The organism is Pseudomonas sp. MT3 (genome assembly GCF_054720805.1).
The window spans coordinates 57,672-173,014 of sequence record NZ_JBTVPY010000005.1 but is presented as its reverse complement, the minus strand read 5'-3'; the positions used below and the strand labels follow the sequence as shown (position 1 = coordinate 173,014).

Below are 115,343 nucleotides of genomic sequence, written 5' to 3'. Positions count from 1 at the left end.
CCGAATCCCGCGCCTTCCTGCAGCGCGCACCGAAGATGCTGATCGGTGCCGACTGGACCTCCGCCAGCGACAGCGCCCTGATGGACCTGCGCAACCCGGCCACCGGCGAGGTGCTGTGCCAGGTCCCGGCCGCCACCGTCGCCGACGTCGATCGCGCCGTGCGCGCCGCGCGCCAGGCCTTCGACGATTCGCCCTGGAGCCGCATGCGTCCGCGCGAGCGGCAGAATCTGCTGTGGAAGCTCGCCGAGCTGATGGAGCGCGACGCCGACCTGCTGGCCGAGCTGGAGTGCCTGAACAACGGCAAGAGCGCCGCCGTCGCCCGCGTGATGGATGTGCAGTTGGCCATCGACTTCCTGCGCTACATGGCCGGTTACGCCACCAAGATCGAAGGCACCACCGTCGATGTGTCGATGCCGCTGATGCCCGACGGCGACTTCCACGGCTACATCCGCCGCGAAGCCGTCGGCGTGGTGGGTGCCATCGTCGCCTGGAACTTCCCGCTGCTGCTGGCCTGCTGGAAACTCGGCCCGGCGCTGGCCACCGGTTGCAGCGTGGTGCTCAAGCCCGCCGACGAAACCCCGCTGTCCGCGCTGAAACTCGCCGAGCTTGTCCTGGAGGCGGGCTACCCGGCAGGCGTGTTCAACGTCGTCACCGGCACCGGCATCACCGCCGGCGCCGCCCTCTCCCACCACCCGCTGGTGGACAAGCTGACCTTCACCGGCTCGACCCCGGTGGGCAAGGAAATCGGCAAGGCGGCGATGGACAACATGACTCGCGTGACCCTGGAGCTGGGCGGCAAGTCGCCGACCATCGTCATGGCCGACGCCGACCTCGCCACCGCCGCCGCTGGCGCGGCGCAAGCGATCTTCTTCAACCAGGGCCAGGTCTGCTGCGCTGGCTCGCGCCTGTACGTGCAGCGCAAGCACTTCGACAACGTGATCGCCGACATCGCCGGCATCGCCAACGGCATGAAGCTGGGCAACGGCCTGGACCCGAGCATCGACATGGGTCCGCTGATCTCCGCCAAGCAGCAGAAGCGCGTGTTCGACTACATCGAACTGGGCCGCGACAAGGGCGCCACCATCGCCTGCGGCGGCGAACAGTTCGGCCCCGGCTACTTCGTCAAACCCACGGTGATCGTCGACGTCGACCAGAAGAACCCGCTGGTGCAGGAGGAAATCTTCGGCCCGGTGCTGGTCGCCATGCCCTTCGACGACATCGACGACGCCCTGCGCCTGGCCAACGACAGCCCCTACGGCCTGGGCGCGAGCATCTGGTCCAACGACCTGTCGGCGGTGCACCGCATGGTGCCGCGCATCAAGTCGGGCTCGGTATGGGTCAACTGCCACAGCGCGCTGGACCCGGCGCTGCCCTTCGGCGGCTACAAGATGTCGGGCCTGGGCCGCGAAATGGGCGCCGCCGCCATCGAGCACTACACCGAGCTGAAGTCGGTGCTGATTCGTCTGTAACCCCCTGCGGGTCTACCTCGACCGGGCATCCCCTGCCCGGTCCTTGCATCCCTCGGTCGCGGCAGCGGCCGGGGGATTTTTTTGACTCGATCCCACGTCTGCGCATGCGGCCGAGCCCCATTGCAGAGTGGCTCATGGCTACCGTCGTGCGGCGCGCCATGTCGCTTTTGGCCATGCCCGTGGCGATCCTGAACAACTGGCGGGGCGCCCGCATGGCATAGCTTGGGGCCCGCGTGATGCTGGCTGTCCGGCGTGGCATTTCCGAGCCCCCATCGACCCGAAAGGAGCGGGATCGCGGCTTGGTGGAAACCCGCCCCGGCCCGTGGCTGCGCGCCCTCCATGACAACTTCAATAAGAACAATTGCAACAGGAAGGCCGACAGATGAGTGCACCTAGTGCGAAAGGCGCCAATGGCGATCTGGTGCAGGGCTTCAAGCCCCGCCACGTAACCATGCTTTCCATCGCGGGAATCATCGGCGCGGGGTTGTTCGTCGGCTCCGGCCACGCCATCGCCGCCGCCGGCCCCGCCGCCATCGTGGCCTACGCCCTCTCCGGGCTGCTGGTGGTGCTGGTGATGCGCATGCTCGGCGAGATGGCCGTGGCCAGCCCTGACACCGGCTCCTTCTCCGCGTACGCCGACCAGGCCATCGGCCGGTGGGCCGGCTTCACCATCGGCTGGCTGTACTGGTGGTTCTGGGTGCTGGTCATCCCCATCGAAGCCATCGCCGCCGGGGTCATCCTCAACAACTGGTTCCCGCAGGTCGAAACCTGGGTATTCGCCCTGTCGATGACCCTACTGCTGACCGTGACCAACCTGTTCAGCGTCGCCAAGTACGGCGAGTTCGAGTTCTGGTTCGCCATGCTCAAGGTGGCCGCCATCGTACTGTTCATCGGCCTCGGCGCGGCGGCGCTGCTGGGCCTGCTGCCCGGCCGCGAGGTCAGCGGCCTGACCCGGCTGATGGGCGAGCACGGCGGCTTCATGCCCAACGGCTGGACGGCGATCTTCAGTGCGCTGATCACCACCCTGTTCAGCTTCATCGGTACCGAGGCGGTGACCATCGCCGCCGCCGAATCCAGCGACCCCAGCCGCAACATCGCCAAGGCTACCCGTTCGGTGATCTGGCGCATCAGCGTGTTCTACCTGCTATCGATCCTGGTGATCATCTCGGTGGTGCCGTGGAACGACCCGCGCCTGGTGGAAATTGGCTCCTACCAGCGCACCCTGGAGCTGCTGAACATCCCCAACGCGCAACTGCTGATGGACCTGGTGGTGCTGGTCGCCGTCGCCAGCTGCCTGAACTCCTCGGTGTACATCGCCTCGCGGATGATCTATTCGCTGAGCCGCCGCAACGACGCGCCGGCCTTCATCCAGCGCACCTCGGCAGCCGGCGTGCCGCGCGCGGCGGTGATCGCCAGCACGCTGATCGGCATGGCCACCACCCTGCTGAACTTCTTCGCCCCGGCGCGCCTGTTCGACTTCCTGCTCGCCAGCTCCGGCTCCATCGCTCTGCTCGTCTACCTCGCCATCGCCATCTCGCAATTGCGCATGCGCGCGATCCTGCGCCGGCGCAACCACGAGCTGGTGTTCCGCATGTGGCTGTTCCCCTGGCTGACCTGGCTGGTGATCGGCATCATCGGCTTCATCCTGACCGTCATGTTCATCATGCCCACACACCGGGTGGAGGTAAGCTCGACGCTGGCGCTGACAGTGATCATCATCCTGCTCAGCCAGACCGGCCGGCGCACGCTAGAACACAGGCCGGATACGGTGCTGCGCCGCCGTGGCGCCAGCGGCGCGGGCGAGTGATCCGGGCGATACTCGCCGCCTCGGCGGCATCTGCAACATGAGGTGGTGATTGGTCGAACGACGGCAATTCAGTGGCGCCATGCAGGGGCGCAACCTGCGCTTCATCGCCGAGCAGCAGAGGGAGCCCACTCGCCAGGCGCGGGTGGGCTTCCTGCTGCTCGAGCATTTCTCCCTGCCCGCCTTCACCCAGGCGCTGGACACCCTGGTCACCGCCAACCTGATCCGTGCCCAGACCTTCACCACCCAGACCTTCAGCCTCGACGGCGAATCGGTCACCAGCGACCTCGGCCTGGTGATCTGCCCCGGCGCGGCGCTGACCGCCTCGCAATTGGCCGAGCTGGATCTGCTGGTGGTCTGCGGCGGCCTGCGTACCCAACTGCGGGCCACACCCGAGCTGACCCGCCTGCTGCAGGCTGCCGCCGACAAGGGCATTACCCTGGCCGGCCTGTGGAACGGCGCCTGGTTCCTCGGCCAGGCCGGCTTGCTGGACGGCTACCGCTGCGCCATCCACCCCGAACACCGCGCGGCCCTGGCGGAAATCGCCCGGCACAGCGAAGTCACCAGCGAAAGCTACCAACTCGACCGCGACCGTCTGACCGCCGCCAGCCCCACCGGCGCCTTCAACCTGGTGCTGGAGTGGATCAACGCGCGCCACGGCCGCGAGCTGGTGGATGCCATCGTCGACATCCTCGCCTTCGAGGAGTCGCGCTTCCGCCGCACCCGCCCGGCGCTGCACGAGAAACTCAGCGAGCCGCTGCGCGAAGCGATCAACCTGATGAGCGCGAACATCGAGGAGCCGCTGAGCCAGGACCAGCTGTCGCTCTACGTGGGGCGCTCCAAGCGGCAGATCGAGCGGCTGTTCCAGGAACAACTGGGGACCACGCCGGTGCGCTACTACCTGGAGCTGCGCATCACCGAAAGCCGGCGCCTGCTGCAGCATTCCAGCCTGCCGATGTACGAGGTGGCGCTGGCCTGCGGCTTCGTCTCGCCCAGTCATTTCAGCAAGTGCTACACCTCGTTCTACGGTTACTCGCCGTCCAAGGAAGTGCGCTACGGCAACGTGAAGTCGGCCAAGTGAGCGCAGATCCTCGCTGGAGCGAACTGCTTGTCATGCGCGTCGCAGGGAAACGCGTTCGCGAGCAAGCTCGCTCCTACAAAGAACACCCCGGCGTTTCCCTGTAGGAGTGAGCTTGCTCGCGAACTGCTCTGCACGATGCCAATCGCGGACGGCTCCCTCTCCCCCTGGAGGAGGGTTGATCCGAGCCTGGAGCTGTCCGGTAGGAAGCGGACTGCGTCCGCGATCCGCCAGCCAGGCCGGCGTCATAGACCAAAAAACCGCGCCCCATTGGGAGCGCGGTTTTTCTCTTGCTTGCAGCGACGAACCGATCAGCCCAGCGGCGGCGTGCTCGGCGGCACCAGGCGCTTGGAGCCGGTGGCCTCGAAGGCCGCTGCGAAGCGCAGCAGCGCGGAGTCGTCATAGGCGCGGCCGGCGAAGGTCAGCCCCACCGGCATGCCGATATCGGCCATCACGCCCATCGGCACGGTGACGGTCGGCACGCCCAGGTGACGGATCGCCAGGTTGCCGTTGGCGACCCAGATGCCGTTGCTCCAGGCGATGTCGGCCGATTCCGGGTTGACGTCGGCATCCGCCGGACCGACGTCGGCCACGGTGGGGAACAGCACGGCGTCGAGCTTCAGCTCGTCCATCCAGTCTTCCAGGTCGAGCTTGCGGGTCTTCTCCAGGCCGCGCAGGCCGTCGGGCAGGGTCTCGATCTGGTCCCAGGTTTTCAGGCCGCGCTTGGCCATGTTCACGTACTCGTCCATGCCGGCGCAGAGGTCGCCCTCGCGGTTCGGCAAGGTGCCCGGATCGTGGGGGAAGATCTGCGGGCCGTCGACGTCGGCCAGCCTGTTCAGCTTCGGATCGCCGTTGGCGCGCAGGAAGTCGTCGAAGCCCCAGCCGGACAACTCCCACAGCTCGTCATGCAGGAACTGCTCGGAAACGATGCCGCGGTTGAACACGGTCGGCGCCCCCGGACGGTCGCCCTCGCAGTTGGAGACCAGCGGGAAGTCCACTTCGATGACTTCGGCGCCGGCCGCTTCCAGGGCCTTGCGGGCCTGTTCCCAGAGATCGATGACCGAAGCGCGGGTGTTGATGCGCTGGCCGGTCGGGCCGCCGATGCCCGGCTTCTCGCTGGTACCGGCCAGTTCGTCCTTGTTGATGAACATGCGCGGCACGCCCAGGCGCTTGCCCTTGAAGGCTTCAGGTCCGGAGGCGAGGTCCAGGTAGGACGCCGGACGCACCTCGGCGACGGCGGGGATCGGCACCCACGGTTGCAGGCGCCACAGGTCGCCACGCGTGTCGGTGTCTTCGGCCACCACCACGTCGAGCACTTCCAGCAGGTCGGCCATCGTGCGCGCGTAGGGCACCACCACGTCCATCGTCGGAGTCAGCGGCCAGTTGCCGCGCACCGAGATCACGCCACGGGACGGGGTGTAGGCGCACAGGCCGTTGTTCGAGGCCGGGCCACGACCGCTGGACCAGGTCTCTTCCGCCAGGCCGAAGGCCGAGAAGCTCGCGGCGGTCGCGGTGCCGGCGCCATTGGACGACCCCGAGGCGAAGGGCGCGGTGAGGAACTTGCGGTTGTACGGGCTTTCCGCGCGGCCGTAGACGCCGCGCTGCATGCCACCGTTGGCCATCGGCGGCATGTTGGTCTTGCCCAGGCAGATGGCGCCGCCGGCGCGCAGGCGCTCGACGGTGAAGGCATCGCGGTAGGCGACCAGGTCCTTGAAGGCCGGGCTGCCGGAGGCAGCAGTCAGGCCCTTGACCAGGTAGCTGTCCTTGGCGGTGTAGGGAATGCCATCCAGCGGGCCGAGGGTCTCGCCGCGGGCGCGGCGCTCGTCGGAGGCTTGGGCTTCCTTCAGGGCCTCGGTGTTGCGCACGACCACGGCATTGAGCCGGGTCGGGCCATCGTAGGCATCGATGCGCGCGAGGTAGGCCTTGACCAGTTCGACCGCGGTGGTGCGGCCCGACTCCAGGGCTTCACGCAGCTGCGCAATGGAAACTTCGGTTACCTCGATCATGCTTTCACCGTCGGCTGAAGGTTGGTGGGAAGGTGGAGGTCTGCGTCGCGGCGGACGAAGACGGCGCAAGTCAGAAAGTGCGTGTTCATCTCGATTCTCTTGTACTTCTGTTACGCGACGGGAGTGAGTGTACCGTCGGCCGGCGGCGTCCATCAGCGCCCGGAGAACGGACCGGGAACTGAAGTATGGCAACTGTGGCGAATAGGGCCGCCAGGGCGCACACACTGGCACGTACGATCAGAATACACAACACGCGTAAATTAAAAAAAACGCCCACCGAGGTGACCCCTGGCGGGCGGAAGTGGGCGCGAGGGAATGTGCGCCCAGTGGCAGAGACCCAGCGCAATGCCGATGGCAGACGCTGGCGACGGTGTTTCGCGGCCTGCGGGTCAGGCCACCGGGAACGCGGGATCGGCAGCGGCCAGGGCGCTCCAGACACCGCCAAAACCCGCGCCGACGATCAGAATGTGCTGTTTCATTGCAGTCTCTCCCTGGATTGAGGGCGAACGAAGCCCCCGAAGCGCGGCGTGCAACGCGCTTCGCGATGGAATGAAAGGAATGGCGGCTGACTGCGCGAGGCGCTCGCTCAGCTCAGGGAACACAGGTAGGCGGCGTCGAGCAGCTCACCCTTGTCCTGCCAGGCCGTACTCTGATAGGCGTTGAAGTGGCTGCCGCCGTCGATGGCGGTGACGTCCACGATGCCGCTGGCCTGGCGTGGATCGTCGCTGCCGACGAGGAGCCGGCCCGTGCCGTCGCCGGTGCTGATGAAGGTCTGGGCGCCAGGGGCGACCTTGCTTCCGACGCAGTCGAGATAGGCGACGTTGTCCCGGCGGGTGGTTCCGCCAAAGTTGTCCCAGCTGAGCTGGAGCTCGGAGGTCTGCGCGCAGCCCGCGAGGCTGCCGAGTGCGAGTAGGGAAATGCCGAAGGCGCTGCCAAGGGCGTGGCGTTTCATCCCGGAGATTGAAGTGTTCATGCGATCGCTCCCGTGCTGTTGTTGGTCTTGCGGGTCACACGGGCTGATCTTCAGGCGCGATCCACGGCCGGACCACTCGATTCCATCGATAGTCACTCTGCCGGAAATCGATGGTTCGCACGCAGGCCGATGCAAGGGGAAGGAAGCGGCTTCTCCGCTCCCTTCCCGGCGGATCAGAACCGCCAGTAGGCCGACAGGGTGGTCTGGTCGAGATCGATGTCGCCGACCTTCAGGGTTTCCTGCTCCAGGCGCATCCCCAGGCCGCCCAGCACATCCATCTCCGCACCGTAGCCGTAGAGGGCATCCACATCCTCGGACTTGCCCGCCACATCGTCGTCGGCGTGCCAGGCGTGCACGCCCGCCGTGCCGAACAGGCGGATGCGCTGGCCGATCGGGAAGCCCAGACGCAGGCTGGCCTGCGCCGACTGGCCGTCGAAATGCTTGTCGCGATCGCTCATGTCACCGAAATCGACGACCGCTCCTTCGAACGCCAGGTAGTTGTTCAGGCGATACCCCGCGTAGAGCTTGTAGCTGTCGTCCTTGTCGTCGAACCGGGACTCGTCGATTTCGGCACGAGTGACACCACCACCGACATAAAGACCGCTGTCATCCGCGAACGCCAGCACCGGGGTCGACAACAGGAACAGGGCGGAAATCACTTTTGCAGCACGCATGAAAACTCCTTACCAGCGGCAACCACTGCCACTGGCACAAACTTGAAATGAATTGGATTCGGACAGGCGCCCATTGCCCCGGACGGGAATGGCGCACTTATCGCCGGATGGCGGAACGAATGAATAAGCGGAAGAACGTCGAGCCCGTTTGAGTCACCCTCTTTATCCAGAACAAGGCCGGATAATTAGACCCAACGGGATATTCGGCTGGCCATCGTAGGTTCTCGATAGTCGGGAAAGCGCCGGCTGGACGCGTCATCCGGCGCCGCCAACGTTCGGACGTGCCGGCCAGCTCCGGCGCCTTCGCATGCGAAGGCGCCGGAGCCCGCTGCCGCCGTTTCATCCCGCGGCGCTGCCCGAGCGAACCCACGGCAGCGGTTCAATACAGCCGCGCCTTGATCAGCGGACGCAGCAGATAGTTGAGCACGCTGCGCTTGCCGCTGAGGATGTCCACTTCCGCCACCATGCCGGGGATGATCGGCAGCACCTCGCTCCCCCGCTTCAACTGGCTGCCGTCGGTCCTGATCAGCACCTGGTAGTAGGACTCCTTGCCGTGCACGGTGTCCTCCTCGATGGTGTCGGCGCTGATCTGCTCCAGGGTACCCTTGAGGTCGCCGTAGAGGGTGTAGTCGTAGGCGGTGATCTTCACCTTGGCGGGCATGCCGGGCACCAGGAAGGCCACGTCGCGCGGCTTGATCTTCGCCTCCACCAGCAACTGCTCCTCCACCGGGATCACCTCCATGATCGCCTCTCCCGGCAGGATCACCCCGCCACGCGTGTTGATCAGTACGGTGTTCACCCGCCCGCGTACCGGCGACAGGATCTCCGTGCGGCGCAACTGGTCCTGGCGCTGCTGCACGATGGGCTCCAGCTGGGTGAGCTGGGCCTTCTTCTCCGCGCGCTCGGTGTAGGCATCCTGGAAGTAGGTGTTCTTCAGTTCGGTGAGCTTGCCGTTGAGCGTGGCGATGTCCTGGCTGAGCTTCAGCGCCTCCATCTGGCTGACGGCGCGCTTCTCCACCAGCGGCCGGACCAGGTCGAGCTGGCTCTGCGCCAGGCGGACCTGCTTCTGCACGGCCTGGCTGCCTTCCACCAGCTTGGCCCGCCGGGAGTTGAAGAGCTCGCGCTCGGAGCGGGCCAACGGGCCAGCGGCGTCGATTCCCTCGGGGAACTCGATGCGTTCCTTGCCCAGCACCTCGGCATCCAGCCGCGCGATGGCCGCGCGCAGGACGGCGGCCTGGTTGGCCGACTCCTGGTAATTGGTGAGGAAATGGGTGTCGTCCAGCCGTACCAGGGGCTGCCCCACCTCGACGCGGTCGCCCTCCTTCACCAGCAGGCGGTCGAGGATGCCGCCCTCCAGGCTCTGGATCTTCTGGATGCGGCTGTAGGGCACCACGCGCCCGTCACCGCGCGTCACCTCGTCCAGCTCCGCCCAGGCCGCCCAGAGGATGGACAGCAGGACCACCCCGAGCAGGGTCCAGAGCAGCGGTCGGTAGACCGGGTGGGTCGCCGCCAGCAGCGGGTCGCCCAGTTGCCGGCGCAATTGATCGGAACCCGGCTCAGCCACGGACACCTCCTTCGGTGTGCAGCGGCGCCTGCACCTGGTTGCCCTGCACCACCTGGTGCAGCGGTCCGTCCATGATCACCTGGCCGTTGCGCAGGACCACCGCGCGGTCCACCAGGGCCAGCATGCTTTTCTTGTGCGTGGTCAACACCAGGGTGCGGCTGCCCAGCCACTGCTGCAGGTATTCGATGACGCGGTTTTCGCTGGTCTGGTCGAAGGCCGCGGTCGGTTCGTCGAGCAGCAGGATCGGCGGGTCCTGCAGCAGCACGCGCGTCAGACCCACCGCCTGGCGCTGGCCGCCGGACAGGCTGGCGTTGCCCTGGATCGGCATGTCCAGGCCCAGCGGATGGGCGCGCACGAAACCGCCCAGGCCGACGCCATCGAGCGCCTCCAGCAGTTCCTCGTCGCTCAGCGCCGCATTCTCCAGATTGAGGTTGTCGCGCAGGGTGCCGTGGAACAGCGCCACGTCCTGCGGCAGGTAGCCGATGCCGCGCTGGCGGTCGGCGGGGTCGATCTGGCCGAGGCTGACGTCGTCCAGCAGCAGCCGGCCCTCCTGCGGGTCCAGCAGACCGCTGAGCAGGCGCAACAGGGTCGACTTGCCGGCGCCATTGCCACCCAGCAGCGCAACGCGTTCGCCGGCCTGGAGGTTCAGCGCCTGCACGTCCACCACCGGCGCCCCCTCGCCGTGGGCCAGGCGCACGCCTTCGAGCCGGTAGCTGCCGCGCAGGCGCTCCCGGTGCACGAAACGCTTGCCCTCGGGGCGCTCCTGCTGCGCTCCCATCAACTGGTCCAGCCCTTCCATCGCCACCCGCGTGTGCTGCCAGCGGCCGAGGATACCGGCCGCCTGGGACAAGGGCGCGATGGCGCGCGAGGACAGAATCGAGCAGGCCACCAGCGCACCGACGGTCATGGCGCCGTCGCTGATCCGGTAGACCCCGGCGACCACCACGCCGACATAGCACAACTGCTGGATGATGCCCGAACCGTAGCTGAGCGTGGAAACCAGCGCCTGGGTCCTCAACGCCGTGCTGGAAAGCTGGCCGGTGAGCGTTTCCCACTGGTGCAGGCAGCGACCTTCGGCGCGGGTGGCCTTTACCGTCTCCAGGTGTTCGAAGGCTTCGAGCAGGACACTGTTCTTCATCGCCCCTTCGCGCAGGTTCTGCCGCGACAGGCGACCCAGCAGGCGCTGGGTCAGCAACCCCGGCAGCACCATCAGCACGCAGGCGGCCAGCACCACCCAGGCCAGCGGACCGCCGATCAGCGCGATGATCAGCAGGAAGATCGCCACGAACGGCAGGTCGCTGATCAGCGCGGCACTGGACGAGGTGAAGAACTCGCGCACCGACTCGAACTCGCGCACCTGGGTGCTGAACGCGCCCATCGACGCCGGCCTGGCTGCCAGGCGGGTGCCCAGCACGCGGGAGAACAGCAGCGTCGAGAGTTGCAGGTCGAGCCGCTTGCCCAGCACCGTGAGCAGGTGCCCGCGCAGGATCCTCAGCACACCGTCGAGGCAGATCGCCAGGACCACGCCGCTGGCGAGGATCCACAGGGTGTCGAAGGCGCCGTTGGGTACGACACGGTCATACACCTGCATGGCGAACAGCGACGAGGCGACCGCCAGCAGGTTCGCCACCAGGGCCGCCAGGGCGACCTCCGCGTAGGAGCGCCGCAGCCGCCGCAGCGGACCGAAGAACCAGTGCTCCGGCTCCGCGCTGGCGTAGTCGCCGACACGCCCATCGGGACGGTAGCGGCATTTGGCGAACACCGCCGTGCCGGCGTAGAGCGCTTCCAGCTCGGCCAGCGCCAGGCGTTCGCTGCCGCCGTCGCTCTGCGGCACCAGCACGTCGGCCATGCCGCCGTCGAGTCCAGCCAGCACCAGCGTGCCGCCATCCTTGAGCAACAACAGTGCCGGCAGCAGGTAGGCGTCCATCCGCTGCAGAGGATATTCCGCCACCTGGGCGGTGATCTCCGCGCGGCGCAAGGCACGAGCCACCCGGTGCAGCGGCAGCCTCCCCTGCTCCAGGGCGATGCCGTCGGCCAGCTCGCCCGGACTGACCGGCCGGCCCAGTTGCCGGCACAGCAGCGACAATCCCTCGCGCAGCGGATCGACCGGCGCCTGGGACAGGTTCATTTCAGCTTCCATGATTCAACCGGTTCTCCAGCAGCGACCCCAACAACCCGACCTGGGCCGCCGCCCGATATTCGATGCGCTTGCGTTCGATGTGCAGGTTGACCAGTTGGCGCTCCGCCTCGAAGCGTTCACGCTGGACGTTGAGCAGGTCGATCACGTCGCGCCGCCCGACCTCGAACTGTTCGCGGTACAACTCGCCCACCTGCTCCGACTCGCTGACCTGCTGGCTCAGCGACTGCTCGCGCCAACGCAGGGTCTCGCCGTTGTCGAACAGCGTCTGCAGTTGCCGGCGGATGTCGCGCTGCATCGCATCGGCGCTCCAGCGCGCCGACTCCAGGCGCTGCTGCGCGGCGGTCGGCCGGCGGAAGTTGGAAAGTCCCTGGAAGGTGTCCATGCGCAGCCGCAGGGCCAGCACCGAATCGCTTTCCGGGCGCCCGCCGACCTCGCGGCGCAGCGCCGTCGCCTCCAGGTTCAGTTGCGGCAGCAGCGCGCTCTTCGCCTCGCGCACGCCCGCTTCCGCGGCGTTGGCCTCTTCCACCGCCTTGCGCTGCAAGGGTGCGTCCTGGATCACCCGACTCAGGTCGCTGCCCGCCAGGTAACGCTGCAGCGAGGCCGGCTCCGGCTCCACCAGGTCGCCGGGGGCCTGGCCGACCAGCAGGGCGTACTGGTTGCGCGCATCCTGCAGGCTGCCTTTTTCCAGCGACAGCTGTTCCCCGGCCCGCGACAGTTCGAGGTTGGCGCGATCCAGCTCGCTGCGGTCGGCATAGCCGTCGCCGCCGCGCGCCTGGGTCATCTCGCGAATGCCGTCCAGGCGCTGGATATGCCGGCGCACCGTGTCCACCCGGCGCTCGGCGGCCAGCACGTCGAGGTAGGTCTCGACGATGTCCAGCGCCGCGTCGTCCCGCGCCACCAGCGCCGCCTCGGTCAGCCGGCGGCGGTCGGCGCTGGCGCTGTCCACCTTGCTCGACACCCGTCCCCAGTCGTACAGCATCTGCGAAACGGTGGCATCGTAGACGACTTCGCCGAAGTCGAACTCCTGCGGCCCGCCGGACAGGCTGACGGCTGGGTAGTAGCCGCCCTTGGCAATATCCACCTCGGTGCCGGCGCGCTCCGCCTCCGCCAGCGCGGAGCGCAACTGCGGATGGATCGCCAGCCCCGCGCGCACCGCTTCGTCGAGGGGAATGGCCGGCGCACACAGCGGCAGGCCAAGCAACAGCAGGCCGATGATGCTCTTCCCGCGGGACAGGGCCGGCGGGAAGTACTGCTTGCCAGCCATCAGACGGTCACCTGTACCGTATTGTCCTCGACCAGCAGGGTGGTACTGCCGAAGGTGTAGACATCGTAGGTAATGCCGTCGATCAGTTGCGTGGTACCGGTATTCACCGCGCCCACCACGTTCAGGGTGTCGTTGTTCTCGCCGGTGATCTGCAAGGTGTTGTTGGCATCGGTGACGGCATCCACCTCCGCCGCGGTCAGGGTCAGCACGCTACCCGAATCGCCCTTGCCGAGGTCGATGCGCTCGAGGTTGCTGAGCGTGCCGACGCCGACGGCGTTGTAGTCGAGGTCGATGCCGTTGGCCAGGACCAGGGTATCGAACCCGGCGCCGCCATCGATGCTGACGAAATCGGTCGCGGTGATCTGGAGGGTGTCGTTGCCGTTGCCGGCCACCACATGGTCGCCGGTGCCCACGTTGAAGACCAGGTCGCTGCCGTCGCCGCCGTTGATGTGCTCCGAACTGCCGTTGGCGCCGGACAGCACGTCGTCGCCGGACGTGCCGTTGACATCGATCTGGCCGATGTTCAGCGACAGTCCGTTGGGGGTCAGGGTGATCCCGTAGGCGGCGCTATCGCTGCCGTTGGAATCGGTGGACACCAGGTTGAACGAGATCCTCGAGCCGAGATCGAGGATGTCGGAGACGTTCAACCCCAACTGGGTGAGGATGGTCGGGCTCAGCAGGTTCAGCGAGAAGTTTCCGGACGAGTCCGCCTGGATCGGCAGCAACTCGACGTTCAGCGCCGGGGTGATGACCCGGATCACCACGCTGGAGTCCGGCTCGCTGGTACCGCTGAAACCGAATCGCGGGTTCAGCGGGTTGAGGCTGACGTCGAGGCCGAAATTGCCGATGGTCACCGGCTGCTCGATGCTGGTGCCGACGCCGATGCTCGCCACGTTGCTCGGGTTGCCGGCCGGGTCGCGGCCGACCACCGAGACCTGGGCGTCGAGCAACTGGTCCCAGCTGAAGTCGATGTCCAGGTCGGTAAGCAGGTTCAGCGACGCCAGCCCGCTGTTGTCGGCGGTCACCGTGGCGGTGGCGGTCACCCCGCCGACGCTGGCGGTGACCGTCAGCTCGGTGCCCGGCTCCGCCGAGATGGTCAGGATGTTGCCGACCAGGGACAGCACCGGGGTCGCCGGTGGAATGGTGTCGATGGTGAACGGCACCGGGGTCGACGCGGTGCCGCCGTTGATGTCGGCGGTAATGGTCGAGGCGCCCTCCGGGAACGGTCCGCTGGAAGGCGTCAGGGTCAGGGTCACGTTGCCGGCGGCGATGTCGCCGGCGTTGAGGGTATGGCTGACCTCCGCCTCGTAGCCACCCTGCCCGGCGAACTTGAGCATGACCACCTGGCCGACCTGCATGGTCGGGCGGACCGTCACCTCGACCTGGATGCCGTCGCCGATCTCCGCGGCGTTGACCCAGGTATCGGCGGCTTCCGCCACACTGATGGTCGGCGGCGCCAGGTCAGGGCCGTTGATGGTGCCCGGTCCGCTGACGTTGCCGGCGGCGTCCACGACGACCCCGGCGATCAGCTCGCCGGTGATCAGCGGCGGCGCGAACGGCAGGCTGAAGTTGCCGCTACCGTCGACGTTGACCGTGATCGGGTTGGCGCTGTCGCCATTGACCACGATGCGCACCTGGCTATTCGGCTCGGCGATGCCGGTCAGCAGCGCGCCGTCGGCGCTGATGCTCAGCAGCGGAGCGGATGGCACCACCGAGTCCACCGTGGTGCTGGCCGGACCGCTGGCGTTGTCGGCGGCGTCCTCGGCGACGGCGTTGATCAGCGTACCGTTGGCCAGCGGCGTGCCGGGGGTGAAGGTCCAGTTGCCGCTGCCGTCGGCGGTGGTCTCGCCGATCGGGTTGCCGTTGCCGTCGGTGAGGATCACCTTGGCGCCGACCTCGGCGGTCCCGGTGATCACGCTGCCGTTGCTGGCATTGATCACCGGCGTGGCCGGAGCCACCGTGTCCACCGTGGCGCTGGCCGGGCCGCTGGTATTGCCGGCCGGGTCCTGGGCCACGACGTTGACCACGGTGCCGTTGGCCAGCGGCGTGCTCGGAGTGAAGCTCCAGTTGCCGCTGCCGTCGACGAGGGTCTGGCCGATCGGGTTGCCATTGCCATCGGTGAGGATCAGCCGGACGCCGGGTTCGGCGGTGCCGCTGAGTTCGACACCGTTGCTCGGGTCGATCACCGGGGTGGCCGGGGCCACCGCGTCCACCATGCTGCTGACCGGACCGCTGGTGTTGCCGGCGGCGTCCTGGGCCACGGCGTTGACCAGCGTGCCATTGGCCAGCGGCGTGGCCGGGATGAAGCTCCAGTTGCCGCTGCCATCGGCGCTGGCCTGGCCGATCGGGTTGCCGCCGCTGTCGGTGAGTATCACCGTCGCGCCGGCTTCGGCGGTACCGCTGATCACTGTACCGTTGCTCGGATCGAGCACCGGGGTGGCCGGGGCTACCGCGTCCACCGTGGCGCTGGCCGGTCCGCTGGTGTTGCCGGCCGGGTCCTGGGCCACCGCATTGACCACGGTGCCGTTGGCCAGCGGGGTAGCCGGGGTGAACGTCCAGTTGCCGCTGCCGTCGGCGGTGGTTTCACCGATCGGGTTGCCGCTGCCGTCGATGAGGATCACCTTGGCCCCGGCTTCCACGGTACCGCTGATGACCACGCCATTGCTCGGGTCGAGCACCGGCGCCGGCGGGGCGACGGCGTCGACGGTGACGCTGCTCGGCCCACTGGTATTGCCGGCCGGGTCCTGGGCCACCGCATTGATCACCGTGCCGTTGGCCAGCGGCGTGCCCGGCGTGAAGCTCCAGTTACCGCTGCCGTCGGCGGTGGTCTGGCCGATCGGGTTGCCGCCGCCATCGGTGAGGATCACCGTCGCGCCGGCCTCGGCGGTGCCACTGATGTCGCTGCCGTTGCTCGGATCGATCGGCGGCGCCGGCGGGGCCACGCCATCCACCGTGATCATCGCCGGCGAGCTGTCGGCGTTGCCGGGACTGCGCGCCACCACGTTGACCACGGTGCCATCCGGCAGCGGGATGCCCGGGGTGAACGACCAGTTGCCGCTGCCGTCGGCGGTGACCTGGCCGATCGGGTTGCCGTTGCCGTCGGTGATGATGACAGTGTTACCGGCGTCGGCGGTGCCGCTGATCACCGAGCCGTTGCTCGGGTCGACCTGCGGAGTCGACGGCAGCGAGGAATCTACCGTCGTGGTGCCGGGCGGGCTGGTGTTGCCGGAGGCGTCGGTCGCGGTCACGTTGACCACAGTGCCGTTGGGCAGTTGCGAGCCGGGCGTGAAGGTCCAGTTGCCGCTGCCGTCGGCGGTGGTCTGGCCGATCGGGTTGCCGTTGCCGTCGGTCAGGGTGACGGTGCTGCCCGGCTCGGCAGTACCGTTGAGCAGGTTGCCGTTGCTCGGATCGACCACTGGCGTGTTCGGCGCCACCGCGTCCACGGCAGTGCTGCCCTGCGGGCCGGTATTGCCCGCTGGGTCCTGGGCCAAGGCGTTGACCACCGTGCCGTTGGCCAACGGGGTGCTCGGCGTGAAGGTCCAGTTGCCGCTGCCGTCGGCGGTGGTTTCGCCGATCGGGTTGCCGCTGCCATCGGTGAGGATCACCTTGGCCCCGGCCTCCGCGGTACCGCTGATGGTCGTGCCGTTGCTCGGGTTGACCACCGGCGCGGCCGGCGCCACCGAGTCCACCGTGGTGGCGGCCTGCGGGCCGGTATTGCCGGTCGGATCGGTGGCCGTGGCGACGATCACCGTGCCATTGGCCAGCGGTGTGCCCGGCGTGAAGCTCCAGTTGCCGCTGCCGTCGGCGGTGACCTGCCCTATGGGGTTGCCGCCGGCATCGGTGAGGGTCACGGTGGCACCGGCCTCGGCGGTGCCGCTGATGACGACGCCGTTGCTCGGGTTGATCACCGGTGCCGGCGGCGCGCTGGAATCGACGGTCACCGTCGCCGGCGGACTGCTGTTACCGGCGGCGTCCTGGGCCACCACGTTGACCACGGTGCCGTTGGCGATCGGCGTGGACGGGGTGTAGGTCCAGTTGCCACTGCCGTCGGCAGTGACTTCGGCGATCGGGTTGCCGTTGCCGTCGGTCAGGGTCACGCTGCTGCCCGGTTCGGCGGCACCGCTGAGCGTGGTGCCGTTGCTCAGGTTCACGGTCGGCGTGGCCGGCGCGATGGCGTCCACGGTAGTGCTGCCCTGGCCGCCGGTGTTGCCCGCCGGGTCGGTAGCCGTGGCGTTGACCACGGTTCCATCCGCCAGCGGCGTGGACGGGGTGAAGCTCCAGTTGCCGCTGCCATCGGCGGTGACCTGCCCGATGGGGTTGCCGTTGCCGTCGATCAGGGTCACGGTGGCGCCCGGTTCGGCGGTGCCGCTGATCTCCGCGCCGTTGCTCGGATTGACCACCGGCGCGGCCGGCGCCACCGAGTCCACGGTGGTGCTGGCCGGAGCGCTGGTATTGCCGGTCGGGTCGCTGGCCGTGGCGTTGACCACCGTGCCGTTGGCCAGCGGCGTGCCCGGCGTGAAGCTCCAGTTGCCGCTGCCATCGGCGCTGACCTGGCCGATCGGGTTGCCGTTGCCGTCGGTGAGGATCACGCTGCTGCCCGGTTCGGCGGCACCGCTGAGCATGGTGCCGTTGCTCGGGTTGACCACCGGAGCCGCCGGGGCCTGCGAGTCCACGGTGACGCTGGCGCCCGGGCTGCTGTTGCCGGCGGCGTCCTGGGCCACCACGTTGACCACGGTGCCGTTGGCGATCGGCGTGGACGGGGTATAGGTCCAGTTGCCGCCGCCATCAGCGCTGACTTCGGCGATCGGGTTGCCATTGCCGTCGGTGAGGATCACGGTGCTGCCCGGCTCGGCGGCGCCGGTGAGGCTGCTGCCGTTGCTCAGGTTGACGGTCGGCGTGGCCGGCGCCACGCCATCGACGGTGGTGCTGCCCTGCCCGCTGGTGTTGCCCGCCGGATCGGTGGCCGTGGCGTTGACCACGGTTCCATCCGCCAGCGGCGTGGACGGGGTGAAGCTCCAGTTGCCGCTGCCGTCGGCGGTAACCTGTCCGATCGGGTTGCCGCTGCCATCGGTCAGGGTCACGGTAGCGCCCGGCTCGGCGGTGCCACTGAGGCTGCTGCCATTGCTCGGGTCGAGCACCGGCGCGCCCGGCGCCGTCGAATCGATCGTTACCCAGGCCGGCGCGCTGGCGTTGCCAACGGTATCCGTGGCCACCGCCTCGATCACCGTGCCATCGGGCAGCGGGCTGTCCGGGGTGTAGCTCCAGCGGCCATTTCCATCGGCGGTGACCTGGCCAACGGGGTTGCCGTTGCCGTCGGTCAGCGTGACGGTCGCACCGGCTTCGGCGGTACCGCTGACATGCGTACCATTGCTCAGTCCGATGACGGACAGGGTCGGCGCCACGGCATCGACGGTGAGGCTGCTCGCCGGGCTGTCATTGCCAAAGGCATCCCTGGCCACCGCGTAGACCTGCATGCCATCGGGGAGCGGCTGGGACAGCGTGAGCGACCACTTGCCATCGGCATCGGCCGTGGCCTGGCCAAGCGGATGCCCGTTGCCGTCGGTCAGCACCACCGTCATGCCCGCGGCCGCGGTGCCGGCAATGACACGGCCGTTGCTGGCCTCGACCTGCGGCGCATCCGGGAAGTCCGGCGCCTGCACGCTGGCCACCGGACTGCGGTTACCCGCCGGGTCGGTCACCACCACGCTGATCGCCTGGCCATCGGTCAATGGCGGATTCAGGTCCACCTCGAAGCGACCGTTGGCGTCCGCCACCACGCTCAGCTCCGCCACGCCGTCGCCATTGGTGTCCACGCCAACGCTGGCCCCGGCTTCCGCGTGCCCGGACAGGCGCGTGCCATCGGTGGAAATCTGCAGGTCGGTCGCCGCTTGCGGGGCGCTGGTGTCCGGCGCGGGCGCCGAGCTGCCCCCGCCGCCACCACCGCCGCCACCGCTGGCCAGCGCTACGCCGCCGCCCACCACCGCCAAGGCGGCCAGCGCCGTGTTGGTCGCGCTCATGCCTGCAAGGCCGGACGAGTCGCTGGTCAGCGAGTCGAACCCGGCTGCCACCGGCTCGGGAGCATAGGTCGCCGCCATCGTCCCTTCTCCGGCTACGGGCAACTGCACAGCCACCAGTTGCCCCTCTTCGACGAGGAACAGTTCGCTGGGAGGCTGCCCGGCCGCATAGAAATTGGCGATACGCAGGGACTCGCCATTCTTGAGATGAACGACGAGGTCTGAACCTTCACGGGAGTATTCGGCAACCGCGTCCCTGGGAACCTGCAGCGCAACCTTGCTGCGCTGGTCGAGGACCAGCCGGCCATCGAGCTGGACGGTGGGAGACGTACTGACGGATTGAGCAGACGGAACGACTTTCGCTGGAATCGACATCCACGGTTCTCTCTTGTACGCGATGGACGCAGCCAGTCACGCAGGAGGAACCCCGGAAGCTCATGCACGGATGGGCGTTACAATCCCTGAGCTCGTATGCGGAAATTCCCTGACGTGTCGTTCTGCCTGCCCCTGCCGAAGCCCCTAACAGCCTGCAGTCCAACCACGTCCCGCGTTGAAGCGACTAGTGCTATCGCTTTTGTTGTAAAGCACTCATTACACAGGATCACCGCCGACGCTGTCCATAGCTCTCTTGGACGGACGTGCCACGGCGCCGGGGGCGGGCCGTGGCTTCGGGCCCTCCACTGAAGACCGCCGCGCAGGCGGTCCCAACCGCAACATGCTTTAGCTGCCCTGAATCCGAGCCTTTAAAAAACGTGCATTGAAGTGCGCTCGCCCGGACGGTGAGATGGGCCCGGCAGAACACGCTCTGCCAACAACCGATCCGGAACAACAAAAAAGAGGTTCACGCCCCATGCGAACATTCTTCAAGGTGCTTGCCCTGGCCTCCACCGCGCTGCTGAGCGCGCCACTCCCGGCCCTGGCGGGCGACGGCGCCAAGGCGAATGCGGAAGCCTTCGTGGTACACAAGCTCAGCGACTTTCTCTATGCGATCGGCGAGCCGAACTACTACCAGAAGAACTACTCGTACCTGCTGGTGGGGACGGACCAGGCGCTGATGTTCGACTCGGGCGCCAACCAGAAGGAAGACATCACCCAGGTGGCCCGGCACATCACCGACAAGCCGCTGTCGGTGCTGCCCTCGCACCTGCACTTCGACCACCTGGGCGGGCTGCACAACTTCCAGAGCATCTACCTGCCGGATACGCCCTTCACCGCGAAATTCCGCCGCGCCGACGGTCTCTACCAGATACCGGAGCCGGTCTACCTGGGCAACATCGACCACATGACCCTGGCGCCCTTCAAGGTGTCGCGGCTGGTGAAGCCCGGTGAGGTGATCGACCTGGGCGGTCTCAAGGTGCGCCTGCTGAGCATGCCCGGCCACACGCCGGACGAAGTCGTGCTGTATGACGAGGCGCACAACATCCTGCTCTCCGGCGACCACCTCTATCCGTCCTGGCTGCTGGCGGGGAACCTGAAGGATTACGTCGCCTCGCTGGACGCCACGCTGAAGGTGATCAACCCACAGACCACCCTCTACGGCGCCCACGCCGACGAGGACCCGAGCAAGGTGCCGGCCATGACCTACGCCGACGTCGTGGCGATTCGCGACAAGATGCAGCAGATCCAGGCTGGCCGCGCCAAGGGCGAAGCCTTCAGCGACCCGGAGCTGATCAAGAGCTCGGAGCTGTACAAGGTGGAGAAGGACATCAGCATCCTCACCGACATCCAGTTCACCGATGGCCGCGGCTACGGCTACTGAACGCGGCTCTTTGTAGGGCCGAGGGGACGCCCAGACAGCCTTTTTACAGGTTCGCCCAACCCGCAGTAGAAAACCGGACTCCCCGGTCGAGCCCTACTCGCCTATCGACAGCAACCAGTCGATGAACGCCCGGACCTCCGGGCGTTGGCGTTTTGCCTCGGAGCAGACGACGTAGTAGTTGTGCACCGCCGCCACCGAGATCGGCAGCGGGCGTACCAGCCGGCCTTCGTCGAGGTCGCGCTGCGAAACCGTCTCATCGCTGAGCGCCACGCCGAAACCATCCCTCGCGGCCTGCAGCACCATGCCGAAGTCCTCGAAATGGATGTCCTCGGCGCCGCCACAGCTGAACCCGGCCTCGGCCAGCCAGTGCTGCCACTGGCTGCCGTCGTCTTCGTGCAGCAACCGGTGCCGCGCCAGGTCCGCCGCCTCGCGGATGGCCTGCGGCCCGCGCAGGAACTGCGGACTGCACACCGGCGTCAGGCGGATGCCATGCAGCAGCCGCCACCAGAAGCCCGGCCAGGGCGGCGTGCCATAGACCACCGCGACATCGGCGCGGCGCCAGTCCACCTGGTGAAATCCGGTGGCGGCGATCACCCTCAGGCTGATCGCCCGCGAATCCTCCATGAAACGAAACAGCGACGTGGCCAGCCAGGTAACGCCGTCCGCCGGAGGAATGGAGAGCGTGATCCCGACCCGCTCCGGCTCCCGCTGGCCACCGGCGCGCAATGCCTGGACGGCCTCGGTGATCTCCCCCATCGCACTGGCGACGCGCTTCTGCAATTCCCGCCCGCTGGCGGTCAGCACCAGTTGCCGGCCGCGCTTCTCGAACAGTTCGACGCCCAGGCTGCCCTGCAGCGACTTGATCTGCTGGCTGACCGCGCCGGTGGTGACGTGCAGCTCCACGGCGGCCGCCGCCAGGTTGCCCAGCCGGGCAACGCTCTCGAACACCCTGAAGCTGTGAAGTGGAGGAAGCGCCATCGTTGCTCCGTTGTTGCGACCCGCTCGACCGTGGCGAAGGGTTATATCAGGAGCGGTCGCCGTGAGGGAACGGGCCAGGCAACGATCAGGGCCATGAGCACGACGGATGCGGGTCTGGATAGCTGTATTGGCAGGTGCCCATATCTTTTTGTACCCACATCTAATCCTTTTTGAGCGCAATGTATAGACCATATCGTGTACATCAATATCGACATCGTTAGCTCTACAAGATTCCCATCCCAGAGGCATTCGCGATCCGCCAGTGTGTAACCGATCGGTCAGATTTCGGACCATCGGACAAAAACATGTATACAAATCAGTAGATATTTCATACGGATTTTGTCTACAGTGCCCACACAACAAAAACAAGCGAGTCCTCAGTCATGAATGATCGTTCAGCTGTAGCGTCCGTCGGAACACGTCCGGAAGACGAGAACCTCGGTATCGGCGCCAATCTGGCGTACGGCCTGCAACACGTTCTGACCATGTATGGCGGCATCGTCGCCGTGCCCCTGATCCTCGGCCAGGCGGCCGGGCTCTCACCCAGCGAGATCGGCATGCTGATCGCCGCCTCGCTCTTCGCCGGTGGCCTGGCCACCCTGCTGCAAACCCTGGGCATCCCCTTCTTCGGTTGTCAGTTGCCGCTGGTGCAAGGCGTGTCCTTCGCCGGTGTGGCCACCATGATCGCCATCCTCGGCGGTGGCTATGAAGGCGGCGGCCTGCCGGCCGTGCTCGGCGCGGTGATAGCGGCATCGTTCATCGGCTTCCTGATCACACCGGTGTTCTCACGCATCACCAAGTTCTTCCCGCCGCTGGTCACCGGCATCGTGATCACCACCATCGGCCTGACGCTGATGCCGGTCGCCGCGCGCTGGGCGATGGGCGGCAACTCCAAGGCCCCGGAATTTGGCAGCATGGCCAATATCGGCCTGGCCGCCATGACCCTGGTGATCGTCCTGCTGCTGAGCAAGCTGGGCAGCGCCACCATCTCGCGCCTGTCGATCCTGCTGGCGATGGTGATCGGCACCCTGATCGCCGCCGCCCTGGGCATGACCGACTTCTCCCGCGTGGCCGAAGGCCCGATGGTGGCGATGCCGTCGCTGTTCCATTTCGGCATGCCGACCTTCCACATCGCGGCCATCATCTCGATGCTGATCGTGATCATGGTGACCCTGGTGGAAACCTCGGCGGACATCCTCGCCGTCGGTGAAATCATCGGCACCAAGGTCGACTCCAAGCGCCTGGGCAACGGCCTGCGCGCCGACATGGCCTCCAGCATCATCGCGCCGATCTTCGGTTCCTTCACCCAGAGCGCCTTCGCCCAGAACGTCGGCCTGGTCGCCGTGACCGGCGTGAAGAGCCGCTACGTGGTGGCCACCGGCGGCCTGATCCTGGTCACCCTCGGCCTGCTGCCGGTGATGGGCCGCGTGATCGCCGCCGTGCCCACCTCCGTCCTCGGCGGCGCCGGCATCGTGCTGTTCGGCACCGTGGCGGCCAGTGGTATCCGCACCCTGGCGACCGTGGACTACCGCAACAACATGAACCTGATCATCGTCGCCACCTCCATCGGCTTCGGCATGATCCCGATCGCCGCGCCCAGCTTCTACGAGCACTTCCCGAGCTGGTTCGCCACCATTTTCCACTCGGGCATCAGTTCCGCGGCCATCATGGCCATCGGTCTGAACCTGCTGTTCAACCACTTCAAGACCGGCAACTCGGATCAGCAGTCGGTGTTCGTCGCCGCCGAGGAGCGCACCCTGCGCTACCGCGACATCGCCGCGCTGAACGAAGGCGACTACTTCCAGAACGGCAAGCTGTACGACTGCGATGGCAAGGAAGTCCCGCTGGTTCACGATGATCATGACGATCATGACGACCACCACGCCTCCGCTCACAAACGCCCCTTGCGCGAGGCGGAAAACAGCCACGTCTGACCCGGCACCGCGCACAAGAAGCCCCGCACCCGCGGGGCTTTTTCCGTTCTGTAGGAGCGAGCTCGCTCGCGAACGGAGTCCTGCCGGACACCGGTGCCAGGCGGGTCGCGAGCAGGTTCGCTCCTACAGCCCCCGGCATGCCCTACCGGTGATCGTATATCGCCATTTCCTCCTCGATGGGCGCCCTCAGCGCCGCCACGGGAGCGACATCGACCGCCGCCGCCACCGGCCCGCCGACAGCCAACATCAGCGGCGCCGACGATCCGCCGCCGGGCGGCGGATTGACCACCGCCACCACCAGGACGCCAGCCTGCGCCACATCCTCGGGCAGCAACTGGAAGGCCAGCCGGGTGCTGTCGGCCAGCGTCGTCTCGCGCCCTTCCCCGTTCACCTGCACCCGCGCGCCGCGGGCGAACCCCGTACCGCGCAGATTGATGTAGGTCGCCTGCGGGCCGGCAATCGGTGGTTGCGCATCAATGATGCAGGCGACGGGGTTCTCCAGGACATCCTTGCGCTTGGCGTCGCTCGCCGCCCTGCGGGTGCGGAACAGGCTGTCGAAGAGCTCGCTGAGCTTGTCGGTGGCCTGCTTGGCGAACATGCCGGCCAGGCAGGCCATGCCGATCAGCCCGTGGAGGTTGACGTTGCTCGCCTCGCCGGACGCGCTGACGGTGAGGAAGCCGCCACGGACAATCAGGTAGAGGATCACCGCGAGAATCATGCCGATGAAGGGCTTGAGCACGTACCACCAGATCCAGCTGGCCATGAAGCGCTCATTGCCGACGAAGTCGCCGAAGGACTTGGCCACATGCACGAAGCTGCCCAACCCGCCGGCGACCATGACCATCGCCAGCAGCCGCGCGTCCGGTCCCGGACACCAGCCGGCCAGGCATTGCACGCCGGAGTCGCCGACCGCGCCCGGCGGCGGAAACCTGGGATACAGCTGCGGCCACAGGGCCACCAGCAGGCCGGCGAGCACCAGCGCAAGGCAGACCAGCCCTGTGCCCATGACACCGATCTGGAATGAGTTGGCGCGGCGGCTCTTGCTGCGTGTGTCCATCATGCGCTCCGGGCGAAGGGCCAACGGGAAGAAAGCGCCCTGCCGCGAAGAGCATTTGCCGCCTTCGCACGACGGACAGAGAAGCACACGTTAGCGCAGCATGATGGCTCTGCAAGGGGTAATTGCGAGTATTTCGCGACTGTCTCCGCCGCGATACGTAGCACCGTTGAAACAGTGCCCGGAAGGCCCCGTCCCAGGCCGCTGTCGGCCCCGGCGGGCGACTCGTCCGGTAGTCCGATAACGGACAGAAGACACCGCGCCCTAGCAGAGTTTTCTGAATGCAGTCTGAAGCGCCACTCCGGGAAGGTTCAGCTTTATTTAAGCGCCCGCGCCCAGAGTAGAGCCTCCCCCCGCAGGAGACTCCATCATGAAGACTGCCGTAGCCACCCTGGCCGTCGCTGGCGCTCTCGCCGGCCCGGCGCTGGCTGAAGCCCGCGAGCTCACGCTGAGCACCACCCTCGACGAATACCGTGGCGACAAGGCCTACCTGGCCATCTACCTGACCGATGCCGACGGCCAGTACCAGCGCACGCTGTGGGTCGCCGGGCGCAAGGCCAAGTACTACAAGCACCTGGCCGACTGGGCCCGCGGCAGCGGCCTGCGCACCGCCGAGTTCGACGGCCTGAGCGGCGCCAGCGTCGGCAGCGGCGACACCCTGGAAGTCTCGGTGGAGGTGGCCGACAGCCTGATCGACGCCGGCTACCAGATCCGCATCGACAGCGCCGTGGAAGACAAGCGCTCCAACCGCGCCGAGGTGCAGGTGCCGCTGACCCGCGACGGCGCCGGCAAGGACAACGCCGGCAGCGGCTATGTCTCGGCCTTCCGCTACCAGCTTTGAGGACGGAGGCCGCCATGCTTCGTCGACTGCACGCCTGGCCCGGCATCCTGCTGGCCGCCCTGCTGCTCCTGCTGGCCGGCAGCGGCGCCCTGCTCGCCACCCAGCCCCTGGCCGAGCGCCTGGTGGCCGGCGGGGAGCCGTCCCGCAGCGTGGCGCAGATCGCCGCGCAAGTGAGCCAGCAGGTGCCCGGCATCGAGCGCCTGGAGCGCCATGCCTCCGGCCTGCTGATCGCCTACGACGAGCAGGGTGCGCTGCGCATCTCCGCGCGTGACGGCTCGGTGCTGGACGCCTATGAACCCTCGCCGCTGTACCGCGTCGCCCACGACCTGCACCGTGCGCTACTGCTGGGCGAGCCGGGGCACGCCCTGGCCGGCGCCGGCGCGCTCGGCATGCTCCTGCTGGGCGTCTCCGGCCTGATACTGCTGGCCCGTCGCCAGGGCGGCTGGCGCAAGCTGGCCGGCCCGGTTCGCGGCGACGCGGCTTCGCGCTGGCACAACCAGATCGGCCGAGCCCTGCTGCCCGTGGCCCTGCTGTTCGGCCTGAGCGGCATCTACCTGTCGGCGGTGCACTTCGAGCTGATCCCCGATGGCTCGGACCAGGAACCGGCCTTCCCCACGCACCTGGCCCAGGGTACGCCGCAGGCTCCCGGCGAGCTCAAGGCGCTGCTCGATGTGCCGCTCCGGCAACTGCGCGAACTGGAATTCCCAGTCGCCGGGGCCTCCCAGTCCGCCTACACGCTGCGCACCGCCAAGGGCGACGGCTATGTCGACCCGGTCAGCGGTGAGCTGCTGGGCTACCTGCCCCACGCTCCGGCGCGTCGCCTGAACGAATTCATCTACGACCTGCACAGCGGCGAGCTGTTCGGCGCCGCCAGTCCCGTACTCGGCCTGGCGGCCCTGGGCGTGCCCCTGCTGGGCATCACCGGCCTGCTGCTGCTCCTGCGCCGTCGCCGCGCTCCCGTGCACGACGCCGGGCAGGCGAGCGCCGACAGCGCCGAATGCGTGTTGCTGGTGGGCAGCGAGACGAACGGCACCTGGGCCTTCGTCCAGGCGCTGCAGGCCGCACTGACGGCCGCCGGCCGGCGCGTGCACAGCGCCCCGCTGAAGCAGGGCGCGCGGGCATTTCCCGCCGCGCGCGAACTGCTGGTGCTGACTGCCACCTATGGCGATGGCGACGCGCCGCAGTCGGCCGTGGGCTTCCTCGACCACCTCGGCCATCTGCGCCTGCCGGCAGACGCGCGCTTCGCCGTGCTCGGTTTCGGCGACCGGCGCTTCCCGCGCTTTTGCCAGTACGCGGTGGAGGTGGACGCCGCACTCGCCGGCCGGGGCCTGCAACGCCTGCTGCCGCGCCGGGACATGGAAGCCGCGCAGCCGCAAGACTTCTCCACCTGGACCGGCGAACTCGGCAACGCACTGGGCCTGCCCCTGCGCATCGGCGAGGTCGGCATGGCGCGCCCCGAGTCCCGTTTCAGGCTGATCGAGCGGCACCTGCACGATGCACCTGGCGACACCCCCCTGGTGGTGCTGCGCTTCGCCGCGCTCGGCAACATCGCGGCCTACCAGGCGGGCGACCTGCTGGCGGTCCACGCGCCCGGTGCTGCCGCGCCGCGCCGCTACTCGCTCGCCAGCGACAGCAGCGACGGTCTGCTGGATATCTGCGTGCGCCTGCGGCCCGGCGGCCTCTGCTCCGGCTACCTGCACGGCCTGCGGCCCGGCGATGAGATCGCCGCCACGCTGCAGCCGCACCACGAATTCCGACCGCAGCCGGGCGAGACGCCGCTGATCCTGATCGGCGCGGGCAGCGGCATCGGCCCGCTGGTCGGCTTCGTCCGGCAGAACCGCTGCGAGCGCCCGCTCTACCTCTACTGGGGCGGACGGGTGCCGGAAGCCGGCGTGCCCTTCGCCCCCGACCTCGACCGCGCCCGCGCCGACGGCCGCCTGCGCGAACTGCGCATGGCGTTTTCCGCCGGCCCGCAGCGGGCCTACGTGCAGGACCACCTGCGCCGCGACGCAGCCGAGCTGCGCCAGCTGCTGGCCGCCGGAGCCCAGGTACTGGTCTGCGGCGGACGCGGGATGGCCGAGGGCGTGCGCAAGGCGATCGACGAACTGCTCGGCCCGCTGGCGCTGAGCGTGGAGCATCTCAGAGCCGGAGGCCGCTACCGTGAAGACCTTTTCTGAACCCGCAAGCACCGGGCGCTACGACTTCAACGGCGCCGTCATGGGGACGCGCTACCGCGCGCTGTTCTACAGCCCCGCCACGCTGGACCGGGAAGCGCTGGCGCAACAGCTGGAGCTCGCCGTCACCCAGGTGGACCGGCAGATGTCGAACTGGCGGCCCGACTCCGAACTGATGCGCTTCAATGCCTTGGAGGCGGGCATCTGGATGACCCTGCCGGCGGAACTGCTCTGGGTGCTGCACACCGCCATCCAGGTCGGCGCCGAGTCCGCCGGCGCCTTCGACATCGCGGTGGGCGATCTGGTCGACGCCTGGGGCTTCGGCCCGCCGGGCGGGTTCACCGACGATGCCCGGCGCGACGCGCTCCGCAGCCAGCCGAGGTCCAGCGCCGCAGCAGCGCTGGAGTTCGACTTCGAGGGCGGCCGCGTGCGCAAGCGCCATCCGGTGCAACTGGACCTTTCCGGCATCGCCAAGGGTTTCGGCGTCGACCAGTTGGCCCGCTGCCTGGAGGATCACGGCATCCACGATTATCTGGTGAGCATCGACGGCGAGTTCCGCGCGCGCGGCTCCAAGCCAGGCGGCCAGCTCTGGACAGTGGCCATCGAGCGCCCCCAGGCAGGCGTCCGCACGGCCCTCGGCGTGCTGCAGATGGGCGATGGCGCGCTGGCCACCTCGGGCGACTACCGGCATTTCCACGAGCGAGACGGAAAACGCTACGCCCATACGATGGATCCGCTGCGCGGCGCGCCGCTGGACAACGCCGTCGCCTCGGTCTCGGTGCTGGCGCCGACCTGCATGCTCGCCGACGCCTGGGCCACCGCGCTGATGGTGCTGGGTCCCGAGCGCGGCCCGCAGGTGGCGCGCGAGCATAGCCTGGGCGCGCTCTTCCTGCTGCGAGAAGGTCGCGGCCTGCGCCAGTTGTGGGTCGAGGACGAGCGCGCGACGGGCTGAGTTCAGGCGACCTCGGCGGCCGTCGATTCGGGCTCCAACAGTCCGATGAACGCGCGAAGCGCCGGAGTATCGGTGCCGCGCCGCCAGAACAGCCAGGTGGTGGCGTCGGCATGATGCGGCGCCAGGCGGTGAATGGTCACGTTGCGACCGCCGGCGAGGCTGTCGAACATCGCCCGCGGGATGATCGCCACCCCACCGCCCGCCGCGATGCAGGCGAGCATGCCGTGGTAGGACTCCATCTCGACGATCTTGCCCGGCACCACCCGGTGCTCGGCGAACCAGCCCTCCAGGCGCTTGCGGTAGGAGCAGGTGTCGCGGAAGGCGAACACCGTCTCCCCCGCCACGTCCCGCGCGTCGTGCACCGGTGGGTGCGACCTGGCGCTCATCAGCACCAGCTCCTCGCGGTACACCGGCTGGCCGTCCAGTTGCGGGTGGTTGGCCGGGCCGTCGGCGAAGGCGGCGATGAAGCGGCCGGAGAGCACGCCGTCGATCATCTCGCCGGAGGGGCCGGTGGACAGGTCCAGTTGCACCTTCGGGCACTGTTGGTGGTAGCGCGCCAGCATCTCCGGGATGCGCACCGCCGCCGTGCTTTCCATCGAGCCCAGGGAGAAACCGCCGTGAGGCTCGGCGCCCACCGCCACCTGCCGGGCTTCCTCCACCAGATCGAGGATGCGCTCGGCGTAATCGAGGAAGCTGCGCCCGGTCGGCGACAGGCGCAGACGCAGCTTCTCGCGGATGAACAGCTCGGTGCCCAGTTCCGCTTCCAGCTGCTTGATCCGCGTGGTCAGGTTCGACGGTACGCGATGTAGACGGGCCGCGGCGGCAGTGATGCTGCCTTCGGCGGCGACGGCGCGGACGATTTCCAGCTGGGCAAGGTCCATGATTCTCTCCGAGAGAAAGAGTCTTTCTTGATTATTCATTTTACATGAATGGTTGCGCATCTTAATTTCTGCGCCATCCCGGAGCCACCCGCCCGGACGAATGACCGGCCTTGCGCCTCAAACAGAACAAGCAGGACTCACCATGAACCAGATCGCCGCCATCCCCGCTGCCATCTCCCGCAGCCCCGCCACCGGCCAGGAACTGGCCCGCTACGCCTTCGAAGACGCCGCCCAGCTGGAAACCTCGCTGGCCCGCACCGATGCCGCGTTCCGCCAATGGCGCGACACCGGCATCGCCGAACGTGTCGCCGTGCTGCGCAAGATGGCCGAGGTGCTGCGTGCCAACGTCGAGCCGATGGCCCGCATGGAAGCCTGGGAAATGGGCATGCCGGTCACCCAGGCCCGTGGCGAGATCAACAAGTGCGCCAACCTGTGCGAGTGGTACGCCGACAACGGCCCGGCCATGCTCGAAGACGAGAAGACCCCGATCGAAGGCGCGTACATCTCCTACCTGCCGCTGGGCCCGGTGCTGGCCGTGATGCCGTGGAACTTCCCCACCTGGCAGGTCATGCGTGGCGCGGTGAGCATCATCCTGGGCGGCAACACCTACGTGCTCAAGCACGCGCCGAACGTCATGGGCTGCGCCTATCAGTTGCAAAAAGCCTGGCGGGATGCTGGCCTGCCCGAAGGCGTGTTCGAAGTGCTGAACGTCGAGCCGCCGCTGGTCTCCAAGGCCATCGCCGATGACCGCATCGCCTCCATCGCCGTGACCAGCAGTGTCGGCGCCGGCGCCGCCATCGCTTCCCAGGCCGGTGCCGCGCTGAAGAAGTGCGTGCTGGAGCTGGGCGGTTCGGACGCCTTCATCGTGCTCGCCGACGCCGACCTCGACGCCGCCGTGAAAGCCGCCGTCGCCAGCCGCTTCGGCAACTGCGGCCAGGTGTGCATCGCCGCCAAGCGCATGATCCTGGAAGAATCCATCGCCGAAGCCTTCACCGAGAAGCTGCTGGCAGCCGTGAAGGCCCTGAAGATCGGCGACCCGCTGGCGGACGACACCTTCGTCGGCCCGATGGCCCGCTTCGACCTGCGCGAGGAACTGGACAACCAGGTGCAACAGGCCATCGCCGACGGCGCCACCCTGCTGCTGGGCGGCCACAAGCTCGATGGCGAAGGCAACTACTACGCACCGACCGTGCTGGCCGACGTCAAGCCGGGCAATACCGCATTCAAGAAGGAAATCTTCGGCCCCGTGGCCTCGCTGATCGTCGCCCGCGACGCCGAGCATGCCCTGGAGCTGGCCAACGACAGCGAGTTCGGCCTCTCCGGCGCCATCTGGAGCGCCGACAAGGCCCGCGCCCAGCAGATGGCCCGTCGTCTGGTCAGCGGTGGCGTGTTCATCAACGGTTTCTCGGCTTCCGATCCCCGTGTACCGATTGGCGGGGTGAAGAAGAGCGGCTTCGGTCGCGAGCTGTCGCACTTCGGCCTGCGCGAGTTCCTCAACCCGCAGACCGTTTGGATCGACCGCCAGTAAGGCTTATCCTCAGCGCCTCGCCCTACGCCGTTCTCCTCGGCGCGGGCGCTGTACGCCCCGGCGCCGTGCCGGGGCGTCCCACCCAAGGAGGTTCCATGATCGAGTTGTATTACTGGCCCACCCCCAACGGCCACAAGATCACCCTGTTCCTGGAAGAAACCGGCCTCGACTACCGTATCCACCCGGTGGATATCAGCGCCGGCGACCAGTTCAAGCCTGACTTCCTCGCCTTCTCGCCGAACAACCGCATGCCGGCGATCATCGACACCGCGCCCGCCGACGGCGGCGAGCCGATCACGGTGTTCGAGTCCGGCGCCATCCTCGTCTACCTCGCGGAAAAGACCGGGCAGTTCCTGCCCAGCGACGTGCGCGGACGCAAGACGGTGCTGGAATGGCTGTTCTGGCAGGTCGGCGGCCTCGGCCCGATGGCCGGGCAGAACCACCACTTCGTGCAGTACGCGCCGGAGAAGCTGCCCTACGCCATGCAGCGCTACGTCAACGAGACCAACCGCCTGTACGGCGTGCTGGACCGGCGCCTGAAGAAGGTGCCCTTCCTCGGCGGCGAGCACTACAGCATCGCCGACATGGCCAGCTACCCGTGGGTCGTACCGTGGGAGCGCCAGCAGCAGGACCTCGACGACTTCCCGCACCTCAAGCGCTGGTTCGAAACCATCGCCACCCGCCCCGCCACCGTGCGCGCCTACGAGAAGGGCAAGCCCTTCCAGTCGCGGCCCTCGGTCACCGAGGAAGGCAAGAAGATCCTCTTCGGGCAGACGGCGGCCAGTCTGGGCAAGGACGACTGATCCGCTTCCTACGAGATCAGGAGCCCCTCACCCTAACCCTGGCTGCGCGCCCCGCTCCTCAAGCGGGAGAGGGAACCGTTCGGTGCAGGAGGAAGCCTCGGTGTCAGCCGGTACGGACTGCCCCCTCTCCCTGAGGGAGAGGGCTGGGGTGAGGGGGGAAAGTCCAGCGAGGAACTCCCTGGAAAAGACAGTTGCTCCTACAAAAGCCCCGCAATCACTGTAGGAGCGAGCTTGCTCGCGAACCTGCCCGGCACCAGCGTCGCCGAGAGCCTTGCTTCGCGAGCAAGCTCGCTCCTACGAAAAGCCAGTCCTAGGGCTTGCGCCTACGACTGCGGCCGATAGCCCTGCGCCAAGAGCCAGCCCTGGAACGCCCGACGCCGCTCCGGCGGCAAATCCGCCAGCACCTGGGCTTCGGGCTCCTCGCGAATCCGTCGCAGCCACGGCGCCAGCTCCAGCCCATCGAGGTGCCAGATGCCCAGCGGCTGGTCGACGCTGACCACCACTTCCGCCTCATCGACGAACTCGCCCTTGAGCACGGGGGCGCGCTCGATGCGCAGGCTGGCGAAGTCCGCCGGCGCGTGGCTCGGCTGCTCGTCCGGCCAGGCGCGGCGGGCCTGCCAGAACGGCTGGTCGGGCCACCGCTCTTCGCTGGCATAGAAATCCCGTCCGACGCGGGCGAAACGCAGGAACAACTGCTCGACCCGCCGCTGATGGAAGCGCTTGGCCAACTCCGCCCGCTCCGGCGCCCGCAGCAAGGTGTTGATCACCAGCGGCGCCTGCAACGCCGAAGACAGCGACTGGAAGATACCGTTGCCGGACAGCGGGTCCACCGCCATCGCCGCATCGCCCACGCGAATCCAGGTGTCGCCGCAGGCTTCCAGGCAGAGGATCGCCGTGCTGCTGCGGGCGTGCAGGTCCAGCTCGCGCTCTTCGCCAGTACCGAAAAATTCCCGCACCCGTTGCGAGGCGGCACGGCGTACGCGGCAGTAATCGAGCAGTCGATCGCGTGGTGGCAATTGGCTGCTGGCCACATCCAGGGTCATTTGCCAGTAGCAGCGACCATCCTCCAGCCGCGCCATCCAGGCCCAGCCATCGGGCAGGCTTTCCACCGCGCTGGCCAGCGGACCGGGCTCGCCCTGCCAGCGGTTGAGCAGGCTCAAGGTCTCCGGGCCGCGCCGGGCCTTCTGGCCTTTCTGGTTCAGCGGCGCCTGGCGGCCACGGGCTTCGACGAGGAAGGCGCCCTGCACTTCCCGCCCCCCTTCGAGTTTCACGCGCCAGCCGGAACCCTCCGGATCGACGGCCAGCGCCTGGCCTTCGATCAGCTCGACGCCCGCTGCTTTCAGGTCCTCGCGCAGCCCGGCGTCGAAACGCGGACGGTCGAGGATGCATTCGATGTTCTGCGCGCTTTCGCTGCCGTTCCAGTGCACGCGGCGCTGCGACGGTGGGGCGGCGCAGTTCAGGGCGTAATTCAGCCCGGCACTGTGCAGCCCCTCCAGTACGCGCAGGGAGACACCCTCGACGGCGGCGAAACGCCGCCATTCGCTGATGACGGTGACGGGATGGCCGAGGCGGCGCAGGCCCAGGGCGACCGCTGCACCGGCGGGGCCCGCGCCGAGGATCAGGATGGGGGCTACGGTCATGCTTCGGTGGCCCTCACCCTAGCCCTCTCCCAGAGGGAGAGGGGACTGTTCGGTGCGTTTGGGGATTTCCGAGCCCGCCGATGGCTACCGGAGAGTTTCAAAGCTGGACGTCGGCAGAGGACGGCCCCCTCTCCCTCCGGGAGACGACTGCAGGGATGCAGGAGGTAGGGCGACGCAGGAAGCCAAAGCCGAGGGTTGGGGTGAGGGGAAGTAATTCGACCTTTACTCATAACTCATCTTCCGCTCGATGCCGTGATAGGGAGCCCGCTCGCGCATCTGCTCGATCAGCTCCAGATTCGACAGCTCCGGTCGCTCCGTCAGCATCGACGCCAGGTGCCCGCTGAACGCCGCGCATCCCAGGCTGGCCCCCGAACGCCCGGCCACGCTGACCGCCGCGCCGAAGTCCGCCTGCGAACTGTCCAGCCAGGACCATTCCCGCTCGCGGCAACGCGCGTCACCCGTCACCCGGATCACCCCCGGATAGCTCGCCGGAAACACCGGCTCACCCCGCGCCGGGCTCGACGCGCAGATCAGCACGCCCGCCGCCACCAGATCGGCCACGGCATCGTGCAGGATCGGCCGGTCCTGCCGCACGCCAAGGCTCAGGTTGATCACCCGCACGCCCTGCTCGCCGAGCCAGTGCAGCGCGGCGGCGATCTGCAGCGGGCTGGTCACGCCACGTTCATCGAAGACCTGGGCGACACACAGGCGAGCTTCGGGAGCATGGGAAAGAATCGCTTCGCAGACGACGCTGCCGTGGCCCAGGGCATCCGCCACAGGCTCGCCGTCAGAGTGACCGTCGTTAGTCAGGAAGAACCGCCGCGCACCGCTGACGCTCGCGGATTGAGCATCGGCGAAACCACTATCGACCACCCCAACCCGCAACTCAGGCCTCATGGTGCTGCACCGGCTGCGTCTCACGCACACGCATCTGCCCATCCTGCAACTCCAGGTGCAGATCGGCGGCGGCCAGGGTCGAGGTGCGGTGGCTGATCAGCAGCCGCGTGCGCCCGGCGAACAGCCGGTCGATGGCCGCGATCACCTCGCGCTCGGTGCTTTCGTCCACCTGCGAGGTGGCTTCGTCGAGCACCAGGATCAGCGGGTCCTGCAGCAGCGCGCGAGCGATGGCGATGCGCTGTTTCTGCCCGCCGGAAAGCTGCTGGCCTCGCTCGCCCAGCGGGCTGTCGAGGCCCTCGGGCAGGCTGGCGATCAGGCTGTCCAGCTGTGCCGCGCGGGCGGCCCTGTCGATGGCCTCGCGACTCGACTCGGGCGCGCTGTAGGCCAGGTTGTCGGCGAGGCTGCCGCGGAACAGCACGATGTCCTGGCTGACCACCGCCACGCGTCGGCGCAGAGCGTGCAGGTCGAGTTCGCGCAGGTCCACGCCGTCCAGCAGGATGCGCCCCTGGTCGGGGTCGTAGAAACGTTGCAGCAGGTCGATCAGGGTGCTCTTGCCGACCCCGGACGGGCCGCTCAGCGCGACCTTGAGGCCCGCCGGAATCACCGCCTGTACAGCCTGAAGCACCGCTTGCGCGCGCCCCGGCCAGGCGTAGTGCAGATTTTCCAGGCGCAGCTCGCCTATCGACGGCATCGGCCGTGGCGCGACTGGCGAAACGATGGTCGCTTCCTCGCCGCGCAGTTCCATCACCCGACCGAGGCTGACGGTCATGCGCTGCAGCGCGACGTACAGGCCGAGCAGGCTCTGCACCGGTCCGATGGCCATGCCGAGGTAGGTGGAAAAGGCGATCAGCGAACCCAACTGCCAGGTGCCCTGCACCACCCAGTACCCACCGACCAGGAAGGCGCAGGCGCGGGACAGCGACATCAGCGTGCCGGGCACCGCCTGGGTGAAGAATTCGGTGAGTTGCAGGCGCAGCAGCTGGCCGAGGTAGCCCTGCCCCAGCCCTTCCAGGCGCCCGGATTCGCGGGATTGCTGGCCGGCAGACTGGATGAACTTCATTGCCGGCAGCGTCTCTACGAAGAACGACGAGAGGTCCGCCGAACGCTCGCGCAGACCGCGCGCCTCGCGCTCCACCTTGCGCCGCATCCAGCGCAGCCAGAGCACGTCCAGCGGGATCAGCAGCGCGACCAGCAGCGAGAGTTTCCAGGACAGGGTCAGCAGCAGCACCAGCGCACCGACCAGGCCGATCACGCTGGAGACGGCCGAGAACAGCGAGTCCACGGCGAAGCGCTGGATCTCGGCGACGTCGCCGTCCAACCGGGACATCAGGTCACCGATGCGGCGGCGGCCGAAGAAGCTCGGCGACAGGGTCTGCAGGTGGCGGTACAGCGCATCGCGCAGCGCAAACAGGATGCGTCCGGACAGGCGCGTGTGCAGGTAGCGGTTCAGGCCGGACAACACAGTCCCGACCAGGCCGACGACGATCATCGCGCTGGCGACCATCACCAGCACCGGAAAGTCCTTCGCCAGCAGGCCGTCGTCGATCAGCGTCTTGGTCAGCCAGGGTTGCGCCAGCACCAGCAGCGAGGCGCAGAACGACAACCCGAGCAGGCCGGCGATGGCCGCCTTGTGCGGGCGCACGAAGCCGTACAGCCAGCGCAGCGAGGCCTTGAGTTGCTGCGGGTCGTCGCTGTCGATCAGGCGGGTGAAGAACATCAGCCCACCTTGAGTTGCTTGAGCTTGCGGTACAGCGTGGCGCGGCTGATGCCCAGCGCGTCGGCGGCGGCGGAGACGTTGCCCTGGTGGCGCTCCAGCGCCTGGCGGATGAGCTCCAGTTCGTTCGCGCGGATGCTGCCGCTCTGCGGGCGCTCGCCGGCGGCGAGTTCGTCCAGGGTGCTGTCGGGCAAATGGTCGAGGCTCAGTTCCGTCTCGCCCTCCTCGCGCATGGCCAGCGCGGTGCGCAGGACCATCTCCAGTTGGCGGATGTTGCCCGGCCAGTGGTACTCGCGCAGCAGGCCGAGGAGCTCGGCGGAAAGCTTCACCTTCGGCGCGCCCATGCGCGCCAGCAGGCCGCTGGCGAGCTCGGCGAGGTCGTCGCGCTCGCGCAGTGCCGGCAACTTCACGCTGATGCCGTTGACGCGGTAGTAGAGGTCCTCGCGGAAGTGCTTTTCCTCCACCAGGCGCTTGAGATCGCGGTGGGTGGCGCAGATCAGCGCAACATCGATGTCCTGCTCCTCGCCGGCCCCCAGTGGCGCCACCTTGCGCTCCTGCAGCACGCGCAGCAGGCGCGCCTGCAGCGCGAGCGGCATGTCGCCGATCTCGTCGAGGAACAGCGTGCCGCCGTGGGCCTGCTGCAGCCGGCCGACCATGCCGCCGCGCCGCGAGCCGGTGAAGGCGCCGTCGCGGTAGCCGAACAGTTCGGACTCGATCAGGCCCTCGGGGATCGCCGCGCAGTTCACCGCGACGAAGGGTTTGTCGCTGCGGGCGCTGGCCTGGTGCAGGGCGCGGGCAACCACTTCCTTGCCGCTGCCGGTTTCGCCCAGCAGCAATACCGGGAGTTCGTTCACCAGCCCCTGGCGCGCCATGCGCAGGGCGCGGGCGTAGCGCGGGTGGCTGCCGGCCAGGGCTTCGAGGTCGGGGCCAGTGGCCTGGCGTGGCGCGCGGTTGCTGACCGGCACCCCGTGGCTGCGCAGCGGCGCTTGCAGCGTCTTGTAGAACAGCTCACCCTTGGGCGTCTGCAGGCTGCCGACGCCGCCCTGGTAGAGGCGGCCGAGCAGTTGGTCGCCACGCAGGCCGAGGAAGTCTTCGCTGCGCCGGCCCACCAGGCTTTCGCGATTCGCGCCGAGCAACTGGCAGGCCTGGCCGCTGACGGCCAGCACCTTGCCGTCCAGCCCCAGCGCCAGCAGGCCCTGCCAGGCGGAGTCCAGGTACTGGCGGCGGTAATGGAAGGCGATCACCACCTGCCCCGGATGGCTGACGGCGAACAGCCGCGCCTCGATCTGGAACACCGCGAGGCTGAGCAGCGAGAGGCTTTCGCGCGGGCCGGAGAGCGGGCCTTCGCGGGTCATGTCGAGTACGCCGAGGAAGGTGCCCTGCGGCCCTTCGATGGGCACCGAGGTGCAGGAGAAACGGCTGAGGCGGTCGAGGAAGTGTTCGCCGCAGTCGATCTGCGTGGCGCGCTTTTCCACCAGCGCGGTGCCGAGGGCGTTGGTGCCGCGCGAGGCTTCGCTCCAGCAGGCGCCCTGGACGATGTCGGCCAGGCCCTTGCTCTGCATGCGCTCGCGGGCGCCTTCGACGGAAAGGATGGTGGCGTCGGCGTTGGCCAGGATGATCACGCCGTCGTGGCCCTGGCGCTGCTGCAGGTAGTCGAGTTCAGGCGTGGCGGCGTCGAGCAGTTGGCGGTTGCCGGCCAGCAGCACGTCCGGCTTGACCCGAGTGTCGAGGCCCTGCTCGGTGCCGCTGGCGCAGTCCAGGCCGTGGTCGAGACTACGCCGCCAGGAAGCGTCGATCTCCTCGCGGAGCACGCCGCTGGGGACTTCGCCCTCCTGTTGCAGGCGTTCACGGGCCAGGTGGGCTTCGCGCATCAGGTCGCTGCTTATTGTTCTTGTGGTCATGCATCGCTCCGGTAGGTTCCGTGCCCCTTTTCATAGATGTCGGGGGCATGGAACTCGCAGGCTGGTCAGGGCTGTGTACACCCCCCGGCAGCGTCAGTAAAGGGGAAGCCCCTGGTAGGAAAGATTAGCTCCAGGCGAGAGGCAATTCTCGCGCCACTCCGCTACTCCACCACCCCATGCCACTCCCTTTCGCGCCGCCTTCGAGTTGTATTGACAGTGACCCAAGGCAGGTTTACGTTAACGTAAAGGTAAACGACCGAGCAAGAACATTCCCATGCCCACGACCTACACCATCTCCGAGCTGGCCCGCGAACTGGACGTCACCACCCGCGCCATCCGCTTCTACGAGGAACAGGGCATGCTCAGCCCCGAGCGCCGTGGCCAGGAGCGCGTCTACAGCCCAAAGGACCTGGTCGCCCTGAAGCTGATCCTGCGCGGCAAGCGCATCGGCTTCTCGCTGGCCGAGTGCAAGGAGCTGATCGACCTCTACGACCCCAGCAGCGGCAACACCAAGCAGTTGCAGACCTTCCTCGGCAAGATCACCGCGCGCCGCGCGCAGCTGGAACAGCAGTTGCTCGACATCGAGCAGATGAAACTGGAACTGGACACGGCCGAGGAGCGCTGCCTGGCGGCCATGGCCGAGACCGACAAACCCCGCAAGCAGCGCGTGCCGAGCTGATCGCCGCCCTGCCCGCTCCCCTTCATCTCCATTACAAGTACAACAGGTGACCCCATGAGCTACCCCTCCCTCAATTTCGGCCTCGGCGAAACCATCGACATGCTGCGCGAGCAGGTGCAGGGCTTCGTCGCCAGCGAACTCGCCCCGCGCGCCGCGCAGATCGACGCCGACAACCTGTTCCCCATGGACATGTGGAAGAAGTTCGGCGACATGGGCCTGCTCGGCATCACCGTCGCGGAGGAATACGGCGGCGCCAACATGGGCTACCTGGCCCACGTCATCGCCATCGAGGAAATCAGCCGTGGCTCGGCTTCGGTCGGCCTGTCCTACGGCGCGCACTCCAACCTGTGCGTCAACCAGATCAAGCGCAACGGCTCGGCCTCCCAGAAGGCCAAGTACCTGCCCAAGCTGATCAGCGGCGAGCACATCGGCGCCCTGGCCATGAGCGAACCCAACGCCGGCTCCGACGTGGTGTCGATGAAGCTGCGCGCCGAGAAGCGCGGCGACCGCTTCGTCCTCAACGGCAGCAAGACCTGGATCACCAACGGCCCGGACGCCAACACCTACGTGATCTACGCCAAGACCGAGCCGGAGAAAGGCGCCCACGGCATCACCGCGTTCATCGTCGAGCGCGACTGGAAAGGCTTCAGCCGCGGCAGCAAGTTCGACAAGCTGGGCATGCGCGGCTCGAACACCTGCGAGCTGTTCTTCGATGACGTGGAAGTGCCGGAAGAGAACGTGCTGGGCGCGGTCAACGGCGGCGTGAAGGTGCTGATGAGCGGCCTGGACTACGAGCGCGTCGTCCTCGCCGGTGGCCCGATCGGCATCATGCAGGCTTGCATGGACGTGATCGTCCCCTACATCCACGACCGCAAGCAGTTCGGCCAGAGCATCGGCGAGTTCCAGCTGATCCAGGGCAAGGTCGCCGACATGTACACCCAGCTCAACGCCAGCCGCGCCTATCTGTATGCGGTGGCCCAGGCCTGCGACCGTGGCGAGACCACCCGCAAGGACGCCGCCGGGGTGATCCTCTACACCGCCGAGCGCGCCACCCAGATGGCCCTCGACGCCATCCAGATCCTCGGCGGCAACGGCTACATCAACGAGTTCCCCACCGGCCGCCTGCTGCGCGACGCCAAGCTCTACGAGATCGGCGCCGGCACCAGCGAAATCCGCCGCATGCTGATCGGCCGCGAGCTGTTCAACGAGACCCGCTGAACACTGACGCCCTTGCCCTTGTAGGAGCGAGCTTGCTCGCGAACCGCATCACGCAGAGCTTCGCGAGCAAGCTCGCTCCTACAAAAAGAATCCCAGCTCGTGGAGACGCCATGACCATCCTCGGCACCCAACTCAACACTCGTTCCCCGGAATACGCCGCCAACGCCGCGACCATGCTGGAGAACGTCCAGGACCTGCGCGCCGTTCTCGGCCGCGTCCACGAAGGCGGCGGCGCCGCCGCCCAGGCCAAGCACACCGCGCGCGGCAAGCTGCTGGTGCGCGAGCGCATCAACCGCCTGCTCGACGCCGGCTCGCCCTTCCTCGAAGTCTCCGCCCTCGCCGCCCATGAGGTGTATGGCGAAGACGTCGCCGCCGCCGGCGTGGTCGCCGGCATCGGCCGCGTGGAAGGCGTGGAATGCATGATCGTCGGCAACGACGCCACGGTGAAAGGCGGCAGCTACTACCCGCTGACCGTGAAGAAACACCTGCGCGCCCAGACCATCGCCCAGCAGAACCGCCTGCCGTGCATCTACCTGGTGGACTCGGGCGGCGCCAACCTGCCGCGCCAGGACGAGGTGTTCCCCGACCGCGAGCACTTCGGCCGCATATTCTTCAACCAGGCCAACATGAGCGCCCAGGGCATCCCGCAGATCGCCGTGGTGATGGGCTCCTGCACCGCCGGCGGCGCCTACGTGCCGGCGATGAGCGACGAGACCATCATGGTGCGCAACCAGGCCACCATCTTCCTCGCCGGCCCGCCGCTGGTGAAGGCCGCCACCGGTGAAGTGGTGAGCGCCGAGGACCTGGGCGGCGCCGACGTGCACTGCAAGACCTCCGGCGTGGCCGACCATTACGCCGAGGACGACGAGCACGCGCTGGCCATCGCCCGCCGCTGCATCGCCAATCTCAACTGGACCAAGCAGGGCCAGCTCAACACCCGCGTCCCTCGCGCCCCGTTGTACGCCAGCGACGAGCTGTACGGGGTGATCCCGGTGGACAGCAAGCAGCCCTTCGACGTGCGCGAGATCATCGCGCGGCTGGTCGACGGCAGCGAATTCGATGAGTTCAAGGCGCTGTTCGGCACCACCCTGGTGTGCGGCTTCGCCCACCTGCACGGCTACCCGGTGGCGATCCTCGCCAACAACGGCATTCTCTTCGCCGAGGCCGCGCAGAAAGGCGCGCACTTCATCGAACTGGCCTGCCAGCGCGGCATCCCGCTGGTATTCCTGCAGAACATCACCGGCTTCATGGTCGGCCAGAAGTACGAGGCCGGCGGCATCGCCAAGCACGGCGCCAAGCTGGTCACCGCCGTGGCCTGCGCCCAGGTGCCGAAGTTCACCGTGATCATCGGTGGCAGCTTCGGCGCCGGTAACTACGGCATGTGCGGCCGCGCCTACGACCCGCGCTTCCTGTGGATGTGGCCCAACGCGCGGATCGGCGTGATGGGTGGCGAACAGGCCGCCGGCGTGCTGGCCCAGGTCAAGCGCGAGCAGGCCGAACGCGCAGGCTCTGCGCTGTCCGCCGAGGACGAGGCGAAGATCAAGGCGCCGATCCTCGAACAGTACGAGCGCCAGGGTCACCCCTACTACTCCAGCGCGCGCCTGTGGGACGACGGCGTCATCGACCCGGCACAGACCCGCGACGTGCTCGGCCTGGCCCTCTCCGCCTCGCTCAACGCGCCTGTCGAAGCCACGCGCTTCGGCGTCTTCCGCATGTAAGGCCGCTGCCATGACCGACTTCCAGAACATCGAGCTAGACATTGACCCTCGCGGCGTCGCCAGCCTGTGGCTGAACCGCCCGGAAAAGAACAACGCATTCAACGCCCGGACCATTGCCGAGCTGATCCAGGCGCTGGACGCCGTGGCCAGCGACGAGCGCGTGCGCCTCGTGGTGCTGCGCGGCCGTGGCCGGCACTTCTGCGGCGGCGCGGACCTGGCGTGGATGCAGGATTCCGTGCAACTGGACTACCAGGGCAACCTGGCCGACGCCCAGCAGCTCGCCGAACTGCTCTACAACCTGCACCAGTTGAAGAAACCGACCCTCGCTATCGTCCAGGGCGCGGCCTTCGGCGGCGGCGTCGGGCTGGTGGCCTGCTGCGACATGGCGCTGGCCGCCGAGGACGCGCAGTTCTGCCTGTCCGAAGTGCGCATCGGCCTGATCCCCGCCACCATCGGCCCGTTCGTCACCAAGGCCATCGGCCAGCGCGCCGCCACCCGCTACGCCATGACCGCCGAGCGCTTCAACGGCATCCGCGCCCGCGAGCTGGGCCTGGTGGACGAGCACTACCCGGCCGCCGAACTGGACGAGAAAGCCGACGCCTGGATCGCCAACCTGCTGAACAACAGCCCGGCGGCGCTGGTGGCCTGCAAGGCGCTGTTCCACGAAATCGGCGCCGGCGAGCTCAAGCCCGAACTGCGCCGCTACACCGAAGCGGCCATCGCCCGTATCCGCATCAGCCCCGAGGGGCAGGAAGGCCTGCGCGCCTTCCTGGAAAAACGCAAACCGGCCTGGCAGGAGCAAGTCTGATGAAGAAGATCGATACCCTGCTGGTGGCCAACCGCGGCGAGATCGCCTGCCGCGTGATGCGCACCGCCAAGGCCCTGGGCCTGACCACCGTGGCCGTGCACAGCGCCACCGACCGCAACGCCCGCCACGTCGAGGAAGCGGACATCGCCATCGACCTGGGCGGCGCCAAGCCGGCTGAAAGCTACCTGCGCGCGGACGCCGTGCTGGCCGCTGCGAAAGCTGCCGGCGCCCAGGCCATCCACCCCGGCTATGGTTTCCTCTCGGAGAACGCCGGCTTCGCCCGCGCCTGCGAAGAGGCCGGGCTGGTCTTCCTCGGCCCGCCCGCCAGCGCCATCGACGCCATGGGCAGCAAGTCTGCCGCCAAGGCCCTGATGGAAACCGCCGGCGTGCCACTGGTGCCCGGCTACCACGGCGAGGCGCAGGACTATGCGACCTTCCAGCGCGAGGCGCAGCGAATCGGCTACCCGGTGCTGCTCAAGGCCGCCGCCGGCGGTGGCGGCAAGGGCATGAAGGTGGTCGAGCGCGAGGCCGAACTGGCCGAGGCGCTGGAGTCCGCCCAGCGTGAAGCGCAGTCCGGTTTCGGCGACTCGCGCATGCTGGTGGAGAAATACCTGACCAAGCCGCGCCATGTGGAAATCCAGGTGTTCGCCGACCAGCACGGCAACTGCCTGTACCTAAACGAACGCGACTGCTCGATCCAGCGTCGTCACCAGAAAGTGGTCGAAGAAGCGCCGGCTCCGGGCCTCTCCCTGGAACTGCGCCAGGGCATGGGCGAGGCCGCCGTGCGCGCCGCACAGGCCATCGGCTACGTCGGCGCCGGCACCGTGGAGTTCCTCTACGACGAAGGCAGCGGCCAGTTCTTCTTCATGGAAATGAACACCCGCCTGCAGGTGGAGCACCCGGTCACCGAAGCCATCACCGGCCTCGACCTGGTCGCCTGGCAGATCCGCATCGCCCGTGGCGAGCCGCTGCCGCTGACTCAGCAGCAGGTGCCGCTGATCGGCCACGCCATCGAAGTGCGCCTCTACGCCGAAGACCCCGAAGGCGGCTTCCTCCCCGCCAGCGGCCACCTCGCGCTGTACCGCGAACCCGCCGCCGGCCCCGGCCGCCGGGTGGACAGCGGCATCCGCGAGGGCGACGACATCTCGCCGTTCTACGACCCGATGCTGGCCAAGCTGATCGCCTGGGGCGAGAACCGCGAGGAAGCGCGCCAGCGCCTGCTGTCGATGCTCGGCGAAACCGCCGTCGGCGGCTTCAAGACCAACCTGGCGTTCCTGCGCCGCGTGCTGGCCCACCCGGCCTTCGCCGAGGGCGAGCTGGATACCGGCTTCATCGGCCGCTACCAGGATGCCCTGCTGCCCGCCGCCACCGCCCTGCCGGAGCGCTTCTGGCAGCTCGCCGCCGAAGCCTGGGTGCAGAGCGAAGCCGCCCGTGTGCGTGGCGACGATGCCCATTCGCCGTGGTCCGCCCAGAGCGGCTGGCGCAGTGGCCTGCCGGGGGAAACCGACCTCCACCTGCTGGCCAAGGGCGAGTCCCACGTGGTGCGCCTGCGCCATGCCGATGGCCAGCGTATCGCCAAGCTCGACGGTCATTGGCTGGACGTGAAGGACGGCGACATCCGCCGCCGTCATCAGGTGATCCGCCGTGGCGACAGCCTCTACCTGGAATGGAACGGCGAGCTGGTCAGCGTGCAGCGCTTCGACCCCATCGCCGAGGCGGAAGCCGCGCATTCGCACCAGGGCGGCCTGGGCGCACCGATGAACGGCAGCATCGTGCGCATCCTGGTCGAACCCGGCCAGAACGTCGAAGCCGGCGCCGCACTGGTGGTGCTCGAAGCCATGAAGATGGAACACAGCATTCGCGCGCCGCACGCTGGCGTGGTGAAATCGCTGTATTGCAGCGAAGGCGAACTGGTGTCGGAAGGTACGGCGCTGGTGGAGCTGGAAGAGGCGTCGGCCTGATGCCGGCTTTCGTAGGAGCGAGCTTGCTCGCGAACCCGCTTCACTCCGGTTACTTCGGGTGTAATGCGTTCGCGAGCAAGCTCGCTCCTACACAAAGCAAACGCGCCTTCGCCCCCATTCAACGAGGACATTCCATGACCCTGCCCCCATCCGTCCGTCTGGTCGAAGTCGGCCCGCGCGACGGCCTGCAGAACGAGAAGCAACCCATCGCCGTCGCCGACAAGGTGCGTCTGGTGGATGACCTCAGCGCCGCCGGCCTGAGCTACATCGAAGTCGGCAGCTTCGTCTCGCCCAAGTGGGTGCCGCAGATGGCCGGCTCGGCCGAAGTCTTCGCCGGCATCGCACAGAAAGCCGGCGTGACCTATGCCGCCCTGGCGCCGAACCTGAAGGGCTTCGAGGCGGCATTGGAGTCGAAAGTCGAGGAAGTCGCGGTCTTCGCCGCCGCCTCCGAGGCCTTTTCGCAAAAGAACATCAACTGCTCGATCAAGGAGAGCCTGGAACGCTTCGTTCCGGTGATGGAAGCGGCCCGCCAGCACGGCGTGCGCGTGCGCGGCTACGTCTCCTGCGTGCTCGGCTGCCCCTACCAGGGCGAGGTGGACGTGGCGCAGGTCGCCGCCGTCGCCGAGGAACTGCACGCGATGGGCTGCTACGAAGTCTCCCTGGGCGACACCATCGGCGTCGGCACCGCCGGGGCCACCCGCCGGATGTTCGAAGTCGTCGGCCAACGCGTGCCGCGCGCGCAACTGGCCGGGCACTTCCACGATACCTACGGCCAGGCCCTGGCGAACATCTATGCCGGCCTGCTGGAAGGCATCGCCGTGTTCGACAGCTCGGTCGCCGGGCTTGGCGGCTGTCCCTACGCCAAGGGCGCCACCGGCAACGTCGCCACCGAGGACGTGCTCTACCTGATGAACGGCCTGGGCATCCACACCGGCATCGACCTGGACAAGCTGATCGACGCCGGCCAGCGTATCTGCGCGGTGCTCGACAAGCCCAACGGCTCGCGCGTGGCCAAGGCACGGCTGGCCAGGCGCTGAGTGCTCTTTGTAGGAGCGAGTTTGCTCGCGAACCCGCCCCGCAGCGGGGTTTGTTTGTTCGCGAGCAAACTCGCTCCTACAAGGACTCGCTCACTATCCCTACAAAAGATTTCCGCTCCTCCTACATCCCCGCGGCCGTGCCACACTGGTTAGATAAGAAAAACCGGACGGACGCCCAAGATGAACCCGCTGTGGACCCCCTCCCCCGAACGCGTCGCCGCCACCCGGATGGATGCCTTCCGCCGCAAGGTGGCACAGGAGCATGGGCTCGATCTGCCCGACTATGCCGCTCTGCACGCCTGGAGCATCGCCGAGCGCGAGGCTTTCTGGCTGGCCATCGTCGACGCCTTCGGCGTGCAGTTCCATGAAGCCCCCGGCGCCGTGCTCGAAGAAGGCCCGGAAATGCCCGATGCCCACTGGTTCCCCGGCGCCACACTGAATTTCGCCGAACATCTGCTGCGCCGCCGCGACCATCATCCGGCGCTGATCGCCGTCAGCGAGGACGAACGGCGCGAAGTGCTCAGCCATGCCGAACTGGCTGCCCAGGTCGCCGGCCTGCAACTGGCCCTGCGCGACGCCGGGGTGGGCGTCGGCGATCGCGTCGCGGCCTGCATGCCCAACACCTGGCAGACGGTGGTCGGCATGCTCGCCACCACCAGCCTGGGCGCGACCTGGTCGAGCTGTTCGCCGGACTTCGGCACCCAGGGCGTGATCGACCGCTTCGGCCAGATCGAACCCAAGGTGCTGATCGCCTGCGCCGGCTACCGCTACGCCGGCAAGACCCTGGACCTGACCGCCAAGCTCAATGAAATCCTCGCCCAGTTGCCCAGCCTGGAACAGCTGGTGATCGTCCCCTATGCCCACCCCGAGGCGCGGCCGGGCGATTACCTGACGCTGGCCAGGGTCGATCTCTGGCGGGACTTCTACCAACCCGGCGGCGACCCGGTATTCACCCCGGTACCCTTCGACCATCCGCTGTACATCCTCTATTCCTCCGGCACCACCGGCGTGCCCAAGTGCATCGTCCACGGCACCGGCGGCGTGTTGCTGCAACACCTGAAAGAGCACGGCCTGCACACCGACCTGAGCAGCGACGACACCCTGTTCTACTACACCACCTGCGGCTGGATGATGTGGAACTGGCTGGTCTCCGGCCTGGCCCTGGGCGCCAGCCTGGTGCTCTACGATGGCTCGCCCTTCCACCCCGGCCCGGAGCGGCTGATCGACCTGGTCGATGCCGAGGGCATCAGCATCTTCGGCATCAGCGCCAAGTACATCGCCGCCCTGGAGAAGGCCAACGTGCGGCCACGCCAGAGCCACGAACTGGGGCGCCTGAAGACGCTCCTCTCCACCGGCTCGCCGCTGGCCCACGAGAGCTTCGACTACGTCTACCGCGACCTCAAACCCGACCTCTGCCTGTCGTCGATCTCCGGCGGCACCGACATCGTCTCCTGCTTCGCCCTGGGCAATCCCACCGCGCCGGTGTGGCGCGGCGAGCTGCAGTGCAAGGGCCTGGGCATGGCGGTGGAAGTCTGGGACGCCGCCGGCAAGCCGGTGCGCGGCGAGAAAGGCGAGCTGGTCTGCGCACGGCACTTCCCGTCGATCCCGGTGGGCTTCTGGAACGACGAGAACAACGAGAAGTTCCTCGATGCCTACTTCGCCACCTTCCCCGGCGTCTGGGCCCACGGTGACTACGCCGAGGAAACCGAACACGGCGGCCTGGTGATCCACGGCCGCTCGGATGCCGTGCTCAACCCCGGCGGCGTACGTATCGGCACGGCGGAAATCTACCGCCAGGTGGAAAAGATCGAGCAGGTACTGGAATCCATCGCCATCGGCCAGGAATGGCAAGGCGATGTGCGGGTGGTGCTGTTCGTGCGCCTGCGCGAGGGCGTGGAGCTGGACGAAGCCCTGCAGGAACGCATCCGCCAGACCATTCGCGCCAACACCACCCGGCGCCACGTACCGGCGAAGATTCTCGCGGTGGCGGACATTCCCCGCACCTTGAGCGGCAAGATCGTCGAACTGGCGGTGCGCAACGTGGTGCACGGGAGGCCGGTGAAGAACACCGATGCGCTGGCCAACCCGCAGGCGCTGGAGTTGTTCAGGGATCGGAAGGAGTTGGAGAGCTGAGGTTCTCAGGTAACGCCGTGCCGACGCTCTCTCCCCAGCCCTCTCCCTCAGGAGAGGGGGCAGATTGTGCCGGCTGACGCCACGGTCGCTCGCTGCACCGAACGGTCCCCTCTCCCGGGTGCGAGAGAGGGTTAGGAGCTCTTGCTCTCGTACAAGCGGACTCCGGCTGCGATCGTTTCCGGGCCGCACCAACGTGCCGGCCCTGCTTCGCGAGCAAGCTCGCTCCTATGAAGAGCGCATTGGCGCAGGCCTGTAGGAGCGAGGGGAACGCCTAGTTCTTGCTCGCGAACCCTACACCGACAGATCAGACGTCGCCCAGCGACTCGGTGCCCAGCTCGTCCCATACCGCCTCGGCGAGGTGGAAGGTGGCGTTGGCGGCCGGGATACCGCAGTAGATCGCGCTCTGCAGCAGGACTTCCTTGATCTCCTCACGGGTCACGCCGTTGTTGCGCGCGGCGCGCAGGTGCAGCGTCAGTTCGCCCTCGCGGTTCATGCCGATCAGCATGGCGATGGTGATCAGGCTGCGGGTGTGGCGCGGCAGGCCGGGGCGGGTCCAGATGTCACCCCAGGCATGGCGGGTGATCATTTCCTGGAACTCTTCGTTGAAGTCCGTACGGTTCTGCAGGCTGCGGTCGACGTGGGCGTCGCCCAGCACCGCGCGGCGCACCTGCATGCCAGCTTCGTAGCGTTCTTTCTCGTCCATCTCAAACTCCAATCAGAACCTGTAGGAGCGAGCTTGCTCGCGAACCGCACAGCACCCTGAGGCTCCGGCGTGAAGCGAGGTTCGCGAGCAAGCTCGCTCCTACGAAAAGCAGTTAGGCGCGCAGGAAGTCCAGTACACGCTGGCTGAAGGCATCGCCGGCCTGCACGTTGGACAGGTGCGCGGCACGCAACTCCACCAGCTCGGCTCCGGGGATGTGTGCCTGCAGGAAGCGGCCGTCCGAGGGGGTGGTCACCGGATCGGCGGCGCCGCAGACCACCAGGGTCGGTGCGCTGATCGCACCGATCTCGCCACGGAAATCGGCGTCACGCACGGCCGCGCAGTTGGCTGCATAACCTTCCGGCGAGGTCTGCGCCAGCATGCCGACGATGGGCTCGACCTTGCCCGGCTCGGCCTCGGCAAAGTCAGCGGTGAACCAGCGCGAGATCGAAGCATCGCGCAGGTTGCGCATGGCCTCGGCGCCGCCGCTGAGCACGGTCTCGATGCGCGGATTCCAGATGTCCGGGGTACCGATCTTGGCGGCGGTGTTGCACAGCACCAGGCGCGAGAGGCGCTCCGGCGCATGGATGGCCAGCCACTGGCCGATCAGGCCGCCCATGGACAGACCGCAGAAATGCGCGCGCGGGATGTCCAGCGCGTCCAGCAGGGCCAGCACGTCGCGGCCATTCTGCTCGATGCTGTAAGGGCCGGGAGTGACCAGCGAAGCGCCGTGGCCACGGGTGTCATAACGCAGCACGCGGAAGTGTTCGGCGAAGGCGGCGACCTGCGCGTCCCACATGTGCAGGTCGGTACCCAGGGAGTTGGACAGCACCAGCACCGGCGCGCCGGCCGGGCCTTCCAATTGATAGTTCAGGTCGCCATCGGCGAGATGTACGGCAGGCATGCAGGGCTCCTATCGCGAAACTTGTAGATGTTCGGCCAGCGCGCACTCGACCCAGCGGCGCGCCTGGCCCAGGTAGTGGGCGGGATCGAGCAGGCGATCCAGTTCTTCGGCATTCAGTTGTGCGGCGACCTCGGCGTTGGCGCCGAGCACCGCGCGCAGGTGCGCGCCCTCCCTCACCGCCTGCTTGCAGCACTGCTCCACCAGGTGGTGCGCGGCATCGCGGCCGATGCGCTGGGCCAGGGCGATGCTCACGGCTTCGGCGAGCACCAGGCCACGGGTCAGGTCGAGGTTCGCCAGCATGCGCTCGGCATCGACTTCCAGGCCCGGCACCAGGCTCAGTGCCTGTTGCAGTGCACCGGAGACAAGGCAGCACAGCTCCGGCAGGCTTTCCCATTCGGCGTGCCACAGGCCGAGGCTGCGCTCGTGTTCCTGGGGCATGGCGGCGAACAGGGTCGAGACCAGGCCCGGCGCGCGGGTCGCCGCGCCAATCAGCACGGCGGCGCCCACCGGGTTGCGCTTGTGCGGCATGGTGGAGGAACCACCCTTGCCCGGCGCGGAAGGCTCGAAGACCTCGCCGGCCTCGGTCTGCATCAGCAGGCTGAGGTCGCGGCCCAGCTTGCCGAGGCTGCCGGCGATCAGGCCGAGCAGGCTGGCGAACTCCACCAGGCGGTCGCGCTGGGTGTGCCAGGGTTGTTCGGGCAGTTGCAGATTGAGTTCTTCAGCCAGCGCTCCGGCCACGGCAAAGCCCTGCTCGCCGAGGGCGGCAAGGCTACCGGAGGCGCCGCCAAATTGCAGGCACAGCAGGCGCGGCTTGAGTTCATTCAGACGCTGGCGATGGCGGGTGATCGCGCCCAGCCAGCCGGCGATCTTCATGCCGAGGGTGACCGGCGTGGCGTGCTGCAGCCAGGTGCGGCCAACCATCGGCGTACCGGCGTGGGCCTTGGCCTGGATGGCGAGGACATCGGCCAACCGGGCAAGGTCGCTTTCCAGCAACTCGATGGCGGCGCGCAGTTGCAGGACCAGCCCGGAGTCCATGACATCCTGGCTGGTGGCGCCGAGATGGACATAGCGCTCGGCATCGGCATCCTCGGCGGCGATGCGCTTGCCCAGCGCCTTCACCAGCGGGATCGCGGAATTGCCGGCGCTGCAGATGGCCTGCGCCAAAGCATCGAAGTCATAGAGCTCGGCGCGGCAGGCGGCGGCGACGGGCGCCACGGCGCTCGCCGGGATCACGCCGACACGGGCTTCGGCACGGGCCAATGCGGCCTCGAAGTCGAGCATGCTCTGCACCCGTCCGTGGTCGCTGAAGATCGCGCGCATGGCGGGCTGGGTGAAGTAGGCGTCGAACAGAAGGTTAGTGCTCACGGGGGTAGCTCCGGAGATCGGCGGGCGTAGTCGGACAGTATGACCGGAGAGGAGGACTCTGTAGGAGCGAGCTTGCTCGCGAACCCGGCCTCCGCTGCGGGGTTTGTTCGCGAGCAAGCTCGCTCCTACGAAGAGCCAGAGCTAATCACACGCGCTCGACCACCAAAGCGACGCCCTGCCCTACGCCCACGCACATGGTGCACAGGCCGAGCTTGCCGCCGGACTTCTGCAGCTGATGCACAGCGGTCAGCACCAGGCGCGCCCCGCTGGCACCCAGCGGGTGGCCGAGGGCGATGGCGCCGCCGTTGGGGTTCACCCGCGCGTCGTCATCGGCGATACCCAGATCACGGGTCACCGCCAGGCCTTGCGCGGCGAAGGCTTCGTTCAGCTCGATGACATCGAACTGGTCGACCAACAGGTTCAGGCGTTCCAGCAGCTTGCGCACCGCCGGCACCGGGCCGATGCCCATCACGCGCGGCGCGACGCCGGCGCTGGCCATGCCGAGCACCTTCGCCCGCGGCGTCAGGCCATGTTTCTTAACGGCTTCGGCGCTGGCAAGGATCAGCGCGACGGCGCCGTCATTGACGCCCGAGGCGTTGCCGGCAGTGACGGTCCTGCCTTCGCCGTTGACCGGCTTGAGCTTGGCCAGCGCTTCGGCGGTGGTGTCCGGGCGCGGGTGTTCGTCGGTGTCGACGACGGTCTCGCCCTTGCGGCCCTTGATCACCACCGGGACGATTTCCTCGGCGAAATAGCCGTTGGCCTGGGCGACGCCGGCACGCTGCTGGCTGCGCAGGGAAAAGGCGTCCTGGTCGGCGCGGTTGACGTGGTAATCGTCGGCCACGTTGTCGGCGGTCTGCGGCATGGCATCCACACCGTACTGCGCCTTCATCAGCGGGTTGATGAAGCGCCAGCCGATGGTGGTGTCCTCGATCTTCTGCCCACGGCCAAACGCGCTGTCGGCCTTGCCCATCACGTAGGGCGCGCGGGACATGGACTCCACGCCGCCGGCGATGACCAGCTCGGCCTCGCCGCTGGCGATGGCACGGAAGGCGGTACCCACCGCGTCCAGGCCCGAGGCGCAGAGGCGGTTGAGGGTCACGCCCGGCACGCTTTCCGGCAGGCCGGCCAGCAGCAGCGCCATGCGCGCGACGTTGCGGTTGTCCTCGCCGGCCTGGTTGGCGCAGCCGAGGTAGACCTCGTCCAGCACGGCCCAGTCGACTTGCGGGTTACGTTCCAGCAGCGCCTTCACCGGCACGGCGGCAAGATCGTCGGCGCGCACGCCGGCGAGCGAACCGCCGAAGCGGCCGATGGGCGTGCGTACAGCGTCGCAGATGAAAACCTCGCGGCTCATTCCTCACCTCCCAGCTGGCCGTGGGCGGCGGCGGTGCGGGCTTCGAGGGCGCGCAGGGCTTCCAGCTCGACGTCGGTCGGCGCGACGGTCTCGGTCACCTGCTCGGCGAAGCGGATCGCCCAGCCGGTGTTCTCGACCACCTGCTCGCGGGTCACGCCCGGGTGCAGGTTGGTGACGATGAATTCGTTGCTGCCGGCTTCCGGCTCCATGATGCACAGGTCGGTGATGATCGCCACCGGACCCTTGCCGGGAAGGCCGAGTTGCTGGCGATGGTCGCCGCCCTCGCCGAAACCGACCGAGGTGATGAAGGCCAGCTTGTCGATGAAGGTGCGGTGGGACTGCTTGAGGATGATCAGCACTTCCTTGGCGGAACCGGCGATCTCCGGCGCGCCACCAGCGCCGGGCAGGCGCACCTTGGGCTTGTGGTAGTCGCCGATGACGGTGGTGTTGATGTTGCCGAAGCGGTCGACCTGGGCCGCGCCGAGGAAGCCGACGTCGATGCGCCCGCCCTGCAGCCAGTAGCGGAAGATCTCGCCGGTGGGTACCACGGTGTCGGCGGTCTCGGCCAGCTCGCCGTCGCCGATGGACAGCGGCAGCACGCTGGGCTTGGCGCCGATAGGGCCGGATTCGTAGATCAGGACCACGTCGGGCGATGCAGTCAGGCGCGCCAGGTTGGCGGCCTTGGACGGCAGGCCGATGCCGACGAAGCAGACGGCGCCGTTCTTCAGGCGGCGGGCCGCGGCCACGGTCATCATTTCATTGGTGCTGTAGGCGCTCATTACTTGGCCTCCGCGAGCTTGGCTTGGAACGCGGCAAAGTCTTCGGTGCCACGGATGTAGGTATCGATCCAGGCGTTGAAGGTGTCGCGGTCGCGGGCGATCGGGTCCCAGGCCTGGTAGAAGCGGTTGTCGCGCTCGGAGTAGCCGTGGGCGTAGGACGGGTGTGAACCACCGGGCACTAGGCAGACGGCGGATAGCGCCCAGGTCGGCAGCACGCAGGAGTTCATCGGCGCGTTGAGGTCGTCGACGATCTCCTCGACGGTGACGATGCAGCGCTTGGCGGCCAGGGCCGCTTCCTTCTGCACGCCGAGGATGCCCCACAGCAACACGTTGCCCTTGCGGTCGGCCTTCTGCGCGTGGATCACGGTGACGTCCGGGCGCACCGACGGCACGGCAGCCAGTTGCTCGCCGGTGAACGGGCACTCGATGAACTTGATGTTCGGGTTGACCTTCGGCAGGTCGGAGCCGGCGTAGGCGCGCAGCACGGCGAACGGCAGGCCCGAGGCGCCGGCGACGTAGGAGTTGGCGAGGTCGGCGTGGCTGTGCTCGTCGATCTCAAGCTCGCGCGGCCAGCCCTTCTCAACCGCGTCACGCAGGCGGTGCAGCGAACCGACGCCGGGGTTGCCGCCCCAGGAGAAGGTCAGCTTGCGCACGCAGCCGGCGCCGATCAGCAGGTCGTAGACCAGGTCGGGGGTCATGCGCACCAGGTGCAGGTCTTTCTTGCCCTGGCGGATCAGCTCGTGGGAGGCAGCGGTCGGGATCAGGTGGGTGAAGCCTTCGAGCGCGACGGTGTCGCCGTCGTTGACGAAGCGCTCGACCGCTTCGCGGAGGGTGAGGAGTTCAGCCATGGTCGGTCTCGTTGTGTAGGGGGTGCCGATGGGAAAACAGTACCGTCGGGGGGATGGGCGAACAATGCGATAATCGACTATTGGTGCGAATATCGAACACTTCTCTTAGGGGGCTAACGGCTGTCTTGCGGGGGTGCAGATGGTCGTTCATGCGGGCGCGGACCCTGTCCGCGGATCGCGAGCATGGCTCGCTCCTACAAGTGAGCGTGGGATTACCCCTGTAGGAGCTGGCCATGCCTACGACAGCCCGAGCGCAGGAACGTCGCGGCTGCAGTCAGTTGCAGGCTTTTCGTAGGAGCGAGCTTGCTCGCGAACCCGCCCAGCACCGGAGCGGCCGGATAGCTTGGTTCGCGAGCAAGCTCGCTCCTACAGGGTCAGCATCGCGCGGGAATCAGGCTTCCTGCAGCGCGCGGGGACGGCTGCTGCGGTCTTCGGCGTCGGCGGAAACCGCCTGCTGAAGCTGGAAGTCGAACTCGATCTCGGCGAAGCGCCCGTCCACACCGCGCGCCTGGGCGGCGGCCGCGTCTTCGACGAAACGCACCTCGCCGATCAGCCCGTCACGGGTGGCGTAGGCGAAGTCGTCCCACAGGTACTGGTCGCCGGCCAGGTTGATCTGCGTGGTCAGGTGGCGATGGCCCGGCGCGGAGATGAAGAAGTGGATGTGCGCCGGGCGCTGGCCGTGGCGGCCGAGCTGGTCGAGCAGTTCCTGGGTCGGGCCATCCGGCGGACAGCCGTAGCCGCTGGGCACGATGCTGCGCGCCTGGTAGCGCCCTTCGGCGTCGGTGACGATGCGCCGGCGCAGGTTGAACTCGGACTGGGTGCTGTCGAAGTACGAGTAGGTGCCCTGGGTGTTGGCGTGCCAGAGGTCGACCACGGCGCCGGCCAGCGGCTTGCCCTGCGGGTCGAACACGCGGCCGGAGAGGAACATCACGGTGCCCGCATCCTTGCCGTCGTCCATCCGCGCTTCGCCTTCGGACAGCGGTGCGCCGGCCACGTACAGCGGGCCTTCGATGGTGCGCGGAGTGCCACCGCCGATACCGGCCGCTTCATCCTGGGCGTCCAGCAGCAGGTCGAGGTAGTGTTCGATGCCCAGGCCGGCAACGACCAGGCCGGCCTCCTGACGGGAGCCAAGTCGGTTGAGGTAGTCCACTGCCTTCCAGAATTCGTCGGGCGTGACATTCATGTCTTCGATCAGTTTCGCGGTGTCCTGCAGGATGCGCAGGACGAGGTTCTTCACGCGCGGGTTGCCCTGGTCATTCAGGGCGCCACTGGCTTCTTCGAAGAACTTCTGGATGTCGGCAGTCTGGGAAATCTTCACGGTCATGATGCGATCCTCAAGTCTTGTTCTTGTCGAGTCGTACGGAACGAAAATCAGCGGTCGTCAGCGTGGATCGAGGACGGATGGCGGCAGAGCCCGTCGACCTCGATGTCCATGTAGGGGAACAGCGGCAGTTGCATCAGGGTGTCGTGCAGTTCCTCGACGCTGGCGAGGTCGAACACGCTGTAGTTGGCGTAGTGCCCGGCGATGCGCCACAGGTGGCGCCACTTGCCCTCGCGCTGCAGGCGCTGGGCCAGTTCCTTCTCGTCGGCCTTGAGCTGGGCGGCTTTCGCCGGGTCCATGTCGACGGGCAATTTCACGGTCATCTTCACGTGGAACAGCATCAGATTTTCCTCCGTTAGTGGCGGGCGAAACGCTTCAGGCGCTCTTCGTCGAGGGTCAGGCCGATACCGGGGGTGCGCGGCACCATCAGCTGGAAGTCGCGGTAGACCGGCGCCTCGGTGACGATTTCTTCGGTGAGCAGCAGCGGGCCGAACAGCTCGGTGGCCCAGGTCAGCTTCTCCAGGGTGATGAAGGCGTGGGCCGAGGCCAGGGTGCCGACCGCGCCTTCGAGCATGGTCCCGCCGTAGAGCGCGATGCCGGCGGCTTCGGCGATCTGCGCGGTGCGAAGCACGGCGCGCGGGCCGCCGTTCTTGGCGATCTTCAGGGCGAAGATGCTGGCGGCGCCGTCGGCGGCGAGGCTGAAGGCATCGGCCACACTCTCGATGGATTCGTCGGCCATGATCGGCGCCGGGCTGCGCTGGTTCAGGCGCACCTGGCCGCTGCGGTTGATCCGCGAGATGGGCTGTTCGATCAGGTCGATGCCGTTCTCGCCGAGCACCTGGCAGCCACGGATGGCCTGGGACTCGTCCCAGCCCTGGTTGACGTCCACGCGCACGCTGGCGCGCTCGCCCAGGGCCTGCTTGATCGCCACCACGTGCCGGAGGTCCTGCTCCAGCGGGTTGGCGCCGATCTTCAGCTTGAAGATGCGGTGACGGCGGATATCCAGCATCTGCTCGGCTTCGGCGATATCGCGAGCGGTGTCGCCGGAGGCCAGGGTCCAGGTCACTTCGAGACTGTCGCGCACGCGGCCGCCGAGCAGTTCGCTGACCGGCAGGCCGAGGCGCTTGCCCTGGGCGTCCAGCAGCGCGGTTTCCACCGCCGAGCGGGCGAAGGTGTTGCCCTTGATCGCCTTGTCCAGGCGCTGCATGCAGGCATTGATGTTGCTGGCGTCCTGGCCGGCCAGCAGCGGCGCGAAGTGCGCGTCGAGGTTGGCCTTGATGCTTTCCGGGCTCTCGTTGCCGTAGGCCAGGCCGCCGATGGTGGTGGCTTCGCCGAGGCCTTCGACGCCATCGGAGCAGCGCAGGCGGATGATCACCAGCGTCTGCTGCTGCATGGTGTGCATGGCCAGCTTGTGCGGGCGGATGGTCGGCAGGTCGACGATGATCGACTCGATACGTTCGATGACGGGACTGCTCATGGCGGTATTTCCGTTCGGGTTTCTGGAGGACGGGCGTGGCCCGCGCGATCGTTCAGGCGGCAGCTTTCAACCGAGGTCGCCGCCGCCCACCGGCAGGGTCACGCCGGTGATGTAGCTGGCTTCGTCGGAGGCGAGGAAAAGGACTGCGCCGACCTGTTCGTCGATGCTGCCGTAGCGCTTCATCAGGCTGCTGTCGACGGTCTGCTCGACGATCTGCCGGTACCAGAGCTTCTCCTGCTCGCTCTGCTGCGCCGCGTTGCGCGGGATGCGCCGGGGCGGCGCCTGAGTGCCGCCGGGGGCGGTGGCGTTGACCCGCACGCCGCGCTCGGCGGTCTCGAAGGCGAGGCAGGCGGTCAGCGCGTTCACCCCGCCCTTCGCCGCGCCGTAGGGCACGCGGTTCACGCCACGGGTGGCGACGGAGGAGACGTTGACGATGACGCCCGCGCCCTGCTTCAGCATCGGCACCAGGGCCGCGCGGCAGCACCAAAGGGTGGGGAACAGCGAGCGGCGCACCTCGGCTTCGATTTCGTCCTCGGCGTAGTGCTCGAAGGGTTTGGCCCAGATGGTGCCGCCGACGTTGTTGATGAGGATGTCGAGGCGGTCGAAGCGCGTCAGCGCCTGGTCGACCACAGCCTGGCAGTCGGCGAAACGCTCCAGGTCGGCGGTCAGGGTAAGCACTTCGCCATGCTGGCCGAGGGCGTCCTGCAGTTCGTGGACGATTTCGGAGCGGTCCACGGCGATGACCCTGGCGCCCTCTTCCACCAGCCGCTCGGCGACACGCCGGCCGATGCCCTGGGCGGCGCCGGTGACCAGGGCGATCTTGTTGTTGAATCTTTTCATGGTGACCTCATGACGTCGGCGGGCAGAGCTCCTGTAGGAGCGAGCTTGCTCGCGAACCGCTTCGTAGCGGGGCTTGGTTCGCGAGCAAGGACTAGGCGTCCCCCTCGGTCCCACGAAGAGCCGCCGGTATCGGATGTCGGGGATCAGGCAGCACTGGCCGCGAACTTCTCGTAGTAGAAATTCGCCGGCGTGATGCCATGCTCGCGGATGTACTGGCTGACCGCCTCGACCATCGGCGGCGGGCCGCAGAGGTAGACGTCCACCTCACCGTCGTTCAGGTGCGCCGGCGCGATATGCTGGGTGACGTAGCCCTTGTGCGGATAGCTGCTTTCCGCGCTGGCGACACAGGCGCTGAAGGTGAAGTTGGGGATGCGCGCGGCGAAGGTTTCCAAGCGGTCCATCTCCACCAGGTCGAAGTCGTGGGTGACGCCGTAGATCAGGTGCAGCGGATGCTCGCTGCCGCGCTCGGCGATCTGTTCGAGCATCGCGGTGAAGGGCGCCAGCCCCGTGCCGCCAGCCAGCAGCAACAGCGGCCGCTTGATCTCGCGCAGGTAGAAGCTGCCCAGCGGGCCGGCCAGGGACATGGCGTCGCCGGCTTTCGCCAGGCCGGTGAGGAAGCTGCTCATCAGGCCGCCCGGCACGTTGCGAATCAGGAAGCTGACCTCGCCGTCCTTCTGCAGCGAGCTGAAGGAGTAGGCGCGGCTCTGTTCGCTGCCCGGCACCCGCAGGTTGACGTACTGCCCCGGCAGGAAGGCCAGCCTGCTCAGCGACTCGCCCTTGATCGACAGCGCGATGGTGCTTGCGGAGAGCTGGCGCACCGCGCTGATGCTGGCCTCGAAACTGGCCTGGGCGGTCTTGCAGACTTGCGAGGAGGCCGGCACGCGCACCACGCAATCGCTCCGCGCGCGCATCTGGCAGGTGAGCACGTAGCCCTGCTCGGCTTCGTCCTCGGTGAGCGCGTCCTCGATGTAGTCCTGGCCCAGGTCGTAGCGGCCGGCTTCGGCGAAGCACTTGCAGGTGCCGCAGGCGCCGTCACGGCAATCCAGCGGGATGTTGATGCCCTGGCGGTAGGCCGCGTCGGCCACGGTCTCGCTGGGGCTGGCGTCGATGAAGCGGGTAACGCCGTCTTCGAAGTTGAGCGCGATCTTGTTCATGTCATTCGCCTCAAAAAAGCGGCTTGAAGCGTCGCGAGCGCAGGCCGGGCAAGGCGGAGGACGGTTCGGAAGCGCAGTTCACTCTAGTGAATGAGCATTACGGACCGTTCTCCAACGCAGCACGGGCAAGCGCAGCAGCTTCACGCCGTGTTTTTCAGATGTGGTAGATGTCGATGACTTGCCTGACGTAGTCGTTCTTCAGCACGACCTTCTTCGCCTTTACCAGCGGCTGCTCGCCACGCACGTCGAGCGTGTAGAAGCTGGTGCCGAAGTAGCTGTCCACCGTCTTGTAGCGGAAGCTCAGGGTGTGCCAGTTGAAGCGCACCTGGCACTGCCCGTCGGCCTCGCCCAGCACCTCGATGTTGCTCAGGTTGTGCGAGGTGCGCGTATCCGGCAGGGTCGCGCTGGAGCGCTCGGTCTTGATGCGGAACACGCGGTCTTCCAGGCCGCCACGGCTGCCGTACCAGATCAGCGAGATTTCCCGCTGCGGGTCTTCGGTGAGCCGGTCGCGGTCGTCCCAGGAGGGCATCCAGAAGGTGGCGTCGGCCGCGTACAGCTCCAGCCACGCATCCCAGTCCTTGTCATCGAGGTAGCGCGCTTCGCGGTAGAGGAAGTCGCGCACGGTCTCGTAGCGGCTCATCACACGCCCTCCTCTGTCACGGCGATACGATTGGCCTGCTCGGCGGCCAGCGCGTCGATCATGGTCTGCTGCCAGTACTGGTGCTGCAGCACGAACAGGCCCTCATCTTCGGTGCGCACGCCGGACAGAGCCGGCGCCAGGTCGATCTCCCGCGCCGCGTCGTCGGCACCGTCGATCCAGTGCTGCGCCCCGCGCGACATGTCGTTCCAGCCGCCGGCGCTGCCCTGGTAGGCCTGCTGGCAGGAACGGAATTCCTCCAGGTCGTCCGGCGTGGCCATGCCGCTGACGTTGAAGAAATCCTCGTACTGGCGAATGCGCTGGGCGCGCGCCTCGCTGCTCTCGCCCTTCGGCGCGATGCAGTAGATGGTGATTTCGGTACGGTTGACGTCGATGGGCCGGGCGATGCGGATCTGCGAGCTGAACTGGTCCATCAGGTAGACGTTCGGGTACAGGCAGAGGTTGCGCGAGTTCTCGATCATCCAGTCGGCGCGGGCCTGGCCGTGGTCGCGGGCCAGTTCGTCGCGGCGCTCGAAGGCCGGGCGCGCCTCGGGGTTGGCCCAGCGGCTCCAGAGCAGCAGATGGCCGTGGTCGAAGGAGTAGAAGCCACCGCCTTGCCTGGCCCAGCCGCCGGCACTCATGGTCTTCACCTCGCTGCCAGCCTCGCGCGCCTGGCGCTGGTTCTGGGTCGCGGCGTAGTTCCAGTGCACGGAGCTGACGTGGTAGCCGTCGGCGCCGTTCTCGGCGGTGAGCTTCCAGTTGCCTTCGTAGATGTAGCTGGAGGAACCGCGCAGCACTTCCAGGCCTTCAGGGGACTGGTCGACGATCATGTCGATGATCTTCGCCGACTCGCCCAGGTGCTCCACCAGCGGCTTGACGTCGGCCTTCAGGCTGCCGAAGAGGAAGCCGCGATAGGACTCGAAGCGCGCGATTTTCGTCAGGTCGTGGGAGCCTTCGCAGTTGAAGCCTTCCGGATAGCCGGCCTCGGCCGGGTCCTTCACCTTGAGCAGCTTGCCGGAGTTGTTGAAGGTCCAGCCGTGGAACGGGCAGGTGTAGCTGGAACGGTTGCCGGACTTGTGCCGGCAGAGCATGGCGCCCTTGTGGCTGCAGGCGTTGAGGAAGGCGTTGAGCACGCCGTCCTTGTTGCGCGCGATGAAGATCGACTGGCGACCGATCATGGTCGTCAGGAAGTCGTTCTTCTCGGGGATCTGGCTTTCATGGGCGAGGTAGACCCAGTTGCCCTCGAAGATGTGCTTCATCTCCAGGTCGAACAGGCGCGGGTCGGTGAACATCTCCCGCCGGCAGCGGTAGACGCCCTTCTCGGGGTCTTCCTCGAGCAGTGAACGCAAGTAGTCGATACCCAGGGACATGGCCGGGGCCTCCGTTGTTATTGTTCAGGCAGGCTCAGGTTAGGGCTGGGTTCGAAGCGGCAATATCCGCTTTGTGCAGAGTGCTATCCGTTTTCTGCAGGGCCGTCCGCAGGCGGCGCTCCTACATGGGAAATTCGGTACTGAGCGGTTCGCGAGCAAGCTCGCTCCTACGAAGAGCCAATACTCACTCGATTCCAGCTCTGGCCTTTGCTCTGAAGGCTTCCAGAGAAACATCCGCTCACTCCGAACGGCCCCGTTCAGGAGGCCTCGTTGAAGCGGAGTTTCAGGGGTTGAGCGGCAGGGATGCCGCGAGAGCGCTGTCGGGCCAGGGATGGCCCGTCAGCGCGGGCCCCTGGAACTTCGCTTCAACGAGGGAATTTTTCGCCTAAGCGAGAAACCGGATGTCCGGGGCAAGACCTTTGCCTACTTTGGGTGGGGCGGCCATCCGTCGTTTGCCAAAGCAGGTCGCCCGAGGGGGCGAAACACAGAATCCGCGCGCACGCCGAAGCGGCGCTGGAACACCCAAGCCAAAGCAGCTGACCTGAAACACGAGGAGCAAAAGAAAGCGCCGGCCCTGCCGGCGGATCGCGGGCATGGCCCGCTCCTACAGGGGAGTGCGGAGGTCAGCTGCGGCGCTTGAGGGTTTCTGACGGCAGTTCGCCGAACTGCTGGCGGTAGCCTTCGGCGAAGCGCCCCAGGTGCAGGAAGCCATAATCCAGCGCCAGCTCGGTGACGCTGCGCACCGGACAGGCCGGATCGCCCAGACAGGCACGGATGCGTTCCAGCTTGAGGCGGCGGATGTACTGGCGCGGCGTGGTGCCGGCCTGGCGCTCGAACAGCGCGTAGAGCGAGCGCAGGCTCATCGACGCCTGGTGGGCCAGGGCTTCGACGTCGATGTCCTCGCGCAGGTGGCCCTCGATGTACGCCTCGATGCGCTCGAAAGACACGCTGGCGCCAGCGATGGGCCCGCGGCTGACGTTGGTCTTGAGCAGGGTCAGCAACTTGCTGGCGACGATCTGCTGGTAGTGCTCGTCGATCCGGGCCAGGCGCTCGCCGGCCTCGGACTCCTGGCAGACCATCGACAGCAGGTTGACGAAACCTTCCAGCTCGCCGAGCCGGTAACGGTTCTCGATGAAGCGCACGCCGGTGTGCGGATGGTTCCAGCGCTGCTCGGCACAGATGGCTTCGAGCAGGGTCACCGGAATCTTCAGGATGAATTTCTCGCAGTCGTCCGAGTAGGTCAGGTCGACCGGATCGTCCGGGTTGATCAGCAGCAGCTCGCCCGGCGCCAGGTAGTGCTCCTGGCGCTGGCCACGCCACAGGCAGTGGCCGCTGAGCAGGATCTGCAGGTGGAAGATGCTCTCCAGCGCCGGCGAGGTGACGCGCACCGCGCCGCCATAGCTGATGCGGCACAGGTCGAGGCTGGCGAAACGCCGGTGGTTGAGGCTGGCCTGCGGATGGCCGTGGGCCGGCAGGCGCAGATCATGGGTGCCCACGTGCTGGTTGACGTAGCCCGACACCGCGTAGGGATCGGCGCGTTCGAACACTCGGCTACGTTCGCTCAGCAGGCTTTGCATACAAGGCACTCAGGGTTGTTGTCGGCAGCCGCGATCTGCGCCGCGGTCGCTCCAGTCTATGCGAGCGGCGCGGGGATGGAACGGGGCGGAGATGAATGGCAACACACTCGCCCCGCCCGCGCCCGTCAGGTGGCATCGGCGTGGCTGACCAGGCCCTTGATCACCACCGCGGCGGTGGCGATGGCAGCCGGGACGATCAACGCGGTCAGCACCTGCTCGAAACTCCAGCCCAGGCCCAGCAGGGTCGCGCCGATCCAGGCGCCGAGAATGGCGCCGAAGCGGCCGATGCCGAGCATCCAGGACACGCCGGTGGCGCGTCCCTGGGTCGGGTAGAAGCGCGCCGCCAGGGACGGCATGGCCGACTGGGCGCCGTTTACGCACATGCCGGCAGCCAGCACCAGGGTCGCCAGCAGCGTGACGGTGCCCAGGCTCTGCCCTACGCAGTAGGCGAATAGGCCGGCCAGGCAATAGAAGAGGCCGATCACCTTGTGTGGGTTGAAACGGTCCATCGCCCAGCCCACCGCCACCGAGCTGAGTACGCCGCCGAGCTGGAACAGCGCGCCGATGAAGGCGGCCTGCTCCAGGCTCGCGCCGGCATCGCGCATCAGGGTCGGCAGCCAGCTGGTGAGCAGGTAGACGATCACCAGCCCCATGAAATAGGTCAGCCACAGCAACAGGGTGCCGGCGCTGTAGGTGCCGGAAAAGATCACCTTGAACAGGTTGCGGTTCTGCACCGTCTTCTGTTCCGGCACGCTGAAGTCCCGCGCGGTGAGCACCTCGGCCGGCGCAATCGGCGCCAGCACGCGCTTGACCCTGTCCGCACCGCGATTGCGCACGACCAGGAAGCGCGCCGACTCCGGCAACCACAGCAGCAACACCAGCCCCAGCACCAGCGGCAGCACGCCGCCGAGCAGTAGCAGGCTGTGCCAGCCGTACGCCGGAATCAGCTTGGCGGAGACGAAACCGCCCGACGCCATGCCCAGGTTGAAGCCGCAGAACATACTGGTCACCAGCAGCGACTTGAGGCGCTCGGGGGTGTACTCCGACAGCAGCGTGGTGGCGTTGGGCATCGCCGCACCCAGCCCCAGGCCGGTAAGGAAACGCAGCGCCAGCAGTTGGTCGAGGTTGGCGCTATAGGCCGAGATCAGGCTGAAAAAGCCGAAGAGGAACACCGCCACCACCAGCACGCCCTTGCGCCCGAAACGGTCGGCCAGCGGGCCGGACCCCAGGGCGCCGAACACCATGCCGATCAGCGCGGCGCTCATCACCGGACCAAGGCTGGCGCGGTCGATGCCCCATTCCTGGGTCAGCGCCGGGGCGATGAAGCCCATCGCCGCCGTATCGAGGCCATCGAGGAAGACGATAAGGAAGCACAGCAACACGATACGCCACTGGTACAGGGACAGCGGCTGGGCGTTGATGAAGGACTGGACATCGAGCGTACCGGCAGCAGGCACGTGGGCGGAACTGGTCATGCGAAGGCTTCCTGCGAGGGGGGCGTCGCGGCAGCGCCGGCGATACGGGCATTGCTTGGACGGGACAGGAATGAGGCGCAAGCGGACCGGCAGAAGAGCAGGCGCCGAAGGCCCAGACTGACGCTCATTGTTGTTATTGCCCGCCTGGCCGGGCGGGGTTGGGCAAACAGTACGGAGAGTCGCCGGGCGGTTCAATTCGATGATCGCCTATGCGTTCGATCAGCGAACGATTTCGGCGAGCGCGCGGCGCCTCGCGCCTTCCCGGCGGGAGGTGCGTGGGCCCGGTGACAGCGCAACTGCCGGGGCGACGCCCGGCCCCTCTATCTAGTGGGCGGCGATTTCACGAACGCCGTGGGATATCTTCATCCCGTCGAGCTCGGCCAGGTAATCCTCGACGCTGATCAGCCCGACGCAGGGCATCGCGCCCCGCTGCCCGAAGCGCCCCGATGCCAGCTTGCGCGCCAGGGCCACAGCCGCCATGCACGGAATGTTCGGTCCGTGGTCGTCCTGGGCGATCAGCTCCCAGCACAGCGCCAACGCCTTGCCCGACTTATCCACGCCGCGCAGTTGCACGAACATGCCGCTGCGGCCGTCGCCCAACGGCTGCATCGCCACCGCCAGCCGATGCAGGCCGCCGCTCAGGGCCGCGGCGTTCTCCAGCAGGCGCCCGCGCACCAGCCAGGACAGCCCCCAGGTGCCGAACTGGGTGAGGCGCAGGCCGAGGCCGGCGGAAAAACGCACCTCGCGCACGCCGGGGTAGCGCTGCGGGAACAGTTCCAGGTCCGGCACGTCGCAATGGGCGACCCAGCGCCGCCCCAGCGGCTTGGGGAAGCGGTGCACGCTCAGACCCTGCCAGCCGTGCACCGCCTGCCAGCGGCCTTCGCGCCACTGGCGCAGGGGTTTGCCGCAATAGCCCAGCACCGCCGCCAGGGTGGCGATGCCGGGAATCTTCGCCGAGGAGCTGATGCCGTGGTGGATGCTGTCCAGCCGCTGGAAGCGCGCGCGCAACTGATCGACCACCGCCGCGCTGAGCGCCGGCACCGAGCTGGCGCCGCTGCATACCAGCACGCCGGCGCTGCGGGCGGCGCGGTCGAGCTCGCCGATGCCGCAGACGAAGCGGCGCGCGTCGGCCAGGTCGATATAGTGCACCCGCGCGTCAATCGCGGCGCGGGCAACTCGATAGTCCTGGTCCTGGAAGGGCCCGGCGGTGGAGATGAGCAGGTTGACCCTGAGCTCACTGAGGCGGTCGGAGAGCGTCGGCTGGTTCATGTCCAGGCACACCGCCTCCCCACCCACCTCGCTTGCCAGCGCGCTGGCGCGTCGCTGGTCGCGTCCGCCGACCAGGACGCGAATCCCGTCGATCCCGCTCAGGCGGCGAACGATCAGGCTGCCGAAATTCCCATAGCCGCCCAGTACCAGAACGCGAAAGGACGGTTTGACCGCTGACACAGACATCGACACTCCCCTACAACCGCCGGCATCGTGCCGGCGCCCTCACCCCGATTTCGCGCCGACGTGCCTCGGCAAGGCGTCGTCCAGAGGCCACCACGCGGCCCTGGACTCGATGTAGTAATGCCCTTCGGGCGCAGTCCGCAGCGGCTCGTCCAGGCTTCCCGCTCGCACGCGCAGCACCTCCGGGCGCGAGTCGCGGGCGCTGTAGATCGGCGAGCCGCAATGGCCGCAGAACACCCGGCGCTTGTCCTCCGAGGAACGGAAATGCACCAGCGCCTCAGCGCCGGCGAGCAGCCTGAACGCGTCGTCGGCGACGGGGATATTGGTGGCGAACGGACCACCCTGGGCCTTGCGGCACTGTCCGCAATGGCAGACCTGGATCGGCGCCAGCTCGCCGCTGATCGTGTAACGCACCGCGCCGCACAGACAACCACCGGTATGCATCGCTTCGTCCTCCGTCGAAAGCGCAAAGTGCTGGAGTCTAGAACAAAGCCGCGAACCATCACCATTCAGGTGACGGCAAGCGCGAAACCAATTTCAGACCTCGGAGCCCCAGCCCAGCGGGTAGAGCAGTTCTTCCTTGTAGCCGGCCCAGACCCGCACCGCCGCCGGGAAGCTCGCGTCCAGCGCCGCGTCGCCGCTGTCCACCAGCAACGGCCGGCCTTCCAGGGTACCGAGCTTGCGCTTGGTGGCGACCACCCGCAGGCGCTCGATGCCGATGGCGCGCAGCACGCGCGGGCTGATCTGCTGGTTGCCACGGCCGAGGATGTGGCCCTGGCCACCGATGGCGGTGACCAGCAGGAAGGCCGGGTGGCCGTCCACCAGTTCGAACAGCTGCAACTCGGTAACGTCGCGGGCGATCACCTCGCCGTTCTCGATCACGTCCACGCCCAGCAAGGTGGTTTCCAGGCGCAGGTCGGCGGCCAGCCCGTGCAGGGTCGAGCCCGGCCCGAAGACATAGCGCACGCCGTCCTCCCAGGTATCTTCCAGCCAGGCGGCGAGATCGGCCAGCACCAGCTCCTCGGTCTCAATGCCGGCCTGCTTGACGTGCTGCATGAAGTGCCCTTCCTCGGGCACCGTCAGCTCGGCGTACCAGCGCGCGGCGACGCGGCCATCGCGCAGGGCGGCTTCGTCGAGGTCGCGCACCTCGCCCTGGGTCAGGCGCACCAGCCCGCCCTCGACCAGTCGCAGAGCCAGCGCACCGGCGGCGCGCGGGCTGATCGCATAGACCCCGGAGTGGATCTTCACCCCGGCGGGAATCCCCAGAACCGGCTGGTCTTCGCGCGCCACCTCGGCAACGTCGCGCGCGGTACCGTCGCCGCCGGCGAAGAGGATCAGCGCAACGCCGGCCTCCTGCAACGCCTGCACGGCGTGCCGGGTATCCGCCGCCGAACTGCGCTCGCCCTCGAGCGCGCCGACCAGCCGATGGGAAAAGCCCATGTCCGCCAGCAGATCGGCCCCCATCGGCCCCGGGAAGGTCAGGAATTCCAGGCGCTCACGCACCGCCAGCAACTGCTCCAGCGCCACCCGCGTGCGCTCCGCCGCGCGGGGCTGCGCGCCACGCGCCAGGGCCAGTTCGGCGACACCGTCGCTGCCCTTGAGCGCGGTCGGCCCGCCGATACCGGCCAGCGGATTGATGATCAGGCCTACGCGAAAGCCATCCATACTCACCTCGAAGGACATCCAGATCGAACAGCCGGTGCAATGCCGGGCCGACCTTCACTATAACGACAAGCAGTAGACCGGGGCCTTGCGGTTGGCACGCAACCTGCCAACCCTGCGAGGGTACAGTCGTCTGCCACGTAGGTGACATCTGCGCCGCGCTCCGCGACTGCTTTGTCACCGAGCTTTCATGTGATCTGCCTAGACTGCATTCAAACGTTGTAGAGGAGACCGGCCATGAGCTTGCAACACCATCAGACCCCCACCCCCCGACCGGCGCCCCGTGACCCGCAGCAGCCGGTGGGCGGCTCGATCATCGACGCCCAGGGCCGCGAGATCCCGATTACCGAAGACATGATCCAGCGCGCCTGCCGCGAACTGGACAAGAGCAGCGAGCCACCGCGCCGATGAGTGCGCGGACTTCCCTGCCCTACTCCCCGACCCGGTTGGCGCCCAGCGCCGTCAGCAGGTTTTCCAGACGCGGCGCATCGCCCTGGATGTCCACCCACAGCCCGGTGATTTCCCGCCGCGGCGGGTAGTGCTTGCGCAGGGCGTCGAACGTCTTGCGCCGCGCTTCCGCATCCCCCGCCAGGCTGCGCCGGAAGGCCGCGTCGTCGCTGCGCGGGTCATACACCGCGCGGCACAGCATGGCCAGCGCCCAGTCCGGCTCGCACTCCTCCTTCAAACTCAGCTCGGCCAGCCATTGCGCCGGCAGCAGATCGTCCAGGCTGACCTCCGGCGCCCGCCCGAGCCAGGTGCAGAAGGCGTCGTAGATCTGCGCCGTGCCGCGCAGCTTGCCATCCAGGCTGTAGCCGGCGATGTGCGGCGTGGCGATGCGGCAGCGCGCGGCCAGCTCGACATCCACCTGCGGCTCGCCTTCCCACACGTCCAGCGCGACGTCGAGATCGGCGCCGGCCTCCAGGTGCGCGCGCAGCGCGGCGTTGTCGACCACCCCGCCCCGGCTGGCGTTGAGCAGCCAGGCGCCGGGGCGCAGCGCCGCGAGGCGTTCGGCATTCAGCAGGTGGCGCGTCGGATGTTCGCCGTCGCGGGTCATGGGCGTGTGCAGGCTGATCACGTCGCACTCGCGCAGTACCTCGTCGAGGCTGCGGAAGTCACCGCCCTCGGCGGCGGCACGCGGCGGATCGCAGACGCGCACGTCCCAGCCCAGCCCGCGCAGCACGTCCACCAGGCGGCCACCCACCTGGCCGGCGCCAACCACGCCATAGCGGCGCTCGGCCAGTTTTGCCCCGTGCACCTCGGCCAGCGCCAGCAGGCTGCCCAGCACCCAGTCCACCACGCCACGGGCGTTGCAGCCCGGCGCGCTGGACCAGGCGATGTCGGCCTGCGCGAAATAATCGAGATCCAGGTGATCGGTGCCGATGGTGCAGGTGCCGACGAACCTGACCTGGCTGCCTTCGAGCAACGCGCGGCTGACGTCGGTCACCGAACGCACCAGCAGCACGTCGGCGTCGCCCAGGGCGGCACGATCGATGCCGCGTCCGGGCAAGCGACGGATTTCACCGTGACCGCCGAAGAAGGCTTCGACCAGGGGAATGTTTTCATCGGCAAGGATACGCATGGACTGACTCCAGAAATCGGCACCGGCTACTTTACCAGCGCGGCTGCGTGCGGTCCCGCAACTCGCGCCGATGCTTTCCTGACCAAGCCGACAAGCCGTAAACTGGCCGGCTTCTTTCCGCTGCCTGCCGCCAGAAAAGGATCGCCGTGACCAGCATCGCCCAGCCCGTCTCCCGTGGACGGCGCACCACCGCCGAACTCAAGGAACTGCTCACCCTCGCCGCGCCCATCATGATCGCCCAGCTGGCGACCACCGCGATGGGCTTCGTCGATGCGGTGATGGCCGGGCGCGTCGGTCCGCGCGACCTCGCCGCGGTGGCGCTGGGCAACTCGATCTGGATTCCGGTGTTCCTGCTGATGACCGGCACCCTGCTGGCGACCACCGCCAAGGTGGCGCAGCGCTACGGCGCCGGCGACCAGCCCGGCACCGGTCCGCTGGTGCGCCAGGCACTGTGGCTGGCGCTGCTGGTCGGCCCGCTGGCGGCGGCGACCCTGTGGTTCCTCTCCGAACCGGTGCTGCGTGCGATGAAGGTCGAAGAAGCGCTGATCGAACCCAGTCGATTCTACCTGCGCGGTATCGCCTGCGGCCTGCCGGCGGTGGCGCTGTATCACGTGCTGCGCTGCTTCAGCGACGGCCTGGGGCGCACCCGGCCGAGCATGGTGCTGGGTATCTGCGGGCTGATGCTGAACATCCCGATCAACTATGTGCTGATCTACGGGCACCTCGGTTTCCCCGCGCTGGGCGGCCCCGGCTGCGGCTGGGCGACGGCGTCGGTGATGTGGTTCATGCTGCTGGGCATGCTGGTCTGGGTGAACGGGGCCAAGGTCTACAAGCCGAGCCAGCTGTTCAGCCACTGGGAACTGCCGAACCTCAAGGTGATCGGCAGCCTGGTCGCGGTCGGCCTGCCGATCGGCATCGCGGTATTCGCCGAGTCGAGCATTTTCTCGGTGATCGCCCTGCTGATCGGCGAACTGGGCGAGAAGGTCGTGGCCGGGCACCAGGTGGCGCTGAACTTCAGCGCGCTGGTGTTCATGATCCCCTACTCGCTGGCAATGGCCGTGACCGTGCGCGTCGGCCAGGCCCTCGGCGCCGGCGCGCCGCGCGATGCGCGCTTCGCCGCGGGCGTCGGCATGGGTGCGGCATTGGCTTATGCGTGCATTTCCGCCAGCGGCATGTTGCTGATGCGTGACTCCATCGCCGCGCTCTACACCCAGGACCCGGACGTGCTGGCACTGGCCGCCTCGCTGCTGGTGTTCTCCGCGCTGTTCCAGTTCTCCGACGCCGTGCAGGTCACCGCCGCCGGCGCCCTGCGCGGTTACCAGGACACCCGCGCGACCATGCTCATGACCCTGTTCGCCTATTGGGGCATCGGCCTGCCGGTGGGCTACAGCCTCGGCCTGACCCACTGGCTGCAGGAGCCCACCGGCCCGCGCGGCCTGTGGGAAGGCCTGATCGTCGGCCTGACCTGCGCGGCGGTGATGCTGTGCATCCGCCTGGCGCGCAGCGCCAAGCGGCAGATCGTGCTGAACGAGAAACGCATGGCGGGCTGAAGATCCATGACGCAATAAGCCGCCCGAGGGCGGCTGGCTTCAGTCAGTGACCAGCGCCGGCTTTGGCCGGCTGCTCAGCGTGGTGCCCACCGAAGCGACGATGATGGCGCCAATGGCGAGCCACTGGAGCGAGGTGAGCTGTTCGCCGAGGAACACCAGGCCGGACAATGCTCCGAATGCCGGCTCGATGCTCATCAGGGTGCCGAAGGTGCGCGCCGGCAGGCGCGTCAGGGCGATCATTTCCAGGGTGTAGGGCAAGGCGCTGGAGAGGATCGCCACGCCCAGCAGCGCCGGGAACAGGCCGATATCCAGCAGCGCCGTACCGGCGGAGGCGATGCCGATCGGCGCCACGCACACGGCGGCGATGCTGATGCCCAGTGCCGCCCCCTGGGCCCCCAGGTCATTGCCGGCGCGCTGGCCGAAGATGATGTACAGCCCCCAGCAGACGCCCGCCCCCAGCGCCAGCGCGGCGCCCTTGGGGTCGATGCCCTGGCCGAAATCGGCGATCGGCAGCAGCAGGCCCAGGCCGACCACCGCGATGGCGATCCAGATGAAGTCGATCGGCTTGCGCGAATAGAACAGCGCCACCGCCAGCGGCCCGGTGAACTCCAGCGCCACGGCGATGCCCAGCGGGATGGTCTGCAGTGCCATATAGAAGGTCAGGTTCATCAGGCCCAGGGTCACGCCGTAGATGAACAGCGGCTTGAGCGGCTTGCCGCGCAGCGACATGCGCCACGGGCGGAGTATCGCCAGCAGGATGATCGCGGCGAAGATCAGGCGCATGGCGGTGACGCCGGCGGCGCCGAGCGCCGGGAACAGGCTCTTGGCAACGGACGCGCCGGTCTGGATCGAGGCCATCGATACGATCAGGACGGCGATGGGGAAAAACGTAGCGATAAGGCGCGAGCGGGGCATGGTGCGGACCTGAACAGGCGTTGCAACGATGGAAAAATCTTGGTTGACTGTTATGCGCAACATAATGCGCAAAAAGGCCCAGATGAGCAATATACTGCCCACTTCTTCCGAACGCCCCAGCGTGCTGGTGCACGTCGCCGACAACGTGAAGACCCTGCGCCGCAATGGTGGCTTCAGCCAGGACGCACTGGCCAAGACCTCCGGCGTCAGCCGCCGGATGCTGGTCGGCATCGAGGGCGGCGACACCAATGTCAGCCTCGCCACCCTGGACCGCATCGCCGCCGCCCTCGGCGTGACCTTTGCCGACCTGGTACGACCGCCGTCCACCCGCAACCTGTCCCGCGTCGATGCCGTGGCCTGGGGTGGCGCGCAACCCGACAGTCGCGGCACCCTCCTCGCCAGCACGCCGGCCACGCGCCAGGCCGAGCTCTGGCACTGGTCCCTGGCCCCCGGCGACCGCTACAACGCCGAACCGGACGCCGAAGGCTGGTACGACATGGTCTATGTCATCGAAGGTCGGCTGACCATCGTGCTGGCCGAAGAGACCGTGGAGGTCGAGGCCGGCGGGTTCCATGTGTTCAAGAACAACCAGCCGTTTTCCTACCGGAACCACGGAGAGGTGCTGGTGCGGTTCGTGCGGAACGTTGTGAACTGATTACCGCTGGCGGGCCGCTCCGGCAGAACGGCAACCCAATCGCAGACGAAGTCCGCCTACGAAACCATACCTACGCGGTCCTGGCTCCGGCTCTGGAGACTTCCAGAGAAATGTCCGCGCACGCCGAACGGCCCCGTTCAGGAGGCTTCGCTTCAACGAGGGAATTTTTCACCCCAAGCGAAAAACCGGATGTCCGGGGCAAGACCTTTGCCTACTTTGGGTGGGGCGGCCATCCGTCGTTTGCCAAAGTAGGTCGCCCGAGGGGCGAAACATGGCGCATGCGCGCACGCCGAAGCGGCGCAGTACCCCCATAAAAAAAGCCCGCACATAGCGGGCCTTGAAACTCACGCCGAAGCTCAACTGCCCTGCGGCATCTCCCCCCGCGCCAGACGCGCATTGATATCGGCAATCACCCCCGGCAGCTCCGCGATGGTATCGATCAGGTAATGCGGGCGCGAGCCCTCGAACATCTGGCCGATACGGCGGCGTTCCTGCTCCAGCTTCTCGGCCGGCAGCGCCTTGTACTGCTCATAGGTCAGGCCCAGGGCGTTGCCCGAGCAGGTCAGTGCCACGGTCCACATGCCGGCGCTGCGGCCTTCGAGGATGCCCGGCCAGGTGTCGTCGACCTTTACGCAGGCCGCCACGTCGTTGATGCCCAGGGCGATCACGTTGGCCAGCGCCTGGGCCGGGTGCGGGCGGCCGTTGGGCACTTCGTCGGTGGCCACCACGTGGTCGGCGACGTAGCCGTTGGTCTTGGCCAGGACAACGACCTTCTCCATCACCACCGCCGGGTAGCCGGAGCAGGAACCGACCTTCAGACCCTGCTTGCGCACGGCGGCGATGGCGTCCAGCGCACCGGGGATCAGCGCGGAGTGCTCGGCGATCTTCTCGATCTGCAGCGGCATGAAGCGCTCGTAGATGGCGGTGACGTCGTCGTCGCTCGGCACGCGGCCGAACTTGGCCTTGTAGCGCTCGGCGATGGCGGGAATGTCGCACAGGGTGCGGATGTGGTCCCACTTGCCCATGCCCATCGGGCCGCGGGCTTCTTCCAGGCTGACCTGCACGCCGAACTCGGCGAAGGCCTCGACGAAGATCTGGGTCGGCGCGAAGGAGCCGAAATCGACCACAGTGCCCGCCCAGTCGAGGATGACGGCTTGCAGTTGCTTGGGTTGTTCGTAGTTCATGAGATTCAATCCTGTGGCAATCGGCCGGGGTCAGATTTCGAAGACTTCCATCTCTTTCAGGGTCTCGGCGATGGCCGCGACCGCTGCACGCATGCCGCTGCCATCGACCTGGCCGATGCAGCCGACACGGAAGGTTTCCACCTGGGTCAGCTTGCCCGGATAGAGGATGTAGCCCTTCTCGCGCACCCGGCCGTAGAACTCGGTGAAGTTGTAGCGGGGATCGCGCGGGGCATGGAAGGTGACGATGATCGGCGCCTGGATCTGCGCCGGCAGGAAGCTGCGCAAGCCCAGCTTGCCCATCTCCGCCAGCAGAGTCTGGCAGTTGTTTGCGTAACGCTGATGACGGGCCGCGAGACCACCCTCCTCCTCGTACTGGCTCAGCGCTTCGTGCAGCGCTGCCACCACGTGGGTCGGCGGGGTGAAGCGCCACTGGCCGGTCTTGGCCATGTAGGCCTGCTGGTCCTGCAGGTCCATCGACAGCGAATGGCAGTTGCCGGCGCTGGCGTTCAGCGTGGACGTACGGGCAAACACGAAGCCCATCCCCGGCACGCCTTCCAGGCACTTGCCGGACGCGGCGATCAGCGCGTCGAAGGGGATGCTGCGGGCATCGATGTCCAGCGCGCCGAACGAGCTCATGGCATCGATGATCAGGCGCTTGCCGTGGTCCTCGATGACCTTGGCGATCTCCTGCAGCGGATTGAGGATGCCGGTGCTGGTCTCGCAGTGGATCAGCGCGACGTGGGTGACGCTGGGGTCGGCGCTGAGCAGGCGGTCGACGTCGGCGGCGGTGGTCGGCACGTCCTCTTCGGTTTCGAAGGTGCTGAATTCGCGGCCGATCACCTGGCAGATCTTCGCCAGGCGCTTGCCGTAGGCGCCGTTGATCAGCACCAGCACCTTGCCGTCGCGCGGTACCAGGGTGCCGATGGCGGCTTCCACGGAGAAGGTGCCGCTGCCCTGCAGGGGCACGCAGGTGTGGGTCGCCTCACCGTGGATGATCGCCAGCAGGCGCTTGCAGACGTCGGCAGTCAGGGCGTTGAAGTCGCTGTCCCAGGAGCCCCAGTCGACCATCATGGCGCGACGGGTGCGGGGGGAGGTGGTCAGCGGACCGGGAGTCAGCAGGATGGGGGCTCGCTCGGCAGTGCTCATGCTCGATTCCTCTTTCTTGGGAACGTCGTCAGGGCGAAGTTGGGTTGGGCCCGGCGTCATCGCCGTGGCCTGGACATAACTTGCCGGGGAGCCTGATATCGTTCAAATTGTTTATCACGATGCACTGCATAAGCCGGACCTATACCTTATGAACCTCTTCCAACTCCGCGCCTTCGACGCCGTTGCCCGCGAACGCAGCTTCACCCGCGCAGCCGAGCGCCTGTTCATCAGCCAGCCGGCCGTGACCGGGCACGTCAAGGCGCTGGAGGAGCACTACCAGGTCAACCTGTTCCGCCGCACCGCGCGCGGCGTGGAGCTCACCGAGGACGGCGTGCGCCTGTCGGCCATCAGCCGCACCCTGTTCGCCCTGGAGGAAGAAGCCGAGGCCATGCTCGACGCCAGCCGCGAGCTGGTGACCGGGCGCATCGAAGTGGCCGCCGACGGCCCGCACCTGGTGATGCCGATGCTCGCCCGGCTGCGCGCGCGCTACCCCGGCATCACCGTCAACCTGCGCCTGGGCAATGCCCAGGAAACCCTCGCCGCGCTGCTCGACGAGCACGTCGACATCGCCGTGCTGACGGAAGTGGAACCGCGCGCCGGGCTGTTCCTGCGCGAGCTGGTGGAGTCGCACATCTGCGCGCTGGTGCCGGCCAGCCATCCCTGGCACGACTACATCGGCAGGTTGCCGCTGAATGAGCTGCACCAGCAGATCATGGTGCTGCGCGAACCCGATTCCATCACCCGCCGCACCTTCGATGCGGCCTGCTCGGCGGCCTCGGTGGCCCCCCGCGTGCTGCTGGAGCTGGACAGCCGCGAGGCGGTGACCGAGGCGGTGGCGGCCGAGCTGGGGATTGGCATCGTGTCATCGATGGAAGTGAGCCCGGATCCGCGGGTGAAGGCGATCCCCCTGAGCGGCGATGGCCTGCTCAACCGCCACGCCATCGGCTGCCTGGAACGACGCCGGGGATTGCGGGTGGTGAGTGCGTTCCTGGAGTTGGCGGAGGACTGACAGGTACTTCGTGGGATGCGGGTTCGCGAGCAAGCTCGCTCCTACAGGGTTCGTGCCGATTGGGATTCCGCGTGGGCCTCGTCGCTCTTCGTAGGACCGAGGGGGACGCCTGGTCCTTGCTCGCGAACAATCGCCCCCTTCACCCGCTCGAGAACGGTCGCCACGCACCCTGCTCACGCATCTCCGGCCAAATCTACGGTTGAGGCGCCGGCAAGTCTTCCTTCACCAGATCGAGGAAGGTCGCCACGATCCGCCGCGTGCTCTGCTCGCGCAGGCACACCAGCGTCTCGCTCATGTGTCGTTCGCAATCGACGATGGGCAAGGCATGTACACGGTTGTCCGAGCCGAACTCGGCGGCTGACACCACCCCCACGCCGATCCCCGCGACCACCGCCTCGCGGGCGGCTTCGCGGCCTTCCACCTCGATGGCCGCGCGTATCCGCAGGCCGGCGCTGCGCATCTCCTCCTCCAGGGTCTGCCGCGTGACGGAGCCATGCTCGCGCAGCACCAGCGGCGCGTCGTCCAGGTCGGCCAGGCGGATCGAGTCGCGCGTCGCCCAGGGATGGCTGTTGGCGACGAAGGCGACTATGGGGTCGCTGCGCAGGGTGAAGGACAACAGGCGTTCATCCTCCACCGTCCGCCCCAGCAAGGCCAGGTCGGCGCGGTAGGCGAACAGGGCCTGCAGGGACTCGTCCGTGTTGCCACTCTCGATGCGCACGCGGATGCCGGGGTAGCGCTGGCAGAACGACGCCACCTGGGGCAGCAGGTGCACCGCCGCATCCACCGCCAGCAGCAGGCTGCCGGTCTGTAACGCGCGGGATTCCAGCAACAGCTCCTGGGCCTCGGCCTCGATCACGAACAGCCTTTGGGTCACCGCCAGCAGGCGTTCGCCCAGTTCGGTCAGGCGCACCGAGCGCTTGTTGCGGTGGAACAGCAACACGCCGTAGCGCTCCTCCAGCTTGCGCACCTGGTCGGACACCGCCGGCTGGGTGAGGAACAGGCGTTCGGCGGCACGGGTGAAGCTGCCATGCAGGGCGACTGCGTGAAACGCCTTGAGTTGGGCATGGGAAACGGACATGGCGGCGACCCTCGGCAGACGGACGGCTATTCGCCATCCAGACAGAAAGTGACCATATGGTCACTGTAAACAAACGCGAATGTCTTACACGAACATCCTACAAGGAAAACTTATTTTTAAAATTTGATAAATCGATTTCAGTTATTTGTTCGGAATTGTTTCCATCCCTCCATCGCCCTTTCCGGCGACGGTGTCCAACGACTCCAGCGCCCCTGACCCGCACTGGAGCGAAGTGCTCGACACAACAAGAACAAGAAAGGCGTTACCTCACTGACTGCCGGCACAGCACAACTACAACAACGAGGTCGGAACATGCTTACCCCACAAGGCAACGCAACACCCCGCTCGCCTCTGGCGTCGATCCAGCGCTGGCGCTGGCAGATCTTCGCCATCACCTGGCTGGCCTATGCGGCCTTCTATTTCACCCGCAAGGCATTCTCGGTGGCCAAGCTGGGTATCACCGAAGACCCCACGTTCCACCTCGACAAGGCCATGATGGCCAACCTCGACGCAACCTACCTCGCCGCCTACGCCGTCGGCCAGTTCACCTGGGGAGTGCTCGCCGACCGCTTCGGCCCGCGCGTCGTGGTGCTGGGCGGGCTGCTGATCTCGGCGGGCGCGGCGATGGTCATGGGCACCTGGGCGACACTGCCGGTCTTCGCCACCTGCATGGTCGTCCAGGGGCTGGCACAGTCCACTGGCTGGTCGGGCCTGTGCAAGAACATCGGCAGCTTCTTCGCCACCCACGAGCGCGGCCGCATCCTCGGCCTGTGGAGCACCTGCTATGCCTTCGGCGGCCTGGTGGCCTCGCCATTCGCCGGCTGGTGGGCGTATTCGGTCTTCGGCACCTGGCACGCGGCCTTTTACTCCAGCGCCGCCGTGGTGGGTGGCGTCGCCCTGCTGTTCATCTTCCTGCAGCGCAACCGCCCCCAGGACGTCGGCCTGCCACCGGTGGAAGCCGAGCCCGAAGCGGTGCGCTATGCCGGCTTCAAGCCCGAAGGCGAGAATGCCGGTATCCGCGAGACGCTGGCACTGGTGGTGCGCAACCGCACCGTGCTGACCCTCGGCGTGGCCTATTTCCTGCTCAAGCCGGCGCGCTACGCGATCCTGCTGTGGGGGCCGGTGATCGTCTATGAACGCATGCCGGGCCTGGGCAAGGTCGGCGCCGCGGTGCTGCCCACCGCCTTCGAGGTCGCCGGGCTGCTCGGCCCGATCCTCATCGGCCTGGCCTCCGACCGGATCTTCGGCGCACGGCGCATGCCCGCCTGCGTGATCAGCCTGATCGGCCTGACCGCCTGCCTGGCGCTGTTCGTCCCCGCGATGCAGACCGGCAGCAGCGCACTGGTCTTCGCCCTGCTGTTCATGATGGGCCTGACCCTCTACGGACCGGACTCGATGATCAGCGGCTCGGCCGCCATCGACTTCGGCACCGGCAAGGCCGCCGCCACCGCCGCCGGCTTCGTCAACGGCTGCGGCTCGGTCGGCGCGATCCTCGGCGGCCTGCTGCCCGGCTACTTCGATACCTACACCGTCTTCATCGGCTTCACCGTCACCGCCCTGATCGCGGCCGTCATTCTCCTGCCGCACTGGAACAGCCTGCCGGAGGGTGCCAAGCCCGCCGCCAGCCAGGTTCCCAACCGTTCGGTCAAGGTGCGCATGGCGCGCTCCTGATCTTCCGGCACAGGGATGTGCCAGCCGCCCTACAGGTCATCAGTCCATGAACATCGAACGCTTTGGAGTGGTCCAGCGCCGCTCCGAAATGGTCCTGCACGCGCAGACGATCGCCACCGCCGCCCTGCCCCCACACTGAATACGGAGATTCCCATGCGTCCTTTCTGGCTTGAACAGGCCCTGCAGCAGGACAACGAGCGCGCCGCGGCGCTGGAGGGCAACACCCGCGCCGACGTCTGCATCGTCGGCGGCGGCTACACCGGTCTGTGGACCGCCATCATGCTCAAGGAGCAGAACCCGGAACTCGATGTGGTGATCATCGAGGCCGATATCTGCGGCGCCGGGGCCAGCGGCCGCAATGGCGGCTGCGCATTGTCCTGGTCGGCCAAGTTCTTCACCCTGGAGCGGCTGTTCGGCCTGCCGGAGGCGATCCGCCTGGTGACCGAATCGGAACGGAGCATCCACGCCATCGGCGCATTCTGCGAGCGCTACGGCGTGGATGCCGACTACCGCCTCGACGGCACGCTCTACACCGCCACCAACGCCGCCCAGGTCGGCGCCACCGACGGCGTCATCGCCGCACTGGAACGCCACGGCATCAACTCCTTCAGCAAGCGCCCAGTGGAAGACGTGCAGCGTTTGGCCGGCTCGCGCAAGCATCTGGAGGGCTGGTTCTCCCCCGCCGCCGCCAGCGTGCAGCCGGGCAAGCTGGTGCGGGGCCTGCGCCACGTGGCGCTGCAACTGGGGGTGCGCCTGTACGAAGGCACCCCGATGAACGGGCTGGACCAGGGTCGGCCAGCCATCGTGCACAGCCCCGGAGGATCGGTCAGCGCCGACCGCGTGGTGCTGGCGATGAACGCCTGGATGGCGCGCGCCTTCCCGCAGTTCGAGCGCAGCGTGGCCATCGTCTCCAGCGACATGGTGATCACCGAGCCCAGGCCGGACCTGTTGCAGGAGATCGGCCTGACCTCCGGCGTCACCGTGCTCGATTCGCGCATTTTCGTGCACTACTACCACAACACTCCGGACGGCCGGATCATGCTCGGCAAGGGCGGCAACACCTTCGCCTACGGCGGGCGCATGCTGCCGGTGTTCGACCGCCCCTCGCCCTATCTCGGCCTGCTCCGGGAGAGCCTGGGCGAGTTCTTCCCGGCCTTCGCCGACGTTCCCATCGCCGCCAGCTGGAACGGGCCGTCCGATCGCTCGGTGACCGGCCTGCCGTTCTTCGGCCGCCTGGGCGAAGCAGACAACGTGTTCTACGGCTTCGGCTACTCCGGCAGTGGCGTCGGCCCCTGCCACATGGGCGGGCAGATCCTCAGCTCGCTGGTGCTCGGCCTGGACAACCCGTGGACACGCTCGCCGCTGACCCAGGGGCCGCTGGGCCACTTCCCGCCGGAGCCGATCCGCTACGTCGGCTCGCTGATGGTGCGCAATGCCATCCGCCGCAAGGAGCGGGCCGAAGATCGCGGCCACCGTCCGCGCCACCTCGACGTTCGCCTGGCGCGCTTCGCCGCGGCGGCGGGCAAGGCCGACAAGGCCTGACGTTTTGCCCTCACCTGCCGGCTGAGGGAAAGGGCGAGGCGCCCCGCGCGCCTCGCCCTTTTTTCATTGGCCGGTACACATTCGGAACCACTGATGGGCTTGTGCCATGAACCGCAGCTTAATAACATCGATTATCATTTGATAATTATTCTTGCTGGACACTTTTGTGAGCACTTCCAACCTCGACGCGGTCTTCCTGGCCCAGCGCCTGCCCTTGCTGCGCACGCTCGTACGGATGGTGAAGAACCCGAGCATCGCCGAAGACCTGGTACAGGAAACCTATCTGCGCGTCGCCCGTACCCTGCTCGAACGCCGCATCGACCACCTGGAACCCTTCCTCTTCCAGACCGGCCGCAACCTCGCCCTGGACCACCTGCGCCACCTGCGCATGCAATCGCGAACGCTGCTCGACGACGTGCCTGTCGACGTCGTGCAGGCCGTACCGGCGCCGGGTTCCAGCGCCGAGGACCAACTGCACGCGGAAAAACTGCTGGAGCGCCTGGGCGCCACCCTCGGCCAACTCAGCCAACGCCAGCAGCGCATCTTCATCCTCAGCCGCCTGCATGGCTGCGGCTACGCGGAGATCGCCGAACAGCTCGGCGTCTCCCCCAGCACGGTGCAAAAGGAGCTGAAGTTGATCATGGCGATCTGCGTCGGCCTGGTCAGTCGCCTGGAGCAGACGGTATGACGGACTACCGTTCGCTTGCCGATTCGACAAGAATACGCGGCCTCCAACCCCGGAACCGCCCCGAGGAACGCCCCGTGCCCCACGCCACGCAGCCCAACGACCAGCAGATGGCCGAAGCCCTCGACTGGCTGATACTCGAGGAGGACATGGACGCCCGCACGCGCGAGCGCTTCGACGCCTGGCTCGCCGCCAGCGAAGGCAACGCGCGGGCCTACCAGCGGGTGCGCGATGCCTGGCAATCGCCGCTGCTGAGCACGGCGGCAGCGCGCCTGGAACAACGGCTCGCGGCGGCGCCTCGCCGTCGGCGAGGGTGGAAACCGCTGGCCGTCGCCGCGGCGCTGGTCCTGGCGGTGGGAGTCGCACTCCAGAGCGACCTGCCGCTGCGCCTGCGCGCCGATCACCTGACCGCCGTGGGCGAACGGCAGAACCTCAACCTGGCGGACGGCTCGCGGGTCCTGCTCAATACCGACACCGCCTTCTCCAGCCGCATCGACGGACAGCAGCGCATTGCCCACCTGTATCGCGGCGAGGCGTACTTCGACGTCGCCCACGACCGCAGCCGGCTCTTCGAAGTGCAGGCCGGCCCGGTACAGGTGACGGTACGCGGCACGGCCTTCGCCGTGCGCTACCTGGGCAACGAGGCGGAAGTCAGCGTGCAGCGCGGCGAAGTGGACCTGCGCACGCCGCTGGACGACGCCCGCGTCAGCTTAGGCGCCGGCGACAGCATCCGCGTCGGCCCGCAGGGCTTCGGCGAGCGCCGGCACGGCACCGAGGCCGAATCGCAGTTGGCCTGGGTGAAGGGACGCATGGTCTTCGAGAATTGCCCGCTCAGCCAGGTAATCGCCGAGCTGCGCCGTTATTACCCCGGCTGGATCGTCACCACCAACGAGCGCCTGGACAACCTCAGCGTCACCGGCAACTGGCGCCTCGATGACCCGCTGGGCGTGGCTCGCTCGCTGGCACGGATCACCTCCGCGCAATTGCACGAGTACCCGAAACTGCTGGTCTTCAACTGATCCCCCTCCCGAACAGAAAGTATTTTTACGCGATCGCGCCGGCTCGTTCGTTTAGTCAGAAGCCAATGCAATAGATTCGCATTTACGAATGCGAACAATGACTGACTAAGAGAGCCCCTCGATGACCTTTGCTTCTTCGCGTGCCCCCTTGCGCCGCCTGTCCGCACCGGCCGGCATCTCGCTGCTGGCCCTGTCCATCGGACTGGCCAGCCTGCCGGCAACCGCCGCCCTCGCGGCGGAGGCGGCGGGCAGCCAGGCCCAGGCCGGCTACCGCTTCGACATCCCCCGCCAACCGCTGGCCCAGGCGCTGAACGCCTTCAGCGCGGTGACCGGCTGGCAGGTCGGCGTCGCCGGTGAGCTGGCCGAGGGCATCGAGTCGCCCGGCATCAACGGTCGCCTGCCGGCAGACCAGGCGCTGAAGGGCCTGCTCGCCGGCACCGGCCTGAACGCCCGCACCCTCGGCCCGCGCAACGTGGTACTGGAACGCAGCCTGTCGAGCGTGGCGGAAATGCAGCCGCTGACCATCACCGCCACCCGCCAGGCGCAGAGCGCCACCCTGGTGCCGAGCACGGTGAACGTGGTCGAGCGCAGCGAGCTGGACCGCAAGAACGTCAACACCATCAAGGAGCTGGTGCGCGACATGCCCGGCGTCTCCGTCGGCGGCACCGGCAACCGTGCCGGCATCACCGGCTACAACATCCGTGGCATCGACGGCGACCGCGTGCTGACGCAGATCGACGGCGTCGAGATCCCCAGCAGCTTCTTCAACGGCCCCTACGCGCAGACCGAGCGCAACTATGTCGACCCGGAAATCGTCAAGCGCGTGGAAGTGCTGCGCGGCCCGGCCTCGGCCCTCTACGGCAGCAACGCCATCGGCGGCGCGGTGAGCTACTTCACCCTCGACCCGGACGACATCATCAAGGACGGCCAGGACGTCGGCGCGCGCCTGAAGACCGGCTACAGCTCCGCCGACGACAGCTGGCTGACCTCCGCCACCGTCGCCGGCCGCCACGACGACTTCGACGGCCTGCTGCACCTGAGCCAGCGCAACGGCCACGAGACCGAGTCCTACGGCAGCCACGGTGGCACCGGCCTGTCGCGCACCGAAGCCAACCCCGAAGACGTGCGCACCACCAACGTGCTGGCGAAACTGGGCTGGAACTACGCCGAAGGCAGCCGCTTCGGCCTGGTCTACGAGAAGTACAAGGACGACGTCGACACCGACCAGAAGAGCGCCTACGGCGGCCCGTACTACAACGGCGCGCCGACCATCCCCGACAGCGTGCTGCCCGGCGGCATGTACCAGTGGCGCACCGGCAACGACACCATCACCCGCGAACGCTTCGGCCTGGAGCACCAGTTGCTGCTCGACAGCGCGGTGGCAGACCACGCCAGGTGGACCTTCAACTACCAGGTCGCCAAGACCCACCAGAGCACCGACGAGTTCTACTACCCGATGACCCGCCAGGTGCTGCGCACCCGCGACACGCTGTACAAGGACCGCCAGTGGGTGCTCGACCTGCAGCTGGACAAGGCCTTCGTCCTCGGCGAGACCGACCACCTGCTGACCTACGGCAGCACCCTCAAGCGGCAGAAGGTCACCGGCTACCGCGAAGGCGCCGCCACCTGCCTGGCGCTCGGCCGGGGTTGCAGCGCCGTCGGCGCGCCCAGCTCCGTCGCCAGCGACAGCCTGGCCCGCAGCAGCGACTTTCCCGACCCGACCATCGACACCTACGCCCTGTTCGCCCAGGACGAGATCCGCTGGAACGCCTGGACCTTCCTGCCCGGCCTGCGCTACGACTACACTCGCCTGAAGCCACACGTCACCGAGGAATTTCTCAACACCGTGGACCAGAGCGGCGAAGGCGAGGTCAGCAGAGAAGACAAGACCTGGCACCAACTCTCGCCCAAGCTCGGCGTCACCTATGCCTTCAACGACAACTACCTGTGGTACGGCCAGTACGCCCAGGGCTTCCGCACCCCGACCGCGAAAGCACTGTATGGCCGCTTCGACAACCCCGGCGCCGGCTACCGCGTCGAGCCCAACCCCGACCTGGACCCGGAACGCAGCCAGAGCTACGAGACCGGCCTGCGCGGCAACTTCGAGGAAGGCTCGTTCGACGTGGCGGTCTTCTACAACAAGTACCGCGACTTCATCAACGAGGACGCCATCACCCCCGGTTACAGCGAGCCGACCTTCACCAGCAACAACATCAAGCACGCCATCATCAAGGGCGTGGAACTGAAGGGTCGCCTGGAGCTGGGCGCCTTCGGCGCGCCGCAGGGCCTCTACGCCAAGGGCGCGGTGGCCTATGCCTACGGCCGCAACAAGGACACCGGCGAGCCGATCAACAGCGTCAACCCGCTCACCGGCGTGTTCGGCCTGGGCTACGACGAACAGGCCGGCCGCTACGGCGCCCTGCTCGACTGGACCCTGGTCAAGCGCAAGACCCGCGTGGACGACAGCCAGTTCAATGCCCCGGATGGCACCAGCAGCCAATTCAAGACCCCGGGCTTCGGCATCCTCGACCTGACCGGCTACTACAAGCTGACCGACGACCTGACCCTCAACGCCGGCCTGTACAACCTCACCGACAAGAAGTACTGGCTGTGGGATGACGTGCGCGGCTACGACGGCGTCGGCGAAGCCTCGGTGCTGGCCCCGGCCAACCTCGACCGCCTGACGCAACCGGGGCGCAACTTCGCGATCAACCTGGTGTGGGATATCTGATGCGCAAGCGCCCTCGCTGAGCGTAGGGCTGCCACGGGACACCTTGTGAATCCTCTGCCGGCTCTGTTCGCGAGCAAGCTCGCTCCTACAAGGAGACCGTTCTTTTGTAGGAGCGAGCTTGCTCGCGAACCCGCTTCACTCCGGCATCACCCATTGAACACCCGACAATCTTTACGCTTTCCCCGAACTCGTTCGTCTCGTCAATAAAGCCCAGAAATTTCAAGGAATTGGACATGAAAACCGTGGAACTCCCCACCCTGCGCTCGCAGCGCCTGAACGCGCTGACCCATGCCCCGCACGAGCGCCTCGACCACGCCGTGAAAGCCCGCGAGCCGTTCTCCAGCCGCGAGCGCTTCGCCCGCTTCGTGGTCGCCCAGTACCTGTTCCAGTCCGAGCTCCAGGCGCTCTACCAGGACGCCGAACTCGGCAGGATCTTTCCCGACCTGGCGCAGCGCTGCCGCGCCGAACAGGCGCGCCTGGACCTGGCCGACCTGGGCACCGAAGTCCCCTCGCCGGTGGCCGGCGCCATCGACAAGCCAAGTCGCGCCCACGCCCTGGGCTGGTTGTTCGTCTCCGAAGGCTCCAAGCTCGGCGCCGCCTTCCTGATCAAGCGTGTCGCCGCGCTGGGCCTGGACGAGAACACCGGCGCCCGCCACCTGGGTGAGCCCGAAGGCGGCCGCGCCGAAGGCTGGAAGCGCTTCACCCGCGCCCTCGATGAGCTGGAACTCAGCGAGGCCGAGGAACGCGATGCCGAGGCCGGCGCCATCGCCGCCTTCGAACGTTTCGCCCACCTGCTGCAGCACAGCTACGACAGTGCTCCCGCCACCGCCTGACGCCACCGAGCGCGCGCCTGCCGACACGGCGCGCGCCAACTCCTTCGGCCCCGCGCGCTCGCGACTGGTCCGGCTGGCGTTTGCATTGCTCGCGTACACCAGCCTCGGCGTGGGCATGGTGGGCTTGGTGGTGCCCGGCCTGCCGACCACCGAGTTCGTCCTGCTCGCTGCCTGGGCCGCGTCCAGGAGCTCGCCGCGCCTGTCCGCCTGGCTGGAGAACCACCGGCTGTTCGGCCCCATCCTGCACAACTGGCGCAACGGCCGGGCCGTCGCCCGCCGCGCCAAGGTCAGCGCCAGCCTGGCGATGCTCCTGGCGCTGGCGATCATGCTGATCACCCTGCCCCACGGCCTCTGGCTGTATGCGATGATCCTCGGCATGGCGGTTGGCAATCTGTGGATCTGGTCGCGCCCGGATACACCCAGGCCGTAGTCAGCGCGCGGGCCCGGACTTATGCTGGAGGTCCGATCCCGCACTCTGTCTACGAGCCATGAACCAGCCCACCAGCAAAGTCGACGCCGTCCTCGCCGAAGCCCAACGCCGCCGCGAAAGCAGCTACCGCGAAAAGGCCCTGAAGATGTACCCCTGGATCTGCGGCCGCTGCGGTCGCGAATTCAGCGGCAAGCGCCTGAGCGAACTGACCGTCCACCACCGCGACCACAACCACGACAACAACCCGGAAGACGGCTCCAACTGGGAGCTGCTGTGCCTCTACTGCCACGACAACGAACACCAGCGGCAGGTGGACCTGCACTACCAGAACGACAACGACGCCGGCGCCAAGGGCCCGAAGGTCACCCACAAGGGCCTGGCCGGGTTGGCCGACCTGCTGAAGAAGAAGGAAGACGGGCAGGCCTGACGACCCCGTAGGAGCCCGGCCGCAGGCCGGCCAGGTCAATCGCGGACGGAGCCCGCTCCTGCGGGTGCCCATTCATTACGCCGAAGGTCGGTTTGCCTGTAGGAGCGAGCTTGCTCGCGAACGAGCCCCGCTGCGGAGTCATTCGCGAGCAAGCTCGCTCCTACAAAAGGCCGATCAGGCGCTTCGAACTCAACCGCGGACGGCTGTACGCCCTACCCAAGCCCTCAGCGCAACCCGGCGACGATCTCCAGCGAACGCAAGCGCAATTCATGATCGTAGATGTCGCTGGTGAAGATGATCTCATCCACCCCGGTCTGCTCCAGCAGGACCTCCAGGCGGCTGCGCACCTTCGCCGGTCCGCCGATCACCGCCAGGCCGAAGAAGTTGCCCACCGCGTCCTGCTCATGGGGCAGCCACAGGCCGGCCATGCTCTTCACCGGCGGCTTCTGCTTCAGGCTGTCGCCGCGGATCAGCGCCAGCACGCGCTGGAACGCGGTGGTCGCCAGGTATTCGGCTTCCTCGTCGGTCGGCGCGGCCACCAGCGGCACGCCGATCATGGCGTAGGGCTTGTCGAGCACCGCCGAGGGCTGGAAGTTCTCGCGGTAGATGCGCAACGCGTCATGCAGGTAGCGCGGCGCGAAGTGCGAGGCGAAGGCATAGGGCAGGCCCTTCTGCGCCGCCAGGTGAGCGCTGAACAGACTCGAGCCCAGCAGCCAGATCGGTACGTTGGTGCCCTCCCCCGGAATCGCCAGCAGCGACTGCTGCGAACGGCGCGGGCCGAGGAGCATTTCCAGCTCGGCGACCTGCTCGGGGAAGTCCGCACCATCGCCCAGGCGATCGCGGCGCAACGCGCGCATGGTCGCCTGGTCGGCGCCGGGCGCGCGGCCCAGGCCGAGGTCGATGCGGCCGGGATACAGGGTTTCCAGGGTGCCGAAGTTCTCCGCCACCACCAGCGGCGGATGGTTGGGCAGCATCACCCCGCCGGAGCCGACACGGATGCGCTCGGTCTTGCCGGCGATGTGGCCGATCAGCACGGCGGTGGCCGAGCTGGCGATGCCGTCCATGTTGTGGTGCTCCGCCAGCCAGTAGCGGGTAAAGCCCAGGCGCTCGACGTGCCGGGCGACCTCGACGGCGTTGTTCAGCGCCTCGGCGGCGCTGCCCTGGTCGCGCACGGGCACCAGGTCGAGCATGGAGAAAGCGATATCGGACAGGGACTTCTTCATGGACACTCCAATTCGGGTCGCGCAGACGCCACATGGATCGGGCGTCACGGACAGGACTTTGAGCGTGACTCTATCGGCCCCCTCCCCGGCTGACCACTCGTCGGGATCGATAATGCTCATGAAGATCAGTGATACAGAAATGGCTCGCCGCCATCATCGCTTCATGTAACCGTCACCGCGCTGTCATGCGCCGCCCGGAGAATGCTCCCAGCTGAAGGACCAGCCCCATCAAGCAGAAAGCCCGCGATCAGCGGGCTTTCTGCTGTGTGGCGACAACCTCAGGGACGGTTCTTCACCATCTCGAACAGTTTCAGGCGATCGCTCAGCTCCTGCAGGGTATGGCGGAACGGATCGTGCTGCTCGCTGGTGGTCGGGTCGGCGAAACTCCAGACGATCACTTCGCTGGAGCTGGGCAACTCATCGCCTTCGCCTTTGGACTTGTCGCACAGGTCGATCAGGTAATCGAAGTGCTGGCCGCGAAATTCGTCGATGGACTTGCTGCGCAGCCCCTCGGTGGATATGCCGGCGTGCTCCAGGACATCGCGGGCGCGCGGGTCGATGGCGCTGGGGTGGATTCCGGCGCTGCAGGCGTCGAAATGCTCGGCATCGGTATGCCGCAGCAGCGCTTCGGCCATCGGGGAGCGGGCATCGTTGGCGATGCAGACGAACAGGACTCGGCGTTTCTCGGTCATCACTACCTCGGCACGGGACGCGGATTCGGCCCTTATACGCCAGGTTTGTGACAGTGCCGTGTCGGAACAATGAAGGCGCCCCGGCACGGCCCGTTGGTGAGAGCCCGAACCTATGAAAAAGCACCCATTCGCTATATAGCTTTGTATATTTTGAATCCTCGTATCCGGCTGCCCCGATCCATGAAACCAACCTCGACCACCACCAACAAGCGTTCCCGCTACACAGGTCGACCCTCAGCATCCGCGACCGCAACCGCCAGCGCATCCTTCTCGCCGCCGGCGAAGAGTTCGCCGACAAGGGCTTCAGCGCCGCCAGGACGCAAGACATCGCCAGCCGCGCCGAGGTGCCCAAGTCCAACGTCTACTACTACTTCCAGAGCAAGGAGAACCTCTACCTGCGCCTGCTGGAGAACGTGGTGGGCGCGGTATTGGAAGCCTCCGCCCTGCTGCGCGAGTGCGACGACCCGGCCTTGGCGCTGCCCGCGCACATCCGCGCGCGCCTGCACATCGCCCGCCAGTGGCCGCAGGCCTACAAGGTCTTCGCCAGCGAAATGCTCCACGGCGCCCCGCACTTGCCACGGGAGTGGCTGCAACGCCTGCGCGCGGAATCCCTCCGCAGCCTGGAATGCCTCGCCGCCTGGATCGACCGTGGCCTGCTCGCCCCGGTGGATCCGCAGCACCTGCTGCTGAGCATTTCCGCGGCCACCCGTACCTACGTGGATTTCGACTGGCAGATCGCGATGATCACCGGCAAGGCGCAACCGGACGCCAGCGACTTCGAAGCGGTGGCGGCGACCATCACCCGCCTGGTCCTGCGCGGCACCGAGCCGGAGCTGGCAACGCGGCTGCGCCCCTTGCCGCTGTAGCACGCGGCGGAGGCTGCACTAAGCTGAGGTTGTCCGCATGGCCCTGAGCCATGTCCACATTCGTCCGGGAGACGTCATGAAATCGCTACTGATCGCCACGTTGTCGCTGATCGCCGTGCAGCCCGCTGTCGCCGCCATCCCCATGCTCAACTACGACTGCCCGAACGACATCCAGATCCACACCGACGAGGGCGGGCCGGTCTACATCAACGGCAAGGAAGCCAGGATCAAGCAGAGCAACGACAAATACATCGAGGCCAAGGGCGAAGGCGTGACCGTCTCCATCAGCCTCAACGACGACGGCACCGCCAGCGTGTCCTACACCGGGCCCAAAGGCGCCAACGGCATCTGCCAGCCCGCCGAGGGCGACTGATTCCGGCTCAGGGCTTTTTCGGCGCCCGCGCCAGGCAGCGCTTGTAGCGCTCATCCACGCGCTGGGCGAACCAGGCAGTGGTCAGTTGGCGGGTGATCTTCGGGCTGTGCAGCGTGATGCCTGGCAGGATCGCCCGAGGCAACGGCTTGCCGGCGGCGCGCTCGCCCAGTGCGAAGACCTTGGCGTACAGCCTGGATTCGGCGAATGCCTGGGTGTCGCCCTGCTCCAGTGCGCGACGAATCTCACCCTCGCTCATCCCCAGGCGCGGCGCCAGGGTGCGCACCGCCTTTTCCGTGCTGCCGGCGTCGTAGCTGCCGTAGAGGATCAGGTCGCCGTCCAGCGCCAGGGTGATGCCGCTGGCCTCGCTCACCGCACGCTGGAAGGCGGCGTTGCGGCTGGCGTACCAACCGGCGTTGAAGTCGGCGAAACGGTACAGCGGCTTCGGGTAGTCCACCGGGTAGCCGAGCAGGTGGGCGATGCCGAAATACATGCCGCCACGCCGGCTGAAGACTTCACGGCGAATGCTGCCGTCCACCGGGTAGGGATAGTCCTCGGCGTGGGCCTGGGCGAAGGCGATGCTGACCTGCATCGGCCCGCCGGTATGCACCGGGTTGAAGCGGCCGAACAACTGCTGGCCCAGCGGCACGCTGCCGATGAAATCATCGAAGATCGCGCTCAGCTCCTTCTCCGTGCGCACCGCCGCCAGGCGCTGGCTGTAGCTGCGTCCGTTCGGCGACTTCAGGCTCAGCGCGGCGTCGATCAGGATGCCCGGCACATGCAGCTTGCCGGCGCGCCGGTCGATCTCGCCACGGGCGATCTTGCCCAGCCCGGGCACGGCAGGGTCGGCCTTGTAGTTGGACTCCTGCTCGGTCACCGCCAGCACCGAGCAGAGGTTCTCGGCGGTTGCCGGAATGCGCTGGGCGCTGAACGCTACCTGGATGTCCCGCGCCCAGCCGGGACGGTCGGCGACGCTCGCCGGCATCAACTTCGCCACCGTCGCGCGCACTTCCTCCGGAGTCGCTTCGGGCGCCCCCTGGCGGGTGCCGCAACCGGCCAGCGCCAGCAGTACGGCCAGGCCCAGCAGGCGGAAAACCTTGATTCGAGGGAGAGGCCTGTCCAGGCCGGAGAAATCTGCCGTCAGGGCAGCCGCATTCATAGTCCGTTCCTTGTTTCGAGACCGCCTACCATTTTCCGCCTACAGAGACGGCGCCCGACGGCGCAGGTTCCCCGGCATTGTCAGCCAAGCAGGGATTTCAGCGCCAGGCCAGCCGCCGCAGGTCGAAGCGCCAGCCGCGCTGCATGCCGGCGGCGGCGAGCAGGATGGCGACCACGCCCAGCCATTGCAGCGGTGTCAGGCGGTGGCCGAAGGCGAACCAGTCGACGAAGATCGCCGCGATCGGATAGATGAACGACAGCGCGCCGGTCAAGGTCGTCGGCAGCTTCTGGATCGCGCCGTAGAGCAGCACGTACATGATCCCGGTGTGCACGATGCCCAGGGTCGCGAGGCTGGCCCAGGCCGAGGTCGCCTGCGGCAACGGCGAGAGATTGGCCCAGGGAGCCAGCAGGGCCACGCCGGTCAGCGCCTGGATCAGTGCGATCAGGTGCGGCGGAATGCCATCCAGGCGTTTGATGATCAGCGCCGCCAGCGCATACAGCGCCGCCGCGCCGAGCGCCAGGGCGATGCCGCCGAGGTAGTCGCTGCCCACCTGTCCGTCGGCCCCGTGGGCGCTGACGATGGCCAGCATGCCGAGGAAGGAGACCCCGAGCCAGGCCATCTTCTGCGCGCTCAGGCGCTCACCGAGGAACAGCGCGCCCAGCAGCACCAGCAGGAATGGCTGCACGTTGTACACCGCCGTGCCGATGGCGATGGAAGCCCGCGAGTAGGAACCGAACAACAGCACCCAGTTGCCGACGATGGCCACGCCGCTGAGCAACGCCAGGCCGAAGGTGGCGCGGGTGAGGATGCCTGGCCGCAGGAAACCCATCAGGCCGCAGATCGGCAGCAGGGTCGCGGCGCCGAACAGGCAACGCCAGAACACCACGTCCAGCACCGGTTGCCCGGAGACCACCACCAGCCAGCCGATGGTGCCGCAGATCAGCATGGCGCTGACCATTTCCAGGGTGCCGCGTCGAATCCGCTCGTTCATGGTTCACCTCCTTTCGTTGGCGACCAGTATGAATGGGTGATTCGACGCGCTCCATCGCCTGACAGAGGCAAAAACCAAGGTTCACCTTTACTATCAAGGTAACTTTCGCCATTTACCTTTCGAGGTCGCCATGACCGATGAAATCGACCAGTTGCTGATCGCCGCACTGATGAAAGATTCCCGCCTCTCCCTCAAGGCCCTGGCCCAGGCCAGCGGCCTGAGCGCTCCCAGCGTGGCCGAGCGCCTGCGCAAGCTGGAGGAGCGCCAGGTCATCACCGGCTACACGGTGAACGTCGACCCGCGCGCCTTCGGCTACCAGTTGCAGGCCATCGTCCGTGTGCGACCGCTGCCGGGACGGCTGCAGGAGGTGGAGAGGCAGATCATGGCGATCCCCGAGTTCACCGAGTGCGACAAGGTCACCGGCGAGGATTGCTTCTACGCGCGGATGTGCGTGAGGTCGATGGAGCAGTTGGATGAGTTGCTGGACCACCTGAACGGTTTTGCCGAGACCAATACCGCCATCGTGAAGAAGACCCCGGTGAAGCGGCGATTGCCGCCGATGGCGTAAGGCACGCCGTACGTGCCTCGGGTAAACCGCAGGATGGCGTCGAGTGAAGCGATACCCATCCTGCGGTCTGCCCCCTCACCACGACTCGCCGACATTCCTTTTGTAGGAGCGAGCTTGCTCGCGGACCGCCCGACACCCGCGCAGACCACCTGACAGCGGCCTTGCCGCCGGGTCCGCGAGCTTGCTCGCTCCTACGACAAGCGCGAGGCTAACCCGCACGCCCCCAGCCCTCGCTCGCGGACAGTTCTCCCGGCCCCACTCAGAACAACCCCATCTGCCGATCGATCAACGCATTGAAATCATCCTCCACGAACGGCAGGATGGCGTCGGCCACCGGCTGCAGTTGCCGGCTGACGTAGTGGTCGTAGTCGATGGGCGAGTGCCGCGTCTCCAGCGGTTCGGGGCCGTTGACCGTCATCACGTAGCTGATCCAGCCGCCGTTCTGGTACTGCCGGGGCCGTCCCTGGCGCTCGTTGTAGTCATCGGCCATGCGCGCCGCGCGCACGTGGGGCGGGACGTTGCGTTCGTAGTCGCCGAGCCGGCGGCGCAGGCGCTTGCGGAAGATCAGCAGCTCATCCTGCTCGCCGGCCAGGGTGCGACTCACGTAATCGCGGACGAACTCGCGGTAAGGCTGGCGCTGGAAGATGCGCAGGTACAGCTCCTGCTGGAACTGCTGGGCCAGCGGCGACCAATCGGTACGCACGGTTTCCAGGCCCTTGAAGACCATCTCATCGCTGCCGTCGGCGCGCCGCACCAGGCCGGCGTAGCGCTTCTTGCTGCCCTCCTCCGCGCCCCGCACCGTGGGCATGAGGAAGCGCCGGAAGTGCCGCTCGAACTGGATTTCCAGCGCGCTTTCCAGGCCATACGTCTCGCGCAGGTGCTCGCCCCACCACCGGTTGACGTGACGCACCAGGGAGCGGCCGATCTCGGCGGCCTCGTCCTCGCCGTGCGCACGGCCAAGCCAGACGAAGGTGGAGTCGGTGTCACCGTAGATCACCCGATGCCCCTGCCCTTCGATCAGCTCGCGGGTGCGCCGCATGATCTCGTGGCCGCGCAGGGTGATGGACGACGCCAGGCGCGGGTCGAAGAAGCGGCAGCCACTGGAGCCGAGCACGCCGTAGAAGGCGTTCATGATGATCTTCAGCGCCTGGGACAGCGGCGCGTTGCCCTCGCGCTTGGCGGCGTCGCGACCCTGCCATACACGCTCGACGATGGCCGGCAGGCAATGTTGCGTGCGGGAGAATCGTCCACCACGGAAGCCGGGGATCGAGACCGCGTCCGACGGGTCGCTCAAGCCTTCCACCAGCCCCACCGGGTCGATCAGGAAGGTGCGGATGATCGACGGGTACAGGCTCTTGTAGTCCAGCACCAGCACCGACTCGTAGAGTCCCGGCCGCGAATCCATGACGAAGCCGCCGGGGCTGGCCTCCGGCACCTTGCCGCCGAGGTTCGGCGCGACGTAGCCCAGGCGGTGCATCGGTGGCAGGTACAGGTGGGTGAAGGCCGCCACCGAGCCACCGCTGCGGTCCGCCGGCAGGCCGGTGACGCTGGCGCGTTCGAGCAGGAAGTCGAGGATGCGGGTCTTCTCGAAGATCCGCGTGACCAGTTCGCAGTCCTTGAGGTTGTATTTCGCCAGCGCCGGCTTGTCCTCGGCGAAGCGGCGGTCGATCTCGGCCATGCGGTCGTAGGGGTTGTCGATCGACTTGCCTTCGCCCAGCAGGCTCTGCGAGACGCTTTCCAGGCTGAACGAAGGGAAGCTCCAGAACGCCGAGCGCAGCGCCTCGATGCCGTCGATGATCAGCCGTCCGGCCGCCGCCGCGAAGTAGTGATTGCCCGACGCGTGCTGCCGCCAGCCCATCTCGTCGCCGCCACGGCCCAGGCGCAGCGGGACGTCCAGGCGCTTGGCGTGTTCCTGCAGCACGCGCAGGTCGAACTGCACCAGGTTCCAGCCGATGATGGCGTCCGGGTCGTGCTCGGCCAGCCACCGGTTCAGACGCTCCAGCAGTTCGGCGCGGCTGTCGCAATACTCCAGCTCGAAGTCGCGCTCGCCATCGACGCCGTTGGCCGGGCCGAGCATGTAGACCTGACGCTGGCCGCAGCCTTCCAGGGCGATGGAATAGAGGTCGCCACGGATATTGGTTTCGATGTCCAGCGAGACCAGTTTCAGTTTCGGCCGGTAGCCCGGCGTCGGGCGCAGTTGTGCCTCGATGACGCTGCCGGCGTCTCCCGGCTTGCCGCTGAAGGTCACGGGCGCGGTGATGAAGCGCTCCATCAGGTAGCGCTCGGGCGGGCGGATGTCCGCCTCGAACATCTCGACGCCGGCCTCCCGCAGGCGCTTCTCCAGGTTCATCAATTGGCGATGCTGCTGGCAATAAAGGCCCAGCACCGGGCGTTGCTGGAAATCGCGCAGGCCCAGCGGGCGCAGCTCGGCACCGCGCTCGCCGGCCAGCAGCTTTTCGGCGCGGGCACGCTGCTCGGCCGGCACGAAGGCCACCGAGGTCTGTGGCGGCAACAGCACATGCCGGGGCCCCTCGTCGGTGGCCAGCCAGAAGCCCACCTCGGTGCCTTCGGGCGTATCCCGCCAATGTCGGGTCAGGACGAAACCCTGCCTTGCCTCCACGCTCTAACCATCCGTCTGTCGAATCAGAACGCCATTCTACCGGTCCGTCCGCGGATTCGTTGCAAGGCGTGTAAATCCGACCGATGCGTTTGACGCACGCCCCGCGTCTGCCCAAGCTAGCGGGCTTTCGTTTGCCTGCCAGGACTCGCCCGTGACCGACTCGTCCCGCCACTGGACCCGCCCTCTCCTCGCCACCCTCTGCATCGCCACCCTGCTTTCGGGCTGCGGCCTGTTCGGCAAAAAGCCCGAAGAAGCCAAGGCGCCGACCTATTCCAAGGCCGACTGGTCGGACCTGCCGAAAACCGCCGACAGCGACGTGGTGCAAGGCTTCAACGCCTGGCGCTCGGCCTGCGCGGTGCGCCTGAAGAAAGATCAAATCTGGGCCGCCACCTGCACCCAGGCACTGGGCGTCCCCGCCTCGCCGGCGGCGATCCGCCAGTTCATGCAGGAGCACCTGCAACCCTACCAGCTGCGTGCAGGCAGTGGCCGCGAAACCGGCCTGATCACCGGCTATTACGAGCCGGTCTATCGCGGCAGCCTGGAGCGCAACACACAGCACGGCGTGCCGGTGTATGGCGTGCCGTCCGACCTGGTTGTGGTGGCGCTGGATAGCGTCTACCCCGAGCTCAAGGGCAAGCGCCTGCGCGGCAAGCTCGACGGCAACACCGTCAAGCCCTACGCCGATGCCGCCGGCATCCGCCGTGATGGCGTCGATGCGCAGGTTCTGGCCTGGCTGGGCGACCCGATGGACCTGCAATTCCTGCAGATCCAGGGCTCGGGCCGCGTGCAGCTGGACTCCGGGCGTCAACTGCGCCTGGGCTATGCCGAGCAGAACGGCCGCCCCTACAAGCCGGTGGGCCGCTGGCTGGTGGAACAGGGCGAGCTGAGCAAGGACGAAGTCAGCATGACGCGCATCCGCGACTGGGCCCGCGCCCATCCGCAGCGGGTCGACGAACTGCTGGCGAGCAACCCCAGCTACGTGTTCTTCAGCCAGCGCCCGGACAGCAACGAAGGCCCGCGCGGCTCGCTGAACGTGCCGCTGACGCCGGGCTACAGCGTGGCCATCGACCGCAAGGTGATCCCCCTGGGCAGCCTGATGTGGCTCTCCACCACCCGCCCCGACGGCGCGCCGGTGGTGCGCCCGGTGGCGGCCCAGGACACCGGCGGCGCCATCGTCGGCGATGTGCGCGCGGACCTGTTCTGGGGCACCGGCGATGCCGCCGGCGAGCTGGCCGGGCACATGAAGCAGGAAGGCCAGCTGTGGCTGCTGTGGCCGAAGGGCGCGGAGCTGCCGGGCGCATCCTGACCGCCGGATTCACCTTCTGCAGGAGCGAGCTTGCTCGCGCACCGCCTGACACCGCTGCATCCGGCGAATCCGTTCGCGAGCAAGCTCGCTCCTACGAAGAGCAGTTCGGCGCAGATCGCCAATCAGCGCGCGAGCCGGGGTTGATCGCGGACAAAGTCCGCGATGCTTTTGCTTCTGGCTGGGTATTTCTGCGCCGCTCCTACGAAGAGCCATCCGCCCCCTGGCGGAACTGGCCCGGCGTCATCCCGCTCCAGCGGCGGAACGCCTTGGCGAAAGCGCTCTCGTCGGAGAAGCCAAGCCGCTCGGCGACCTCGGCAAGGCGTGGCGATTCGCGCAACAATTGCTCGGCCATGCCATGCAATACCTGCTCGCGCAGCAGCTTGAAGCTGGTGCCCTCGTCGGCCAGCTTGCGGTTGAGGTGACGGCCGCTGAGCGCCAGTTGCTCGGCGACCCGCTCCTTGCCCCAGCTCGGCTGCTGACGCAGCAACTGCTGCACCTGCGCCGCCAGGCTTTGCGCGCCCAGGCGCTGCAACTGCGCATCGGCCAGCGCCCGCAGGTGCTCGCGCATCAGCGCGTTGGCCTGGATCAGCGGCACGTCGAGGTCCGCCAGGGCGAAGCACAGGGCGTTGTCCGCTGCGGCAAAGTCGATGGGGCATCCCAGCACCTGGTCATAACGGGCGTACTCGGCGCGGGGCCGATGGCTCAGGGTCAAGCGCCTCGGCGTCACCCGCTCGCCGGTGATCCAGCGGGTCATGTGCACCAGGCTCGCCAGCGCCGCCTCCACCCGTTCCTCGCGCCGTGCCACGTAGCTGGGCCGGTAGATCAGGCGCACCTGGGCGGCATCGCGCTCGAGCTGGAACTCGCTGCCCTCGGCGATGATCGGGTAATACTCCAGCAACGCCTCCAGCGCCTCGCCGAAGTGCTCGCAGCTCATCAGCAGCGCACCGACCATGTCCAGGTGGCCGACCTGCAGGGCACTGCCCAGGCGCAACCCCACCAGCGGGTCGGCGGAGGCGGCGCACAGCCCCTCCCAGATGCGGTCCTGCACGGCCAGCGGGATACGCGCCTCGACCGGCAGTTCGGCCGGCACCGGCAGACCCAGGCGCTGCGCAGCCTGGAGAATGCCCTGGGCATAGTGAACGGTGATCGATGGGCTGTGGGGCATGGTCCCGAATTAACCGCGCGAAGTCTCGATTGAGCCGTTACCGGACGGTAACGATTCCGTATGCTTGCCAATTACAACGATAAATACAAATACGAGTCACCTTGCATGCACGATAACCACGGAGCCGCGCCCCGAGCGCCGGCCATCGCGTTGCCCGTCCCTTTTCGACAGGAGACCGGCGATGCCTGACGTCAACCTCGAGTTTTCCGGCGGTTCGATGATCGCGCTGAACGTCATCATCGCCCTGATGATGTTCGGCGTATCGCTGGAACTGCGCCGCGACGACTTCACCCGCATCCTCCGCCAGCCCAAGGCACCGGCCATCGGCATGCTGGTGCAGTTCCTGCTGCTGCCCGCCGTCACCTGCCTGCTGACGCTCTTCCTGCCGATCGACCCGGAACTGGCGCTGGGGATGATCCTGGTCGCCACCTGCCCCAGCGGCACCTTCTCCAACATCATGACCTGGATGGCGCGCGGCAACGTCGCGGTGTCGGCCAGCGTCACCGCCGTGTCCGGGCTCAGCGCGGGTATCTTCACGCCGCTGAACTTCGCCCTTTATGCCGGCCTCAATCCGGCCACCCGCGACCGCCTCACGCAGATCCACATCGACCCGCTGGAACTGGCCGGCGTGGTGCTGCTGGTACTGATCCTGCCGATGCTCGCCGGCATGGCCCTGGGCCGGCAGAAACCGCAACTGGCGCGGCTCCTGGAAAAACCGCTGCGGCAGTTGTCGCTGCTGGTGATGCTGGGCTTCGTCGGCGTGGCCTTCGCGAAGAACTTCCAGCAGTTCATCGCCTACTTCCACCTGTTCTTCTGGCTGGTGTTGCTGCTCAACGGCACCGCGCTGCTGCTGGGCTATGTCTGCGCGCGCCTGTGGCGGCTGCCGGACGCCGACGTGCGCGCCGTTACCCTGGAAAGCGGCATCCACAACTCGGCGCTGGGCATGGCGCTGATCCTCACCTTCTTCCCGCAGGCCGGCGGCATGCTGCTGATCGCGGCGTTCTGGGGCTGCTGGCAGTTGTTCTCCGGCCTCGTGCTGGCGCAGTGGTGGGCACGCTGCGCGCCTCGGGATGCGTCGTTCGCCGCCGTCAGCGAGGGCAACCGGTGAACGCGCCTGCCATCGCCCTGGGCGGTTTCATCCTGCTGGCCTACACCCTGGAAGCCATCACCGGCTTCGGCAGCGTGGTGATCGCCCTGTCCCTCGGCGCGCTGCTGATGCCCATCGAGACGCTGCTGCCGATCCTCGTGCCGCTGAACATCGGCATGACCGGCTACCTGTGCTGGCGCCACCGCCGTCTGATCGACACCCGCCTGCTGCTGCACACCGTGCTGCCGGGGATGCTGGTCGGCATGCTGATCGGCTACCTGATGCTGCCGCATCTGGACCCGCAGCCACTCAAGCGCGGCCTCGGCGCGCTGATCCTCTGGTTCGCCGTCCGCGAACTGTGGCGCCTGCGCGCCAGCGCTCCGGAGCGCGGACATGCACCCAACTGGGTGGTGCGCCTGGCCACCGGCGCGGCAGGCATCTGTCATGGTCTGTTCGCCTCGGGCGGCCCGCTGCTGGTCTACGCCCTGGCCACCCGCCCGCTGGACAAGACCCGCCTGCGCGCCACCCTGGTGTGCGTCTGGTTCACCCTGAACGGCCTGCTGACCGTCGCCTTCCTCCTCGACGGCCGCCTGCGCCCGGCGCTGCCCCAGGTGCTCGCCTACGCACCCTTGCTGCTGCTCGGCGTATGGCTGGGCGAGCGCCTGCACCACCGTTTCGAGGAACGTCACTTCCGTCTCGCCATCCACTGCCTGCTGCTGGTCAGCGGCGTCCTGCTGCTGTCGCCCTGGAGCCTCCTGTGAGCTACGACATCATCATCAAGAACGGCCTGTACTTCGACGGCAGCGATGCCCCCGGCAGCCTGCGCCATGTCGGCGTCAAGGACGGTCGCATCGACACCCTGAGCGTCAGCCCGCTGGACGAAGACGGCTGCGCGGAAGTGATCGACGCCACCGGCAAGTGGGTCACCCCCGGCTTCCTGGAAATCCACTCGCACTACGACGCCGAGGCCATCGCCGCGCCGGCGCTGAAGGAATCGGTACGCCACGGTGTGACCACGGTGTCGGTCGGCTCCTGCTCGATCAGCATGGTGCTGGGCGAGGCCGAGGACTGCTCCGACCTGTTCACCCGCGTCGAGGCCGTGCCGCGCGAGCAGGTGCTGCCGATCCTGCGCGACAAGCGCACCTGGAAGGACGCCAAGGGCTACCGCGCCTTCTACGACCAGCAGCCGCTGGGACCGAACCTGTGCTCCTTCCTCGGGCACTCCGAGCTGCGCGTCACGGTGATGGGCCTGGAGCGCGCCATCAGCGGCGCCAAGCCCACCGAGGCCGAGCTTTCGCGCATGGAGGAACTGCTGGAGCAGGCGCTGGACGCCGGCTGCTTCGGCCTCTCGGTGATGACCACGCGCCTGGACAAGATGGACGGCGACCGCGCCTGGTCCAGCCCGCTGCCGTCCACCTTTGCCAGCTGGAAGGAGTTCTCCCGCCTGTTCGCCGTGCTGCGTCGGCGCAACGCGCTGATGCAGGGCGCGCCCAACGCGGTCACCAAGATCAACGTGTTCGCCTTCCTCTACCAGGCCCACGGCTGGTTCCGCCGCCCGTTGAAGTGCTCGATGCTCACCGCGTTGGACCTCAAGTCCCAGCCCTTCATGCACCGCGTCACCCGCGCCTCCGGCTGGGTCGCCAACCGCCTGCTGCGCGGCCGCTACCGCTGGCAGACCCTGCCCGCGCCCTTCGTGGTGCGCATCGAGGGGCTGAACATGAACGGCTTCGAGGAGTTCGGCGCCGGTGAGGTGCTGCGCGACATCAAGGACCCGGACGAGCTCTACACGCGCATCCAGGACCCGGCCTTCCGCGAGCGCTTCAAGAAGGACATCAAGGCCACCCTCAGTATCGGCCTGTGGCATCGCAAGCTGTCCGACTGCTGGGTGCGCGAGTGCCCGGACGCAAGCCTCATCGGGCGCAATTTCGAGGACATCGGCCGCGAGCGCGGGCTGGACCCGGTGGACGCCTTCTTCGAGCTGGCCGGCCAGTATCGCAATGCGCTGAAATGGACCACCTGCTACGGCAACCACCGTCCGGAGATCATGGCCAAGCTGCTGGCCAGCCCCTGGACTCAGCCAGGCTTCGCCGACTCCGGCGCGCACCTGGCGTCCCATGCGCAGTACAACTTCCCGCTGCGCTTCCTGAAGTACGTGCGCGATGCCGAGCTGGCCGGCGCCGGCTTCATGGACACCGGCCGCGCCGTGCACCGGCTGACCGGCGAGCTGGCGGACTTCACCGGGATCGATGCCGGTTACATCCGCGTGGGCGACCGCGCCGACCTGGTGGTGATCAACCCGCAAGGCCTGACCGACGCACTGGATGAGGTCAGCGAGGCGCCGATGGAAGTGCTCGGTCTGACGCGCCTGGTGAAGCGCAACGACGACGCGGTGGAGGCCACGTTGATCAATGGGCGCGTGGCGTATCGGCGCGGGAGCGGCTTCCCGGAGGCGCTGGGCAAGGATCGCGGTTTCGGGCGATTCCTGCCGGGGCGCGACGTACTGAGCCGGCCGCAGGAGGTTTCGGCGGGAGCGCCAGCATTCAACCGGTAGTTTCGGCGTGTTCGATGGTTCGCGAGCAAGCTCGCTCCTACAGGTAGAGCACGCGCACTCTGCGTAGGAGCGAGCGTGCTCGCGAACCCGATCGACGCCAGCCATGCCGGCGTTCAACGCGATACCGCGCGGCCGGCCGAGATTGACGCCCCGCAGCGCACTCACTAGAGTGCGCGGTTTCCGGCATTCCGCTGTACCCGCACCATGACCCCGTTCTACCGCTTCGCCGACCCGAGCCTCGCCCTGCTGCGAGAGCCCCCGCGCGTGCGCAAAATCGATACCGCGCTGCGCCGTCGTCGCAGCGTGCTGTTCGCCTTCACCTTCTCCCCGCCCACCGGCTGCTGAGCCGGATGTCGGCCGCACGCGCGCCGGTCATTCCGCATTCCGATTCCGCCCACCGGTAAATGCCGGCGGGTTCGCTCGCATGTGCTGTCCCCAACGCTCAAGCGCCGGGGCAGGAGAAGGTTTCCATGAACAATCCGTCTTCCCTCCATCCGTCTTCCTTGAACAAGCCGCTGCTGGCGGTGCTGCTGTTCGCCGTGTCCATCGTCGGCCTGAGCCTGGGCGCCACCCTGCCGCTGGTGGCGCTGCGCCTGCTGGACAACGGCGCCAGCGCGTTGCAGATCGGCATCCTCTCGGCGGTGCCGGCGGCCGGCATGATCCTCGCAGCCGCCCTGGTCGACCGCCTCTGCCAACTGATGAGCCGGCGCCGCCTGTACCTGCTGTGCTTCGTGCTGTGCGCCGCGAGCACCGCGGCCATCGAGCTCAGCAGCCATTCCCTCTGGCTGCTGGCCGCTGCGCGCCTGGCGCTGGGCGTCGGCATGGGCATCGCGATCATCCTCGGCGAGGCCTGGGTCAACGAGCTGTGCGGCGAGAACAATCGCGGCACCATCGTCGCTTTGTACGCCACCAGCTTCACCGCTTTCCAGCTACTCGGCCCGACGCTGGTGGCGCTGCTCGGCGCGCAGACGCCCTGGGTGGCGCTGCTGGTCAGTGCCGGCCACCTGGTCGCGCTGGCCACCGTGGCCTTCGCCATGCCCGAGGAAGGCATCCACGAGCATGTGGAAGAGCCGCGCAGCTTCTCCCTCGCCGGCTTCCTGCGGGTGGCGCCGGCCTTGTGCATGGGCGTGCTGTTCTTCTCCTTCTTCGACAGCGTGGTGCTGTCGCTCTTCCCGGTCTACGCCTCCAGCCACGGCTACGCGGTGGGCATCGCCGCGTTCATGGCGACGGTGATCCTGCTGGGAGACATGATCTGCCAGTTGCCGCTGGGCTGGCTCTCCGACCGCCTCGACCGTCCCAGCCTGCACCTGGCCTGCGGCGTCGCGGCAATGCTGATCGGCCTCGGCCTGCCCTGGCTGATCGGCCAGACCTCGCTGCTGTGGCCAGCGCTGATGCTGCTCGGCGCGGTAGCCGGTGGGGTCTACACCCTGGCCCTGGTGCTGATCGGCCAGCGCTTCCGGGGCCGCGACCTGGTCACCGCCAACGCCGCCGCCGGGATGCTCTGGGGCGTCGGCAGCCTGCTCGGCCCGCTGCTCAGCGGCAGCCTGATGGACTTCGGTCCGCAAGGGGTGCCGGTGGCGCTGGCGCTGGCGGCGGGGTTGTTCGTGGCGACGGCGGCGGCCTCGGTGCGGCGTACGGGGGTTCGCCACGCCTGACGGCGGGGGTTCGCGAGCACGCTCGCTCCTACAGGGTGCCGGTCCCGCAGCCGAGGGTGTTCCTGCTTTTCGTGGGAGCGAGCTTGCTCGCGAACCAGGACCGGCACCCATCGTACGGATATGGAATCCCATCGCGGACAGAGTCCGCTCCTGCACGCCGTTCTGGCCGCATGCGTCAAGCAGATACCTGGGACGAGAAAGGAAATCGGCGGAGCGGGTAGCTCCGCCGTCGTGCCGGGCTTGGCGCCCGAAACGGAATGCGCGGGAAGCGCGAGGGAAACGGCCCGCCCGGAGCGGATAGCCCCACCCGAAGGCTGGCAGGCCGGAGACCGCCGGGCGGCGGCCGAAAGGCTCGCCGGGAACGCCCCGAACAGGCGCGCTCCCGGCGTGGACGTCAGCCGATGGTCATCAGGCTGGCGTTGCCGCCGGCGGCGGCGGTGTTGACGCTCAGGGCGCGCTCGATCAGCAGGCGCTCCAGGGGGATGTCGGTTTCCCCGCGGTTCAACCCGGTGACTCCGACGATGGCGCCCTTGCGCTGGGATGCCTGCTCGCACACCGCACGCAACTGGTCGGAATCGCCGTGGTGCAGGATGGCGTCGAAGGCGCTGTCGGTGGCGGCCCAGTCGGCGATCAGGTCGATGCGCTTCTGCACCTCCTTCGGCAGGCTGGTAACCAGTTCGCTCTGCGCCTGCAGGACCAGCGCGCGGCTGCCCACGGACAGTACGGCGGCCAACTGCGCCAGCAGGTCGACGCGTTCCTCGGCCAGGCACAGCACGTGTTCGCGCGGCAGCAGGCTGTAGGTGTTGCGCTCGCCGGTCGGGCCGGTCAGCACCTGCACGGTGTAGCTCTGCGACAGCTCGGCGTACCCGGCGATCAGCGCGGCCAGCGCCGGCTCGTTCTGGCCGGCCCACTGGGTCAGCGCATCCACCGCCTTGCTCGCCTCGGCCGGACGGGTCACCGCTTGCGCGCCGTCCCCCTGCAGTTGCCTGGCCACCGCGTCCTGCGGGCGGGTCGAGAGCAGTCGGTACAGGTACAGCGGACCGCCGGCCTTCGGACCGGTGCCGGACAGGCCCTCGCCACCGAAGGGCTGCACGCCGACCACGGCGCCGACCACATTGCGGTTCACATAGAGGTTGCCGACGTGGGCGCTCTCCACTACCTGGGCGATGGTCTCGTCGATGCGGGTGTGCACGCCCAGGGTCAGGCCATAGCCGGAAGCGTTGATCTGCTCCAGCAACTGGCCCAGCTCGGCGCGCTGGTAGCGCACCACGTGCAGCACCGGGCCGAAGATTTCGCGCTTGAGTTCACTGAAGCTGTCCAGCTCGATCAGGGTCGGCACGACGAAGGTGCCGCGCTTGATTTCCTCGGCGTCCACGCGGGCGCTCTGGAACACCTTGCGGCCTTTGTCGCGCAAGGTCTGGATGTGCTTGTCGATGTTGCCCTTGGCTTCCTCGTCGATCACCGGACCGATGTCGGTGTGCAGGCGCTCCGGCGCACCGACGCGGTACTCGGCCATCGCGCCCTTGAGCATGGCGATCACGCGGTCGGCCACGTCGTCCTGCACGCACAGCACGCGCAACGCGGAGCAACGCTGGCCGGCGCTGTCGAAGGCGGAGTTGACCACGTCCACCACCACCTGCTCGGCCAGTGCCGAGGAGTCGACGATCATCGCGTTGAGGCCGCCGGTTTCGGCGATCAGCGGGATGGTGCGGCCCTGGGCGTCGAGGCGGCCGGCGATGTTGCGCTGGAGGATGCCGGCCACTTCGGTGGAGCCGGTGAACATCACGCCACGCACACGCTCGTCACCGACGAGACGGGCACCGACGGTTTCGCCACGGCCCGGCAGCAGTTGCACGGCGCCAGCGGGTACGCCGGCTTCCAGCAGGATGCGCACGGCTTGCGCGGCGATCAGCGGAGTCTGCTCGGCCGGCTTGGCCAGCACGGTGTTGCCGGCGGCCAGGGCGGCGGCCACCTGGCCGCTGAAGATCGCCAGCGGGAAGTTCCACGGACTGATGCAGACCACAGGGCCCAGCGGGCGGTGGCTGTCATTGGCGAAGTGGGTGCTGGCCTGGGCGCCGTAGTAGCGCAGGAAGTCCACCGCCTCGCGCACTTCGGCGATGGCGTTGGCGAAGGTCTTGCCCGATTCGCGCACCAGCACGCCCATCAACGACTGGATCTCGGCTTCCATCAGGTCGGCGGCACGCTGCAGGATGGCGCCGCGCTCGGCCGGCTGGGTGGACTGCCAGATCTGCGCGCTGGACAGCGCGCCGAGGATGGCATTCTGCACATCGGCTTCGCTGGCCTCGCGCACATGGCCCACCACGTCGCGCAGGTCGGCCGGGTTGCGCACCGGCTGCGGCTCGCCCGGAGCGGCGTCGGCCAGACCGAGGATGGGCTCGGCGACGTAGCTCTGGTTGGTGCTCGACAGCAGCGCCGAGGACAGCGAACCCAGGCGGTGTTCGTTGGCCAGGTCGATGCCGGCGGAGTTCAGCCGCGACTCGCCATACAGCCCGCGCGGCAGCGCGATGCGCGGGTGCGGCAGGCCCAGGGTGCCTTCCTGCGCCGCCATCTGCTCGACCTGCAGCACCGGGTCCAGCACCAGGTCCTTGAGCGAGATGCTGTGGTCGGCGATACGGTTGACGAAGGAGGTGTTGGCGCCGTTTTCCAGCAGGCGGCGCACCAGGTACGCCAGCAGGGTTTCATGGCTGCCCACCGGGGCGTAGATGCGGCACGGACGGTTGAACTTGCCGTCGGCGACCTTGCCCACCACCTGCTCGTAGAGCGGCTCGCCCATGCCGTGCAGGCACTGGAACTCGTACTGGCCGGGATAGTAGTTCTGCCCAGCCAGCTGGTAGATGGCCGACAGCGAGTGCGCGTTGTGGGTGGCGAACTGCGGGTAGATGGCTTCCGGCACGGACAGCAGCTTGCGCGCGCAGGCCAGGTAGGACACGTCGGTGTAAGGCTTGCGGGTGTAGACCGGGTAGCCTTCCAGGCCGTTGACCTGGGCCAGCTTGATTTCGCTGTCCCAGTAGGCGCCCTTCACCAGGCGGATCATCAGGCGGTGGCGGCTGCGCTTGGCCAGGTCGATGACGTAGTCGATCACGTACGGGCAGCGCTTCTGGTAGGCCTGGATGACGAAGCCGATGCCATTCCAGCCGGCGAGGCTCGGCTCGAAGCACAGGCGCTCCAGCAGGTCGAGGGAGATTTCCAGGCGGTCGGCTTCCTCGGCGTCGATGTTGATGCCGATGTCGTAGTCGCGGGCCATCTTCACCAGGCCGAGCACGGTCGGGTACAGCTCGTCCATCACGCGGTCGTACTGGGCGCGGCTGTAGCGCGGGTGCAGCGCGGAGAGCTTGATCGAGATGCCCGGGCCTTCGTAGATGCCACGGCCGTGGGATGCCTTGCCGATGGCATGAATGGCCTGCTCGTAGGACGCCAGGTAGTGACGGGCGTCGTCTTCGGTCAGCGCGGCTTCGCCGAGCATGTCGTAGGAGTAGCGGAAGCCGCGGGATTCCATGTTGGCCGCATTGGCCAGGGCCTCGGCGATGGTCTCGCCGGTGACGAACTGCTCGCCCATCAGGCGCATGGCCATGTCCACGCCCTTGCGGATCAGCGGCTCGCCGGACTTGCCGATGATGCGGTTGAGCGACGAGGACATGCCGGCCTCGGTGTGGGTCGAAACCAGCTTGCCGGTGATCAGCAGACCCCAGGAGGCCGCGTTGACGAACATCGACGGGCTCTGGCCCAGATGCTGGCTCCAGTTGCCGTTGCTGATCTTGTCGCGGATCAGCGCGTCACGGGTGGCCTTGTCCGGGATGCGCAGCAGCGCTTCGGCCAGGCACATCAGCGCCACACCTTCCTGCGACGACAGCGAGAACTCCTGCAGCAGACCCTGCACCAGGCCCTGACGGCCACCGGCGTTCTTCTGGTTACGCAGTTTCTCGGCAATGCCCAGGGCCATCTTGTTGGCGGCGTCGGCCTGTTCCTTGGGCAGACGCGCCAGGTCCAGCAGCATCGGCAACGCCTCGGTTTCCGGGCGGCGATAGGCGGCGGTAATGGCGGCACGCAGCACGGACTGCGGCAGGATGCTTTCGGCGAAATCGAGGAAGACCTGCAGGCCCTGCTCGCTCAGCGAGTCCAGGGACTCTTCGCCAGCGGCGGCGGCCAGACCGGAATGCTCGGCGGGAGTCAGCCCACCCTCGACCTGTTCCAGGTACGTGAAGATCGCTTGCTTGATCAGCCAGTGTGGAGTGCGGTCGAGTTGCTGGGCTGCGTGCTTCAGACGTTCGCGGGTAGCGTCGTCGAGCTTCACGCCGAGGGTCGTGGTGGCCATGAGTCGTCCTATTGTTAAAAAAGTGGAGCGTGGCAAAACGGCGCAAGGTTAAACCGCCGCCCACGAAGGTGCAACCAGGTGCAACCACTCTTTCGCAAACCCCCGAATACGCTTGGTCCCAAGCATTCACGGGGCATTTCGGGACCAGGGCGAAGCGCTCCGCCGAGTATGCCGACGGACGGATGAGACCAAGGTATAACCCGACGCGCGAATAGGTTGCACCTTAATGCAAGGCGAACCTGGACAGCATAGGCCAGGCGCAGCCGGTTGCGCTCGCCGAGACGACCGCAGGCACAGCCTGGAGAACGGGACCGGGGGGCGCCAGCGCCCCGCCCTTGCAGGCCCGGCCAGGCTCTCGGTCAGCCGAAGGCCGAACGCAACGAGCGGAGCAGCGCCGGAGAGATGCGAGGCCGACCGGCGCAACCGGCCACCCCGCCGCCGAGACTTACTTCAGGCGCCGTTCCGCTACGATTTCCGGCAGGTCGGTGCGGCGCAGGTAGGTGAGCAGCGCATCGCCGAAGTTGAGGCGGTCATTGATGTTCTGCGCGACGAGAATCTCCAGGCATTCACGGCTCAGAGTCATGAGCGTACCCGTCCCTAACGTCCAGACGAACTCGCACGCTGGCCGGATGCTGTCCTCGACCACGTCCATGCCGAAGGAGTCCTCGCTGAAACGCACGATGTACTTGCCCGTCTTGCGGTTGAAACCGACGAAGCCGCACAGGCCGTCGGCGGCCGCGCAGATGTCGCTGGAAGAGATGGCCATGATGCCCCCTGGATCGGATTGTTATGGTTTTCGCACGCAGGAGGAGCCGCTCTGACGGCGGCTGGATCGTTCATTTTGCCCCACACCGGCGCGAGGCCGACTGTCGCAGCGAACGGCTTTCGTGGGAGCGAGCATGCTCGCGAACCGCCCAAGGCCGAAGTCACCGACAATAACCGTTCGCGGTTGTACGCCCTGCGTTTTCGACGAATTACCGTGTAAAGCTCGTTGGGATGGCGTGGAGCGATGGTCGATGACAGAGCACGCTCCCGTAGGAGCGGACTCCGTCCGCGATGCTTTGCTCGGGCCTTTATGCCCCCTGCGCCAGATGCCGCGCGATGACCTGCCGCAGCGGCGGCAGGCCCTGCGCCAGGCGCAGGCCGGCGTTGCGCAGCAGGCGCGCCGGCGGACGCGGGTCGGTGTACATGCCGACGATCAGGCGCGTGGCCTGGTACAGCGGCCAGGTCGCCAGGCGGTGGGCCGTGGCGTAACGGCGCAGCGGCCAGGCGCCGCCGATGTCGCCGCCGCGCCGATGGGTGGCCAGCACTTCCGCGGCGAGCCGGCGCTGGCTCTGCAGGCCGAAGTTGAAACCGTGTGCCGTGACCGGATGCATGCCGACGGCGGCGTCGCCGATCAGGGCGCTGCGCGGGCCGGCGAAGCGGTCGGCGAAGACCCCCACCAGCGGATAGCTATGGCGCGCGCCGAGCAGTTGCATCGCACCCAGGCGGCGGTCGAAGCGCCGCTCCATCTCGTGGGCGAACGCCGCCTCGTCCAGTTCCAGCAGCGGCGCCATCTCGCGCTGCGGCAAGGTCAGCACCACCGAAGAGCGGTCGCCGTTGATCGGCAGCAGCGCCAGCGTCTGGCCGTAGCCGAACCATTCCCAGGCCACGTTGTGGTGCGGCCGTTCGTGGGCCATGCGGCAGACCATCATGGTCTTGCCGAAATCCTCCATGCTCGCGCCGATGCCGAGCATCCGCCGCGTCTCGGAGAAGCGGCTGTCGGCGGCGACCAGCAGGCGCGCATGCACCTGGCTGTCGTCGTCCAGCGTCAGTTGCGCGCCGTCGCGCTCCATCCGCAGCGAGCGCAGCGCCCGGCCGCAGAGCAGCGAGACATCCGGGCATTCCTGCACCGCGTCGAATGCCGCGCGACGGATCACCTGGTTGGAAACGAAGTAGCCCAGCTGCTCGGCACCCGCCTGCCCTGCCTCGATACGCAGCGCGAACAGCGACGGCCCGTTGAGCACCTGGGCATCGCGCAGCGGCGAGACGTCCTGCTGATCGATGCGCGACCACATCCCCAGCCGCTGCAACTCGGCGCGGGAGGCATGGGTCAGGGCGATCTCGCGGCCGTCCTCGGCCGGCTCGGCCAGGCAGGCCTGCGGCTGGCGCTCGATCAACAGGATCGACAGGCCGTTGCCGGACAGCGAGCGGGCCAGACAGAGCCCGGCGGGGCCGGCGCCGACGATGGCGATGTCCACGTGCATGGGTGACTCCTTTCGCGGGGATGGGCGGTCCCGAAGTCTAGGTTGGCCGCCCGTCGGTTTCGTTGCCGTGGATCAGTCCGGCGTGGCACCGCGCCTGCGACTGCACGGCGCACACCTCCGAAGAGGCACGCCGTCGCTCAGTGGAACAGCCGGGTGCTCAGCTCGCGGCTGGCTTCCAGCAGCACCGGCAGGAAGCGGGTTTCCAGCTCCTGGCGCGACACTCGTCCGGCATGGGTGCCAACGTTCAGCGCGGCCAGCACCTGGCCGGCGGAGTCCTTCAGCGGCACGGCGATGGAGCGCAGGCCGACTTCCAGTTCCTGGTCGATGATCACCCAGCCCTGCCGGCGGATCTCGGCGATGCTCGAACGCAGCATCTCCGGGGTGTGCACGGTGCGACTGGTCTTCACCTGCAGGTCGGCGTGGGACAGGTAGTCCTCCAGTGCCTCGTCGTCCAGCCCGGCGAGCAGGATGCGGCCCATCGAGGTGCAATAGGCCGGCAGCCGGCTGCCGACGCTGAGGTCCACGGAGATCAGGCGCTGCGGCGTCGCGGAGCGGGCGATGTAGAGGATTTCGTCACCCTCCAGGGTGGCCATCGAACAGGCCTCGTGCAGTTGCTCGCTCAGGCGGTCGAGGATCGGCTGGGCGGTGACCGCCAGCGGCGTGGACGACAGGTAGGCGTGGCCGAGGGTCAGCACCTTGGGCAGCAGCGAATAGGTGCGTCCGTCGGAGGTGACGTAGCCCAGTTTCATGAGCGTGTGCAGGCAGCGGCGCACGGCGGCGCGGGGAATCTCGGTGCGGTGGCTGATCTGCGCGATGGTCAGGTGGCGCTTGCGCTCCTGGAAGGCATGGATCACCGCCAGGCCACGGGCCAGCGAGGTCATGAAATTCGGATCGCCGGTAAAGGCCTCGATACGCCTGGCCGGCGAGGCGACGATCGGCGGCGCGAGGGGCGGCAGGCTGGCGCGGGGGGAGTCGGTCATTCCTTGTTATTCCTGACGGGCGGGCTCTGGCCGATTGTCGATACGACTGAGCGATTATCGCAACCGGAATGACCGATTACCGCACAAAGTATGACCGCGAAGCGTCTGTTCCGTGCGCTTCGCGATCGCCGGGATAGCCGCTTCGCAACGACGCTGCCGGCAGGTCCATGAAGCGAGCCTCAGAGTCCTATTCCGGGAACACCGTATTCGGGCCTTTCGGTGGTAAAAACGACCCAAGGGTCTGTCGCCCTCCGACCCGGGCATCACCCCGGGCAAGCCTTTTCCGCATGGCACGGAAGGCAGTGGCGGGACGCTCTTCTCACATGGCCGACGAGGACAACTGGAACGACATCGAATAGCTGAAGCGGCTGGCCGGATGCATCCCGGTGGTCACTTCGATGACCCGGTCGCGAACGAAATAGGTCCGGATGATGCGTAACCCCGGCGATCCCCTGGGCACTTGCAGCAGGTCGGCCGCCGCGCCCTCGATCAGCACGCCCTGGATCTCCTGCTCGACGCGGGTGACCTTGATGCCGTAGCGCTCCTCGATGAGCGTGTAGACCGGCACATCCATGCTCGGGCTGATCCCCGGCAGGTCGCCGTAGGCCGCGTCGACGTAGATGTCGACCAGGGCGATCGGCTCGCCGTCGTCGTCGGCGCTCAACCGCGTACCGTTCAGGTGCAGCCACCGCCCCCCGGCCGCACCGCGCAGGAGTTGGGCGTGCTCGGCCCCGGCCTTGAGGTCCTGGCGGCCGGTCATGCGGAAGCGGGTGCCCTGGGCATAGCGGACCAGGTCGGACAGGTTGTCCATCGACTGGGTGTAGCGGGACTGCGGCCGGCTCGCCACCACCGTGGTGCCCACCCCGGCCTGCCGCGTCACCAGCCCCAGCGCGCAGAGTTTCTGGATCGCCTGGCGCACCGTGTAGCGGCTCAGGCCCCATTTGGCGCACAGCTCGGCCTCGGTCGGCAGCAGTTCGCCGATCGCCGGCTGGCCGTTGCGGATGTCCTGCATCAGGCTGCGGGCAAGGTCGAGGTGGCGTGGCGCGGGCGCGCTCAGCACGTCGTCGTCGAGGTCGTGCGAGGTTTTCATGGCGTGGTCAGGGCCTTTCGGAGGGCAATGGAATGCCACCGATGATAACGCGGCAAAAGGGCATTGACATGAATATTCGAATGTTCGAACATTTGAATCAACGAAGCCCATCCGGCTTTTGTCCTGGGATCACCAGCCGCCACCCGCAGGAGCCCGCATGTACCCGATCCACTTTCTCTGGCGCTCGGCCGAGCGTTTCCCCCACCGCACCGCGCTGATCGGCACGAGCGGATCGCTGACCTTCCGCGAACTGGCCGATACCGTGCTGGCCCGCGCCTCGGTACTGACCGCACTCGATCCGCTGCCCGGCAGCCGGGTCGGCATAGCCGCGGCGAACAGCGTGGACCACCTGCTCGCCCTGCTCGCCGTGCTGGCCGCCGGCAAGGTCTGGGTGCCGCTCAACCCGCGCAATGGCGACCCGGAACTGCGCCGCATCGTCGAGTTCGCCGAGCCTGGCCTGGTGCTCGCCGACGAGTCGATGGCCGCGCGCCTGGCGGGCATCCCGGCGCGTCTGGAGCTGCTCGACGTGCTGCAGCGCAACGCCGCCGTGGCCGTCGAAGCGGCGATGGGGCCTCGCTCGCGGGGCGGCGTGTCGCTGGAATACGCCCAGGCCATCAAGTTCACCGGCGGCACCACCGGCACGCCCAAGGGCGTCATCCAACCGCTGCGGGCCTGGAACACCAACATCGTCACGCAGATCCATGAGCTCGGCCTGACGCCGGACGACCGCTATCTGGTCGCCGCGCCGATCACCCACGGCACCGGCACCTACATGCTGCCGCTGCTCGGCGCCGGCGGCGCGCTGGTCTTCCCCGACGGCAGCGGCCCCGCCGCCCTGCTGGATGCGGCGGCGCGGCACCGGGTGACGATCTTCTTCGCCCCGCCGACGCTGATCCAGTCCCTGGCCGAGGAGCAACGCCACGCACCGCGCGACCTCTCCAGCCTGCGCTACCTGGTCTACGGCGGCGCTCCCATGCGACCGGAACAGATCTGCGCCGCGCAGGCGGTCTTCGGCCCGGTGCTGTGCACCTCGTACGGGCAAACCGAAGCGCCGCAGATCATCACCTTCATGCCGCCGCAGGAGATGCACGGCGACAACCTCAGTTCCATCGGCCGGCCCTCGCTGCTGACCCAGGTGGCCATCGTCGATGCCGAGGGCCATCCGCTGCCGGTGGGCGAGGAAGGCGAAATTGCGGTGCGCGGCGACCTGGTGATGGGCGGCTACCTCAATGCCGAGGAGGAAACCCGCAAGACCCTGGTCAACGGCTGGCTGCGCACCGGCGATGCGGGCGTGTTCGACGAGCGCGGCTTCCTGTTCCTGCGCGACCGGCTGCGCGACGTGATCATCACCGGCGGTTTCAACGTGTACCCCAGCGATGTCGAGGTAGTGCTCTCCTCGCACCCGGCGGTAGCCGACTGTGCGGTGGTGGGCATCGCCGATCCCAAGTGGGGCGAGGCGGTGCATGCGGCGGTACGCCTGCGCAACGGCATGCAGGTCAGCGCCGACGAACTGATCGGCCTGGTCAAGCGTGAACTGGGCTCGGTGAAAACGCCCAAGCACATCCACTTCTTCGACGTACTGCCGCAGAGCGCCGTGGCCAAGATCCTCAAGCCGGCGGTGCGCGAAGCCATCCTGAAAGCGAGCCAGGCATCATGAGCACTCAAGCCCCGCGCACCCAGCTGTGCAGCCACGGCCCGGACGCCATCCACTACCGCGACGCCAATCTGGTCGACGAGCTGATCGGCAAGGCCGGCTTCGTCGAGGTGTTCCTCCGCCAGACCTTCGGCCGGCAGCCCAGCGCCGCCGAACTGACCATCGTCGATGCGGTGCTGGTGACCCTGATGGAGCATGGCCTGACGCCCAGCGTGATCGCCGCGCGGATGGTCTACTCCAGCTCCCCGGAAAACCTCCAGGCGGGTGTCGCCGCCGGCCTGCTGGCCGTGGCCAGCCGCTTCGTCGGCACGATGGAACCCGCCGCCGGGCTGCTGCGCCGGATAGTGGAAGCCGGTGAGCAAGGCGCCGCCGAAGCCCGGCGCATCGCCGCCGAGCACCGCGCCCAGCGCCAGCCCGTTCCCGGCTTCGGCCACCACCTGCACCGGCCCGACGATCCCCGCGCCGTTGCGCTGCTCGAACTGGCCGCGCGGACCGGCACCTTCGGCCGCCACTGCGAAGCGCTGCAGGCGCTGGCCGGCGCGATCGACGAAGCCGCCGGGCGGCACATCACCATCAATGCCACCGGCGCGGTGGCCGCCCTGCTCGGCGACATCGGCGTGCCGCCGGAGCTGATGCGTGGCTTCGCCGTACTCAGCCGCGCCGCCGGGCTGGTCGCCCACATCGCCGAGGAGCAGCGCGAACCCTCGGGCCGTTTCATCTGGGACCTGGTCGACCAGGCGATGAGCACCGCAGAACACTCCACCGATCACTGAGGAAAACCGCCAAGCCCTCGTGTGCAGTACCAACCTGACTTGGCCACCGACAACAATAAAATCATGAGGAACCCCATCATGAATGCGGCAATTCAGCGTCACCACCACATCACCCTGAGCGTGGGTACTGCCCAGCAGGACTACGACTTCCACACCAAGGTCCTGTCCCTCAAGAGCGTCAAGAAGACCCTGATCTACGACGGTTCCAAACCCTTCTACCACCTCTACTACGGCAACGACGTGGGCGAGGAAAGCACCCTGCTGACCTGCTTCCCGGTCGCGCACTTCGGCCGCAAGGGCCAGCGCGGCAACGGCCAGATCAACACCATCAGCCTGTCGGTGCCGGCGTCCAGCATCGGCTTCTGGGCCAGGCGCCTGGCCGATCACGGCTTCGAGGTGAAGCGCAGCGAGCGCTTCGGCGAGCAGGTGCTGAGCTTCGCCCATCCCTGCGGCATTCCCTACGAGCTGATTGGCATCGCCGACGATGACCGCACGCCCTACTCCAACGGCGAAGTCCCGGCCGAGCTGGCAATCCGCGGCCTGCACACCATCGTCATCAACGCACCGGCGATGGAGCCCTCGCAGGAGTTCATGATCGACGCCTGGAGCGCCGGCGAAACCGCCCGCGACGGCAAGTTCACCCGCTTCCAGTTCGGCGACGGCGGCTCCGGACGCTACGTCGACTTCGCCCTGGAGTCCCGCCTGCCGCAGGCCAGTTGGTCGTACGGCGAGGGCACGGTGCACCACTGCGCGTTCCAGGTCGCCGACCACCTGGTGCAGGACGCGGTCAAGCGCCGCCTGGAGGGCCTTGGCTTCACCGACACCTCCGAGCGCAAGGACCGCGGCTACTTCGAATCGATCTACGTGCGCACCCCCAGCGGCGCGATGTTCGAGGCCACCGTGTCGAAGCCCGAAGGATTCCTGATCGACGAAAGCTACGAGAACCTCGGCGCGGAAATCATGATCGCCCCGCAGTTCAACCACCAGCGCGAGGAAATCCTCGCCTCGCTGGAATCGCTGAAATACGACTGACGATCCGTTCCCGCGGCCGCCATCACGGCGGCCATGCCACGGCTGGTCGGCAGCCCGGAGAAGCGCAATGGCACAACCCAACCCTCACCTCGAACCGCCCGTCCGGGTCTTCGGCGCCGCTCCGCACGAGGCGCGCCTGGCAGTCATCCTCGTGCATGGCCGTGGTCAGTCGGCGGAGCTGATGCAACAACTGGTGATCGAGCGTTTCGGCCGCGCCGACCTGGCCTGGTTCGCCCCCACGGCGGACAGCGGCAGTTGGTACCCGGAGCGCTTCATCGCGCCGCTGGAAACCAACGAGCCGCGCCTGTCCCAGGCCCTGGAACGCCTGGAGCGACTCTCCGCGCAGTTGGTGGCACAGGGCTTCCCCTATTCCTCCCAGGTACTGATGGGCTTCTCCCAGGGCGGCTGCCTGTGCTGCGAGTTCGCCTGGCGCAGTGCCCACCGCTACCGCGCGCTGGTGAGCTTCACCGGCGGCCTGATCGGCCCGCCCGGCCTGCCGCGCGATACCGTCCGGCCGGCGCTGCGCGACCTGCCGGTGCTGCTGTCGAGCTGGGACGACGACCCCCATGTGCCGCCGGAAAGCGTGCAGGAAAGCGCCGCGCTGCTGCGCGCCGCCGGCGCCGAAGTCCACCTGCACATAGAGCCGGCCTTCGAGCACGGCATCCGTGACACCGAGATCGGCTACGCGCGCAACCTGCTGGACGCCGAGCCACTGCATCAGGAAACCCGACCATGAGCATCCAGGCCTTCCTCCATGACGAGCCCGCTTCGCGGGTGATCTTCGGCCGCGGCAGCCGCGAGCGGATCGTCGCCGAACTCGATGCCCTCGGCGCCCAGCGCGCCCTGGTGCTGACCACCCCGGACCAGACCGCCCTGGGCGAGCGCATCGCCGGCCTGCTCGGCGAGCGCAGCGCCGGAGTCTACGGCGGCGCGGTGATGCATGTGCCGCGGGAGGCCGCGAGCAAGGCCATCGAGGTCGCCCGCGAAGTCGGCGCAGATGCCTGCGTGGCGGTCGGTGGCGGTTCCACCATCGGGCTGGCCAAGGCCATCGCCCTGGAATCGTCGCTGCCGATCCTCGCTCTGCCGACCACCTACGCCGGCTCGGAAATGACCCCGCTGTACGGCATCACCGAAGGCGGCGAGAAGAAGACCGGCCGCGACTGGAAGGTCACCCCGCGCACGGTGATCTACGACCCCGAACTGAGCGTCGGCCTGCCGCTGGCGATCAGCATCAGCAGCGGCATGAATGCCATCGCTCACGCCACCGAAGGTCTCTACGCACACAACGCCAGCCCGGTGCACAAGCTGATGGCGGAAGAAGGCATTCGCGCCCTGGCCGCCGCCCTGCCGGCACTGCAGCGCGCCCCCGGCGACCTCGATGCCCGCGGCGACGCGCTGTACGGCGCCTGGCTCTGCGGCGCGGTGCTCGGCCGCGTGCAGATGGGCCTGCACCACAAGCTCTGCCACGTGCTTGGCGGCAGCTTCAACCTGCCCCACGCCGAGCTGCACACGGTGATCCTGCCCCATGCCCTGGCCTACAACGCCGAGTCCGCGCCGCAGGCGATGCAGGCGCTGGCCCGCGCCCTGGGCAGCGAAGATGGCATCGCCGGGCTGGTCGCCCTGGGCCGCCGACTGGAGGCGCCGCGCTCGCTACGCGAGATCGGCATGCCCGCCGACGGCCTGGACCGCGCCGCCGATCTCGCCGTCGCCGCGCCCTACCCCAACCCTCGCCCCCTCGACCGCGCGGCGCTGCGCGCGCTGCTGCAGCGTGCCTTCGACGGCGTCGAGCCCCGTTGAGCGTGGAGACCGCCATGCTGATCGAATACCGCGCCTATACCCTGCACCTGGGTGCCGAGGAGCTGTTCTGGGAAGCCCAGCGGGAACGGGGCGAACACGGTCTGCGACCGATCTTCGAGCGCCTGATCGGTGCCTTCGCCACGCGCAGCGGCCCCACGGACCAGGTCGTCAGCCTGTACCGCTACGACAGCTTCGAGGACTGGCACAGCCGGCTCTACGGCAT

Annotated in this window: 92 protein-coding genes (2 of these 92 cut by a window edge); 44 read left to right on the top strand and 48 right to left on the bottom strand. The window is 67.6% G+C overall.

Features of this window, described 5'->3' with window-relative positions; translation table 11 throughout:
* From ACYCAX_RS07315 to ACYCAX_RS07305, 3 genes are all read left to right on the top strand, one after another.
* On the top strand, positions 1–1,469 hold the 3' portion of the coding sequence (locus ACYCAX_RS07315; protein WP_294978615.1) for an aldehyde dehydrogenase family protein. The gene continues 25 nt to the left of window position 1, outside the view; only the last 1,469 of its 1,494 coding nucleotides appear in the window; its start codon lies off the left edge, out of view; the stop codon is at positions 1,467–1,469.
* A gap of 382 nt (positions 1,470–1,851) precedes the next feature.
* Complete coding sequence (gene gabP / locus ACYCAX_RS07310) at positions 1,852–3,276, top strand: GABA permease (RefSeq protein ID WP_460247710.1); 1,425 nt, start codon at positions 1,852–1,854, stop codon at positions 3,274–3,276.
* Positions 3,277–3,355: 79 nt separating this feature from the next.
* A complete protein-coding gene (locus tag ACYCAX_RS07305) occupies positions 3,356–4,354 on the top strand; it encodes a GlxA family transcriptional regulator (RefSeq protein WP_294978635.1) in 999 nt (332 codons plus the stop codon).
* Between the two features lie 308 nt (positions 4,355–4,662).
* Here the strand turns inward: ACYCAX_RS07305 and ACYCAX_RS07300 are convergent, their stop codons facing one another.
* The 7 genes from ACYCAX_RS07300 to ACYCAX_RS07270 form a co-directional block, all read right to left on the bottom strand.
* Complete coding sequence (locus tag ACYCAX_RS07300) at positions 4,663–6,357, bottom strand: amidase (protein ID WP_015477038.1); 1,695 nt, start codon at positions 6,355–6,357, stop codon at positions 4,663–4,665.
* A gap of 586 nt (positions 6,358–6,943) precedes the next feature.
* The gene (locus ACYCAX_RS07295; RefSeq protein WP_236620515.1) at positions 6,944–7,330 is read right to left on the bottom strand and encodes a hypothetical protein; all 387 of its coding nucleotides are present in this window, start codon (positions 7,328–7,330) and stop codon (positions 6,944–6,946) included.
* A gap of 173 nt (positions 7,331–7,503) precedes the next feature.
* Complete coding sequence (locus ACYCAX_RS07290) at positions 7,504–8,004, bottom strand: outer membrane beta-barrel protein (protein ID WP_294978623.1); 501 nt, start codon at positions 8,002–8,004, stop codon at positions 7,504–7,506.
* A gap of 379 nt (positions 8,005–8,383) precedes the next feature.
* The gene (locus ACYCAX_RS07285; protein WP_460247708.1) at positions 8,384–9,568 is read right to left on the bottom strand and encodes an HlyD family efflux transporter periplasmic adaptor subunit; all 1,185 of its coding nucleotides are present in this window, start codon (positions 9,566–9,568) and stop codon (positions 8,384–8,386) included.
* Positions 9,561–11,708, bottom strand: coding sequence for a type I secretion system permease/ATPase (locus tag ACYCAX_RS07280; RefSeq protein WP_460247707.1), 2,148 nt, complete (start codon positions 11,706–11,708; stop codon positions 9,561–9,563). The genes ACYCAX_RS07285 and ACYCAX_RS07280 overlap by 8 nt, the downstream gene beginning before the upstream one ends.
* Entirely contained in the window at positions 11,698–12,972 is a 1,275-nt protein-coding gene (locus tag ACYCAX_RS07275) for a TolC family protein (RefSeq protein ID WP_015477033.1), read from the bottom strand. Before ACYCAX_RS07275 ends, ACYCAX_RS07280 begins: the two co-directional genes overlap by 11 nt.
* Entirely contained in the window at positions 12,972–19,361 is a 6,390-nt protein-coding gene (locus ACYCAX_RS07270; protein ID WP_460247706.1) for an Ig-like domain-containing protein, read from the bottom strand. Before ACYCAX_RS07270 ends, ACYCAX_RS07275 begins: the two co-directional genes overlap by 1 nt.
* Before the next feature lie 475 nt (positions 19,362–19,836).
* Here ACYCAX_RS07270 and ACYCAX_RS07265 point away from each other — a divergent pair, with 475 nt between their 5' ends.
* Positions 19,837–20,745, top strand: coding sequence for an MBL fold metallo-hydrolase (locus ACYCAX_RS07265; RefSeq protein ID WP_294977502.1), 909 nt, complete (start codon positions 19,837–19,839; stop codon positions 20,743–20,745).
* Positions 20,746–20,838: 93 nt separating this feature from the next.
* Here ACYCAX_RS07265 and ACYCAX_RS07260 read toward each other — a convergent pair whose 3' ends face one another.
* Positions 20,839–21,723, bottom strand: coding sequence for a LysR substrate-binding domain-containing protein (locus ACYCAX_RS07260; protein WP_460247705.1), 885 nt, complete (start codon positions 21,721–21,723; stop codon positions 20,839–20,841).
* Between the two features lie 383 nt (positions 21,724–22,106).
* On the opposite strand from ACYCAX_RS07260, the gene ACYCAX_RS07255 reads away from it, so the two are divergent.
* Positions 22,107–23,657: a nucleobase:cation symporter-2 family protein gene (locus ACYCAX_RS07255; RefSeq protein WP_294977504.1), complete on the top strand. Its 1,551-nt coding sequence runs from the start codon at positions 22,107–22,109 to the stop codon at positions 23,655–23,657.
* Between the two features lie 142 nt (positions 23,658–23,799).
* Here the strand turns inward: ACYCAX_RS07255 and ACYCAX_RS07250 are convergent, their stop codons facing one another.
* A complete protein-coding gene (locus tag ACYCAX_RS07250; protein WP_460247704.1) occupies positions 23,800–24,714 on the bottom strand; it encodes a hypothetical protein in 915 nt (304 codons plus the stop codon).
* A gap of 367 nt (positions 24,715–25,081) precedes the next feature.
* Between ACYCAX_RS07250 and ACYCAX_RS07245 the strand changes: the two genes are divergently transcribed.
* The 3 genes from ACYCAX_RS07245 to ACYCAX_RS07235 are packed head-to-tail and all read left to right on the top strand — an operon-like array spanning position 25,082 to position 28,678.
* Complete coding sequence (locus tag ACYCAX_RS07245; protein ID WP_460247703.1) at positions 25,082–25,552, top strand: DUF2271 domain-containing protein; 471 nt, start codon at positions 25,082–25,084, stop codon at positions 25,550–25,552.
* A gap of 14 nt (positions 25,553–25,566) precedes the next feature.
* The gene (locus tag ACYCAX_RS07240; protein ID WP_460247702.1) at positions 25,567–27,729 is read left to right on the top strand and encodes a PepSY domain-containing protein; all 2,163 of its coding nucleotides are present in this window, start codon (positions 25,567–25,569) and stop codon (positions 27,727–27,729) included.
* Positions 27,713–28,678: an FAD:protein FMN transferase gene (locus tag ACYCAX_RS07235; RefSeq protein ID WP_460247701.1), complete on the top strand. Its 966-nt coding sequence runs from the start codon at positions 27,713–27,715 to the stop codon at positions 28,676–28,678. The genes ACYCAX_RS07240 and ACYCAX_RS07235 overlap by 17 nt, the downstream gene beginning before the upstream one ends.
* Before the next feature lie 2 nt (positions 28,679–28,680).
* Here ACYCAX_RS07235 and ptrR read toward each other — a convergent pair whose 3' ends face one another.
* The gene (gene ptrR, locus ACYCAX_RS07230; protein WP_460247700.1) at positions 28,681–29,559 is read right to left on the bottom strand and encodes a putrescine utilization regulator PtrR; all 879 of its coding nucleotides are present in this window, start codon (positions 29,557–29,559) and stop codon (positions 28,681–28,683) included.
* A 142-nt stretch (positions 29,560–29,701) separates the two neighbouring features.
* Here ptrR and ACYCAX_RS07225 point away from each other — a divergent pair, with 142 nt between their 5' ends.
* Positions 29,702–31,087, top strand: coding sequence for an NAD-dependent succinate-semialdehyde dehydrogenase (locus ACYCAX_RS07225; protein WP_460247699.1), 1,386 nt, complete (start codon positions 29,702–29,704; stop codon positions 31,085–31,087).
* Between the two features lie 95 nt (positions 31,088–31,182).
* Positions 31,183–31,890, top strand: a complete 708-nt coding sequence (locus ACYCAX_RS07220) for a glutathione binding-like protein (RefSeq protein ID WP_294977510.1) — start codon at positions 31,183–31,185, stop codon at positions 31,888–31,890.
* A gap of 323 nt (positions 31,891–32,213) precedes the next feature.
* Here ACYCAX_RS07220 and qhpG read toward each other — a convergent pair whose 3' ends face one another.
* The 4 genes from qhpG to ACYCAX_RS07200 form a co-directional block, all read right to left on the bottom strand.
* Entirely contained in the window at positions 32,214–33,530 is a 1,317-nt protein-coding gene (gene qhpG / locus ACYCAX_RS07215) for a flavin-dependent monooxygenase QhpG (protein ID WP_460247698.1), read from the bottom strand.
* Between the two features lie 222 nt (positions 33,531–33,752).
* The gene (qhpE, locus tag ACYCAX_RS07210; RefSeq protein ID WP_294977512.1) at positions 33,753–34,427 is read right to left on the bottom strand and encodes a subtilisin-like serine protease QhpE; all 675 of its coding nucleotides are present in this window, start codon (positions 34,425–34,427) and stop codon (positions 33,753–33,755) included.
* Entirely contained in the window at positions 34,417–36,144 is a 1,728-nt protein-coding gene (locus ACYCAX_RS07205; RefSeq protein WP_294977513.1) for an ABC transporter ATP-binding protein, read from the bottom strand. Before ACYCAX_RS07205 ends, qhpE begins: the two co-directional genes overlap by 11 nt.
* Positions 36,144–38,042 (bottom strand): sigma-54-dependent Fis family transcriptional regulator, encoded by a 1,899-nt coding sequence (locus tag ACYCAX_RS07200; RefSeq protein ID WP_460247697.1) that lies wholly within the window; start codon positions 38,040–38,042, stop codon positions 36,144–36,146. The genes ACYCAX_RS07205 and ACYCAX_RS07200 overlap by 1 nt, the downstream gene beginning before the upstream one ends.
* Before the next feature lie 274 nt (positions 38,043–38,316).
* On the opposite strand from ACYCAX_RS07200, the gene ACYCAX_RS07195 reads away from it, so the two are divergent.
* The 7 genes from ACYCAX_RS07195 to ACYCAX_RS07165 all read left to right on the top strand — a co-directional run bounded on the left by ACYCAX_RS07195 (position 38,317) and on the right by ACYCAX_RS07165 (position 47,596).
* A complete protein-coding gene (locus ACYCAX_RS07195) occupies positions 38,317–38,721 on the top strand; it encodes a MerR family transcriptional regulator (RefSeq protein WP_460247696.1) in 405 nt (134 codons plus the stop codon).
* Positions 38,722–38,775: 54 nt separating this feature from the next.
* A complete protein-coding gene (locus tag ACYCAX_RS07190; protein ID WP_015477016.1) occupies positions 38,776–39,939 on the top strand; it encodes an isovaleryl-CoA dehydrogenase in 1,164 nt (387 codons plus the stop codon).
* Positions 39,940–40,049: 110 nt separating this feature from the next.
* The gene (locus ACYCAX_RS07185) at positions 40,050–41,657 is read left to right on the top strand and encodes a carboxyl transferase domain-containing protein (RefSeq protein WP_460247695.1); all 1,608 of its coding nucleotides are present in this window, start codon (positions 40,050–40,052) and stop codon (positions 41,655–41,657) included.
* A 10-nt stretch (positions 41,658–41,667) separates the two neighbouring features.
* Complete coding sequence (locus ACYCAX_RS07180; RefSeq protein WP_460247694.1) at positions 41,668–42,465, top strand: gamma-carboxygeranoyl-CoA hydratase; 798 nt, start codon at positions 41,668–41,670, stop codon at positions 42,463–42,465.
* Positions 42,465–44,426: an acetyl/propionyl/methylcrotonyl-CoA carboxylase subunit alpha gene (locus tag ACYCAX_RS07175; RefSeq protein ID WP_015477013.1), complete on the top strand. Its 1,962-nt coding sequence runs from the start codon at positions 42,465–42,467 to the stop codon at positions 44,424–44,426. Before ACYCAX_RS07180 ends, ACYCAX_RS07175 begins: the two co-directional genes overlap by 1 nt.
* Positions 44,427–44,560: 134 nt before the next feature.
* A complete protein-coding gene (locus ACYCAX_RS07170) occupies positions 44,561–45,463 on the top strand; it encodes a hydroxymethylglutaryl-CoA lyase (RefSeq protein ID WP_015477012.1) in 903 nt (300 codons plus the stop codon).
* 180 nt (positions 45,464–45,643) lie between these two features.
* A complete protein-coding gene (locus ACYCAX_RS07165) occupies positions 45,644–47,596 on the top strand; it encodes an acetoacetate--CoA ligase (RefSeq protein ID WP_460247693.1) in 1,953 nt (650 codons plus the stop codon).
* A 304-nt stretch (positions 47,597–47,900) separates the two neighbouring features.
* On the opposite strand, the gene pcaC is transcribed toward ACYCAX_RS07165, so the two are convergent.
* From pcaC to ACYCAX_RS07075, 18 genes are all read right to left on the bottom strand, one after another.
* A complete protein-coding gene (gene pcaC, locus ACYCAX_RS07160) occupies positions 47,901–48,299 on the bottom strand; it encodes a 4-carboxymuconolactone decarboxylase (RefSeq protein WP_460247692.1) in 399 nt (132 codons plus the stop codon).
* A 112-nt stretch (positions 48,300–48,411) separates the two neighbouring features.
* Positions 48,412–49,200 carry a 3-oxoadipate enol-lactonase gene (gene pcaD, locus ACYCAX_RS07155; protein ID WP_460247691.1) on the bottom strand — a complete coding sequence of 263 codons (789 nt, stop codon included), beginning with the start codon at positions 49,198–49,200 and terminating at the stop codon, positions 48,412–48,414.
* 9 nt (positions 49,201–49,209) lie between these two features.
* On the bottom strand, positions 49,210–50,565 hold the full coding sequence (locus tag ACYCAX_RS07150; RefSeq protein WP_460247690.1) for a 3-carboxy-cis,cis-muconate cycloisomerase: 1,356 nt from the start codon (positions 50,563–50,565) through the stop codon (positions 49,210–49,212).
* Positions 50,566–50,710: 145 nt separating this feature from the next.
* Positions 50,711–51,916 carry a 3-oxoadipyl-CoA thiolase gene (gene pcaF, locus ACYCAX_RS07145; protein WP_460247689.1) on the bottom strand — a complete coding sequence of 402 codons (1,206 nt, stop codon included), beginning with the start codon at positions 51,914–51,916 and terminating at the stop codon, positions 50,711–50,713.
* Complete coding sequence (locus ACYCAX_RS07140) at positions 51,913–52,695, bottom strand: CoA-transferase subunit beta (RefSeq protein WP_460247688.1); 783 nt, start codon at positions 52,693–52,695, stop codon at positions 51,913–51,915. Before ACYCAX_RS07140 ends, pcaF begins: the two co-directional genes overlap by 4 nt.
* Positions 52,695–53,543: a CoA transferase subunit A gene (locus ACYCAX_RS07135; RefSeq protein ID WP_460247687.1), complete on the bottom strand. Its 849-nt coding sequence runs from the start codon at positions 53,541–53,543 to the stop codon at positions 52,695–52,697. The genes ACYCAX_RS07140 and ACYCAX_RS07135 overlap by 1 nt, the downstream gene beginning before the upstream one ends.
* 391 nt (positions 53,544–53,934) lie before the next feature.
* On the bottom strand, positions 53,935–54,867 hold the full coding sequence (gene catA / locus ACYCAX_RS07130; protein WP_460247686.1) for a catechol 1,2-dioxygenase: 933 nt from the start codon (positions 54,865–54,867) through the stop codon (positions 53,935–53,937).
* Between the two features lie 47 nt (positions 54,868–54,914).
* Complete coding sequence (gene catC, locus ACYCAX_RS07125; protein ID WP_015477003.1) at positions 54,915–55,205, bottom strand: muconolactone Delta-isomerase; 291 nt, start codon at positions 55,203–55,205, stop codon at positions 54,915–54,917.
* Positions 55,206–55,219: 14 nt separating this feature from the next.
* Positions 55,220–56,341 carry a muconate cycloisomerase family protein gene (locus ACYCAX_RS07120; protein ID WP_460247685.1) on the bottom strand — a complete coding sequence of 374 codons (1,122 nt, stop codon included), beginning with the start codon at positions 56,339–56,341 and terminating at the stop codon, positions 55,220–55,222.
* 66 nt (positions 56,342–56,407) lie between these two features.
* Entirely contained in the window at positions 56,408–57,181 is a 774-nt protein-coding gene (locus tag ACYCAX_RS07115; protein WP_294980444.1) for a 1,6-dihydroxycyclohexa-2,4-diene-1-carboxylate dehydrogenase, read from the bottom strand.
* A gap of 143 nt (positions 57,182–57,324) precedes the next feature.
* On the bottom strand, positions 57,325–58,335 hold the full coding sequence (gene benC, locus ACYCAX_RS07110) for a benzoate 1,2-dioxygenase electron transfer component BenC (protein WP_294980441.1): 1,011 nt from the start codon (positions 58,333–58,335) through the stop codon (positions 57,325–57,327).
* A gap of 154 nt (positions 58,336–58,489) precedes the next feature.
* On the bottom strand, positions 58,490–58,975 hold the full coding sequence (gene benB / locus ACYCAX_RS07105) for a benzoate 1,2-dioxygenase small subunit (protein WP_015476999.1): 486 nt from the start codon (positions 58,973–58,975) through the stop codon (positions 58,490–58,492).
* Complete coding sequence (benA, locus tag ACYCAX_RS07100) at positions 58,975–60,342, bottom strand: benzoate 1,2-dioxygenase large subunit (protein WP_460247684.1); 1,368 nt, start codon at positions 60,340–60,342, stop codon at positions 58,975–58,977. The genes benB and benA overlap by 1 nt, the downstream gene beginning before the upstream one ends.
* Before the next feature lie 623 nt (positions 60,343–60,965).
* Complete coding sequence (locus ACYCAX_RS07095; protein ID WP_460247683.1) at positions 60,966–61,919, bottom strand: AraC family transcriptional regulator; 954 nt, start codon at positions 61,917–61,919, stop codon at positions 60,966–60,968.
* Positions 61,920–62,044: 125 nt separating this feature from the next.
* Entirely contained in the window at positions 62,045–63,394 is a 1,350-nt protein-coding gene (locus ACYCAX_RS07090; protein ID WP_015476996.1) for a 4-hydroxybenzoate transporter PcaK, read from the bottom strand.
* Positions 63,395–63,718: 324 nt separating this feature from the next.
* Complete coding sequence (locus ACYCAX_RS07085; protein ID WP_460247682.1) at positions 63,719–64,849, bottom strand: saccharopine dehydrogenase family protein; 1,131 nt, start codon at positions 64,847–64,849, stop codon at positions 63,719–63,721.
* A 39-nt stretch (positions 64,850–64,888) separates the two neighbouring features.
* The gene (locus ACYCAX_RS07080; RefSeq protein ID WP_015476994.1) at positions 64,889–65,290 is read right to left on the bottom strand and encodes a GFA family protein; all 402 of its coding nucleotides are present in this window, start codon (positions 65,288–65,290) and stop codon (positions 64,889–64,891) included.
* A 93-nt stretch (positions 65,291–65,383) separates the two neighbouring features.
* Positions 65,384–66,511: an ATP-NAD kinase family protein gene (locus ACYCAX_RS07075; RefSeq protein WP_460247681.1), complete on the bottom strand. Its 1,128-nt coding sequence runs from the start codon at positions 66,509–66,511 to the stop codon at positions 65,384–65,386.
* A 234-nt stretch (positions 66,512–66,745) separates the two neighbouring features.
* Here ACYCAX_RS07075 and ACYCAX_RS07070 point away from each other — a divergent pair, with 234 nt between their 5' ends.
* Positions 66,746–66,919, top strand: coding sequence for a PA1571 family protein (locus ACYCAX_RS07070; RefSeq protein ID WP_294974656.1), 174 nt, complete (start codon positions 66,746–66,748; stop codon positions 66,917–66,919).
* 19 nt (positions 66,920–66,938) lie between these two features.
* Here ACYCAX_RS07070 and pdxB read toward each other — a convergent pair whose 3' ends face one another.
* Complete coding sequence (gene pdxB, locus ACYCAX_RS07065) at positions 66,939–68,087, bottom strand: 4-phosphoerythronate dehydrogenase PdxB (RefSeq protein ID WP_015476991.1); 1,149 nt, start codon at positions 68,085–68,087, stop codon at positions 66,939–66,941.
* A gap of 146 nt (positions 68,088–68,233) precedes the next feature.
* Here pdxB and ACYCAX_RS07060 point away from each other — a divergent pair, with 146 nt between their 5' ends.
* Positions 68,234–69,637 (top strand): MATE family efflux transporter, encoded by a 1,404-nt coding sequence (locus ACYCAX_RS07060; RefSeq protein ID WP_460247680.1) that lies wholly within the window; start codon positions 68,234–68,236, stop codon positions 69,635–69,637.
* A 39-nt stretch (positions 69,638–69,676) separates the two neighbouring features.
* On the opposite strand, the gene rhtA is transcribed toward ACYCAX_RS07060, so the two are convergent.
* Positions 69,677–70,552, bottom strand: a complete 876-nt coding sequence (rhtA, locus tag ACYCAX_RS07055) for a threonine/homoserine exporter RhtA (protein ID WP_460247679.1) — start codon at positions 70,550–70,552, stop codon at positions 69,677–69,679.
* A gap of 52 nt (positions 70,553–70,604) precedes the next feature.
* Between rhtA and ACYCAX_RS07050 the strand changes: the two genes are divergently transcribed.
* A complete protein-coding gene (locus tag ACYCAX_RS07050) occupies positions 70,605–71,207 on the top strand; it encodes a helix-turn-helix domain-containing protein (RefSeq protein ID WP_460247678.1) in 603 nt (200 codons plus the stop codon).
* Positions 71,208–71,563: 356 nt separating this feature from the next.
* Here ACYCAX_RS07050 and phnX read toward each other — a convergent pair whose 3' ends face one another.
* Both phnX and ACYCAX_RS07040 read right to left on the bottom strand, forming a co-directional pair.
* Positions 71,564–72,391 carry a phosphonoacetaldehyde hydrolase gene (gene phnX, locus ACYCAX_RS07045; protein WP_015476987.1) on the bottom strand — a complete coding sequence of 276 codons (828 nt, stop codon included), beginning with the start codon at positions 72,389–72,391 and terminating at the stop codon, positions 71,564–71,566.
* A 30-nt stretch (positions 72,392–72,421) separates the two neighbouring features.
* Positions 72,422–73,537, bottom strand: coding sequence for a 2-aminoethylphosphonate--pyruvate transaminase (locus tag ACYCAX_RS07040; RefSeq protein ID WP_015476986.1), 1,116 nt, complete (start codon positions 73,535–73,537; stop codon positions 72,422–72,424).
* 148 nt (positions 73,538–73,685) lie between these two features.
* Between ACYCAX_RS07040 and ACYCAX_RS07035 the strand changes: the two genes are divergently transcribed.
* Positions 73,686–74,546 carry a LysR substrate-binding domain-containing protein gene (locus ACYCAX_RS07035; protein ID WP_460247677.1) on the top strand — a complete coding sequence of 287 codons (861 nt, stop codon included), beginning with the start codon at positions 73,686–73,688 and terminating at the stop codon, positions 74,544–74,546.
* Positions 74,547–74,739: 193 nt separating this feature from the next.
* On the opposite strand, the gene ACYCAX_RS07030 is transcribed toward ACYCAX_RS07035, so the two are convergent.
* Positions 74,740–75,624 (bottom strand): LysR substrate-binding domain-containing protein, encoded by an 885-nt coding sequence (locus tag ACYCAX_RS07030; protein ID WP_015476984.1) that lies wholly within the window; start codon positions 75,622–75,624, stop codon positions 74,740–74,742.
* A 312-nt stretch (positions 75,625–75,936) separates the two neighbouring features.
* On the opposite strand from ACYCAX_RS07030, the gene ACYCAX_RS07025 reads away from it, so the two are divergent.
* The 8 genes from ACYCAX_RS07025 to ACYCAX_RS06990 all read left to right on the top strand — a co-directional run bounded on the left by ACYCAX_RS07025 (position 75,937) and on the right by ACYCAX_RS06990 (position 84,962).
* Positions 75,937–77,295: an MFS transporter gene (locus ACYCAX_RS07025; protein ID WP_015476983.1), complete on the top strand. Its 1,359-nt coding sequence runs from the start codon at positions 75,937–75,939 to the stop codon at positions 77,293–77,295.
* Positions 77,296–77,442: 147 nt separating this feature from the next.
* On the top strand, positions 77,443–78,837 hold the full coding sequence (locus ACYCAX_RS07020) for an FAD-dependent oxidoreductase (protein ID WP_177324598.1): 1,395 nt from the start codon (positions 77,443–77,445) through the stop codon (positions 78,835–78,837).
* 166 nt (positions 78,838–79,003) lie between these two features.
* Entirely contained in the window at positions 79,004–79,525 is a 522-nt protein-coding gene (locus ACYCAX_RS07015; RefSeq protein ID WP_015476981.1) for an RNA polymerase sigma factor, read from the top strand.
* Positions 79,522–80,541 (top strand): FecR family protein, encoded by a 1,020-nt coding sequence (locus ACYCAX_RS07010; RefSeq protein ID WP_442961254.1) that lies wholly within the window; start codon positions 79,522–79,524, stop codon positions 80,539–80,541. The genes ACYCAX_RS07015 and ACYCAX_RS07010 overlap by 4 nt, the downstream gene beginning before the upstream one ends.
* Positions 80,542–80,662: 121 nt before the next feature.
* Positions 80,663–83,272, top strand: a complete 2,610-nt coding sequence (locus ACYCAX_RS07005; RefSeq protein ID WP_460247676.1) for a TonB-dependent receptor — start codon at positions 80,663–80,665, stop codon at positions 83,270–83,272.
* Between the two features lie 233 nt (positions 83,273–83,505).
* A complete protein-coding gene (locus ACYCAX_RS07000; RefSeq protein ID WP_294974685.1) occupies positions 83,506–84,105 on the top strand; it encodes a biliverdin-producing heme oxygenase in 600 nt (199 codons plus the stop codon).
* 64 nt (positions 84,106–84,169) lie between these two features.
* Positions 84,170–84,535, top strand: coding sequence for a YbaN family protein (locus ACYCAX_RS06995; RefSeq protein ID WP_460247735.1), 366 nt, complete (start codon positions 84,170–84,172; stop codon positions 84,533–84,535).
* 58 nt (positions 84,536–84,593) lie between these two features.
* The gene (locus ACYCAX_RS06990) at positions 84,594–84,962 is read left to right on the top strand and encodes a YajD family HNH nuclease (RefSeq protein ID WP_294974689.1); all 369 of its coding nucleotides are present in this window, start codon (positions 84,594–84,596) and stop codon (positions 84,960–84,962) included.
* 224 nt (positions 84,963–85,186) lie between these two features.
* Here the strand turns inward: ACYCAX_RS06990 and ACYCAX_RS06985 are convergent, their stop codons facing one another.
* Entirely contained in the window at positions 85,187–86,185 is a 999-nt protein-coding gene (locus ACYCAX_RS06985) for an LLM class flavin-dependent oxidoreductase (protein WP_015476975.1), read from the bottom strand.
* A 278-nt stretch (positions 86,186–86,463) separates the two neighbouring features.
* On the bottom strand, positions 86,464–86,877 hold the full coding sequence (locus ACYCAX_RS06980; protein WP_460247675.1) for an arsenate reductase ArsC: 414 nt from the start codon (positions 86,875–86,877) through the stop codon (positions 86,464–86,466).
* Between the two features lie 176 nt (positions 86,878–87,053).
* Between ACYCAX_RS06980 and ACYCAX_RS06975 the strand changes: the two genes are divergently transcribed.
* Together ACYCAX_RS06975 and ACYCAX_RS06970 are read left to right on the top strand one after the other, a co-directional pair.
* On the top strand, positions 87,054–87,743 hold the full coding sequence (locus ACYCAX_RS06975) for a TetR family transcriptional regulator C-terminal domain-containing protein (RefSeq protein ID WP_460247734.1): 690 nt from the start codon (positions 87,054–87,056) through the stop codon (positions 87,741–87,743).
* A 76-nt stretch (positions 87,744–87,819) separates the two neighbouring features.
* Positions 87,820–88,116, top strand: a complete 297-nt coding sequence (locus tag ACYCAX_RS06970; protein ID WP_015476972.1) for a hypothetical protein — start codon at positions 87,820–87,822, stop codon at positions 88,114–88,116.
* Between the two features lie 7 nt (positions 88,117–88,123).
* Here the strand turns inward: ACYCAX_RS06970 and ACYCAX_RS06965 are convergent, their stop codons facing one another.
* Positions 88,124–89,272 (bottom strand): DUF1615 domain-containing protein, encoded by a 1,149-nt coding sequence (locus ACYCAX_RS06965; protein ID WP_460247674.1) that lies wholly within the window; start codon positions 89,270–89,272, stop codon positions 88,124–88,126.
* Positions 89,273–89,369: 97 nt separating this feature from the next.
* Positions 89,370–90,263: a DMT family transporter gene (locus ACYCAX_RS06960; protein ID WP_460247673.1), complete on the bottom strand. Its 894-nt coding sequence runs from the start codon at positions 90,261–90,263 to the stop codon at positions 89,370–89,372.
* Positions 90,264–90,393: 130 nt separating this feature from the next.
* Here ACYCAX_RS06960 and ACYCAX_RS06955 point away from each other — a divergent pair, with 130 nt between their 5' ends.
* Positions 90,394–90,831, top strand: a complete 438-nt coding sequence (locus tag ACYCAX_RS06955; protein ID WP_015476969.1) for an Lrp/AsnC family transcriptional regulator — start codon at positions 90,394–90,396, stop codon at positions 90,829–90,831.
* 259 nt (positions 90,832–91,090) lie between these two features.
* Here ACYCAX_RS06955 and ACYCAX_RS06950 read toward each other — a convergent pair whose 3' ends face one another.
* Positions 91,091–93,451 (bottom strand): DNA polymerase II, encoded by a 2,361-nt coding sequence (locus ACYCAX_RS06950; RefSeq protein ID WP_460247672.1) that lies wholly within the window; start codon positions 93,449–93,451, stop codon positions 91,091–91,093.
* A gap of 151 nt (positions 93,452–93,602) precedes the next feature.
* Here ACYCAX_RS06950 and mltA point away from each other — a divergent pair, with 151 nt between their 5' ends.
* Entirely contained in the window at positions 93,603–94,757 is a 1,155-nt protein-coding gene (gene mltA, locus ACYCAX_RS06945) for a murein transglycosylase A (RefSeq protein WP_460247671.1), read from the top strand.
* Positions 94,758–94,956: 199 nt separating this feature from the next.
* Here the strand turns inward: mltA and ACYCAX_RS06940 are convergent, their stop codons facing one another.
* On the bottom strand, positions 94,957–95,922 hold the full coding sequence (locus ACYCAX_RS06940; protein ID WP_015476966.1) for an AraC family transcriptional regulator: 966 nt from the start codon (positions 95,920–95,922) through the stop codon (positions 94,957–94,959).
* A 181-nt stretch (positions 95,923–96,103) separates the two neighbouring features.
* Here ACYCAX_RS06940 and ACYCAX_RS06935 point away from each other — a divergent pair, with 181 nt between their 5' ends.
* From ACYCAX_RS06935 to ACYCAX_RS06915, 5 genes are all read left to right on the top strand, one after another.
* On the top strand, positions 96,104–97,030 hold the full coding sequence (locus ACYCAX_RS06935) for a bile acid:sodium symporter family protein (RefSeq protein ID WP_294974718.1): 927 nt from the start codon (positions 96,104–96,106) through the stop codon (positions 97,028–97,030).
* Positions 97,027–97,770, top strand: a complete 744-nt coding sequence (locus tag ACYCAX_RS06930) for a sulfite exporter TauE/SafE family protein (RefSeq protein WP_460247670.1) — start codon at positions 97,027–97,029, stop codon at positions 97,768–97,770. Before ACYCAX_RS06935 ends, ACYCAX_RS06930 begins: the two co-directional genes overlap by 4 nt.
* Positions 97,767–99,560, top strand: a complete 1,794-nt coding sequence (locus ACYCAX_RS06925) for an N-acyl-D-amino-acid deacylase family protein (RefSeq protein ID WP_460247669.1) — start codon at positions 97,767–97,769, stop codon at positions 99,558–99,560. The genes ACYCAX_RS06930 and ACYCAX_RS06925 overlap by 4 nt, the downstream gene beginning before the upstream one ends.
* Before the next feature lie 204 nt (positions 99,561–99,764).
* Positions 99,765–99,905: a hypothetical protein gene (locus ACYCAX_RS06920; RefSeq protein ID WP_294974728.1), complete on the top strand. Its 141-nt coding sequence runs from the start codon at positions 99,765–99,767 to the stop codon at positions 99,903–99,905.
* A 158-nt stretch (positions 99,906–100,063) separates the two neighbouring features.
* Entirely contained in the window at positions 100,064–101,215 is a 1,152-nt protein-coding gene (locus ACYCAX_RS06915; RefSeq protein ID WP_460247733.1) for an MFS transporter, read from the top strand.
* A gap of 394 nt (positions 101,216–101,609) precedes the next feature.
* On the opposite strand, the gene putA is transcribed toward ACYCAX_RS06915, so the two are convergent.
* The 5 genes from putA to ACYCAX_RS06890 all read right to left on the bottom strand — a co-directional run bounded on the left by putA (position 101,610) and on the right by ACYCAX_RS06890 (position 109,864).
* Positions 101,610–105,548, bottom strand: coding sequence for a trifunctional transcriptional regulator/proline dehydrogenase/L-glutamate gamma-semialdehyde dehydrogenase (putA, locus tag ACYCAX_RS06910; RefSeq protein ID WP_460247668.1), 3,939 nt, complete (start codon positions 105,546–105,548; stop codon positions 101,610–101,612).
* Between the two features lie 445 nt (positions 105,549–105,993).
* Positions 105,994–106,314, bottom strand: a complete 321-nt coding sequence (locus ACYCAX_RS06905) for a DUF2025 family protein (RefSeq protein ID WP_015476960.1) — start codon at positions 106,312–106,314, stop codon at positions 105,994–105,996.
* Positions 106,315–106,621: 307 nt separating this feature from the next.
* Entirely contained in the window at positions 106,622–107,794 is a 1,173-nt protein-coding gene (gene ubiM, locus ACYCAX_RS06900) for a 5-demethoxyubiquinol-8 5-hydroxylase UbiM (RefSeq protein ID WP_294978713.1), read from the bottom strand.
* A gap of 137 nt (positions 107,795–107,931) precedes the next feature.
* On the bottom strand, positions 107,932–108,774 hold the full coding sequence (locus ACYCAX_RS06895; RefSeq protein WP_015476958.1) for an IclR family transcriptional regulator: 843 nt from the start codon (positions 108,772–108,774) through the stop codon (positions 107,932–107,934).
* A gap of 319 nt (positions 108,775–109,093) precedes the next feature.
* Positions 109,094–109,864, bottom strand: coding sequence for a GntR family transcriptional regulator (locus ACYCAX_RS06890; protein ID WP_015476957.1), 771 nt, complete (start codon positions 109,862–109,864; stop codon positions 109,094–109,096).
* A gap of 157 nt (positions 109,865–110,021) precedes the next feature.
* Here ACYCAX_RS06890 and ACYCAX_RS06885 point away from each other — a divergent pair, with 157 nt between their 5' ends.
* From ACYCAX_RS06885 to ACYCAX_RS06860, 6 genes are all read left to right on the top strand, one after another.
* Positions 110,022–111,521: a class I adenylate-forming enzyme family protein gene (locus ACYCAX_RS06885; RefSeq protein WP_015476956.1), complete on the top strand. Its 1,500-nt coding sequence runs from the start codon at positions 110,022–110,024 to the stop codon at positions 111,519–111,521.
* The gene (locus ACYCAX_RS06880; protein ID WP_460247667.1) at positions 111,518–112,291 is read left to right on the top strand and encodes a citryl-CoA lyase; all 774 of its coding nucleotides are present in this window, start codon (positions 111,518–111,520) and stop codon (positions 112,289–112,291) included. Before ACYCAX_RS06885 ends, ACYCAX_RS06880 begins: the two co-directional genes overlap by 4 nt.
* Before the next feature lie 78 nt (positions 112,292–112,369).
* Complete coding sequence (locus tag ACYCAX_RS06875) at positions 112,370–113,323, top strand: VOC family protein (RefSeq protein WP_015476954.1); 954 nt, start codon at positions 112,370–112,372, stop codon at positions 113,321–113,323.
* A gap of 67 nt (positions 113,324–113,390) precedes the next feature.
* A complete protein-coding gene (locus ACYCAX_RS06870) occupies positions 113,391–114,059 on the top strand; it encodes an alpha/beta hydrolase (protein ID WP_460247666.1) in 669 nt (222 codons plus the stop codon).
* The gene (locus ACYCAX_RS06865) at positions 114,056–115,120 is read left to right on the top strand and encodes a maleylacetate reductase (protein WP_460247665.1); all 1,065 of its coding nucleotides are present in this window, start codon (positions 114,056–114,058) and stop codon (positions 115,118–115,120) included. The genes ACYCAX_RS06870 and ACYCAX_RS06865 overlap by 4 nt, the downstream gene beginning before the upstream one ends.
* 14 nt (positions 115,121–115,134) lie before the next feature.
* Positions 115,135–115,343 carry the 5' end (the start) of an NIPSNAP family protein gene (locus tag ACYCAX_RS06860; RefSeq protein ID WP_294978731.1) on the top strand. It continues 493 nt past the right edge of the window, so the window shows 209 of its 702 coding nt (coding positions 1–209); its start codon is at positions 115,135–115,137; the stop codon falls past the right edge of the window.

Excerpts from the sequence above, each read along its gene's own strand:
- ACYCAX_RS07225 (WP_460247699.1), top strand. The coding sequence starts at position 29,702 with ATGAACCAGATCGCCGCCATCCCCGCTGCCATCTCCCGCAGCCCCGCC.
- pcaF (WP_460247689.1), bottom strand. The coding sequence starts at position 51,916 with ATGAGCCGCGAGGTTTTCATCTGCGACGCTGTACGCACGCCCATCGGC.
- ACYCAX_RS06895 (WP_015476958.1), bottom strand. The coding sequence starts at position 108,774 with ATGACCGACTCCCCCCGCGCCAGCCTGCCGCCCCTCGCGCCGCCGATC.
- putA (WP_460247668.1), bottom strand. The coding sequence starts at position 105,548 with ATGGCCACCACGACCCTCGGCGTGAAGCTCGACGACGCTACCCGCGAA.
- ACYCAX_RS07260 (WP_460247705.1), bottom strand. The coding sequence starts at position 21,723 with ATGGCGCTTCCTCCACTTCACAGCTTCAGGGTGTTCGAGAGCGTTGCC.
- ACYCAX_RS07280 (WP_460247707.1), bottom strand. The coding sequence starts at position 11,708 with ATGGAAGCTGAAATGAACCTGTCCCAGGCGCCGGTCGATCCGCTGCGC.
- ACYCAX_RS07180 (WP_460247694.1), top strand. The coding sequence starts at position 41,668 with ATGACCGACTTCCAGAACATCGAGCTAGACATTGACCCTCGCGGCGTC.
- catC (WP_015477003.1), bottom strand. The coding sequence starts at position 55,205 with ATGCTGTTCCACGTGAAGATGACCGTGAAATTGCCCGTCGACATGGAC.
- ptrR (WP_460247700.1), bottom strand. The coding sequence starts at position 29,559 with ATGGACCTTGCCCAGCTGGAAATCGTCCGCGCCGTCGCCGCCGAAGGC.
- ACYCAX_RS07185 (WP_460247695.1), top strand. The coding sequence starts at position 40,050 with ATGACCATCCTCGGCACCCAACTCAACACTCGTTCCCCGGAATACGCC.
- ubiM (WP_294978713.1), bottom strand. The coding sequence starts at position 107,794 with ATGCACGTGGACATCGCCATCGTCGGCGCCGGCCCCGCCGGGCTCTGT.
- ACYCAX_RS07190 (WP_015477016.1), top strand. The coding sequence starts at position 38,776 with ATGAGCTACCCCTCCCTCAATTTCGGCCTCGGCGAAACCATCGACATG.
- ACYCAX_RS07265 (WP_294977502.1), top strand. The coding sequence starts at position 19,837 with ATGCGAACATTCTTCAAGGTGCTTGCCCTGGCCTCCACCGCGCTGCTG.
- ACYCAX_RS06865 (WP_460247665.1), top strand. The coding sequence starts at position 114,056 with ATGAGCATCCAGGCCTTCCTCCATGACGAGCCCGCTTCGCGGGTGATC.
- ACYCAX_RS07300 (WP_015477038.1), bottom strand. The coding sequence starts at position 6,357 with ATGATCGAGGTAACCGAAGTTTCCATTGCGCAGCTGCGTGAAGCCCTG.
- ACYCAX_RS06940 (WP_015476966.1), bottom strand. The coding sequence starts at position 95,922 with ATGCCCCACAGCCCATCGATCACCGTTCACTATGCCCAGGGCATTCTC.
- ACYCAX_RS07220 (WP_294977510.1), top strand. The coding sequence starts at position 31,183 with ATGATCGAGTTGTATTACTGGCCCACCCCCAACGGCCACAAGATCACC.
- ACYCAX_RS06970 (WP_015476972.1), top strand. The coding sequence starts at position 87,820 with ATGAAATCGCTACTGATCGCCACGTTGTCGCTGATCGCCGTGCAGCCC.
- ACYCAX_RS07255 (WP_294977504.1), top strand. The coding sequence starts at position 22,107 with ATGAATGATCGTTCAGCTGTAGCGTCCGTCGGAACACGTCCGGAAGAC.
- ACYCAX_RS07010 (WP_442961254.1), top strand. The coding sequence starts at position 79,522 with ATGACGGACTACCGTTCGCTTGCCGATTCGACAAGAATACGCGGCCTC.
- ACYCAX_RS06980 (WP_460247675.1), bottom strand. The coding sequence starts at position 86,877 with ATGACCGAGAAACGCCGAGTCCTGTTCGTCTGCATCGCCAACGATGCC.
- ACYCAX_RS06965 (WP_460247674.1), bottom strand. The coding sequence starts at position 89,272 with ATGAATGCGGCTGCCCTGACGGCAGATTTCTCCGGCCTGGACAGGCCT.
- ACYCAX_RS07075 (WP_460247681.1), bottom strand. The coding sequence starts at position 66,511 with ATGGATGGCTTTCGCGTAGGCCTGATCATCAATCCGCTGGCCGGTATC.
- ACYCAX_RS07120 (WP_460247685.1), bottom strand. The coding sequence starts at position 56,341 with ATGAGCAGTCCCGTCATCGAACGTATCGAGTCGATCATCGTCGACCTG.
- ACYCAX_RS07115 (WP_294980444.1), bottom strand. The coding sequence starts at position 57,181 with ATGAAAAGATTCAACAACAAGATCGCCCTGGTCACCGGCGCCGCCCAG.
- ACYCAX_RS06905 (WP_015476960.1), bottom strand. The coding sequence starts at position 106,314 with ATGGCCATCTCTTCCAGCGACATCTGCGCGGCCGCCGACGGCCTGTGC.
- gabP (WP_460247710.1), top strand. The coding sequence starts at position 1,852 with ATGAGTGCACCTAGTGCGAAAGGCGCCAATGGCGATCTGGTGCAGGGC.
- ACYCAX_RS06920 (WP_294974728.1), top strand. The coding sequence starts at position 99,765 with ATGACCCCGTTCTACCGCTTCGCCGACCCGAGCCTCGCCCTGCTGCGA.
- rhtA (WP_460247679.1), bottom strand. The coding sequence starts at position 70,552 with ATGCCCCGCTCGCGCCTTATCGCTACGTTTTTCCCCATCGCCGTCCTG.
- benB (WP_015476999.1), bottom strand. The coding sequence starts at position 58,975 with ATGAGCCGCTACGAGACCGTGCGCGACTTCCTCTACCGCGAAGCGCGC.
- phnX (WP_015476987.1), bottom strand. The coding sequence starts at position 72,391 with ATGAACTACGAACAACCCAAGCAACTGCAAGCCGTCATCCTCGACTGG.
- benA (WP_460247684.1), bottom strand. The coding sequence starts at position 60,342 with ATGTCCCTGGGTATCGACTACTTGCGTTCACTGCTCGAGGAAGACCCC.
- pcaC (WP_460247692.1), bottom strand. The coding sequence starts at position 48,299 with ATGGACGAGAAAGAACGCTACGAAGCTGGCATGCAGGTGCGCCGCGCG.
- ACYCAX_RS07275 (WP_015477033.1), bottom strand. The coding sequence starts at position 12,972 with ATGGCTGGCAAGCAGTACTTCCCGCCGGCCCTGTCCCGCGGGAAGAGC.
- ACYCAX_RS07245 (WP_460247703.1), top strand. The coding sequence starts at position 25,082 with ATGAAGACTGCCGTAGCCACCCTGGCCGTCGCTGGCGCTCTCGCCGGC.
- pcaD (WP_460247691.1), bottom strand. The coding sequence starts at position 49,200 with ATGCCTGCCGTACATCTCGCCGATGGCGACCTGAACTATCAATTGGAA.
- ACYCAX_RS07200 (WP_460247697.1), bottom strand. The coding sequence starts at position 38,042 with ATGACCACAAGAACAATAAGCAGCGACCTGATGCGCGAAGCCCACCTG.
- ACYCAX_RS07170 (WP_015477012.1), top strand. The coding sequence starts at position 44,561 with ATGACCCTGCCCCCATCCGTCCGTCTGGTCGAAGTCGGCCCGCGCGAC.
- ACYCAX_RS07040 (WP_015476986.1), bottom strand. The coding sequence starts at position 73,537 with ATGAGCACTGCCGAGCGAGCCCCCATCCTGCTGACTCCCGGTCCGCTG.
- ACYCAX_RS06875 (WP_015476954.1), top strand. The coding sequence starts at position 112,370 with ATGAATGCGGCAATTCAGCGTCACCACCACATCACCCTGAGCGTGGGT.
- qhpE (WP_294977512.1), bottom strand. The coding sequence starts at position 34,427 with ATGAGGCCTGAGTTGCGGGTTGGGGTGGTCGATAGTGGTTTCGCCGAT.
- ACYCAX_RS07205 (WP_294977513.1), bottom strand. The coding sequence starts at position 36,144 with ATGTTCTTCACCCGCCTGATCGACAGCGACGACCCGCAGCAACTCAAG.
- ACYCAX_RS06960 (WP_460247673.1), bottom strand. The coding sequence starts at position 90,263 with ATGAACGAGCGGATTCGACGCGGCACCCTGGAAATGGTCAGCGCCATG.
- ACYCAX_RS07305 (WP_294978635.1), top strand. The coding sequence starts at position 3,356 with ATGCAGGGGCGCAACCTGCGCTTCATCGCCGAGCAGCAGAGGGAGCCC.
- ACYCAX_RS07070 (WP_294974656.1), top strand. The coding sequence starts at position 66,746 with ATGAGCTTGCAACACCATCAGACCCCCACCCCCCGACCGGCGCCCCGT.
- ACYCAX_RS07035 (WP_460247677.1), top strand. The coding sequence starts at position 73,686 with ATGAACCTCTTCCAACTCCGCGCCTTCGACGCCGTTGCCCGCGAACGC.
- ACYCAX_RS06880 (WP_460247667.1), top strand. The coding sequence starts at position 111,518 with ATGAGCACTCAAGCCCCGCGCACCCAGCTGTGCAGCCACGGCCCGGAC.
- pdxB (WP_015476991.1), bottom strand. The coding sequence starts at position 68,087 with ATGCGTATCCTTGCCGATGAAAACATTCCCCTGGTCGAAGCCTTCTTC.
- catA (WP_460247686.1), bottom strand. The coding sequence starts at position 54,867 with ATGACCGTGAAGATTTCCCAGACTGCCGACATCCAGAAGTTCTTCGAA.
- qhpG (WP_460247698.1), bottom strand. The coding sequence starts at position 33,530 with ATGACCGTAGCCCCCATCCTGATCCTCGGCGCGGGCCCCGCCGGTGCA.
- ACYCAX_RS06985 (WP_015476975.1), bottom strand. The coding sequence starts at position 86,185 with ATGAAGAAGTCCCTGTCCGATATCGCTTTCTCCATGCTCGACCTGGTG.
- ACYCAX_RS07050 (WP_460247678.1), top strand. The coding sequence starts at position 70,605 with ATGCGCAACATAATGCGCAAAAAGGCCCAGATGAGCAATATACTGCCC.
- ACYCAX_RS07025 (WP_015476983.1), top strand. The coding sequence starts at position 75,937 with ATGCTTACCCCACAAGGCAACGCAACACCCCGCTCGCCTCTGGCGTCG.
- ACYCAX_RS07000 (WP_294974685.1), top strand. The coding sequence starts at position 83,506 with ATGAAAACCGTGGAACTCCCCACCCTGCGCTCGCAGCGCCTGAACGCG.
- ACYCAX_RS07175 (WP_015477013.1), top strand. The coding sequence starts at position 42,465 with ATGAAGAAGATCGATACCCTGCTGGTGGCCAACCGCGGCGAGATCGCC.
- ACYCAX_RS07270 (WP_460247706.1), bottom strand. The coding sequence starts at position 19,361 with ATGTCGATTCCAGCGAAAGTCGTTCCGTCTGCTCAATCCGTCAGTACG.
- ACYCAX_RS07290 (WP_294978623.1), bottom strand. The coding sequence starts at position 8,004 with ATGCGTGCTGCAAAAGTGATTTCCGCCCTGTTCCTGTTGTCGACCCCG.
- ACYCAX_RS07250 (WP_460247704.1), bottom strand. The coding sequence starts at position 24,714 with ATGGACACACGCAGCAAGAGCCGCCGCGCCAACTCATTCCAGATCGGT.
- ACYCAX_RS06870 (WP_460247666.1), top strand. The coding sequence starts at position 113,391 with ATGGCACAACCCAACCCTCACCTCGAACCGCCCGTCCGGGTCTTCGGC.
- ACYCAX_RS07095 (WP_460247683.1), bottom strand. The coding sequence starts at position 61,919 with ATGCAAAGCCTGCTGAGCGAACGTAGCCGAGTGTTCGAACGCGCCGAT.
- ACYCAX_RS07080 (WP_015476994.1), bottom strand. The coding sequence starts at position 65,290 with ATGCATACCGGTGGTTGTCTGTGCGGCGCGGTGCGTTACACGATCAGC.
- ACYCAX_RS07140 (WP_460247688.1), bottom strand. The coding sequence starts at position 52,695 with ATGAGCGCCTACAGCACCAATGAAATGATGACCGTGGCCGCGGCCCGC.
- ACYCAX_RS07135 (WP_460247687.1), bottom strand. The coding sequence starts at position 53,543 with ATGGCTGAACTCCTCACCCTCCGCGAAGCGGTCGAGCGCTTCGTCAAC.
- ACYCAX_RS06885 (WP_015476956.1), top strand. The coding sequence starts at position 110,022 with ATGTACCCGATCCACTTTCTCTGGCGCTCGGCCGAGCGTTTCCCCCAC.
- ACYCAX_RS06990 (WP_294974689.1), top strand. The coding sequence starts at position 84,594 with ATGAACCAGCCCACCAGCAAAGTCGACGCCGTCCTCGCCGAAGCCCAA.
- ACYCAX_RS07195 (WP_460247696.1), top strand. The coding sequence starts at position 38,317 with ATGCCCACGACCTACACCATCTCCGAGCTGGCCCGCGAACTGGACGTC.
- ACYCAX_RS06935 (WP_294974718.1), top strand. The coding sequence starts at position 96,104 with ATGCCTGACGTCAACCTCGAGTTTTCCGGCGGTTCGATGATCGCGCTG.
- ACYCAX_RS06955 (WP_015476969.1), top strand. The coding sequence starts at position 90,394 with ATGACCGATGAAATCGACCAGTTGCTGATCGCCGCACTGATGAAAGAT.
- ACYCAX_RS07005 (WP_460247676.1), top strand. The coding sequence starts at position 80,663 with ATGACCTTTGCTTCTTCGCGTGCCCCCTTGCGCCGCCTGTCCGCACCG.
- ACYCAX_RS06890 (WP_015476957.1), bottom strand. The coding sequence starts at position 109,864 with ATGAAAACCTCGCACGACCTCGACGACGACGTGCTGAGCGCGCCCGCG.
- ACYCAX_RS07090 (WP_015476996.1), bottom strand. The coding sequence starts at position 63,394 with ATGACCAGTTCCGCCCACGTGCCTGCTGCCGGTACGCTCGATGTCCAG.
- ACYCAX_RS07165 (WP_460247693.1), top strand. The coding sequence starts at position 45,644 with ATGAACCCGCTGTGGACCCCCTCCCCCGAACGCGTCGCCGCCACCCGG.
- ACYCAX_RS07030 (WP_015476984.1), bottom strand. The coding sequence starts at position 75,624 with ATGTCCGTTTCCCATGCCCAACTCAAGGCGTTTCACGCAGTCGCCCTG.
- ACYCAX_RS07085 (WP_460247682.1), bottom strand. The coding sequence starts at position 64,849 with ATGTCTGTGTCAGCGGTCAAACCGTCCTTTCGCGTTCTGGTACTGGGC.
- benC (WP_294980441.1), bottom strand. The coding sequence starts at position 58,335 with ATGAACAAGATCGCGCTCAACTTCGAAGACGGCGTTACCCGCTTCATC.
- ACYCAX_RS07240 (WP_460247702.1), top strand. The coding sequence starts at position 25,567 with ATGCTTCGTCGACTGCACGCCTGGCCCGGCATCCTGCTGGCCGCCCTG.
- ACYCAX_RS07295 (WP_236620515.1), bottom strand. The coding sequence starts at position 7,330 with ATGAACACTTCAATCTCCGGGATGAAACGCCACGCCCTTGGCAGCGCC.